General features: G+C 66.3%; 108 protein-coding genes, 1 tRNA gene and 1 pseudogene (2 of these 110 cut by a window edge). 56 read left to right on the top strand and 54 right to left on the bottom strand.

Features of this window, described 5'->3' with window-relative positions; genetic code table 11:
- Positions 1–514 carry the 5' end (the start) of an extracellular solute-binding protein gene (locus tag ACQR0W_RS26945; protein WP_315715969.1) on the bottom strand. 521 nt of this gene lie to the left of the window's left edge, so 514 of the gene's 1,035 nt are visible here — the first part of the coding sequence; its start codon is at positions 512–514; its stop codon lies off the left edge, out of view.
- Between the two features lie 198 nt (positions 515–712).
- On the opposite strand from ACQR0W_RS26945, the gene ACQR0W_RS26940 reads away from it, so the two are divergent.
- Positions 713–1,450: a GntR family transcriptional regulator gene (locus tag ACQR0W_RS26940; RefSeq protein WP_316169928.1), complete on the top strand. Its 738-nt coding sequence runs from the start codon at positions 713–715 to the stop codon at positions 1,448–1,450.
- Between the two features lie 14 nt (positions 1,451–1,464).
- On the opposite strand, the gene ACQR0W_RS26935 is transcribed toward ACQR0W_RS26940, so the two are convergent.
- Positions 1,465–3,561, bottom strand: coding sequence for an adenylate/guanylate cyclase domain-containing protein (locus ACQR0W_RS26935; RefSeq protein WP_434840898.1), 2,097 nt, complete (start codon positions 3,559–3,561; stop codon positions 1,465–1,467).
- 288 nt (positions 3,562–3,849) lie between these two features.
- Here ACQR0W_RS26935 and ACQR0W_RS26930 point away from each other — a divergent pair, with 288 nt between their 5' ends.
- The 4 genes from ACQR0W_RS26930 to ACQR0W_RS26915 are packed head-to-tail and all read left to right on the top strand — an operon-like array spanning position 3,850 to position 6,414.
- Positions 3,850–4,155 (top strand): BufA1 family periplasmic bufferin-type metallophore, encoded by a 306-nt coding sequence (locus ACQR0W_RS26930; protein WP_315715966.1) that lies wholly within the window; start codon positions 3,850–3,852, stop codon positions 4,153–4,155.
- A 39-nt stretch (positions 4,156–4,194) separates the two neighbouring features.
- Positions 4,195–5,115, top strand: coding sequence for an MNIO family bufferin maturase (bufB, locus tag ACQR0W_RS26925; protein WP_316169930.1), 921 nt, complete (start codon positions 4,195–4,197; stop codon positions 5,113–5,115).
- On the top strand, positions 5,102–5,884 hold the full coding sequence (locus ACQR0W_RS26920) for a DNA-binding domain-containing protein (protein ID WP_315750664.1): 783 nt from the start codon (positions 5,102–5,104) through the stop codon (positions 5,882–5,884). Before bufB ends, ACQR0W_RS26920 begins: the two co-directional genes overlap by 14 nt.
- The gene (locus ACQR0W_RS26915; RefSeq protein WP_409977912.1) at positions 5,884–6,414 is read left to right on the top strand and encodes a DoxX family protein; all 531 of its coding nucleotides are present in this window, start codon (positions 5,884–5,886) and stop codon (positions 6,412–6,414) included. Before ACQR0W_RS26920 ends, ACQR0W_RS26915 begins: the two co-directional genes overlap by 1 nt.
- Here the strand turns inward: ACQR0W_RS26915 and ACQR0W_RS26910 are convergent.
- From ACQR0W_RS26910 to ACQR0W_RS26900, 3 genes are all read right to left on the bottom strand, one after another.
- Entirely contained in the window at positions 6,354–7,973 is a 1,620-nt protein-coding gene (locus tag ACQR0W_RS26910; protein ID WP_316169931.1) for a hypothetical protein, read from the bottom strand. The two genes, ACQR0W_RS26915 and ACQR0W_RS26910, sit on opposite strands and share 61 nt — an antisense overlap.
- Positions 7,974–8,123: 150 nt before the next feature.
- Positions 8,124–9,632 (bottom strand): bifunctional class I SAM-dependent methyltransferase/glycosyltransferase family 2 protein, encoded by a 1,509-nt coding sequence (locus tag ACQR0W_RS26905; RefSeq protein WP_315750661.1) that lies wholly within the window; start codon positions 9,630–9,632, stop codon positions 8,124–8,126.
- A 396-nt stretch (positions 9,633–10,028) separates the two neighbouring features.
- On the bottom strand, positions 10,029–10,526 hold the full coding sequence (locus ACQR0W_RS26900; protein WP_316169932.1) for a YchJ family protein: 498 nt from the start codon (positions 10,524–10,526) through the stop codon (positions 10,029–10,031).
- 502 nt (positions 10,527–11,028) lie between these two features.
- Here ACQR0W_RS26900 and ACQR0W_RS26895 point away from each other — a divergent pair.
- Complete coding sequence (locus tag ACQR0W_RS26895) at positions 11,029–12,063, top strand: hypothetical protein (RefSeq protein WP_315750659.1); 1,035 nt, start codon at positions 11,029–11,031, stop codon at positions 12,061–12,063.
- Positions 12,064–12,104: 41 nt separating this feature from the next.
- Here ACQR0W_RS26895 and ACQR0W_RS26890 read toward each other — a convergent pair whose 3' ends face one another.
- Entirely contained in the window at positions 12,105–12,440 is a 336-nt protein-coding gene (locus tag ACQR0W_RS26890; RefSeq protein WP_315715957.1) for an MmcQ/YjbR family DNA-binding protein, read from the bottom strand.
- 190 nt (positions 12,441–12,630) lie between these two features.
- On the opposite strand from ACQR0W_RS26890, the gene ACQR0W_RS26885 reads away from it, so the two are divergent.
- Positions 12,631–13,239 (top strand): hypothetical protein, encoded by a 609-nt coding sequence (locus tag ACQR0W_RS26885; RefSeq protein WP_315716186.1) that lies wholly within the window; start codon positions 12,631–12,633, stop codon positions 13,237–13,239.
- Positions 13,240–13,424: 185 nt separating this feature from the next.
- Here ACQR0W_RS26885 and ACQR0W_RS26880 read toward each other — a convergent pair.
- From ACQR0W_RS26880 to ACQR0W_RS26860, 5 genes and pseudogenes are all read right to left on the bottom strand, one after another.
- Positions 13,425–13,522, bottom strand: a pseudogene (locus ACQR0W_RS26880) (HNH endonuclease); the annotation flags it as partial.
- 166 nt (positions 13,523–13,688) lie between these two features.
- A complete protein-coding gene (locus ACQR0W_RS26875) occupies positions 13,689–14,447 on the bottom strand; it encodes a DUF7168 domain-containing protein (RefSeq protein WP_315715956.1) in 759 nt (252 codons plus the stop codon).
- 49 nt (positions 14,448–14,496) lie between these two features.
- Positions 14,497–14,586 (bottom strand) — tRNA-Ser (locus tag ACQR0W_RS26870).
- Positions 14,587–14,818: 232 nt separating this feature from the next.
- Positions 14,819–15,478 carry an outer membrane protein gene (locus ACQR0W_RS26865; RefSeq protein WP_410051216.1) on the bottom strand — a complete coding sequence of 220 codons (660 nt, stop codon included), beginning with the start codon at positions 15,476–15,478 and terminating at the stop codon, positions 14,819–14,821.
- Positions 15,479–15,952: 474 nt separating this feature from the next.
- Complete coding sequence (locus ACQR0W_RS26860; RefSeq protein ID WP_315750655.1) at positions 15,953–17,092, bottom strand: ROK family protein; 1,140 nt, start codon at positions 17,090–17,092, stop codon at positions 15,953–15,955.
- A 359-nt stretch (positions 17,093–17,451) separates the two neighbouring features.
- Here ACQR0W_RS26860 and rplU point away from each other — a divergent pair, with 359 nt between their 5' ends.
- From rplU to ACQR0W_RS26845, 3 genes are all read left to right on the top strand, one after another.
- Complete coding sequence (gene rplU / locus ACQR0W_RS26855; RefSeq protein WP_315715953.1) at positions 17,452–17,835, top strand: 50S ribosomal protein L21; 384 nt, start codon at positions 17,452–17,454, stop codon at positions 17,833–17,835.
- A 139-nt stretch (positions 17,836–17,974) separates the two neighbouring features.
- Positions 17,975–18,244 (top strand): 50S ribosomal protein L27, encoded by a 270-nt coding sequence (rpmA, locus tag ACQR0W_RS26850; protein ID WP_315750651.1) that lies wholly within the window; start codon positions 17,975–17,977, stop codon positions 18,242–18,244.
- A 139-nt stretch (positions 18,245–18,383) separates the two neighbouring features.
- Positions 18,384–18,974: a GNAT family N-acetyltransferase gene (locus tag ACQR0W_RS26845; protein WP_315715951.1), complete on the top strand. Its 591-nt coding sequence runs from the start codon at positions 18,384–18,386 to the stop codon at positions 18,972–18,974.
- Positions 18,975–19,052: 78 nt separating this feature from the next.
- On the opposite strand, the gene ACQR0W_RS26840 is transcribed toward ACQR0W_RS26845, so the two are convergent.
- Positions 19,053–19,970: a DMT family transporter gene (locus ACQR0W_RS26840; RefSeq protein ID WP_316186408.1), complete on the bottom strand. Its 918-nt coding sequence runs from the start codon at positions 19,968–19,970 to the stop codon at positions 19,053–19,055.
- A gap of 201 nt (positions 19,971–20,171) precedes the next feature.
- Between ACQR0W_RS26840 and obgE the strand changes: the two genes are divergently transcribed.
- The 11 genes from obgE (at position 20,172) to ACQR0W_RS26785 (ending at position 31,184) form a co-directional block, all read left to right on the top strand.
- Positions 20,172–21,242 carry a GTPase ObgE gene (gene obgE, locus ACQR0W_RS26835; protein ID WP_315715949.1) on the top strand — a complete coding sequence of 357 codons (1,071 nt, stop codon included), beginning with the start codon at positions 20,172–20,174 and terminating at the stop codon, positions 21,240–21,242.
- 144 nt (positions 21,243–21,386) lie between these two features.
- Positions 21,387–22,523: a glutamate 5-kinase gene (proB, locus tag ACQR0W_RS26830; RefSeq protein WP_315750649.1), complete on the top strand. Its 1,137-nt coding sequence runs from the start codon at positions 21,387–21,389 to the stop codon at positions 22,521–22,523.
- Positions 22,524–22,597: 74 nt separating this feature from the next.
- Positions 22,598–23,887 carry a glutamate-5-semialdehyde dehydrogenase gene (locus ACQR0W_RS26825; protein WP_316186409.1) on the top strand — a complete coding sequence of 430 codons (1,290 nt, stop codon included), beginning with the start codon at positions 22,598–22,600 and terminating at the stop codon, positions 23,885–23,887.
- 66 nt (positions 23,888–23,953) lie between these two features.
- On the top strand, positions 23,954–24,577 hold the full coding sequence (locus tag ACQR0W_RS26820) for a nicotinate-nucleotide adenylyltransferase (RefSeq protein ID WP_434840883.1): 624 nt from the start codon (positions 23,954–23,956) through the stop codon (positions 24,575–24,577).
- Between the two features lie 311 nt (positions 24,578–24,888).
- Positions 24,889–25,245, top strand: a complete 357-nt coding sequence (rsfS, locus tag ACQR0W_RS26815) for a ribosome silencing factor (RefSeq protein ID WP_315715946.1) — start codon at positions 24,889–24,891, stop codon at positions 25,243–25,245.
- 56 nt (positions 25,246–25,301) lie between these two features.
- Positions 25,302–25,784, top strand: coding sequence for a 23S rRNA (pseudouridine(1915)-N(3))-methyltransferase RlmH (rlmH, locus tag ACQR0W_RS26810; protein ID WP_315715945.1), 483 nt, complete (start codon positions 25,302–25,304; stop codon positions 25,782–25,784).
- A 33-nt stretch (positions 25,785–25,817) separates the two neighbouring features.
- Positions 25,818–27,191: a murein hydrolase activator EnvC family protein gene (locus ACQR0W_RS26805; protein ID WP_316186410.1), complete on the top strand. Its 1,374-nt coding sequence runs from the start codon at positions 25,818–25,820 to the stop codon at positions 27,189–27,191.
- On the top strand, positions 27,188–28,540 hold the full coding sequence (locus ACQR0W_RS26800) for a S41 family peptidase (RefSeq protein ID WP_316186411.1): 1,353 nt from the start codon (positions 27,188–27,190) through the stop codon (positions 28,538–28,540). The genes ACQR0W_RS26805 and ACQR0W_RS26800 overlap by 4 nt, the downstream gene beginning before the upstream one ends.
- Positions 28,541–28,722: 182 nt before the next feature.
- Entirely contained in the window at positions 28,723–29,940 is a 1,218-nt protein-coding gene (locus ACQR0W_RS26795) for a divergent polysaccharide deacetylase family protein (protein ID WP_316186412.1), read from the top strand.
- A gap of 89 nt (positions 29,941–30,029) precedes the next feature.
- Positions 30,030–30,536 carry an RNA pyrophosphohydrolase gene (locus ACQR0W_RS26790; protein WP_315715941.1) on the top strand — a complete coding sequence of 169 codons (507 nt, stop codon included), beginning with the start codon at positions 30,030–30,032 and terminating at the stop codon, positions 30,534–30,536.
- 141 nt (positions 30,537–30,677) lie between these two features.
- Positions 30,678–31,184, top strand: coding sequence for an RNA pyrophosphohydrolase (locus tag ACQR0W_RS26785; RefSeq protein ID WP_315715940.1), 507 nt, complete (start codon positions 30,678–30,680; stop codon positions 31,182–31,184).
- Positions 31,185–31,270: 86 nt separating this feature from the next.
- On the opposite strand, the gene ACQR0W_RS26780 is transcribed toward ACQR0W_RS26785, so the two are convergent.
- The 6 genes from ACQR0W_RS26780 to ACQR0W_RS26755 all read right to left on the bottom strand — a co-directional run bounded on the left by ACQR0W_RS26780 (position 31,271) and on the right by ACQR0W_RS26755 (position 38,288).
- Positions 31,271–32,959 carry an adenylate/guanylate cyclase domain-containing protein gene (locus ACQR0W_RS26780; RefSeq protein WP_316186413.1) on the bottom strand — a complete coding sequence of 563 codons (1,689 nt, stop codon included), beginning with the start codon at positions 32,957–32,959 and terminating at the stop codon, positions 31,271–31,273.
- Between the two features lie 166 nt (positions 32,960–33,125).
- The gene (locus ACQR0W_RS26775; protein ID WP_315715938.1) at positions 33,126–33,533 is read right to left on the bottom strand and encodes a F0F1 ATP synthase subunit epsilon; all 408 of its coding nucleotides are present in this window, start codon (positions 33,531–33,533) and stop codon (positions 33,126–33,128) included.
- A 90-nt stretch (positions 33,534–33,623) separates the two neighbouring features.
- A complete protein-coding gene (atpD, locus tag ACQR0W_RS26770; RefSeq protein WP_315715937.1) occupies positions 33,624–35,066 on the bottom strand; it encodes a F0F1 ATP synthase subunit beta in 1,443 nt (480 codons plus the stop codon).
- Between the two features lie 95 nt (positions 35,067–35,161).
- On the bottom strand, positions 35,162–36,040 hold the full coding sequence (locus tag ACQR0W_RS26765; protein WP_315715936.1) for a F0F1 ATP synthase subunit gamma: 879 nt from the start codon (positions 36,038–36,040) through the stop codon (positions 35,162–35,164).
- Positions 36,041–36,195: 155 nt separating this feature from the next.
- Entirely contained in the window at positions 36,196–37,728 is a 1,533-nt protein-coding gene (gene atpA / locus ACQR0W_RS26760) for a F0F1 ATP synthase subunit alpha (RefSeq protein ID WP_315715935.1), read from the bottom strand.
- A complete protein-coding gene (locus tag ACQR0W_RS26755) occupies positions 37,728–38,288 on the bottom strand; it encodes a F0F1 ATP synthase subunit delta (RefSeq protein WP_315715934.1) in 561 nt (186 codons plus the stop codon). The genes atpA and ACQR0W_RS26755 overlap by 1 nt, the downstream gene beginning before the upstream one ends.
- 649 nt (positions 38,289–38,937) lie before the next feature.
- On the opposite strand from ACQR0W_RS26755, the gene ACQR0W_RS26750 reads away from it, so the two are divergent.
- On the top strand, positions 38,938–39,486 hold the full coding sequence (locus tag ACQR0W_RS26750) for a septal ring lytic transglycosylase RlpA family protein (protein ID WP_315715933.1): 549 nt from the start codon (positions 38,938–38,940) through the stop codon (positions 39,484–39,486).
- A 112-nt stretch (positions 39,487–39,598) separates the two neighbouring features.
- Here ACQR0W_RS26750 and ACQR0W_RS26745 read toward each other — a convergent pair whose 3' ends face one another.
- Positions 39,599–41,809: a primosomal protein N' gene (locus ACQR0W_RS26745; protein WP_316169941.1), complete on the bottom strand. Its 2,211-nt coding sequence runs from the start codon at positions 41,807–41,809 to the stop codon at positions 39,599–39,601.
- Positions 41,810–42,125: 316 nt separating this feature from the next.
- Here ACQR0W_RS26745 and ACQR0W_RS26740 point away from each other — a divergent pair, with 316 nt between their 5' ends.
- Positions 42,126–43,028 (top strand): tyrosine recombinase XerC, encoded by a 903-nt coding sequence (locus tag ACQR0W_RS26740; RefSeq protein ID WP_315716184.1) that lies wholly within the window; start codon positions 42,126–42,128, stop codon positions 43,026–43,028.
- Positions 43,029–43,110: 82 nt separating this feature from the next.
- On the top strand, positions 43,111–43,701 hold the full coding sequence (locus ACQR0W_RS26735; RefSeq protein ID WP_315715931.1) for a DUF4337 domain-containing protein: 591 nt from the start codon (positions 43,111–43,113) through the stop codon (positions 43,699–43,701).
- Between the two features lie 40 nt (positions 43,702–43,741).
- Here the strand turns inward: ACQR0W_RS26735 and ACQR0W_RS26730 are convergent, their stop codons facing one another.
- From ACQR0W_RS26730 to ACQR0W_RS26680, 11 genes are all read right to left on the bottom strand, one after another.
- Complete coding sequence (locus ACQR0W_RS26730) at positions 43,742–44,272, bottom strand: hypothetical protein (RefSeq protein ID WP_315715930.1); 531 nt, start codon at positions 44,270–44,272, stop codon at positions 43,742–43,744.
- Between the two features lie 129 nt (positions 44,273–44,401).
- A complete protein-coding gene (gene lpdA, locus ACQR0W_RS26725; protein ID WP_315715929.1) occupies positions 44,402–45,805 on the bottom strand; it encodes a dihydrolipoyl dehydrogenase in 1,404 nt (467 codons plus the stop codon).
- Between the two features lie 45 nt (positions 45,806–45,850).
- Positions 45,851–46,597, bottom strand: coding sequence for an SDR family oxidoreductase (locus ACQR0W_RS26720; protein WP_315715928.1), 747 nt, complete (start codon positions 46,595–46,597; stop codon positions 45,851–45,853).
- A gap of 68 nt (positions 46,598–46,665) precedes the next feature.
- On the bottom strand, positions 46,666–47,904 hold the full coding sequence (odhB, locus tag ACQR0W_RS26715; protein WP_315715927.1) for a 2-oxoglutarate dehydrogenase complex dihydrolipoyllysine-residue succinyltransferase: 1,239 nt from the start codon (positions 47,902–47,904) through the stop codon (positions 46,666–46,668).
- A gap of 137 nt (positions 47,905–48,041) precedes the next feature.
- Positions 48,042–50,999, bottom strand: coding sequence for a 2-oxoglutarate dehydrogenase E1 component (locus ACQR0W_RS26710; RefSeq protein ID WP_315750632.1), 2,958 nt, complete (start codon positions 50,997–50,999; stop codon positions 48,042–48,044).
- A 139-nt stretch (positions 51,000–51,138) separates the two neighbouring features.
- Positions 51,139–52,023, bottom strand: coding sequence for a succinate--CoA ligase subunit alpha (gene sucD, locus ACQR0W_RS26705; protein WP_316186414.1), 885 nt, complete (start codon positions 52,021–52,023; stop codon positions 51,139–51,141).
- 55 nt (positions 52,024–52,078) lie between these two features.
- Positions 52,079–53,275 carry an ADP-forming succinate--CoA ligase subunit beta gene (gene sucC, locus ACQR0W_RS26700; protein ID WP_315715925.1) on the bottom strand — a complete coding sequence of 399 codons (1,197 nt, stop codon included), beginning with the start codon at positions 53,273–53,275 and terminating at the stop codon, positions 52,079–52,081.
- A 127-nt stretch (positions 53,276–53,402) separates the two neighbouring features.
- Positions 53,403–54,371 carry a malate dehydrogenase gene (gene mdh / locus ACQR0W_RS26695; RefSeq protein ID WP_009031546.1) on the bottom strand — a complete coding sequence of 323 codons (969 nt, stop codon included), beginning with the start codon at positions 54,369–54,371 and terminating at the stop codon, positions 53,403–53,405.
- A gap of 226 nt (positions 54,372–54,597) precedes the next feature.
- Complete coding sequence (gene zapE / locus ACQR0W_RS26690) at positions 54,598–55,779, bottom strand: cell division protein ZapE (RefSeq protein WP_316186415.1); 1,182 nt, start codon at positions 55,777–55,779, stop codon at positions 54,598–54,600.
- Positions 55,780–55,932: 153 nt separating this feature from the next.
- Complete coding sequence (gene thpR / locus ACQR0W_RS26685) at positions 55,933–56,511, bottom strand: RNA 2',3'-cyclic phosphodiesterase (RefSeq protein WP_315715923.1); 579 nt, start codon at positions 56,509–56,511, stop codon at positions 55,933–55,935.
- 205 nt (positions 56,512–56,716) lie between these two features.
- Positions 56,717–57,349, bottom strand: a complete 633-nt coding sequence (locus ACQR0W_RS26680) for an arylesterase (RefSeq protein ID WP_315750842.1) — start codon at positions 57,347–57,349, stop codon at positions 56,717–56,719.
- Positions 57,350–57,404: 55 nt separating this feature from the next.
- On the opposite strand from ACQR0W_RS26680, the gene ACQR0W_RS26675 reads away from it, so the two are divergent.
- From ACQR0W_RS26675 to ACQR0W_RS26660, 4 genes are all read left to right on the top strand, one after another.
- Positions 57,405–58,142 (top strand): ABC transporter ATP-binding protein, encoded by a 738-nt coding sequence (locus ACQR0W_RS26675; protein WP_315750630.1) that lies wholly within the window; start codon positions 57,405–57,407, stop codon positions 58,140–58,142.
- Positions 58,139–60,709 (top strand): ABC transporter permease, encoded by a 2,571-nt coding sequence (locus ACQR0W_RS26670; protein WP_316186416.1) that lies wholly within the window; start codon positions 58,139–58,141, stop codon positions 60,707–60,709. The genes ACQR0W_RS26675 and ACQR0W_RS26670 overlap by 4 nt, the downstream gene beginning before the upstream one ends.
- Before the next feature lie 264 nt (positions 60,710–60,973).
- A complete protein-coding gene (locus tag ACQR0W_RS26665; protein ID WP_250172563.1) occupies positions 60,974–61,765 on the top strand; it encodes a Bax inhibitor-1/YccA family protein in 792 nt (263 codons plus the stop codon).
- 156 nt (positions 61,766–61,921) lie between these two features.
- Positions 61,922–62,449, top strand: a complete 528-nt coding sequence (locus ACQR0W_RS26660) for a GNAT family N-acetyltransferase (protein WP_315716183.1) — start codon at positions 61,922–61,924, stop codon at positions 62,447–62,449.
- A 45-nt stretch (positions 62,450–62,494) separates the two neighbouring features.
- Here ACQR0W_RS26660 and ACQR0W_RS26655 read toward each other — a convergent pair whose 3' ends face one another.
- The 3 genes from ACQR0W_RS26655 to acnA form a co-directional block, all read right to left on the bottom strand.
- Positions 62,495–62,860, bottom strand: coding sequence for a DUF2794 domain-containing protein (locus ACQR0W_RS26655; protein ID WP_315750627.1), 366 nt, complete (start codon positions 62,858–62,860; stop codon positions 62,495–62,497).
- A 420-nt stretch (positions 62,861–63,280) separates the two neighbouring features.
- The gene (locus tag ACQR0W_RS26650) at positions 63,281–64,063 is read right to left on the bottom strand and encodes a DUF1223 domain-containing protein (protein ID WP_315716182.1); all 783 of its coding nucleotides are present in this window, start codon (positions 64,061–64,063) and stop codon (positions 63,281–63,283) included.
- Between the two features lie 188 nt (positions 64,064–64,251).
- Positions 64,252–66,969, bottom strand: coding sequence for an aconitate hydratase AcnA (gene acnA, locus ACQR0W_RS26645; RefSeq protein WP_316169945.1), 2,718 nt, complete (start codon positions 66,967–66,969; stop codon positions 64,252–64,254).
- A 223-nt stretch (positions 66,970–67,192) separates the two neighbouring features.
- On the opposite strand from acnA, the gene ccmA reads away from it, so the two are divergent.
- The 5 genes from ccmA to ACQR0W_RS26620 all read left to right on the top strand — a co-directional run bounded on the left by ccmA (position 67,193) and on the right by ACQR0W_RS26620 (position 70,450).
- Complete coding sequence (ccmA, locus tag ACQR0W_RS26640) at positions 67,193–67,822, top strand: heme ABC exporter ATP-binding protein CcmA (protein WP_315715916.1); 630 nt, start codon at positions 67,193–67,195, stop codon at positions 67,820–67,822.
- 316 nt (positions 67,823–68,138) lie between these two features.
- Positions 68,139–68,807, top strand: coding sequence for a heme exporter protein CcmB (gene ccmB / locus ACQR0W_RS26635; protein ID WP_315740697.1), 669 nt, complete (start codon positions 68,139–68,141; stop codon positions 68,805–68,807).
- Positions 68,808–68,899: 92 nt separating this feature from the next.
- On the top strand, positions 68,900–69,676 hold the full coding sequence (locus ACQR0W_RS26630; RefSeq protein ID WP_316169946.1) for a heme ABC transporter permease: 777 nt from the start codon (positions 68,900–68,902) through the stop codon (positions 69,674–69,676).
- 1 nt (position 69,677) lies between these two features.
- Entirely contained in the window at positions 69,678–69,857 is a 180-nt protein-coding gene (gene ccmD, locus ACQR0W_RS26625; RefSeq protein ID WP_315715913.1) for a heme exporter protein CcmD, read from the top strand.
- A complete protein-coding gene (locus tag ACQR0W_RS26620; protein WP_315750624.1) occupies positions 69,854–70,450 on the top strand; it encodes a DsbE family thiol:disulfide interchange protein in 597 nt (198 codons plus the stop codon). Before ccmD ends, ACQR0W_RS26620 begins: the two co-directional genes overlap by 4 nt.
- Before the next feature lie 302 nt (positions 70,451–70,752).
- Here the strand turns inward: ACQR0W_RS26620 and ACQR0W_RS26615 are convergent, their stop codons facing one another.
- Positions 70,753–71,355, bottom strand: coding sequence for a septation protein A (locus ACQR0W_RS26615; RefSeq protein WP_315750623.1), 603 nt, complete (start codon positions 71,353–71,355; stop codon positions 70,753–70,755).
- An 85-nt stretch (positions 71,356–71,440) separates the two neighbouring features.
- Positions 71,441–72,388 carry a signal recognition particle-docking protein FtsY gene (gene ftsY, locus ACQR0W_RS26610; RefSeq protein WP_316169947.1) on the bottom strand — a complete coding sequence of 316 codons (948 nt, stop codon included), beginning with the start codon at positions 72,386–72,388 and terminating at the stop codon, positions 71,441–71,443.
- Between the two features lie 59 nt (positions 72,389–72,447).
- Between ftsY and ACQR0W_RS26605 the strand changes: the two genes are divergently transcribed.
- Complete coding sequence (locus tag ACQR0W_RS26605; protein WP_315750621.1) at positions 72,448–73,347, top strand: RluA family pseudouridine synthase; 900 nt, start codon at positions 72,448–72,450, stop codon at positions 73,345–73,347.
- Between the two features lie 53 nt (positions 73,348–73,400).
- On the opposite strand, the gene mtaB is transcribed toward ACQR0W_RS26605, so the two are convergent.
- Positions 73,401–74,723 (bottom strand): tRNA (N(6)-L-threonylcarbamoyladenosine(37)-C(2))-methylthiotransferase MtaB, encoded by a 1,323-nt coding sequence (gene mtaB, locus ACQR0W_RS26600; protein WP_316169948.1) that lies wholly within the window; start codon positions 74,721–74,723, stop codon positions 73,401–73,403.
- Positions 74,720–75,586 carry a diaminopimelate epimerase gene (gene dapF / locus ACQR0W_RS26595; RefSeq protein WP_316169949.1) on the bottom strand — a complete coding sequence of 289 codons (867 nt, stop codon included), beginning with the start codon at positions 75,584–75,586 and terminating at the stop codon, positions 74,720–74,722. Before dapF ends, mtaB begins: the two co-directional genes overlap by 4 nt.
- A gap of 170 nt (positions 75,587–75,756) precedes the next feature.
- Here dapF and ACQR0W_RS26590 point away from each other — a divergent pair, with 170 nt between their 5' ends.
- Both ACQR0W_RS26590 and ACQR0W_RS26585 read left to right on the top strand, forming a co-directional pair.
- Complete coding sequence (locus ACQR0W_RS26590) at positions 75,757–76,530, top strand: GyrI-like domain-containing protein (protein WP_315715906.1); 774 nt, start codon at positions 75,757–75,759, stop codon at positions 76,528–76,530.
- Between the two features lie 5 nt (positions 76,531–76,535).
- The gene (locus ACQR0W_RS26585) at positions 76,536–77,246 is read left to right on the top strand and encodes an SIMPL domain-containing protein (RefSeq protein ID WP_315715905.1); all 711 of its coding nucleotides are present in this window, start codon (positions 76,536–76,538) and stop codon (positions 77,244–77,246) included.
- A 212-nt stretch (positions 77,247–77,458) separates the two neighbouring features.
- Here the strand turns inward: ACQR0W_RS26585 and ACQR0W_RS26580 are convergent, their stop codons facing one another.
- Positions 77,459–78,451, bottom strand: coding sequence for an MBL fold metallo-hydrolase (locus tag ACQR0W_RS26580; protein WP_315750616.1), 993 nt, complete (start codon positions 78,449–78,451; stop codon positions 77,459–77,461).
- Between the two features lie 336 nt (positions 78,452–78,787).
- On the opposite strand from ACQR0W_RS26580, the gene ffh reads away from it, so the two are divergent.
- The 7 genes from ffh (at position 78,788) to ACQR0W_RS26545 (ending at position 85,251) form a co-directional block, all read left to right on the top strand.
- Entirely contained in the window at positions 78,788–80,335 is a 1,548-nt protein-coding gene (gene ffh / locus ACQR0W_RS26575; protein ID WP_315715903.1) for a signal recognition particle protein, read from the top strand.
- 169 nt (positions 80,336–80,504) lie between these two features.
- Positions 80,505–80,837: a 30S ribosomal protein S16 gene (rpsP, locus tag ACQR0W_RS26570; protein ID WP_008964221.1), complete on the top strand. Its 333-nt coding sequence runs from the start codon at positions 80,505–80,507 to the stop codon at positions 80,835–80,837.
- A gap of 127 nt (positions 80,838–80,964) precedes the next feature.
- Positions 80,965–81,558 (top strand): ribosome maturation factor RimM, encoded by a 594-nt coding sequence (gene rimM, locus ACQR0W_RS26565; protein ID WP_315750615.1) that lies wholly within the window; start codon positions 80,965–80,967, stop codon positions 81,556–81,558.
- A 197-nt stretch (positions 81,559–81,755) separates the two neighbouring features.
- Positions 81,756–82,532 carry a tRNA (guanosine(37)-N1)-methyltransferase TrmD gene (gene trmD, locus ACQR0W_RS26560; protein WP_316169950.1) on the top strand — a complete coding sequence of 259 codons (777 nt, stop codon included), beginning with the start codon at positions 81,756–81,758 and terminating at the stop codon, positions 82,530–82,532.
- 109 nt (positions 82,533–82,641) lie between these two features.
- Positions 82,642–83,025 (top strand): 50S ribosomal protein L19, encoded by a 384-nt coding sequence (gene rplS, locus ACQR0W_RS26555; RefSeq protein ID WP_015663536.1) that lies wholly within the window; start codon positions 82,642–82,644, stop codon positions 83,023–83,025.
- A gap of 411 nt (positions 83,026–83,436) precedes the next feature.
- The gene (gene leuC / locus ACQR0W_RS26550; RefSeq protein ID WP_315750613.1) at positions 83,437–84,843 is read left to right on the top strand and encodes a 3-isopropylmalate dehydratase large subunit; all 1,407 of its coding nucleotides are present in this window, start codon (positions 83,437–83,439) and stop codon (positions 84,841–84,843) included.
- Positions 84,844–85,035: 192 nt separating this feature from the next.
- The gene (locus ACQR0W_RS26545) at positions 85,036–85,251 is read left to right on the top strand and encodes a hypothetical protein (protein ID WP_315715897.1); all 216 of its coding nucleotides are present in this window, start codon (positions 85,036–85,038) and stop codon (positions 85,249–85,251) included.
- An 83-nt stretch (positions 85,252–85,334) separates the two neighbouring features.
- Here ACQR0W_RS26545 and ACQR0W_RS26540 read toward each other — a convergent pair whose 3' ends face one another.
- The 4 genes from ACQR0W_RS26540 to ACQR0W_RS26525 form a co-directional block, all read right to left on the bottom strand.
- Positions 85,335–85,976 carry a hypothetical protein gene (locus tag ACQR0W_RS26540; protein ID WP_316169951.1) on the bottom strand — a complete coding sequence of 214 codons (642 nt, stop codon included), beginning with the start codon at positions 85,974–85,976 and terminating at the stop codon, positions 85,335–85,337.
- Between the two features lie 316 nt (positions 85,977–86,292).
- On the bottom strand, positions 86,293–86,568 hold the full coding sequence (locus tag ACQR0W_RS26535; RefSeq protein WP_315715895.1) for a hypothetical protein: 276 nt from the start codon (positions 86,566–86,568) through the stop codon (positions 86,293–86,295).
- Between the two features lie 95 nt (positions 86,569–86,663).
- A complete protein-coding gene (locus ACQR0W_RS26530) occupies positions 86,664–86,933 on the bottom strand; it encodes a hypothetical protein (RefSeq protein WP_315715894.1) in 270 nt (89 codons plus the stop codon).
- Between the two features lie 286 nt (positions 86,934–87,219).
- Positions 87,220–87,528, bottom strand: coding sequence for a hypothetical protein (locus ACQR0W_RS26525; protein WP_316170085.1), 309 nt, complete (start codon positions 87,526–87,528; stop codon positions 87,220–87,222).
- A gap of 141 nt (positions 87,529–87,669) precedes the next feature.
- On the opposite strand from ACQR0W_RS26525, the gene ACQR0W_RS26520 reads away from it, so the two are divergent.
- From ACQR0W_RS26520 to ACQR0W_RS26500, 5 genes are all read left to right on the top strand, one after another.
- Complete coding sequence (locus ACQR0W_RS26520; RefSeq protein ID WP_316169953.1) at positions 87,670–88,068, top strand: metallopeptidase family protein; 399 nt, start codon at positions 87,670–87,672, stop codon at positions 88,066–88,068.
- 90 nt (positions 88,069–88,158) lie between these two features.
- On the top strand, positions 88,159–88,761 hold the full coding sequence (gene leuD, locus ACQR0W_RS26515; RefSeq protein ID WP_315715892.1) for a 3-isopropylmalate dehydratase small subunit: 603 nt from the start codon (positions 88,159–88,161) through the stop codon (positions 88,759–88,761).
- An 81-nt stretch (positions 88,762–88,842) separates the two neighbouring features.
- Positions 88,843–89,643: a hypothetical protein gene (locus ACQR0W_RS26510; RefSeq protein WP_315715891.1), complete on the top strand. Its 801-nt coding sequence runs from the start codon at positions 88,843–88,845 to the stop codon at positions 89,641–89,643.
- Positions 89,644–89,755: 112 nt separating this feature from the next.
- The gene (locus tag ACQR0W_RS26505) at positions 89,756–90,172 is read left to right on the top strand and encodes a DUF6455 family protein (protein ID WP_315715890.1); all 417 of its coding nucleotides are present in this window, start codon (positions 89,756–89,758) and stop codon (positions 90,170–90,172) included.
- 34 nt (positions 90,173–90,206) lie between these two features.
- A complete protein-coding gene (locus ACQR0W_RS26500) occupies positions 90,207–90,578 on the top strand; it encodes a c-type cytochrome (protein WP_315715889.1) in 372 nt (123 codons plus the stop codon).
- A 4-nt stretch (positions 90,579–90,582) separates the two neighbouring features.
- Here the strand turns inward: ACQR0W_RS26500 and ACQR0W_RS26495 are convergent, their stop codons facing one another.
- Positions 90,583–91,461: an HpcH/HpaI aldolase/citrate lyase family protein gene (locus ACQR0W_RS26495; protein ID WP_315825758.1), complete on the bottom strand. Its 879-nt coding sequence runs from the start codon at positions 91,459–91,461 to the stop codon at positions 90,583–90,585.
- 101 nt (positions 91,462–91,562) lie between these two features.
- On the opposite strand from ACQR0W_RS26495, the gene ACQR0W_RS26490 reads away from it, so the two are divergent.
- Complete coding sequence (locus ACQR0W_RS26490; RefSeq protein ID WP_315715887.1) at positions 91,563–92,207, top strand: carbonic anhydrase; 645 nt, start codon at positions 91,563–91,565, stop codon at positions 92,205–92,207.
- Positions 92,208–92,273: 66 nt separating this feature from the next.
- Here the strand turns inward: ACQR0W_RS26490 and ACQR0W_RS26485 are convergent, their stop codons facing one another.
- Positions 92,274–92,816, bottom strand: a complete 543-nt coding sequence (locus tag ACQR0W_RS26485) for a TIGR00645 family protein (protein WP_315715886.1) — start codon at positions 92,814–92,816, stop codon at positions 92,274–92,276.
- Between the two features lie 34 nt (positions 92,817–92,850).
- Entirely contained in the window at positions 92,851–93,885 is a 1,035-nt protein-coding gene (locus ACQR0W_RS26480; RefSeq protein WP_315715885.1) for an aspartate-semialdehyde dehydrogenase, read from the bottom strand.
- Between the two features lie 114 nt (positions 93,886–93,999).
- Here ACQR0W_RS26480 and ACQR0W_RS26475 point away from each other — a divergent pair, with 114 nt between their 5' ends.
- Together ACQR0W_RS26475 and ACQR0W_RS26470 are read left to right on the top strand one after the other, a co-directional pair.
- On the top strand, positions 94,000–94,800 hold the full coding sequence (locus ACQR0W_RS26475; protein ID WP_315825757.1) for a hypothetical protein: 801 nt from the start codon (positions 94,000–94,002) through the stop codon (positions 94,798–94,800).
- A 228-nt stretch (positions 94,801–95,028) separates the two neighbouring features.
- Positions 95,029–95,412: a hypothetical protein gene (locus tag ACQR0W_RS26470; protein ID WP_315715883.1), complete on the top strand. Its 384-nt coding sequence runs from the start codon at positions 95,029–95,031 to the stop codon at positions 95,410–95,412.
- A 1,136-nt stretch (positions 95,413–96,548) separates the two neighbouring features.
- Here ACQR0W_RS26470 and ACQR0W_RS26465 read toward each other — a convergent pair.
- From ACQR0W_RS26465 to leuB, 4 genes are all read right to left on the bottom strand, one after another.
- The gene (locus ACQR0W_RS26465; RefSeq protein WP_316169954.1) at positions 96,549–97,490 is read right to left on the bottom strand and encodes an ABC transporter substrate-binding protein; all 942 of its coding nucleotides are present in this window, start codon (positions 97,488–97,490) and stop codon (positions 96,549–96,551) included.
- Between the two features lie 135 nt (positions 97,491–97,625).
- Complete coding sequence (locus ACQR0W_RS26460; protein ID WP_315825755.1) at positions 97,626–98,666, bottom strand: ABC transporter permease; 1,041 nt, start codon at positions 98,664–98,666, stop codon at positions 97,626–97,628.
- Positions 98,667–98,670: 4 nt separating this feature from the next.
- A complete protein-coding gene (locus ACQR0W_RS26455; protein WP_434840882.1) occupies positions 98,671–100,182 on the bottom strand; it encodes a sugar ABC transporter ATP-binding protein in 1,512 nt (503 codons plus the stop codon).
- 408 nt (positions 100,183–100,590) lie between these two features.
- Complete coding sequence (gene leuB / locus ACQR0W_RS26450; RefSeq protein WP_316169956.1) at positions 100,591–101,703, bottom strand: 3-isopropylmalate dehydrogenase; 1,113 nt, start codon at positions 101,701–101,703, stop codon at positions 100,591–100,593.
- Positions 101,704–101,978: 275 nt separating this feature from the next.
- On the opposite strand from leuB, the gene ACQR0W_RS26445 reads away from it, so the two are divergent.
- A complete protein-coding gene (locus ACQR0W_RS26445; protein WP_316169957.1) occupies positions 101,979–103,175 on the top strand; it encodes a YbfB/YjiJ family MFS transporter in 1,197 nt (398 codons plus the stop codon).
- A gap of 164 nt (positions 103,176–103,339) precedes the next feature.
- Here ACQR0W_RS26445 and ACQR0W_RS26440 read toward each other — a convergent pair whose 3' ends face one another.
- From ACQR0W_RS26440 to ACQR0W_RS26430, 3 genes are all read right to left on the bottom strand, one after another.
- Complete coding sequence (locus ACQR0W_RS26440) at positions 103,340–104,122, bottom strand: molybdopterin-dependent oxidoreductase (RefSeq protein WP_316169958.1); 783 nt, start codon at positions 104,120–104,122, stop codon at positions 103,340–103,342.
- A 14-nt stretch (positions 104,123–104,136) separates the two neighbouring features.
- Positions 104,137–104,790 carry a cytochrome b/b6 domain-containing protein gene (locus tag ACQR0W_RS26435; RefSeq protein WP_316169959.1) on the bottom strand — a complete coding sequence of 218 codons (654 nt, stop codon included), beginning with the start codon at positions 104,788–104,790 and terminating at the stop codon, positions 104,137–104,139.
- Between the two features lie 219 nt (positions 104,791–105,009).
- Positions 105,010–105,564: a fasciclin domain-containing protein gene (locus ACQR0W_RS26430; RefSeq protein WP_315715875.1), complete on the bottom strand. Its 555-nt coding sequence runs from the start codon at positions 105,562–105,564 to the stop codon at positions 105,010–105,012.
- Positions 105,565–106,046: 482 nt separating this feature from the next.
- Here ACQR0W_RS26430 and ACQR0W_RS26425 point away from each other — a divergent pair, with 482 nt between their 5' ends.
- Positions 106,047–106,415: a hypothetical protein gene (locus tag ACQR0W_RS26425; RefSeq protein ID WP_316167795.1), complete on the top strand. Its 369-nt coding sequence runs from the start codon at positions 106,047–106,049 to the stop codon at positions 106,413–106,415.
- Between the two features lie 12 nt (positions 106,416–106,427).
- Here the strand turns inward: ACQR0W_RS26425 and ACQR0W_RS26420 are convergent, their stop codons facing one another.
- Positions 106,428–107,615 carry a DNA topoisomerase IB gene (locus ACQR0W_RS26420; protein WP_315750595.1) on the bottom strand — a complete coding sequence of 396 codons (1,188 nt, stop codon included), beginning with the start codon at positions 107,613–107,615 and terminating at the stop codon, positions 106,428–106,430.
- A 378-nt stretch (positions 107,616–107,993) separates the two neighbouring features.
- Between ACQR0W_RS26420 and acs the strand changes: the two genes are divergently transcribed.
- Positions 107,994–109,946, top strand: coding sequence for an acetate--CoA ligase (gene acs / locus ACQR0W_RS26415; protein ID WP_315750594.1), 1,953 nt, complete (start codon positions 107,994–107,996; stop codon positions 109,944–109,946).
- A 227-nt stretch (positions 109,947–110,173) separates the two neighbouring features.
- Positions 110,174–110,668 carry a L,D-transpeptidase gene (locus ACQR0W_RS26410; protein WP_409998633.1) on the top strand — a complete coding sequence of 165 codons (495 nt, stop codon included), beginning with the start codon at positions 110,174–110,176 and terminating at the stop codon, positions 110,666–110,668.
- Between the two features lie 84 nt (positions 110,669–110,752).
- On the opposite strand, the gene ACQR0W_RS26405 is transcribed toward ACQR0W_RS26410, so the two are convergent.
- On the bottom strand, positions 110,753–110,947 hold the full coding sequence (locus ACQR0W_RS26405) for a DUF1674 domain-containing protein (protein ID WP_315825830.1): 195 nt from the start codon (positions 110,945–110,947) through the stop codon (positions 110,753–110,755).
- A 255-nt stretch (positions 110,948–111,202) separates the two neighbouring features.
- Here ACQR0W_RS26405 and ACQR0W_RS26400 point away from each other — a divergent pair, with 255 nt between their 5' ends.
- Positions 111,203–111,975: the 5' portion of an RsmB/NOP family class I SAM-dependent RNA methyltransferase gene (locus ACQR0W_RS26400; protein ID WP_316169960.1), read on the top strand. 580 nt of this gene lie beyond the right edge of the window; the window shows 773 of its 1,353 coding nt (coding positions 1–773); its start codon is at positions 111,203–111,205; its stop codon lies beyond the right edge, outside the window.

Genomic DNA, 111,975 nt, shown 5'->3' with positions numbered 1-111,975 from the left:
TGTTGGACAGCGACGGCACGACGATCTTGGAGTCGTATTTCGCGTCCCACAGCTCGGCCCAACTGACGGGCGGCGTCTTCATGCGCCTGGTGGAATAGGCGATGCCCACCCACGGCTTCTGGTAATTGGCCCACATGCCGTCCTGGTGCACGGCGTCGTCGACCAGCTTGCCGAGATTGGGAATCGCCGACGCCGACATCTTGGTGATCAGCCCTTCGGCCGCGGCCGGCAGCATCACCGGGTCGTCCATGATCACCACCGAGATCTTCGGGCTCGCCTTGTCGGCCTGCATCTTCTGCAGATTGGTCAGCGAGTTGGTGCCCTCATAGAGCACCTTGCAGTCGAGCTTCTTCTCCAGCACCGGAAACAGGTCGGAGTTGAAATATTTGGCGGCGCCGGCCGGGCCGCCGATCACGATCTCTTTCGGGGCGGCGCGCACCAGGGCTGGCGCGGCGAGCGTGGCGGCGAAGGCCGCACTGGTCTTCAGAAGGCTGCGTCGGGAGAAGGGGTGCATGACGAGGATCCCGTGTGAGCTGTCGCGTGGCGTGTCACCCGCGATCAGCAAGCGCCGTGCCAAATGTGCACATTCTTGATTCATCAATGAGATCAGCGTTCCGGGCTATGTCTCGATCCGCAGCGCGCCCGGCCGCGGACAGAATGTGCACATTTTTTGGAGGTGACGTGCCGCGCCTTTGGGCCTAGCTAAAACCTCATGGCGATGCGAGCGCAGCGAATCGGGAAGGCCAATCCCGCCGAGGACGAGGCGGTGTACCAGGCCATCCTGCGCGCGCTGCTGGAGGGCAAGCTCAAGGCCGGCACCAAGCTCGCCGAGACGCCGCTGGCTGACATCTTCGGCGTGTCGCGCGAGCGCATCCGAAAAGTTCTGCACCGGCTCGGCGCCGAGCGGCGGCTGGAGATGATCCCGAACCGTGGCGCGCGGGTGCCGCGGCCGACGCTCGATGATATCAGACGGGTCTATGAGGCACATCGCGTACTCGAGGCCGGCGTGCTCAGCCAGCTGGTGCTGCGGGTCGATGATCTCCTGCTCGCGCGGCTCGATGCGCATCTGGCCGAGGAGCGCGCCGCCGCACAGCGCGGCGATCGCGCGACCTCGGTGCGGCTGTCTGGCGCCTTCCACGTCCATCTCGTCGACTCCATCGGCAATCCCGAGCTGTCGCGCATGCTCGCCGATCTGCTCAGCCGCTCCTCGGTGATGGTGTCGGTATACGAGCCGGCGGCGCAGTCGATCTGCGCGGTCGACGAGCACGGCGCGATCGTCGACGCGCTGCGCGACCGCGACCTGCTGCGCGCGATCGCGGTGTCGCGAGAGCACTTCCTGCATGTCGAGGGCCGGCTGCGGCTCGACGACGATGCGGCGACGCCGTCTCAGGATCTCGCCGCCGTGTTCGCCGGACGGCGGCCGCTGCGCGGCAAGCTGCGGTCGGCTTAGTCGGACCGGCCACGTTACTTCGTCGTCAGCGCCGTCACCGGATGCCAATGATGATCCGCCCGCGTGCCTGCCAGGGGCCTGCAGCGCGTGATCATGACCTCGGCGGCGCGATCGCCGGGCTTGAGCGCGAGGACTGCTTCAAACGCCGCGATGGCTGCCTCGAAGTGCTGCGCGCGATAGTCCTGAAGTCCGCACGCGTAGTGTGCGATCCAGCGCACGTCCTGCGCGGCGACATTCTCCGCAAGCCCGACCAGCTCGTGGACGCGCAGGCCCTCTTCGCGGCCATAGACGGCGATGCGGTCGATCTCGCGGGTGAGAAACGCATCGCCCGCCAGCCGCGCGGTGCCCTCGCCGATCAGGATATCGGTGCCGTAGCTCTTGTTGGCGCCCTCCAGCCGGCTCGCGACGTTCACGGCATCGCCGATCACCGTATAGTTGAGACGCACCTCGGAGCCGATGTTGCCGACCAGCATGGGGCCGGAGTTGATGCCGATGCGGATGGCGAGCGGCCGGCCGTCATCGTCGCACAGGCCGCTGGCCTCCACCGCGTCTCGGCACGCCAGCGCGGCGCGGCAGCACAGAACCGCATGATCCGGCTGCGCGGCCGGCGCGCCCCAGAACGCCATCACCGCATCGCCGATGAACTTGTCGATGGTGCCGCCGTGGTCGACGATGACGGTCGAGATCAGGTCGAGATAGCGCGACAGCAGCGGCACGACACGGTCGCCCATGCGCTCCGACAACCCGGTGAAGCCGGCGATGTCGATGAACATCACGCTGAGCTCCTGGACATGGCCGCCCGGCCTGGCGTCGACGCCCTGCCGCAGCAATTGCCGGACGAGATCAGCGGGAATGAACTTGCCGAATGACGACAGCCCGCCGGCCATGTCATGAATGGCGCCGGACAGGCTCGCGATCTCGCGAAGCCGCGAGGGATGACGTCGCACCTGCTCGAGCGCGAAGGCCTCGACGTGACGCAGTTCGGCCACCACACGCCCGAGCGGGGCGGCGATGACGGCACGCGCCAGCGCGGCGGAGGCCAGCGCCGCGAGCACGGCGCCGATGCCGAGACCGATGATCACGCGCCGCAGCGCCGCGTCGACCGGACCGAGAAACTCCGCTTCCGGAATCACCGTGACCAGCGACCAGCCGGGAAACGGCAGCGCCGTGCGCGCGACCTCGAAGGCGCCGTCGCCCGATAGCACGCGCCCGCGCCAGGCCTCGTCGCCTTCGCGCGAGGACCGCATCGCCTGCTGCGCGATCGGCAGCAACGGCTGGCGGCCCTGCCCGGCATTGACCTCGTCGGCGGTCTCGTCGGGCGCCGCGACCACGCCGCCATCAAGCGCCAGGATGAAGGCGCTGCCGGTGCGGCCGACCTGAAGCTGGGCGAGAAAGCGCGAGATGCGCGCGTGCTCGATGATGATGGCGAGCACGCCCTGCCGCTCCTGATAGACATCGATCGGGCCGGCCAGCGCGATCGCCGGGCGGTCTCCGCTCGGATGATGATCGACGCTGAACCAGCGCGGTTCGTCCGCAGCGAGGCTCTCCTTGAACCAGGGCTGGTCGACGACCTTGAAACGGGTCGGCTCGAAGCGGCGTGCCGCGAACTCGATGTCGCCGGGCACGACGTCGTATTCATCGACACGGCGCTGGCCGGGATGATCGGTCAGGGAGATCTCCATCATCTCCAGGCGCCGGTCGCCGAGCTTGTGGGCGGCGAAGAACGAGCCGTCCGGCCAGCCGAACGCCGCCGATGAGATCGTCGCCTGCGACTGCAGCTGCGACAGGAACACGAATTCGCGCTTGTCCGCCTCGCGGGTGTCGAGCACGTTCTGCAGGAACAGCGTGCGGATGGCGGTGTGCGCGGCGCGCGCCTCGCTGACGATCGCGCTCACCTCCTTGCGCACGGCGCTCGCGATCTGCGCGTTGATGGTGCTCGCGAGCTGACGGCTGATCGCCTCCGAGGTGCGCCACCACAACAGACTCGAGGCAAGGGCCGTCAGCAGGATCGCGGTCAGCACCAGGGCCGACACGGCGAAGCGGATGCTGACGGTCAGCCGCTCGTCGGCGGCGCCTCGGCGCGGCACTCGGCTCTTGGCGCTCGCCGTCATCGCAGGTGGATCTCCGATCGGACCGATCGGCGCGCGGGGCGGCACGCGAGCGGGAGCCGCCAGACTGCGCTCCGATGGCGTGAGCCGCCAATGCCGGCCGGCTAAGTCGATGATGCCTGCAAAGCATTGGCACTTCGAGTCGGCTTGCGCTCGACTAGGGCAGCTCCCAAGCACGCAATACCGCTCACAGGGTCGTGAGCGGAGTCGCCGCGTAACATTGTCGTGGCGGCGGGCGAAGGAGAGATGCGCGTCGCCAAGCGAGCGACGCAGAACACGAGAGGAATCGTCATGTCCGCCAAGAGAACCGTCACCACGCTGGCGCTCGCCGGCGCCGTCAGCACCGCGCTCGCAAGCCTCGCAATGGCCGGGCCACTGACCAAGGCCGAAGCGGAAGCCGCAATGGCCGCCAAGAAGGAGAAATGCTTCGGCGTTGCCCTGAAGGGCCAGAACGATTGCGCCGCCGGTCCCGGCACGACCTGCCAGGGTACCTCAACGATCGACTTCCAGGGCAACGCGTGGAAATTCGTCCAGGGCGGCACCTGCACCAGCATCGACGTCCCCGGCGGCCGCAAGGGCTCGCTCAAGCCGATCTGATCGCTCTCGTTCACCCCAAGCGGAAAGCGGAGACGCAGCATGCGCACCGATGCCCCCCCTGCACCGGGCCCCACCATGCCGCTTCGCTTTCCGCCACCTCTCGGCGGCGTCGCCGGGACCAGCTTCAAGCCGTCGCACCTGGCCGCCATCCTGGCCGAGGCGCCGCGGCCCGGCTTCTTCGAGGTCCATGCCGAGAACTACATGGGCGCCGGCGGTCCGCCACACCATCAGCTCGAGGCGATCCGCAGGGATCATCCGCTGTCGATCCACGGCGTCTGCATGTCGATCGGCGGCCCGCAGCCGCTCGATCGCGACCACCTCGCGCGCTTCCGCAAGCTCGTCGCCCGCTATCAGCCGAGCCTCGTCTCCGAGCATCTTGCATGGTCGACGCACGATACGACGTTCTTCAACGACCTGCTGCCATTGCCCTACACGGCCGCCACGCTGGCACGGGTCTGCGACCATATCGATGAGGTGCAGAGCGCGATCCGCCGGCCGATCCTGCTGGAAAATCCGTCGACCTACGTCGCCTTTCACGACTCGACGATGAGCGAGACCGACTTCATCCGCGCCATCGTCCGCCGCACCGGCTGCGGGCTCCTGCTCGACCTCAACAACGTGTTCGTCTCCGCGATCAATCATGGCTTCTCGCCACAGGACTATCTGGCCGACGTTCCGCTCGCCGCTGTCGGCGAGATCCATCTCGCCGGTCACGCCGTGCAGGCCGACGATGAAGGCGAGCCGCTGCTGATCGACAGCCATGACGGCCCCGTCGCCTATGATGTGTGGGCCCTGTTCGCCAGCGTGATCGCGCGCAACGGTCCGATGCCGACGCTGATCGAATGGGACAGCAACATTCCGGATTGGCCGGTGCTGAAGGCAGAGGCCGCGGCCGCGCAGGCGATTCTCGATGACCACGCACCCGACTGCTCGCAAGAGGTGCGCGATGCCGCAGCCTGAGCATATGTCCGACTATGCCGCTCAGTTCGCCGCGGCGCTGCTGACGCCGGATCGCGCGACGCCTGTCGCCGTCAGGGGTCCGCTGGCCAAGGCGGCCGGGCGCCGGTTCAACGTCTACCGCAACAACGTCACGGTCAGCCTGATCGAGTCGCTCGTCGCGATCTATCCGGCGGTGCAGCGCATCACCGGTCCCGACTTCTTCCGCGCGATGGCGCGGGCGCATGTACGCGAAACGCCGCCGACGTCGCCGCTGCTCGTCGACTATGGACGCGACTTCCCCGCTTTCATCGCAGCTTACGAGCACGCTCGGACGATGCCGTTCCTGACGGACGTCGCACAGATCGAGCGGGCCTGGCTCGACGCCTATCACGCGGCAGACGCCGCGCCGCTCGACGGCGCCACGCTGGCGACGGTGCCGCCCGAGCGGTTGCCCGAGCTGCGCTTCGCCGTTCATCCCGCCACCCGCATCGTGCGCTCGGATTTCGCGGCGGTGACGATCTTCTCGGCCAATCGCGGCGATGCGCCGGTGCCGCGCATCGACGGCTCGGTCCCGGAGGACGCGCTGATCACGCGGCCCGCGTTCGACGTCGCCGTGCGCCACCTGCCGCGGGGCGGCGCGATCTTCGCAAGCCTGCTGATCACGCGGCAGCCGCTCGGCGTGGCCGCGGAAGCCGCGTTCGAGGCAGCGCCGGAGTTCGATCTCGCCACCAACATTGCCGGCCTGATCGAGGCCGGCGCCTTCACGGACATCAGTTTCGAGGACGCATGATGACGACGGACCACTCCATGGCGCCGACCGCGACACTGTCGCTGCCTTCCCTCGTCGGCCAGACCGTTCGGCTGCTGCAGAGCGCGACCCCGCTCACCCTAGTCCAGCTCGTCACTCGCATTGCGCTGGCGGTGCCGTTCTGGCGCTCGGGCATTCTCAAATGGGACGGCTTTCTCAGGCTGAGCGACACCGCCGTGACGCTGTTCAGCGACGAGTTCATGCTGCATCTGCCTGGCGGGCCATACCACTTTCCCATGCCGACGGTGATGGCGTTCCTGTCGGGCTGCGGCGAGGTCACCTTCCCCGTCCTGCTCATTCTCGGCCTCGGTACCCGCTTCGCGGCACTCGGCCTGCTGTTCATGACATGCATCGTCGAGCTCACGGTGCCCGACGGCTGGCCGATCCATCTGACCTGGGCCGCGATGGCGCTGGGCCTCATTGCCCATGGCGGTGGAAAGATCTCGCTCGATCACATCCTCGGCGGGCTGTTCGGCGGCGCGCACCAGGGCAGCACGAGCCGTGGCATGTAGTAGCCGCGCCACTCGCAGACCTCCTCGGGCCCCTTGCGCTTGAGCGCCATCTTGACCGGCTCGGCCTGGCTGATGCCGACATGGAGCGCGAGCAGCACCGCGCCGATCGGATAGGCGAAGCGGGAAAAGCGCAGGTCCGACAGACGATCGAGCAGGACCATGCCGGCGATGATGATCAGGGGATCGGTGAAGACGAAGTACTCGACCTTCAGCCCGCGGCGGACGCCGAGCGTGTCGATACCGATGGCCGCCAGCATCAGGAGGACGGCTTGGATGGCCGCCTGCCGCTCACCGCGGCGCCAGGCCATGACAATGCCGGGGATGATCAGCCAGGTCAGGAACACGGCGGGGCGGGCCGACGATTGCAGCACGAAGGTGTAGCGCCGGATGACCCCGAGGACGCCGGACAGCAACAGGCCGATCGCACCGCCCAGGCTGCCGGCGGCCTCGGGCGCGTCGACATAGGTGATCATCTTCTCGAGCGGATTGAGCACGACCACGACATCGTTGATGTCGTAGCTCAACTTCAGTGCCAGCAGGCCGAGGCTTGCGCCGGCCACCACCGCCAGCAGCGCCGCGACGGTCTCGGCCGCGCTCACGCGCCACAACCATGCGAAGGCGGCCATGCAGACCGCGACCACGCCGAGCAGCGCGAACTGGTAGAGGCCGAAGCGGCCGAGCAGCATCGGCTTGAGGCCGGCAGCCGTCGCATTGACGGGGTCGAAGCCGGCGGCGACCAGCGGCCAGGCGGCGATCGCGGCGACGATCGCCGCCACGGCTGCGACCATGACGGCCGCCCACGCGCGCGAGCTTTGCCAGAACGCCACGCTTGCGCTCGTCGCCGTCCCGAACGGCAACACCAGCACGGGAATGGTGGCGATCAGCAGGATCGCATGCACCTTGTTCTCCAGACCGAGCATGCAGAGCAGCGCGGCGAGTCCGACGGCGAGCGGCCGCGTCAGGCTGGCGCGGCGCGCGACCGCGATCAGGATCATCAGCGCGAGGATGCAGAACGACGCCGCGATCATCTCGCTGCGCAGGATGCGCAGATGCATCTGCACGCCGCCGGAGAAGGCGAAGGCGGTGACGGCGAGCATGGCGATGCGCCAATCCGACACCAGCCGGCGCGCGGCCCAAGCAAAGGCGAGGATGATGCCGGCGGCCGTCAGCAGCGCGGCGACGCGTCCGGCATGGACGGCGCCGGTCATCGCGACATCGAAGGCGGCGCGATCGGCGGGGATCGCCGACAATGTCCAGGCGTCGAGCAGGCCGAGCCGATGCAGCAGCGCGAACCAGGTCTCGACCGAGAGGATGGTGAGATAGGCCGGGTGATCGAAGAAGGCCTGTGCGCCGCCATCGTTCATGGCGAGCGCATTGTAGATCACCATGAAGTCCATGTCGGCATTGCGCCAATAGACGGTGAAATAGCCGGCGGTCAGGAACGACACGAGCGACAGCAGCAGCGCGACCGCGACCCCGCCGCGCCAGCCGAAGCGCGTCAGGCGGTCGAGGGCGTCGGGAAAGGGAGCCGATGCTTTCGGTACCGCTTTCTCCGTCATGCGCAGGCTTGTCCCACGCATCCATGTCGGCCCTCATCGACGAAAGAAGACGTCGATGGCCGGGTCAGGCCCGGCCATGACGATGTGGGAAGATGGGCAACCGATCCACGCACCGCTTGGTCAGGCTCGACGGCGTAGACAGCGGCCATCTCAGATCGCCTTGATCTTGAAGAACGCGAACACGACCATCTTCAGCAGCATCCAGCCGTGGCGGAAGCGGGAGATCTGGGTTTCGCCATAGCTGCGCGCGGCGTAGCGGATCGGCAGGTCGATCGATTTCAGGTTCAGCTTGGAGGCGCCGAAGATCAGGTCGAAATCGCCGAACGGATCGAAATCGCCGAAATAGGCCTTGCCGGCCTTGAGCCTGACATAGTCGCTGCGGCGGAGCACCTTGGTGCCGCAGAGCGTATCGGTGTAGCGCTGGTTCAGGAGCCACGAGAACAGATAGGAGAAGGTCTTGTTGGCGATGAGGTTGAGGAACCGCATCGCGCCCTCGTCCATCGGATAGACCAGGCGCGAGCCGTTGATGAACTCGCCCTTGCCGGAACGCAGCGCCTCGAAGAATTTCGGCAGTTGCTCCGGCGGCATGGTGAGGTCGGCATCGAGGATCATCAGCACGTCGCCGCGCGCGGCGTCGAACGCGGTGAACACCGCGTCGGCCTTGCCCTTGCCGGGCTGTCGCATCAGCTTGATGTCGTGATCGGGGAATGCCGCGCGCACCCGCTCCATCTCCTCATAGGTACCGTCCTGGCTGTGGCCCTCGACGAAGATGATCTCGACGTCGTTGCAGAACGCCGCGATGCGCCGGACCGCCGGCTCGATGTTGCCGCGCTCGTTGCGCGCGGGGATGACGACGGTGGCCGAGCGGACGTCGTCGCTCACGCAGCGCAGCGAACGCGACACCAGATAGTGCCGCAGCGCCAGCGCGCGCAGGCCCGGCAGCACGCTGAGAAAGCGGTTGGCGAAACGGCCGAAGCCGTAGAGCCGCAGCGGCGAGAGCACGCGCTGCTCTGATTTGACGGGGTCGAAATCGGCCAGGTGCGCCAGGCTGCGCAGGTCGGCTGGCGACAGCACGTTCTGCTCCGGCTGCGGCATCCGCAGGCCCAGTGCTTCCGCAGCCTTCAGCAGCGGATACCAGAGGTGCGAGAAGTAGCCGATGACGAGTCGCGTCTCGCGCGTGCACAGCGGGTGCAATTGCTCGATGAACTGCTGGCAGTCGTCGAGCGAACCGATGGTGTCGAGCACCAGAATGACATCGAACGGGCCGGTGGCGGCGGCGAGCGTGGCCGGATCCTCCGCGTCGCCCAGAATGAAGGTCAGCTCAGGATGCCGGCTGCGGGCGATCTTGATCTGCTTTTCGCTGAAGTCGATGCCGACGCCGTAGGACGGCGCGAGCGATGCCAGGGTATCGCCGAGGCCGCAGCCGATCTCGAGCACGCGGCTGCCCGGCGGGATCAGGAAGCGCAGATAGCACTCGTCCTCGCTGTGAAAGAACGCCGCCTTGTCGCGCCAGCCGGCGCGCGCATCGGCGAAATCGTTGGCATGGTCGAGGATGGCCGCCTTGCGCGGTGACAGCGCCTTCGTTGCCGACGACGGGGTTGCGGCAACCTGCGACCGCTCGCATTCGTCCTGCCGGACCTGCTCGTCCAACTCCGCCACCTGATACCACCCCTGTTAGGAACTACGTCCTTCTAGGCCAGCCCGGTTGGGCGGAGTCAAGGCGGCGGCAGAGAAGTCCTCCGCTCTGTCGGCATCGTGGCCCCCTCGCTCTGACGCGCGACGGAAACGAGCAGACATCGGCCAGCCACAATGAAGCCGCCGCGATCGTTCGCGCCGCATGCGTCCGATCTTTGCATCTCATTCGCGCTCGCAACTAAGCCGGCGCGGGAAGACCGGCGACGCTGGACCGTCGTTGCCAGATTGGCGCCGGCACCAACGGCTTGAGTGCCGCGCGCCTGCCTTCGCGGGGCACGGATGCACCTGACGAGCCCGCCGTCGCGGCTCCCCCCTCCTATCAACACAGCGACGCACCGCGATCGAGAAATGCCGCTGCGCTCACCGCCCGCAGCAGAACTTGTATTTCTTGCCGCTAGCGCACGGGCATGGATCATTGCGGCCGACCTTCGCGGTGGCAGCCGCACGCTTCGGCTCCGTGACGATGGCTCGCGCGTCACCCTCGACGAAGCGCCAGGCACCGTCGGCGTCGCGGCGGAACTGCGAGACCTCGTGGTGCTCGATGGTCTTGCCGGCCTCGCGATAGCTGGCGACGAAGCTGACGACGCCGTCGGCGTCGCCGGGCTGGCCGCGGACCGACGAGACGATGCGCAGGCCGAGCCATGTCGCGCGTGTCGCCCAATCCTTCGCGGCTACCGCATCGAACGCACCGCGCCGGTCGGCGGCGAGCGTCGCTTCGACATAGCCAATGTCGCCGCGCGTATAGGCCGTATAGCGCGACCGCATCAGCGCCTCGGCGGTCGGCGGCTGATCGTCACCATCGAGATAGGGACCGCAGCAGCGATCATAGGGAAGACCTGATCCGCACGGACATTGCATGAGACGACGACAGAGCTCCTTTTCCGAGATCCCACCATAGCCCGTTGACCAGCGCGCGGCACCCTGCGTTCGCGCATCGAACAAAGAGCTCGTCACCTCCGGTTGTGACCGCAAAGACGCAGTTCTCCGTTGCCGGCGAGCTGACATCCCGACGACGGCCTAGCGTGGTTTCGAAACCGGCGAATCCGTGTTAACCATTGGTTAAGAACAAGGGTGTTGGGCGCACGGCTGACCGGCCCGGCCCCGCGCGGACCAGAACCTTCCGGGCGCCGCCTCATTACGTGGCGCTTGTGACCGCAAGCCCTCCGCATCATCGGCGGATCAGGGCGCGTGAGACGCCAACGATTTCTTCGCGCGACGCCAGCCCGGCCGCAAGAACGAAGGCCCGCTTCGAGGCGGGCCGCTGCCCGATTCCCGATCAGACGTGCACCCGATGCCGGCGCGATCGGCGCTGCGTGCAAACGCAGCGTCGCGCCCATCACCACCGATTGGAGCAGCCCCGATGGCTGATGAGTCCGTAGTCGCATCCATCATTCCCTGGCAGCAGCCGAAGACGGCCAAGCCGCGTCCGAAGCGGGCCAAGGTCGTCAAGCCACGCCCGCGGCCCCGAGCCGACAAGGCCGAGAAGGCCAAGATGGCGGCGCTCGACGACGAGATGCTCGCGTCCGAGACGCTGATCATGCCGGATTTCCTGGACTACGTGAACGAGCCGGCGAAAGCTCCGGCCGTTGCCGAGGCGTCCCGCACGGGGGCGGCTGCCAGCGCGGCGGCCGCGGCGATCCCGGCCGCAGCGCCGCCGGCCACGATACCGCCGCGCGAAGCGTCGGCCGCGACCGAAGGCGAGGTCGTGCCGGCCGCCGCGCCGATCACGCCGGCAAAGCCCGCGCGCGCTGGCATCACCGCCTCGTCGGTCCTGCTGCAGCTGGCCGCACTGGCGCTGGCCGCGGTCGGCATGGCCATGAACGGCTGGTTCGCACACTCGCTCGGCTCGAACAGCACCGCGGGCTACATGTTTCTGGCGGTCGGCGTCACCGCCGACCTCGTCGCGCTGGTGATGCCGACCTGCGCCGCACGGCTGTGGCAGGCGCGCCACCGCGCCTCGGCACTGACCGGCTGGACGGTGTGGCTGATGACCTTCGTGTTCGCGGTCACCGCCGGCATCGGCTTCGCCTCCACCAACATCAGCGACGTCACCTTGGCGCGCGCCTCGCGCGTGACGCCCGCGGTGCAGGCCGCGCAGACGGCGCTCGCGGATGCAATGACCGCGCGCGACCGCGAGTGCAAGGGCGGCGTCGGCAAGTTCTGTCGGGAGCGCGAGGCTGCGGTCGCCGAGCGTCGCCTGGCGCTGGACGCGGCGATGTCCACGGTCAGCCAGACCGCCGATCCGCAGACCGAGGCCGCGATCAAGCTGGTGGCGTGGGTGTCGCGCGGCGTGGTGAAGCCCTCCGCCGACGACTTCGTCATGCTCCGCCTGATCCTGCTGGCGCTCCTGCCGCAGATCGGCGGCGTCCTGCTGATGGTCGGGCGGAGGGTATGAGAGTTCTTGTCGCCGCCGGCGATTGTTTCGCCGGGGTCGGCTCAGCGCCTGCTGCGGCCGCGTGAACGCTGCGGACGATGCGCGGCGCGCCACGCGCTCTCGAGCACGCCGCGCAGGCGAGCGGCGTCGACATCGGCGAGTGACACGGTGGTCCAGCCCTGATCACCCCATTTGTTCGGGACCCGGCGAAACACGCCGGGCTGCAGGCCGGCATGGTGCTCCTGCTCGTCGGGCGTGAGCAGGACGTTGGCGGATGCGCCATCGGCGGCGAGGGTCGCGAAGGTCCGGTGCAGCTTGAACGCGGTGCGATCGAAGTGAGGCGCCGCGGTCGTTCCGGCGAACGACAGGGCGAGAGCACGAAATTCGTCACCGGTCATCTCGACGCGCCTCGTGTGATCGTATTCGAACGATAGGACTAGCACCGGCCATGGCGGTCCGCCATACGGCGGACGTCGCGCCCTGCACGCAAACGTGAAGCCCCGGCATCCCGGGGCCTTGATGCAGGTCAAAACTATACGACCTCGTTTCTATATGGCTTGTCGCAGGATGGATCAGAGGAGAGCAGCCATGCCGGCACAGAGCACGATGCAGGTCTACCTGAACTGGGCCAGGGAGCGCCTCCACGAGATGGATGCCGCGCTGGAGTCGCTGGGGGTCAAGGCAGCCGAGGTCGAAGCAGCATCCAAGGTGAAGACCGAGGAGATCATGGCGGACTTGAAGAAGCGCCGCAGCGACCTCGAAGCCCTGCTCAAGACGCAGGCAGCGGCCGGCGAAGCCGCGATGGCCAGCGCGAAGACCGAGCTGGACGCGCACTGGGCCGGATTCGAGGCGCAGATGAAGGCCTATTTCGACGCCGCCGGCAAGCAGGCCGCCCAGCAGCAGGCGACCTTCAAGGACATCGCCGCCGCGCAGGCGACGGCATGGCGGGAGTCGGCTGACAGGTTTCGCGAGGCGGCGACCAAGGTGACGACGGTCGGCACGACCGATCTGGACGCCGTGCTGAAGCAGCTCAAATCCGACGCGGCAGAGGCCGGTGCCCATCTCGAGAAGCTGAAACAGACAGGCAGCGAATCCTGGTCGGTGCTCAGCGCCGCCCTGAGCGAATCCCGCAAGGCGTTCGATCAGGCCAATCAGGCAGCTTGGAATGCGTTGAAGGGGCCGGGCGGGAAGAGCTGAGGGCGGTACGGCCAGAACGCCGCGATCCATCATGGGGCGGCGTCGCGAAACGCGACGCGCCCCGCAGTCAACGGATGGACGAAATGTGACGGGGTCGAGGGAAGCCGCAGCACCGCCCCCAGGGCAAGCCTACCAGCGCGAGCGGACAGCGCCGCTCGGACTCACTCCCTGATCGAGTCACTGCCCTGCGCGCGGCCGAGATATTGTTTGGGAAGTGGTACTGCTCCGCCGGACTATCGCCGTAGATCGAATCAGTCCGATGCATGAAGACGCAGTAGCTCATGCAGGCAGCTTAACTGAGCGACTCGGATGGAAGCAAATGTCGCAGCCAGCCGAGATCGCCGTGTCGCTGTACTTAGGAGTACGACGCTGGACGTCGATGCACGGCGCCTGCAACCGGCTTGGGCCGTGCTTGAAGGGCCCATAGCCGACGTCGAACCAGGCGTCCGTCAGCCTCGCTTCGAACTACCTGGCGGTGGCGCGCCGCTCACGCCCGGACTGATCGCGAGCGTGGTGCCGGCGGCACCTCCCGCTTCATAGGCCGCCGTCGACACCATCCGGCTCGTGCTGCGCGCCGACCGCAGCTTCAGATCGAGCTTGTCGAACTCGGCATCGACCACCGAGGTCTTGAGCACGACCAGGCCGCGGCCGCTGCTCTGGTTGACCTGATCCCGGGCTGCCTTCATCGCCACCAGGCGGTCGGCGATCGACACCACCATGCCGAGGGCGAAGGAGGCATTGGCGAGATGCCGGTCCTGGTGCCGGAACCGGCGGTACTCGGCCGAGGTCTTGTAGCGGCCGAGTTCGGCTCGCACGGCGTTGTCGATCAGTTCCGCCAGGTAGTGCGCAACCTCGACATCCGCGGGGAGACCGAAGAACACATAGCTCGCTTCGCCGGCCGGATTCTTCTCGCGCCAGACCCGGCAATCGCAGAAATGCGCGATCGCGCCGATGCAGTCATCGAGCGGAATGCGCTTCTTGCGATGGGTCTCATAGACCTTGCGCTCGCACGCCGACGCCCGCAGCTCGAGGTCGGACAGCGACAGGTCGTGGCGATCGAGCAGTTCGGCGACCTTGGCGGCCGCGGACAGCGCCTCGTCCTCGGTGCAGCCATTGGCGATGGTCTTGGCGCGCAGCGCCTGAATGCGGGATTTCAGCTTGTCGAGCGCAACAGGATCGGAAGCGGCAGGATCGAACGTCTGGCTCACCGCTCAAGGCCCATGACAAGCCCCGCCGGGAGGTGGCCGAGGGAGGAACTGGCGGAGAGGGAGGGATTCGAACCCCCGATAGGCTTGCACCTATGCCGCATTTCGAGTGCGGTGCATTCAACCACTCTGCCACCTCTCCAGGCGCAAATCAGGGGCGAGCCCCCGGGTCGGGCGTCGTTCTAGGGCACGATGCGGGGGGTGACAAGGCAGCCGGTCGAAATTTTCCCGGGGCTCGCGCATGCGCGCGCCATTGCGGTCCGCTCGGGGAAGCGGATCGCACGCGGCGGCTGAACGGCTACACCGCTCGGCCCCGCGCTCCGAAGGCCCAGACTGACGCGGGCCTTCGAACCCGTTGGTCTGCGCCGCGCTCGTCAGCGGAACAGGTCGAAATGGTAGTTCAAGCCGACCCGCACGGAGTGAATCTTGGCCGCTCGCCAGTCCGGCAGGTCGTCGTGCTTGAGGTCGGTGTAGAGGTATTCGAGCTTGGCCGACCATTTCGGCAGGAACGCCCATTCGGCGCCGCCGCCCGCGGTCCAGCCCATCTTCATCTTGTGGGTCGGCCCGTCCTTCAACTCGCCCGCCGCAAGACCCGCCGTACCATACAGCCACAGGCGCTGGTCGAGCACCGCGACGCCGGCGCGCGCGCGGCCGGAGGTGAGCCAGGGCATGCTGACGGCCGGATTGACGAGGTCGGCCTTGCGCGAGAGGCCGGTGAATTCGAGATCGTTCTCGATGCCGACCACGAACATGGGCGAGATCTGGTAGTTGTAGCCGGCCTGCAGGCCGCCGATCACGCCGGACAGCTTACCGCCATTGGCGCCGGCGGCGTTCGTGAAGGAGTCGTTTCCGGTGAAGGCGCCGCCGACATTGGCGCCGGCATAGAAGCCGGTCCAGGATAACGGTGCTGGTGCGGCGGCATAGGCCGGCGCCTTGTAGGTGGTCGCCGCCAGGTCGGCTGCCTCTGCCCCGCCGAGGCCCAGCGTCGCCGCCGCCACCGCAGCCATCCAGCCTCTCGCCCGTCTGATCATCATGTCCTCACACTCCACCCGGCGCGAGATTGCGCCGTCAAATCCCACCCCATTTGGGATGTCCATTAATAAACCGACTAGACGGTTTGTAAATGGACTTGATTTATACCGACGACGATTTTCTCCTGCCGTTGCGGACGCGGCGGCTGGCGACGGAGGCCAGGAGACAAAGGTGGGACCGCCGTACGCTGACACATACCGGCGGTCCCGTGTCGCTACATCTTGGGGAAACCGACGGAAGAGACGGGGGTCAATCCGGCCGGCCTGAGCGACGCCGGCGACCCTGGGCCATCTGCGCGTGCATCGCAATGCGAACCGTTCCTTAACCTAACCAGTCAAGGTTACCGGGTTCCAGCCATCCGACTGGTTGTACGGCGGTTTTCCGCACGTCCGGGAGCGCGAAGACGCCCTGCTGCAGCGCAGCATGCCCCCCCCCCCTCCGGACCGCCGAGAGACACGGTGCGGCCGCGCCAATGCTCAATCCTTCTTCTTCTTGGCCGCCTTCTTGTCGTCGGCCTTGTCCTCCTTGGCCTTGTCGTCCCTGTCTCTGCGGCCGTTCTCCTTGCGGCGGTTGGTAAAGCGGGCATTGCCCAGGCCGGTGCCGATGGTCAGCACGCCCCAGCGCTCGAACTCCTGCATGAACGGCACCTCGGAGAGGCCCTGCACGACGCCGTCATTGTGCATCAGCACCGCGGTGTCGTGATCACCGATCATCGGGATCGCCTCGACCAGGCTGGCCGGCAGGTTGAACTTGCTGCTCTCCCAATTGCCCGGCAGGTTCTGTGCGCCCTTCTCGATCGAGCCGTCCTCGTTGATGACGCCGGGACAAGCGATGCCGATGAAGGGCGCCAGCCGCAGGCCCTCGGCGTCCGCCTCCTCGATCAGCTCCTTCAGCATCTTGGCGAGCCGCTTGACCGCACCTTCCCGCGTGGGTTCGTCATCGGCATGGCGCCAGAGATCGGACTTCCACACCGACGCTTTCGACAGGTCCGGGGCCTTCTTGCGCGCGGTCTCGACCACGCCGCAGCGGATGTTGGTGCCGCCGATATCGACCGCCAGGATGCTGTCATGGGCCTCGAAGATCCAAGACGGCGCCAGATGCAGTGCGCCGATCAAGCCGGCATCGTCGGGATGGTAGCGGATCGGCTCCAGCTCGACGCCAAAACCCTCGTCCTTGAGGATGATCTCGGTGCGCGCGATCGCGAGCTCGCCGAGGCGAGAGTCGCGAAAGCCGCCGCCGACCACGATGCATTCGGTCTTGGCCCAGGCCTTGGTGCGCAGGAAGCGCCGGGTGACGTGGGCGAGCTCCTGGGCGAATTCCTCGATCGCGGAGTGCACCACGGCCGAGGCCTCGGTGTCGTCGCCGACCAGGATGGCGTCCAGCGCCTTCTTGCTGATGGTCTCGCTGTCCTCGTCGCCGAACGGATCCTTGCCGGATTTGCGCAACGGCTTGCGCCAGCGCTCCAGGATCTTGCGAAAGGCGCCCTTGGAGGCGCGGTCGCCGAGGAAGCCGTCCTCGTCCTTGAGCTCGATGTTGAAGCTGTCGATCTCGACCGTCGGCAGCCGCGCGGCGCCGTGGCGGGCGATGCCCGTGGTGGTCATGACGTCGTCGGCCATGCGATCCTGCCCTGTTGTGCATTGGGCCCGGACAACGGCGGAGGGAACAGTTGGTTGCGGGTCCGGTGCGCCGGGTCGAGCGAATAGCGGCCGGGGGTCGGCGGGGCCCGGGCATCCCGTCCGAGCGGCAACCGGCCATTCACCTTGACTCGCCGGCTCACGCCGCTATAAGCGCCCGATCGACCGGCGCGGGCGTTCCTGCGCCGTTTGTCGTTGTGCCCTTTCTCGAGGCCCCAAAGCCTCGGGCGCGACTTCCGGCTCCAATCGGGCCGGACCACATGAACCATAACGACTGAACAAGAAGCCGACCCGGGGCCATCGCGCTCTGAGGCCGGGATCGAACACGAAGGATGAGAACGATGTTCGCAGTCATCAAGACCGGCGGCAAGCAATACCGCGTCGCCCCGGATGATGTGCTCGAGATTGGCAAGATCGACGGTGAGCCCGGAACGATCGTGCAGCTGAACGAGGTGCTGGTGGTCGGCGGTGATACGCCGGTGCTGGGCATCCCCGCGGTGGCCGGCGCGTCCGTGGCCGTCGAGGTGCTGGACCACAAGCGCGGCCCCAAAGTGATCGCGTTCAAGAAGCGCCGCCGCAAGAATTCGCGCCGCAAGCGCGGCTACCGGGACGAGCTGACCTTGATCCGCGTCTCGGAGATCCTGACCGACAACGCCAAGCCGACCAAGGGCCCGCGCCCGAAGAAGGTCAAGGCGGAAGCCCCGGCGGCCGACGCCGCCGAGTAAGCGTGCCGGCGCGCGTCTCGCGCGCCGCACCGGCTTGAACCTCATCGCGCGTGGATTTTTCGTCCGCGCAGGTTGCAAATGTGAATGATCCCTTAGCGGAATCGCGCTAAAGGTGATCGCAAGAGATCGGAGACGAGCGATGGCTCATAAAAAGGCAGGCGGTTCATCCCGCAACGGACGCGACTCCAAGGGCAAGCGCCTCGGCATCAAGGCGTTCGGCGGCGAGCGCGTGATTCCCGGCAACATCATTGCGCGTCAGCGCGGCACCACCTGGCATCCCGGCCTCAACGTCGGCATGGGCACGGACCACACGATCTTCGCGAAAATCGAGGGCGTCGTCGAGTTCCATGACCGTGCCAACCGCACGTTCATCTCGGTACGTCCGGTACTCGCCGAGGCTGCTGAGTAGAATACGGTGGAACAATTCGCGTCCGCCGGGTCCTGACAAACCGGCGGAGCGCCAGATGGCTCCAGGGGAGGCGGGACAACCGGCCTCCCCTTTTCATTTTCGCTGATCAGTTGATCCCGAAGCGTCGATGGAGCCCGACATGCTGCAGGACATCACCACTCCCACCTTGCGCGAGGCGAGACCTTGCGTGCTCGAAACCTCCCGGCTGACGCTGCGTGCGCCGGTGCTCGCGGACGTGACAGCCATCGCCCGGCTCGCCGACGACCGTGTTATCGCCGAGAATACCCGCCGCCTGCCGCATCCCTATTCGGAGGTCGATGCCGCTCGCTTCGTTCGCGCGCTGGAACAGACGGGTGAGACCGCCTTCCTGATCGAGCATCTGGACACGCCGATCGGCATGGTCGGGATCAATCGAGCAGCAACGGGCCGTGCCGAGCTCGGCTACTGGCTGGGCGTTGCGCATTGGGGCCGCGGCTTCGGCACCGAAGCCGCGCGCGCCGCGATCGACCATTTCTTCGAGACGAGCGAGGACAATTTGCTGATCGGGCACGCCCGCGTCAGCAACCCAGCCTCGCGCAACATCCTGGAAAAGTGCGGCTTCCAATGGACCGGCGTCGAGCTGCACCGCTTCGAGGTGATCGGCTCGTCCGCCCCGGTCGACGCCTTCCGCCTGACCCGCGGCGTCTGGTCCTCGCTGAAGGCCTGGGCCAATGCGGGGCGGCGGAGTTAGGCCGGGCCACCCACCCCGCCTCACGTGTCGCTTCGCTCCGCGTGAGGCGACCCTCCCCCTCCAGGGGAGGGTCGCATCTCAGGCCGGCGGATTCACCGCACCCTGGCCCTGCCCCAGGCTGCGCTCGCGCAGATAGATGTACAGCCCAGCGCCGATGATGATGGTGGCGCCGATGATGGTGGCGGGATGCGGCACGTCGCCGAACACGACGAAGCCGAACAGCACGGCCCAGACGATCATCGTGTACTGATAGGGCACGACCACCGAGGCCGGCGCCAGCTTGAGCGAGCGGTTGACGCAGAACAGCGCGGTCACCGAGATGAGGCCGGCGGCGGCGAACAGCACCAGGCTGCCGGGCGTCGGCGTCACCCAGCCGAACGAGGACATCGCGGCGCCGAGCAGGAAGGTCCCGACGAACTGCGACGACGCCATCACGATGTCGGGCGTCGCGCGCAGGCTGCGCGTGATCAGCATCAGCACTGCGAACGACAGACTGCCGCCGAGCGCGATCAAGGCCGGTAGGCTGAAGGTCTGCGCCGAGGGCCGCAGCGCGATCAGCACGCCGCAGAAGCCGATCAGGATCGCGGTCCAGCGCCGCCAGCCGACATGCTCGCGCAGCACCAGCGCCGACAGCGCCGTGACGAAGATGGGCCCGGCGAGATAGTAGGTGATGACGTCGGCGAGCGGCAGATAGACGGTGGCGAGGAAGAACGCCGCGACCTCGAGCGTCGACAGGATCACGCGCACGAGCTGCAGCCAGGGGCGCTCGAGCTGCAGGAACGCGGCGCGGTTGCGCCAGATGAACGGTGCGAGCAAGAGCAGCGCCGCACAGGCGCGCAGCCACAGGAGTTGGCCGACGGCATGGGTCGACACCAGGAACTTGCCGAGGGCGTCGCCGAACGAGAACATCGCAATCGACAGCAGCATCAGGCCGATGCCGGCCAGCCGCGCCGAGCGCTCGTCGTTGGCGGTGGAGATTCGGGACAGCACGCTCATGATGGGGCTGCCTTATCAGGCACGCCGCCGCGGCTCCAGCCCTTCCGCATGGCGCGTCATGCAGCCCTGCTGCAACCCCTGCGCACGCCTTGTCCACGCGCTGCGCAGCGCGGCTTTACCGCTCGAAATTAAGGCTTCGGGTCGAATTAAACCCATTCCGCGGTTGCCGTGGGGACCCGCCTCGCCTACGTAGGGCGCATCATGAAATTCCTCGATGAAGCCAAGGTCTATGTGCGCTCCGGCGACGGCGGCAACGGTTGCGTTGCGTTCCGGCGCGAGAAATTCATCGAGTTCGGTGGGCCGAACGGCGGCAATGGCGGCCGCGGCGGCGACGTGATCATCGAGGCCGTCGACGGCCTCAACACCCTGATCGACTACCGCTACCAGCAGCATTTCAAGGCCCAGAAGGGCGAGAACGGCATGGGCAAGGACCGCCATGGCGCCGGCGGCAAGTCCGTGGTGCTCAAGGTTCCCGTCGGCACCCAGATCTTCGACGAGGATCGCGAGACGCTGATCCACGACTTTACCGCGGTGGGCGAGCGCTTCGTGCTGGCCGAGGGCGGCAATGGCGGCTTCGGCAACGCCCATTTCAAGTCGCCGACCAACCGGGCGCCGCGCAACGCCAATCCCGGCCAGCCCGGCGAGGAGCGCTGGATCTGGCTGCGCATGAAGCTGATCGCCGATGCCGGCCTGGTCGGCCTGCCCAATGCCGGCAAGTCGACCTTCCTGTCCAAGGTCTCCGCCGCCAAGCCGAAGATCGCCGACTATCCGTTCACCACGCTGCATCCGCAGCTCGGCGTCGTGAACGCCGACGGCCGCGAGTTCGTGCTGGCCGACATTCCCGGCCTGATCGAGGGCGCGCATGAGGGCGCCGGCCTCGGCGACCGTTTCCTCGGCCATGTCGAGCGCTGCCGCGTGCTGCTGCACCTGGTCGACGCCACCTGCGAGCATGCCGGCAAGGCCTACAAGACGGTGCGGCACGAGCTCGAAGCCTATGGCGGCGAGCTGACCGACAAGGTCGAGATCGTCGCGCTGAACAAGATCGACGCGGTCGACCCGGACGAGCTGAAGAAGCAGAGGGACCGGCTGAAGCGCGCCGCCAAGAAGACGCCGCTGCTGATTTCCGGCGCCACCGGCGAGGGCGTCAAGGAAGCTTTGCGCAAGCTCGCCGACGTGGTCGGCGAACAGCCTGTGTCCCTCAAGGCCAAGAGCACGACCGAGAGCGCCGCGACCGAGGAGCCGTGGGCGGCCCCAACGTCACCGCAGGGTTGAACTGAAGCCAACCTTGCCTCGCAGGCCCTCGCTTGCGACACTCGCCGCCATCCATCAACACTTGAGCCCCGTCCCGTGCGGACCGCGTGTCAGCCACGCACCTCTCATCACGATGCGAGGGCTCGAACCGACCCCGTTCACGCCATGGCACCCCGTCTCGAAAATTTTCGCCGCATCGTCGTCAAGGTCGGCTCGTCGCTGCTGGTCGATTCCGAGGCCGGCGAGGTCCGCGCCTCCTGGCTCGCCGCGCTGGCGGCCGACATCGCCCGGCTCCACAGCCGCGGCTGCGAGCTGCTGGTCGTATCCTCGGGCTCGATCGCGCTCGGCCGGAGCCGATTGAAGCTGCCGCGCGGACCGCTGAAGCTGGAGGAGAGCCAGGCGGCCGCCGCGGTCGGCCAGATCGCGCTGGCGCGGACCTGGTCGGAGGTGCTCGGCGCTCATGGCGTCAGTGCCGGCCAGATCCTGGTGACGCTGCAGGACACCGAGGAGCGCCGGCGCTATCTCAACGCCCGTTCGACCATCGCCAAGCTCCTGGAATGGCGCGCGGTGCCGGTCATCAATGAGAACGACACGGTCGCGACCGCCGAGATCCGCTATGGCGACAATGATCGCCTCGCCGCCCGTGTCGCGACCATGGCGAGCGCCGATCTGCTGGTGCTGCTGTCCGATATCGACGGCCTCTACACCGCGCCGCCCGCGCAGGATCCGAATGCGCGGCTGATCCCCGTGGTCGAGAGCGTCACCGCCGACATCGAGGCCATGGCCGGCAGCGCGGCTTCCGAGTTTTCGCGCGGCGGCATGCGCACGAAGATCGAAGCCGCCAAGATCGCCACCACTGGCGGCACCCACATGCTGATCGCCTCCGGCAAGATCGAGCACCCGCTGGCCGCGATCGCCAATGGCGGCCGTTGCACCTGGTTCCTGACGCCGGCAAACCCCGTCACCGCGCGCAAACGCTGGATCGCGGGTTCGCTGGAGCCGAAGGGCACGCTGACGATCGACGCCGGCGCCGTGACCGCGCTGCGGGCGGGCAAAAGCCTCTTGCCGGCCGGCGTCATCCGTGTCGATGGCCAGTTCGCCCGCGGCGATGCCGTGGTGGTGCGCGGCCCCGACACCCATGAGATCGGCCGCGGCCTCGTCGCCTATGACGCCGACGATGCCGAGCGGATCAAGGGCCGTTCGTCGCCGGACGTGGCCGTCATCCTCGGCATCTCCGGCCGCGCCGAGATGATCCATCGCGACGATCTGGTGATCGGCCCGGCAGGTGCCGGTCCGGTCTGAGACCGCGGCACCAGCGTTCGCAAACGGCCGAATTCCGTGCTACTGGAGAGCCTTAATTCAAGGTTGAAACGCCCATGACCGCGCCTTTGAAAGCCATCGACGGCAGCGCCGATCTGCCTGCGCTGATGAACGACCTCGCCAGCCGCGCCCGTGCCGCGGCGCGCGTGCTGGCGCTGGCACCGGCCGCGCAGAAGAACCGGGCGCTGGAGGCGATGGAGCGGCTGATCCGGGCCCGCGCGGACACGATCATCGCCGCCAATGCCGAGGACGTCGTCGAGGCCAAGGCCGCCGGCATCACTTCCTCCTTCCTCGATCGCCTGACCTTGACCCCGGCCCGCGTCGCCGCGATGGCCGACGGCATCGCCGCTGTGCGCGAGGTCGCCGATCCCATCGGCATCGTCACCGAGAGCTGGCAGCGGCCGAACGGCATGACCATCGAGCGCGTGCGGGTGCCGCTCGGCGTGATCGGCGTGATCTTCGAGAGCCGCCCCAACGTGGCGGCCGATGCCGGCGTGCTGTGCCTGAAGTCCGGCAATGCCGTGATCCTGCGCGGCGGCTCGGACTCGTTCCGCTCCTGCCGCGCCATCCACGAATGCCTCGTCGAAGGCCTGCGCGAGGCGGGCCTGCCAGACGCTGCGATCACGCTGGTGCCGACGCGCGATCGTGCCGCCGTGGGCCTGCTGCTGTCCGGCCTGAACGGCGGCGTCGACGTCATCGTGCCGCGCGGCGGCAAGAGCCTCGTCGCCCGCGTCGAGGCCGAGGCACGTGTGCCGGTGTTCGCGCATCTCGAAGGCGTCAACCACGTCTATGTCGACGGCGCCGCCGACCTGGAGATGGCCAAGTCGATCGTGCTGAACGCCAAGATGCGTCGCACCGGCGTCTGCGGCGCGGCGGAGACGCTGCTGGTCGATCGCGCGGCCGCCGACAAGATCAAGCCGCTGGTCGACATGCTAATTGGCGCCGGCTGCGAGGTGCGGGGCGATGAGGTCGTGTGCGCGGCCGATGCGCGGGTGAAGCCGGCCAGCAACGAGGACTGGGACACCGAATATCTCGACGCGATCATCGCCGCGAAGGTCGTCGACGGCGTGGAGGGCGCGATCGCCCACATCCACGCGCACGGCTCACACCACACCGACGCGATCGTCACCGATGACAATGCGGCCGCCGACAAGTTCCTCAACGAGGTCGACTCGGCGATCGTGCTGCACAACGCCTCGACCCAGTTCGCCGACGGCGGCGAGTTCGGTTTTGGCGCCGAGATCGGCATCGCCACGGGCAAGTTCCATGCGCGCGGCCCCGTCGGCGTCGAGCAGCTCACCAGCTTCAAATATCGCATCCACGGCACCGGGCAGACGCGGCCATGACGGCCGCATCCTGTGGTTGAGTTGCACGAGCAGCAGGCGGGGGCAGCCGTGACCGACGCCACAGCCATGCGCCTTGCGATCCGCCAGGCGCTGCCGCCCCACAGTGATAGCATGCGCATCGGCCTGCTCGGCGGCTCGTTCAATCCGCCGCACCAGGCGCACCGCGCGATCAGCCTGTTCGCGCTGAAGCGGCTGCAGCTGGACCGTGTCTGGTGGCTGGTGACACCGGGCAATCCGCTCAAGAACAATGGCGGGCTGCATGCGCTGGCCGAACGCGCCGAGGCGGCGCGCAAGGTGGCCGCCGATCCGCGCATCGAGATCAGCTGTCTCGAATCCGTCATCGGCACCCGCTACACTGCCGACACGATCGATTATCTGCGCCGGCGTGCATCGCGCTTGCGCTTCGTGTGGATCATGGGCGCCGACAATCTCGCGCAGTTCCATCGCTGGCAGAAGTGGCGGCACATCGCGGCCCAGGTTCCGATGGCCGTGGTCGATCGTCCGCCCCGCAGCTTCCGCGCCCTGAACGCGCCCGCCGCACGCGCCCTGGCGCGGTATCGCATTCCCGAAGCGCAAGCCAGCCGTCTGGCCGACCGCGCCGCTCCAGCCTGGGTCTACCTCACCGGCCTCAAGCTCAGCCTGTCGTCGACGGGCCTGAGGAACCCGGACGGCAGTTGGAAGTCGTTCTGAAAGGCCGCGCGTTCGCCATCGCGCGCGGCATCGGATATGCATGGAACTTGCCGTCTCCGCTACGGTCCGAAGCGGGGACGGCCTGGACGCTGTCGGGCCGGACGACCGGGGTACTGGATTGTTGAAACCCTTAACCCCACATGCCTAATATGGTCAGCAGGCCGGGTTGGATTCGGCCTGCGATACAGTGAAAGGAATGGTCCCTGACCACATCTGTATTGTCCCAGTCGGCCTTACCGAAGACGAAGGCAACGACTACCAAGTCGGCGACTGCCAAGTCAGCGCGTAAGACGTCGACCCAAGATGCGGCCTTGCAGGCGCAACCCGACGCCGACAAGACCCTGCGCACGATCCTCTCCCGCCTCGAAGATATGAAGGCGGAGGAGACGGTCACGATCGATCTTCACGGCAAATCGGCGTATTCCGACTACATGGTCATTACTACGGGCCGCTCGAACCGGCACGTCGGATCGATCGCGGAAAACGTCGCCAAGGGCCTGAAGGAAGCCGGCACCAAGAAACTCCACATCGAGGGCCTGCCCAATTGCGATTGGGTGCTGATCGATTCCGGCGACGTGATCGTGCACGTGTTTCGACCCGAGGTTCGCGAGTTCTACAATCTCGAGCGATTGTGGACTCAAGGGCCGAACCCGGCCAAGGCGGTCTAGGCGGTCCCACGCCGCGGCGGATGCGAATCGTGCGGCGCACGTGCTAGTCGGTGCGCATGCGCCTGATCGTGGTCGCCATCGGCCGGTTGAAGCAGGGTCCCGAGCGGGAGCTCGCGGAGCGCTACCGCGAGCGTTTCGACGACATCGGCCGCAAGCTCGGCTTTCGCGGCCTCGACATCCATGAAATCCCGGAAAGCCGCGCGCGCGATGCGGCGACGCGCATGACCGAGGAGGCCTCCGCGATATCGGCGGCGATCCCCGACAAGTCCGTGCTCGTCTGTCTCGACGAGCGTGGCCGGAACGTCGACAGTACAACTTTTGCGGGTTATCTTGGGCGCTGGCGGGACGAAGGCATTCCGGCTGCCGTCTTCGCAATCGGCGGCGCCGACGGACTTTCGCCCGATTTGCGGCGCAGAGCCAAGCTCGGGGTTGCGTTTGGCGCCGCCACCTGGCCGCACCAGATCGTCCGCGTCCTGCTGCTCGAGCAGATTTACCGTACTGCTACGATCCTTGCCGGTCACCCCTATCACCGCGCTTGAACAAGGGACGATGGGAGCACAATAAGGACCTCGATGTTCGCTGCGCGGCCCCTCTCCTGCTTCCCAAGACCTGTCCGCAGCGGCCGGTCCTGCCGCGCGTCGCTCATCGCGCTCGTCGTGGTGGTCTTTTCCGGATGTCCGGCGCTGGCGCAGAGCGGACTCCGGCCATCCATCCCCGGCACCGCGTCAGCGACGCCAGCCACCCCGGAGCAGTTGAAGCAGCGCGAACAGGAGCTCGAGGCCGCCCGCGCGGCCCAGAAGGCCGCCGCCGAGGCCCAGGAGCGGCTGAAGGCCGACATCGCCGCGCTCGGCGAGGATCGCGGCAAGCTCAATCAGCAGCTGATCGACGTGGCGGCGCAGGTGCGCAGCGTCGAAGTGCGGGTTGGCGAGGCCGAAACGCGGCTGCGTGGGCTCGACGGCCGCGAGCAGGATCTGCGGACGTCGCTGGAAGCGCGGCGCTCGGAGATCATCGAGGTTCTGGCCGCACTGCAGCGTGCCGGACGCCGTACCCCGCCGGCCCTGCTGGTCCGTCCGGAGGACGCGCTGCAGTCATTGCGCACGGCGATGCTGCTGGGTTCGGTGATCCCCGAGATGCGCAGCCGAGCGGAGAAGCTCTCGACCGATCTCGGCGAGCTCGTCGCCATCCGCAAGACGATCGCCAGCGAACGCGACAAGCTCGCCGGCGACCGCGACAGGCTACGCACCGATCAGACCCGTCTCGCCGCCCTGGTGGAGGAACGCCAGCGCAAGCAGAGCTCGGCCGAGAAGGACATGGAAGCCGAAAGCGCGCGCGCCGCCGTGCTGGCCCAGCAGATCGACTCGCTGCAGGGACTGATCACGACGATGGAGCTGGACCTCAAGAGCGCGGCCAAGGCTGCCTCGACGGCGAGCCTGCAGGGGGTGCCGGTCAACAGCAAGCCGGACGCGAATGCGCTGCGCAACCCGGGCCGCAAGGCGCCCGCGATCGCGTTCGCCTCGACCAAGGGCATGCTGACGTTTCCTGTCAACGGCACCAAGATCCGCGAATTTGGCGCATCGGACGGTGCGGGCGGCTCGGATAAAGGCATTTCTTTGGCAACCCGGCCGGGGGCTCAGGTCACAACCCCGTGTGATGGCTGGGTTGTGTATGCGGGTCCCTTCCGTAGCTACGGACAACTCTTGATCCTCAACGCCGGTGGCGGGTATCATGTCCTGATCGCCGGGATGGAGCGCATTTCCGTCAACATCGGGCAGTTTGTTCAGACGGGAGAGCCGGTCGCGATCATGGGTAACAGCTCCCAGGTTGCCTCCATTCTCGCTACCAACGCGAGTCAACCAGTGCTCTATGTCGAGTTCCGTAAGGACGGCACTCCAATCGATCCAGGCCCATGGTGGGCCGCAAATGAAGGCGAAAAGGTACGCGGATGATGCGTAAGACTTCGGTAATTCTCCTGAGCGCGGCCACCGGTGCGGCATTGACCCTGTTCGTCTCGCAACCGCGCGCGGTGTTGATGGGATCGACGGCGCGCGCCGCGACCGCCGATACCTATCGCCAGCTCAACCTGTTCGGCGACGTCTTCGAGCGGGTGCGCAGCGATTATGTCGAGAAGCCCGACGATTCGAAGCTGGTCGAGTCCGCGATCAGCGGCATGCTCTCGGGCCTCGATCCGCATTCGAGCTACATGGATGCGAAGAGCTTCCGCGACATGCAGGTGCAGACCCGCGGCGAGTTCGGCGGCCTCGGCATCGAGGTGACGATGGAAGACGGCCTGATCAAGGTGGTGTCGCCGATCGACGATACGCCGGCCTCGAAGGCGGGCATCCAGGCCAACGACATCATCACCAATCTCGACGACGAAGCCGTGCAGGGCCTGACCCTCAACCAGGCGGTCGAGAAGATGCGCGGCCCGGTCGGCACCAAGATCAAGCTGAAGGTCGTGCGCAAGGGCGCTGACAATCCGCTCGACGTGACATTGACCCGCGACAACATCCGCGTCCGCTCGGTGCGCTCGCGCACCGAGAGCGACGACATCGCCTATATCCGCATCACCACCTTCAACGAGCAGACCACCGAGGGCCTGAAGAAGAGCATCTCCGACCTGCAGAACCAGATCGGAGACAAGCTGAAGGGCTACATCATCGACCTGCGCAACAACCCGGGCGGCCTGCTCGAGGAGGCGGTCACCGTCTCCGACGCGTTCCTGGAGCGCGGCGAGATCGTCTCGACCCGCGGCCGCAATGCCGAGGAGACGCAGCGCCGCGCGGCACATGCCGGCGACCTCACGAAGGGCAAGCCGGTCATCGTGCTGATTAATGGCGGCTCGGCGTCGGCGTCGGAGATCGTGGCCGGCGCGCTGCAGGACCACAAGCGCGCGACGCTGGTCGGCACCCGCTCGTTCGGCAAGGGCTCGGTGCAGACCATCATCCCGCTCGGCGCCGGCAACGGCGCGCTGCGGCTGACCACCGCGCGCTACTACACGCCGTCGGGCAAGTCGATCCAGGCCAAGGGCATCGTGCCCGACATCGAGGTGCTGCAGGACGTGCCGGATGAGCTGAAGTCGCGCACCGACACCAAGGGCGAGGCGTCGCTGCGCGGCCATCTGAAGAACGACGGCGACGAGAAGACCGGCTCGCAGTCCTACGTGCCGCCGGACACCAAGGACGACAAGGCGCTCAAAATGGCCGCCGACCTGCTCCACGGCATCAAGAACAGCGCCAACACCCCGGCGCCGACCGAGAAGGCCGCGGCCGACAAGCCGGCCAAGGCGGCAAACTGAGGTCGCCAACTGAGCGGCAGCCGACCGACGCGAATCAGCTTTGAAGGGCGGCCTCCGGGCCGCCCTTCCTTTTTGGACGGCTTCTTGGTTTGCCGCTCCGCCGATCTACGGGCTTGCGGACACCGGCCCTGCGTCCGAATCCCCGCCGTGGTATCGTCGACCCGATTGATTCGGGAATTTCGATGACAGAGACGGCCGACGAGCTGAGCGCCCCGCTCGGGCAGACGGAAAAGCGTCGCAGGTGCCGCATTCGGCTTCCCTTCACGGCCCTGCAGGCCCTCGCGATGCTGCTGGGGCTGTTCCTGGTCGTGTTTGCCGGCTTTGCGATGTTCAACGACAATCCGCTCGGTGGCGAGCCGATCGCCCGCGTCGCGATCAACGAGGGCGCAAAGCCCACCGACGACAAGGCCGCCGCCAAGCCGGATGGCAAGCCAGATGCAAAGGCCGACCACGGCGCGGCCCCCGCGGCCAAGCAGGAGGCCGGCGAGCGCAAGACGGTCACCATCATCGACGGCTCCAGCGGCGCCCGCCAGGAGGTCGCGATCGGTGCCGGTGGCGAGACGGCAGAGCCTGGATCGGCCGCGCCCGCGAGCCAGATGCCCGGCGTGGACCCGCGGCTGCTGGAGAAGTCGCGCTACGGCATGATCCCGGTGATGGCCGACGGGCTGAAGCCATTCACTGCCTATGCGGCCGAGGCCGACCGCGCCAAGGCGGCGCGCATGCCGGCCGTCGCGATCGTGATCGGCGGTCTCGGCGTCGGCGCCGCCAAGACGGCGGACGCGATCATGAAGCTGCCGCCGGCGGTCACCCTGGCCTTCACGCCCTATGGCTCCGATCCGACCAAGCTCGCCGAGCGCGCCCGGGCGCAGCGCCACGAGATCCTGCTGCAGGTCCCGATGGAGCCCTACGACTATCCCGACAACGATCCGGGTCCGCAGACGCTGCTCGCAACACTCGGACCGGACCAGAACATCGACCGGCTGTTCTGGCACATGAGCCGGCTGCAGGGTTACGTCGGCATCGGCAACTTCATGGGTGCGCGCTTCGTCGCAACGGAAGCGGCGATGCAGCCGATCGTGAACGAGGCCGCCAAGCGCGGTCTGGCCCTGTTCGACGATGGCGCAGCCCCGCGCAGCGTGGCAGCCTCGCTGGCCACGGGGCTCGCGATGCCGTTCGCGAAGGGCGACGTCGCCATCGACGCGGTGCCGACCCCGGTCGAGATCGACAATGCGCTCGCCAAGCTCGAAAGCCTGGCCAAGGAACGTGGCGTCGCCGTCGGGACCGCCTCGGCGCTGCCGGCCTCGATCGACCGCATCGGCACCTGGATCAAGGGGCTCGACCGCAAGGGCATTCTGCTGGTGCCATTGACAACCGCGATGCTGAAATCAAAATCGAACTGAACGAACGTGCGCCGGCCCGACTGGCGACGTGACAGCGGGAGGACTGCGCAGCGAGGCGCAGGGGTCCCCGCAGGAAGGCCGAGACCGGAATGACGCGCTACGAGGACCTGCCTTACCGCACCTGCGTCGGCATCATGCTGATCAATTCGGAGGGGCTGGTTTTCATCGGTCGCCGCGCCGGCGGAATCGAGCATGTCGACGACACCCATGTCTGGCAGATGCCGCAGGGCGGCGTCGATCCCGGCGAGGATGCCTGGGAGGCGGCCAAGCGCGAGCTGTATGAAGAGACCAGCGTGCGCTCCGTCGAGAAGCTGGCCGAGGTCGGCGACTGGCTGACCTACGATATTCCGCGCACGGTCGCAGGCCGTGCCTGGAAGGGGCGCTATCGCGGCCAGCGCCAGAAATGGTTCGCGCTGCGCTTCACCGGGGCCGATGCCGAGATCGATGTCGAGCGCCCCGGCGGCGGCCACCACAAGGCGGAATTCGTCAGCTGGCGCTGGGAGCCGATGAAGAACCTGCCGGGGCTGATCGTGCCGTTCAAGCGGCCGGTCTATGAGCGCGTGGTCAAGGAATTCGCTCCGCTCGCAGGCGATTGAATCGCGATCCCCGCCCTCGACGCGGTACCCGACATCCGCTAGTCCGCTTCTGCGCAGGAGCTGCAGGGAATCTCTGCAGATGCGTCGCGACGATGCCGTCATGATGCACTGCCATGCGAACGACAGCTCATGGATTCGAGGATGACCGAGACCAGACCCTATCGTCCGAATGTCGGTATCGCGCTGCTCAACGCCGAAGGGCTCGTCTTCCTTGGACGCCGCTTTCGCGACGACGGGCCGGAGATCGTGCTGCCCGGGCTCGAATGGCAGATGCCGCAGGGCGGCGTCGACCCCGGCGAGGATCTTCAGGCGGCAGCGCGGCGCGAGCTGTGGGAGGAGACCGGCATTCGCGACGCCGACATCCTCGGCGAGACCGACTGGCTGACTTACGAATTTCCGCCATTCGAGGATCCGAACCACCGGCTCGCGCGCTTTCGCGGCCAGCGTCAGAAATGGTTCGCGATGCGCTTCACCGGGCGCGACGCCGACATCGATCCGGTGACGCCGCGCAACGGCCAGCCGGCCGAGTTCGACGCCTGGCGCTGGGACCGCCTGGCGCGCGTCCCGGAGCTGGTGGTGCCGTTTCGTCGCGAGGTCTATCGCGCGGTGGCGCAGGCTTTTGCGCATCTCGCCAACGTTGGCGACTGATCTACGTCGGAGCGCGGGGCTCTTCGTCATTCAAGGGCCGACGCTCCGCGCGCCTCGGAAAGGCGATGTCGCGAGAGTTCGCCGGCCTAATTGTCCTCGACCGTGAACGGCCCGATCGCAATCACCCGGCAGTCGTTGTCGCGCGTGGCGCAGTCGGCCAGCGCGCCGCCGATCGCCGTCTCCTCACGGTCGCCATTGAGGCCGAAGCCGGGGTGGCCGGCCGTTCCGACCGCGACTGCATTCCAGCCCGACGTCGCGGCCTCGAGACGTCGCGCCACCTCCTCGCGCGCCTCCGGGGCGATCGCCTGATGGATGGCCGCGCGGAAGAAGCCGGTGGCTTTCATCACCGTCGGTATCGGCACCACGAAGGCATCGTCGAGCGCAACGATGATGCAGGCGGTGCCCGCCTGGGCACCGCAGGCTTCCAGATTGCGGCGAACCACATCGTCGACGAGGTCGCCGCCGACGCTGTAGAAGAACTGCCCGCCGGGCCCGAGCGCGATGGCCTTGGTCCGACGCGCCGTGCCGTAGTTCGCTTCGAGCCGGGCCCGGCCTGTATCGCGCACCAGCGGCATCTCTGCCGCGCTGAAGGCGCGCTCGGTCATCGGGTCGTGGCGCACCCAGGGCTGCGGCGGCAACGGCGGCTTGCTGTGCACGTAGACGACATTGTCGCCGACCGCATAGAGCTCGCATTTGCGCGGTCCGTTCGCATTTTCCGCGCGCTGCTGGCACTGCTCCAGCGCAGCCGATTTCGCCGCGTCGTCGCTCGCCTGTCCGGTGACATAGGCGCTGACGCCGTTGATCGTGGTCGCGAACGCCTTGTGATCCGGTGCCGACACGTAGTCGCGCGCCAGCGCAATGCGGGTCCGCTCGCTCACGAACGGCACGGCTTCAGGTGCAAACTTCTCGGCGGCGACTGAGGATGAAGGCGAGGGCGACTGTTGCGGCTGCGGCGAGTCGGCCGGCTGCCTGGCGACGGATGACTGCGTCGGCGCGGGGGATGGAGATGAAGACGGGACCGAGGACGGCGAAGCCGGCGTGGCCGACAGCCGGGCCAGCGCTTCCGCCGCCGCCTTGGCGGCATCGCGCTGCGCGGGGTGCGGATCGCGATAATCCAGATAGAGTTCGGTCCCGACCCCGACGGCTCCGAGCGCAACCACGGCGGCCGCAATTCGCCAGATCAGGCGGAGCCCGCCGCCGCTGGCGACTTTCTTTTCTTCCGGCGGCGCGTAGGTGCCGTCCTCGCGGCGCATCGCCACGCGATAGGCGTGCACCGGGGTCGGGATGTTCTTGACCTCCCGCGCGCCCATGTCGGCGAACTGCACCGACAGCTTGTTGGCGACCTGCTCATGAACGGCGCGCGAGATGCAGATGCCGCCGACGTCGGCGAGGCCCTCAAGGCGTGCTGCGATGTTGACGCCGTCGCCGAGCAGATCGCCGTCGCGCTCGACGACGTCGCCGATGGTGATGCCGATGCGGTAGCTCATCTGCCGGCTCGGCGGATAGGCCATGTTGCGCGTGCGCAGGCTCTCCTGGATGTCGATCGCGCAACGCACCGCTTCGACCGCGCTGGGGAATTCCGCGAGCACCGCATCGCCAGCGGTGTTGAAGATGCGGCCGCCGGCTCGCGCGATGAAGTCGTCAACGACCTCGCGATAGGCCGCCAGTCGCCGTAGCGTCTCTTCTTCATCCTCCGCGACGAGGCGCGAATAGCCAGCGATATCGGCGGCGAAAATCGCCGCGATCTTGCGTTTCAAGACGATCTGTCCTGCCATGTCACCGCGCCCGCTGGATTGGCCGGGAGCATGCCGTCAGATCGGTGAGCATGCAACCGGCCTCCCTTGAAGTAGTCATCGACCGGCGCACGACGTTCGAGCCCCAAACGAAAATGGCCGGGCAGAGCCCGGCCATGAACGTTCATTCATACGTCGTGCGGTGGGATCAATGCAGCGCAGTCGTATTGAGCTGCTGCTGGATCGTCTTGAAGTGATCGAGCCGCTCGATCGCGCGATCGAGCTCGTTGCCCTGCTTCTCGTTCAGCTTGGATTCCATGCCGGCGATCTCGGCCGCGAAAGCGGTCTGGTCGAGCTCCTTCAGCGACGTGGCGACGTCGGCGAGAACCGTCAGACCCTTGTCCGAGATCTCGGCAAGGCCGCCGAGCACGATGATCTTCTGCTGCGATCCGCCTGATGTCACCGTCAGGATACCCGGCCGCAGCGTCGCCACGAACGGCGCATGCCCGGCGAGCACGCCGAAATCACCCTCCTGGCCGGGAACGTCGACCTGGTCGACCTCGCCCGAGAAGGCGATCTTTTCCGGCGAGACGAGATCGAAATGGAAAGTAGCCATTGGGAAACCTGCGAATAGCGAATAGCGAATGGCGAGTAGTGAAGGAGGAAGCAGCGAACAGCTCGTCTATTCGCTGCTCCCTATTCGCCCTTAGGCTGCCTCAGCGGCCAGCTTCTTGCCCTTCTCGACCGCCTCGTCGATGTTGCCGACCATGTAGAAGGCGGCCTCCGGCAGGTGGTCGTACTTGCCTTCACACAGGCCCTTGAAGCCCTTGATGGTGTCGGCGAGGTCGACGAACTTGCCCGGCGATCCCGTGAAGATTTCGGCGACGTGGAACGGCTGCGACAGGAAGCGCTCGATCTTGCGGGCGCGGGCCACGGTCAGCTTGTCCTCTTCCGACAGCTCGTCCATGCCCAGGATGGCGATGATATCCTGCAGCGACTTGTAGCGCTGCAGAATCTGCTGGACCTGACGCGCGGTCTGATAGTGCTCCTCGCCGACGACCAGCGGGGAGAGCATGCGCGAGGTCGAGTCGAGCGGGTCCACCGCCGGGTAGATGCCCTTTTCCGAGATCGCGCGGTTGAGCACGGTGGTGGCGTCCAAATGCGCGAACGAGGTCGCCGGCGCCGGGTCGGTCAAGTCGTCGGCCGGCACGTAGATGGCCTGCACCGAGGTGATCGAGCCCTTGTTGGTGGTGGTGATGCGCTCCTGCAGCGCGCCCATGTCGGTGGCGAGCGTCGGCTGATAACCCACCGCCGAGGGGATGCGGCCGAGCAGCGCCGACACTTCCGAGCCGGCCTGGGTGAACCGGAAGATGTTGTCGACGAAGAACAGCACGTCCTGGCCCTGGTCGCGGAAGTGCTCGGCGACGGTGAGGCCGGTCAGGCCGACGCGGGCGCGGGCGCCGGGCGGCTCGTTCATCTGGCCGAACACCAGCGCGCACTTCGACTTGACGCTCGGATCGGGATTGTGCGGATCGGCGTTGACCTTGGATTCGATGAACTCGTGATAGAGGTCGTTGCCTTCACGGGTACGCTCGCCGACGCCGGCGAACACCGAATAACCACCGTGCGCCTTGGCGACGTTGTTGATGAGCTCCTGGATCAGCACGGTCTTGCCGACGCCGGCGCCGCCGAACAGACCGATCTTGCCGCCCTTGGCGTAGGGAGCCAAGAGGTCGACGACCTTGATGCCGGTGACGAGAATCTCGGCTTCGGTCGACTGGTCGGTGTAGCTCGGCGCGTCCGCGTGGATCGGACGCAGGCCCTCGGCCTCGACCGGACCGGCCTCGTCGATCGGCTCGCCGATCACGTTCATGATGCGGCCGAGCGTGCCGACGCCCACCGGCACCTGGATCGGCGAACCGGTGTCGGTCACCTCCTGGCCGCGGACCAGACCTTCGGTGGTGTCCATCGCGATGGTGCGCACGGTGGATTCGCCGAGATGCTGGGCCACTTCGAGCACCAGGCGGTTGCCGGCGTTCTTGGTTTCGAGCGAATTGAGAATGGCCGGCAGGTGACCTTCGAACTGCACGTCGACGACGGCGCCGATGACCTGGGTGATGCGACCGATCTGGTTGGCTGCGGTAGCCATTGAGTGTCTCTCCTTACGATCCGTATACGAAACCACGGTCGGCTCGACCGGGATATGTTCCTGGGTTGCGCTTCAACGGGCGCTGCGCGATCCGGCTAGACCGCCTCGGCGCCCGAAATGATTTCGATCAGTTCCTTGGTGATCATCGCCTGACGCGTGCGGTTGTAGATCAGCGTCTGCTTGCGGATCATCTCGCCGGCGTTGCGCGTGGCGTTGTCCATGGCCGACATCTGCGCACCGTAGAACGAGGCGTTGTTTTCGAGCAGTGCGCGGAAGATCTGCACCGCGAGATTGCGCGGCAGCAGTCCAGCCAGGATCTCGTCCTCTTCCGGCTCGTATTCGTAAGGCGCCAGCGGCGCCGCATTGGCCGGGCGCGCTTCGACCACCAGCGGAATGATCTGCTGAGCGGTCGGGATCTGCGCGATTACCGAGCGGAAGCGCGAGTAGAACAGGGTGCAGACGTCGAATTCGCCGGCCTCGAAGCGGGCAATCACCTTCTTGGCGATCTCGTCGGCATTGGCGAAGCCGATCTGGCGCACGGAGCGCAGGTCCATGTGCTCGACGATCTGCTTGTCGAACTGGCGGCGAAGCTGCTCATAACCCTTGCGGCCAACGCAGAAGAACTTCACCTCCTTGCCCTGGTTCATCAGGGCGAGCGCACGCTCGCGCGCCAGGCGGACGATCGAGGAGTTGAACGCGCCGGACAGGCCGCGCTCGCCGGTGCAGACCAGCAGCAGGTGCACCTGATCGCGACCGGTGCCCGCCAACAGCTTCGGGCCGCCGGCGGAGGCGATGGTGGCGCTCGCGATGTTGGAGATCACGGCGTCCATCTTCTCGGCATAGGGACGCGCCGCTTCGGCCGCCTGCTGCGCGCGGCGCAGCTTGGAGGCGGCGACCATCTGCATGGCCTTGGTGATCTTCTGCGTCGCCTTGGTCGAGGCGATGCGGACCCGCATGTCTTTCAGTGACGCCATTGTTCGTCTAGCTCACCCCGGCGGCCGATCCGTTGAAGACCCGACCGCTCAACCCTGAGATTGGTCATGCCCGGCCTGGCGCCGGGCATGAGATGTCACGTTGTCCCACCCCGAAGGGCGTGGATCGCCGGCCGGAGCCGGCCACGACCTCGCGATCAGGCGAAGGTCTTGGCGAAGCCCTCGACGACCGCCTTCAGCTTGGCGGCGCTGTCGTCGGACAGATCCTTGCTGTCGCGGATCGCGTTGAGCAGGTCGGCATTCTTGCCGCGCAGCAGCGACAGCAGGCCGTCCTCGAAGGCGCGCACCTTGTTGAGCGGCAGCGGATCGAGATAGCCGTTGGTGCCGGCCCAGATCACGCAGACCTGCTCTTCCATCTTCAGCGGCGAGAACTGCGGCTGCTTCAGGAGCTCGGTCAGGCGCGCGCCGCGGTTGAGCAGGCGCTGGGTCGAGGCGTCCAAGTCGGAGCCGAACTGCGCGAAGGCCGCCATCTCGCGGTACTGCGCCAGCTCGCCCTTGATCTTGCCGGCGACCTTCTTCATCGCCTTGGTCTGGGCCGAGGAGCCGACGCGCGACACCGACAGACCGACGTTCACGGCGGGACGGATGCCCTGGAAGAACAGATCGGTCTCCAGGAAGATCTGGCCGTCGGTGATCGAAATGACGTTGGTCGGAATGTAGGCCGACACGTCGTTGGCCTGGGTCTCGATGACGGGCAACGCGGTCAGCGACCCCAGACCATGGTCCTTGCTGAGCTTGGCGGCGCGCTCGAGCAGGCGGGAGTGCAGATAGAACACGTCGCCCGGATAGGCCTCGCGGCCCGGCGGACGGCGCAGCAGCAGCGACATCTGGCGATAGGCGACGGCCTGCTTCGACAGATCGTCATAGATGATGACGGCGTGCATGCCGTTGTCGCGGAAGTACTCGCCCATGGTGCAGCCGGTGAACGGGGCCAGATATTGCATCGGGGCCGGATCGGACGCGGTGGCGGCGATGACGATCGAATACTCCAGCGCGCCCTGCTCTTCGAGCACCTTCACGAACTGAGCGACGGTGGAGCGCTTCTGGCCGATCGCGACATAGACGCAGTACAGCTTCTGGCTCTCGGGAGCGCCAGCGACGTTCAGCGGCTTCTGGTTCAGGATGGTGTCGAGCGCGATCGCGGTCTTGCCGGTCTGACGGTCACCGATGATCAGCTCGCGCTGGCCACGGCCGACCGGGATCAGGGCGTCGATCGCCTTGAGGCCGGTCGACATCGGCTCGTTCACCGACTTGCGCGGAATGATGCCGGGGGCCTTGACGTCGACGCGCTTGCGCTCGGTGGCCTGGATCGGGCCCTTGCCGTCGATCGGATTGCCGAGCGCGTCAACGACGCGGCCGAGCAGACCCTTGCCGACCGGAGCGTCGACGATGGCGCGGGTGCGCTTGACGGTCTGGCCTTCCTTGATCTCGCGGTCGGCGCCGAAGATGACGACGCCGACATTGTCGGTCTCGAGGTTCAGCGCCATGCCGCGGGTGCCGTTCTCGAACTCGACCATCTCGCCGGCCTGGACGTTGTCGAGACCGTAGACGCGGGCGATACCGTCACCGACGGACAGCACCTGTCCGACTTCGGTGACTTCGGCTTCCTGCCCGAAATTCTTGATCTGGTCCTTGAGGATCGCGGAAATTTCCGCGGCGCGGATGTCCATCAGCCTGCCTCTTTCATCGCGTGCTTGATCGAGTTGAGTTTGGTGCGAAGCGAACTATCGATCATGCGGCTGCCGAGCTTGACGACGAGCCCGCCGATAATCGCTGGATCGACTTTCACGTTGAGCGCGACGTCCTTGCCGGTCACCGTCTTCAGTGAGGCCTTCAAGGCGTCGAGATTCTTGTCGGAGAGCGGCTCGGCGACGACGACGTCGGCCGTGGCCTCTCCCTTGTATTTGGCGACCAGCGCGTTGAAGGCGCGGATCACGTCGGTCACCGCGAACAGGCGGCGGTTGGCGGTCAGCACGCGCAGCACGTTGGCGGCGACACCGGCGATGCCGGCCTTGTCGAGCACGGCATTCAGCGCCTTGAGCTGCACGTCCGCACCGAACACCGGACTGCGGACGAGGCGCTTGAGATCGGCGCTCTCATCGAGGAGGGCATTGAACCTGTCGAGATCGGCCTTGACCGCATCGACGGACTTTTCGTCACGGGCCAGTTCAAACAGGGCCGTCGCGTAACGACCGGACACACCGGATACGGAGGGATCTTCAGCAGCCACAGACGTGCTCTTTTTATATGCGCCCAACCCACAAGAGGGACACCGGCGCGCCGCTGCGGCGCAAACCAGCTAAGCCCTTGGAATTCAAGCAGGACTTTGATTTTCGATCGCCGCGAGAGCAGCTTGATCACGAAAAGCGGCGCTTTGCTAACATAGCGTACGCGCAGCCGCAACAAGCGGCGGCCCGCTATTCGGCACCTTGTTGCCGCGCCGCGGTCGGAGCCTACACGCGGTCCAACGGACTCGCTGATGGCCGCCCGCGCGCGCCCCGCCCCCGATACCAGTCACTCAGCGCAAGGTTCCAGCTGTTGCTGCATGGCCGCCATGCTGGTTTGGCCTTGACTCCCGTCGGCGGTGCCCGGCGGCCGCCGACCGGCCCGCACCGACATTACTTGCTGACATCTTGGCATCCTAAGTGAGAACTTAACTCAACAGTATTTCGAAGTATTCGATCGTTAATCAAGCGTTAACGCGGTGGATTACGGAATTTTCCGTGATGAGTAGACCGCGACGCAAGATGTTTCGATCAGAGCGGAACAATTTCTACTGCCCCACTCACGCCTCATTGCCCCACCAAACGGCGCGCGCCTCAACACCTGACGGGGGTCCACTGGCCGCAGAACGCGGCAATACTGTTCGAGGGACATAGATGCTGAAACTGAAGAACCTCTCGGCTGGCAAGATCGCCGGCTCGCGCACCGCGCTCGCTGTTGCCGTGACGCTGATCGTCGGCGGCAGCGCCACCGAAGCCTCGGCCCGGTCCAGGCACCACCATCACCACGCTCGCCACCACCATCATCACATGGCGCGCCATGCTGCTCAGCCCGCGGCCGACTCGTTTTCGAACGGATGGTCGTCCAACGGCTCCTCGTGGATGAACTCCAACGCAGCGGTCACGCCGTCGTCCGGCACCGGCCGCACTTTCTCCGGCATGGCGTCGTACTACGGCAACGAGTCCGGCAGCCGCACCGCCTCCGGCCAGCGCATGAACGCCAACGCGATGACCTGCGCTCACCGCTCGCTGCCGTTCGGCACCAAGCTGCGCGTGACCCATGGCGGCAACAGCGTCATCGTCACCGTCAACGACCGCGGCCCGTTCATCCGCGGCCGGGTGCTCGACCTGTCGACCGGCGCAGCCCGCGCCATCGGCCTGACCCGCGCCGGCGTCGGCCGCGTCACCGCCGAAGTCGTGTCGTAAGATACCCGATCTTTCCGCGCGTCATTGCGAGGAGCGAAGCGACGAAGCAATCCAGAATCCCAACCCGGCCCTGGATTGCTTCGCTGCGCTCGCAATGACGGTGGAGAGAGCGCTACAAGAAGCTCTGCGGGTCGACGTCGACCTCGAGCTTGAGATTGCCCTTGGGCTTCTCGGCATGCGCCAGCCAGTGGCGCAGATAATCCGACAGGTCGAAATTGCGCGCCGACTTGAGCAGCAGCCGGAAGCGGTAGCGGCCCTTGATCACCGCGAGCGGCGCCTCAGCCGGGCCGAGCAGCAGCACGCCCTCCTCACGCGGCGCTGACGCGACCAGCCGGCGGGCGAAGCCTTCGGCAGTAGGCCGATCCCCCGCCGAGATGATCAGGCTCGCCAGCCTGCCGAACGGCGGATAGCCGGTGCGCTCGCGCGCGTCGATCTCGCTGGTGTAGAACGCCTCGCGGTCGCAGGCGACCAGCGCCTTCATGACGGGGTGCTCGGGCTGGTGGGTCTGCAGATAGCCGCGACCCCGCCCCTGCTCGCGGCCGGCGCGGCCGATCACCTGGTTCAAGAGCTGCCAGGTGCGCTCGGCGGCGCGCGGATCGCCATTGCCGAGGCCGAGATCGGCATCGACCACCCCGACCAGATTGAGCCGCGGAAAGTTGTGGCCCTTGGCGACGAGCTGGGTGCCGATGATGAGGTCGACGCGGCCTTCGGCGATCTCGGTCAGCTCGGCGCGCATGGTTTCGATCGAGGTGATCAGGTCGCTCGACAGCACCATGCTGCGCGCCTCAGGAAACAGCGCCGCCGCCTCCTCCTGCAGCCGCTCCACGCCGGGCCCCACCGCGACCAGCGATTCCTCGGCCGCGCAATGCGGGCAGGTCGGCGGCCGCGGCATCGAGAACCCGCAATGGTGACAGACCAGCCGCTGACGGAAACGATGATCGACCAGCCACGCGTCGCAGATGGTGCAGGCGAAGCGATGGCCGCAGGCGCGGCACAGGGTCAGCGGCGCATAGCCGCGGCGGTTCAGGAACAGCAGCGCCTGCTCGCCGCGCTCGATCGCGGTGCGGATCTCACCCGCCAGCCGCGGCGAGATGTAGCGGCCGCGCGGCGGCGGCTCGCGCCGGAGATCAATGGCCTCGATATGCGGCATGTGCTGGCCGCCGAACCGCGACGGCAGCGCGACGCGCTGATAGCGGCCCTTGCGGGCATTGACCTCGGTCTCGACCGAGGGGGTGGCCGAGGCCAGCACCACCGGAAATTTGGCGATGTGGCCGCGCACCACCGCCATGTCGCGGGCGTGGTAATGCGCGCCCTCGTCCTGCTTGTAGGCCTGATCGTGCTCCTCATCGACGACGATCAGGCCGAGATCGGCATAGGGCAGGAACAACGCCGAGCGGGCGCCGACCACGACCGGCGCCTCGCCGGCGGCGATCGCCGCCCAGTTGCGCTGGCGCGTGCGCGGGGTCAGCTCGGAATGCCATTCCAGCGGCCGCACGCCGAAGCGGCGCGAGAAGCGGTCGAGGAACTGGCCGGTGAGCGAAATCTCAGGCATCAGGATCAGCGACTGCCGGCCGCGGCGGACGGTCTCGGCGACCGCCTCGAAATAGACTTCGGTCTTGCCGGAGCCGGTGACGCCGTCGAGCAGCGCGACCTGGAAGCCGCCATCGGCGGCCAGCGCCCGCATCGCCGCGACGCCGGCCAGCTGCGCGTCGAAGAACTCGGGCTGCGCGAACGACGGATCGGGCGCCGGCGGCGGCAGCGCACGCGGCATCGCCTCGACCGTGAGGGTCCTCTCGTCGACCAGGCCGTCGATCACGCTGCTGGAGACGCCGATCTCGCGGACGAGGTCGGACTTTCCATGCAGCAGACCGTCTGACACCGCCTCGATGACCCGCCGCCGCGCCGGCGTCAGCCGCTTGGGCGGCTCGCCGACCAGGCGGACGCCGAGCCGGACACGCTCCGGGCCAAGATGCTCGCCCATGCGCAGGCACATCCGCAGCACCATGCCACGCGGCGACAGCGTGTAATTCGCGACCCAGTCGACCAGCGAGCGCAGCTCCGGCTTGAGGGGCGGCACCTCGAGCTTCTCGCTGACGTCCTTGAGCCGGTTGTGCAGCCGCGGATCCGGCTTGGCATTCTCCGCCCACACCACCGCCAGTACCTCGCGCGGCCCGAGCGGCACGCCGACGATATCGCCCGGCTTCAGATCCATGCCGCGCGGCACGCGGTAGGAATAGGTGTGGTCGAGCGCGACCGGAACCAGCACGTCGACCACGCCGGTCGTGCTGGCTGCACCTGGAAAGAGGTCGGTCGCGCGGTCCATGAGGGCGGAGATAGCCTTGCTCTGGCTGAAGCGAAAGCCGTCCGGCAAAGTTAGCGAACGGTAAAGGACGACAGTGCGATATACATGACTCGACGAGATGAGATCGAGCTGTTCCCGCGAGCGCCATTGCACTCCCTCTTCCCGCTCTTGCGGGGAGAGGCGCAAACCGAGTTCGCGGCGATCGACAACGCTTCACAGCGACCCATCCGTGGGCACGGACGCCATGGCAAAGCAAACAGAGCCGACTCACGCGGACACGGACGAAGAGTCTGAGGCCACCGCCCTCCTCGGCGCCGACGAGGGCGTCGTCCAGGCCATGATGCAGTGGCTGGCGCATCTGCGTAGCGAGCGCCGGCTATCTCCGAAGACCGTGGAGGCTTATGCCCGCGACCTCCGGCAGTGCCTGCAATTCCTCTGCATCCATTGGGGCGAGCCGGTGACGCTGGTGCGCTTCGCGGGGCTGGAGGCCGCCGACATCCGCGCTTTCATGGCGATGCGCCGCGCCGACGACATCGCCGGACGTTCCCTGATGCGATCCTTGGCGGGCCTGCGCTCGTTCGGGCGCTTTCTGGAGCGCGAGGGCAAGGGCAAGGTCGGCGCCCTCTCAGGAATCCGCGCGCCAAAGATCGCCAAGAGCCTGCCGAAGCCGCTCCCGATGGACGCCGCCAAGCGCCTCGCCGATGCCGACGAGCGCGCCGGCGAGACCCGCGAGACCTGGGTGCTGGCACGCGACGCCGCGGTGATGGCGCTGCTGTATGGCTCCGGCCTGCGCATCTCCGAGGCGCTCGGGCTGAAACGCCGCGAAGTGCCGCGCCCCGGCGAAGGCGACGTGCTGGTCGTGACCGGCAAGGGCAACAAGACCCGGATGGTGCCGGTGCTGCAGAACGTGCTGCAGCTGATCGACGAGTATGCCAGGCTTTGCCCGTACCCGCTGCCTGCGGAGGGGCCGATGTTTCTCGGCGCCAAGGGCGGTCCGTTGAGCCCGCGCATCATCCAGCTCGCGATGGAGCGGCTGCGCGGCGCGCTGGGCCTGCCGGACAGCGCCACGCCGCACGCGCTGCGCCATTCCTTCGCGACGCACCTGTTGTCGCGCGGCGGCGACCTGCGCGCGATCCAGGAGCTGCTCGGCCACGCCTCGCTGTCGACGACGCAGATCTATACCGGCATCGATTCGGAGCGCCTGCTGCAGGTCTACGCGTCAGCGCATCCGCGACGGTGACATTTTTCGTTCATATCGTTTCGCTTGCGCTGTCCCCCCGGTTCCGGCAATCGTCTTGGCAGCTTGATCCGGAGGGGAACAGATGAGCGCACATGAGAGCATGGAGCATGCGGAGCATGCCGAGCATGCGTCCGGCGAAAACAAGAAGATCGCGCTGCTGATCGCCGTCATCGCCCTGTTCCTGGCCCTGTCCGAAACGCTCGGCAAGGGCGCGCAGACCGAATCCATCAGCAAGAACGTCGAGGCCTCGAATCTCTGGGCCTTCTTCCAGGCCAAGACCGTTCGCCGCACCGTGGTGCAGACCGCCGCCGAGCAGGGCAAACTGAGCTTGCCGGCGCTGCCTGACGAGGCGGCCAAGGCGGCGTTGCAGAAGCAGATCGACGATTGGCAGAAGAATGCTGCGCGCTATCGCTCCGAGCCCGAGACCGGCGAAGGCAGCGAGCAGTTGGCGGAGCGCGCCAAGCATGCCGAGCATGAGCGCGACGAGGCGACGGCGAAGTACCACCACTATGAGCTGGCGTCGGCTGCCTTCCAGATCGGCATCGTGCTGGCGTCGGCGACGATCATCACGGGAATGATCGTTCTGGCCTGGGCCTCCGGAGGGCTCGCGCTGATCGGTATTGCCATGACGCTGCTCGGCCTGTTCCAGCCGCATCTCTTGCATCTGCACTGAGGTCAGCGACAGCAACTGGCTTGCGACGTCGCGACCACCACTACCGCGCCTGCTGCACGCTCCTGCGGAAGCGCATGATCACGCGCAGCACGCGCGATGACCAGCCATCGGCATTGCCGTGGATGATCTCGCGGATGCGCTGCTTGATAGGATCGACCAGCGCCGCGGCTTTCCTGCGCAGCGCGAGCACGGCCTCGTAGAGCCACGCGAACCAGGACATCTGCAGCAGCTTGCTGCGCGTCACATCGAAGATGAAGGCGGTGACGCCGACACCGACGATCTTGCCGAACACGATCGTGGCCAGCGCAAACTTCCACTGCTGGTGCATCAAAAGCCACATGCCGATCAGCTTGAGCGGAAACAGCAGCACGACCGGCACGACGAAGACGATCAGGGTCAGCGCCGGCGACAGGGTCTCGATGCGCGCGGCCAGCCAGTGCTTGAAGCTACGCAGCGGTATCGCGGCGACGATGCGCGCCACGATCGGCTCGAGATGGTCCCACAGCCAGGCTTCGATCAGGAAGATGATCGCAAGCAGAACCCAGAACGGCTGAAGCAGGCGGCGCAGCATCGGACTCCATCTCCGCCAGGCCTCGCGGGTTGAGGCCGCTATGACGATACGACCTCGCGCCTTGCCGTTCGGTTCAGCGTCATAAGCGGGCGTTTTGTCGCACCCACCGAAGGCGCCTCCGGGCGTCCATCACATATGGATGGCCCGCTTACCCACCGCAAGCGCGGCTTCCTTCACGGCCTCCGACCGTGTCGGATGCGCGTGGCAGGTGCGCGCGAGATCCTCGGCAGAGCCACCGAACTCCATCAATACGGCGGCCTCGTGAATGATTTCCCCGGCCTCGCGGCCGATGATATGGGCGCCGAGCACGCGATCCGTCTTCGCATCGGCTAGGATCTTCACGAAACCGTCAGTGGTCTGGTTGACCTTGGAACGGCCATTCGCGGTAAACGGAAACTTCCCGACGGTATAGGCGACGCCGGCCTGCTTCAGCTCGTCCTCGGTCTTGCCGACGGAGGCCACTTCGGGCGTCGTGTAGACCACGCCTGGAATGACGTCGTAGTTCACGTGCCCGGCCTGGCCCGCGAGGATCTCGGCCACCGCGACGCCCTCGTCCTCCGCCTTGTGCGCGAGCATCGGCCCTGCAACGACGTCGCCGATGGCGTAGACGCCGGGCACGCTGGTCGCGAAATGATGGTCGATCTGGACGCGGCCGCGGTTGTCGAGCGCGACGCCCGCTTCCTGCAGCCCGAGTCCCTCGGTGTAGGGCACGCGGCCGATCGCCACGAGCACCACGTCGGCTTCGATCTTCTCGGCAGCGCCGCCGGCCGCCGGCTCGATCATGGCCGAGAGCGTCGTGCCAGAGGTGTCGACACCGGTCACCTTGGCACCGAGCTTGAACGCAAAGCCCTGCTTCTCGAGGATTCGTTGGAACTGCTTGGCGATCTCGCCATCCATGCCGGGCAGGATGCGATCGAGGAATTCGACCACGGTGACCTTGGCGCCGAGGCGGCGCCACACCGAGCCGAGTTCGAGCCCGATCACGCCGGCGCCGACCACCAAGAGCGTCGAAGGCACCTTGTCCAGCGACAGAGCTCCGGTCGAGGACACGATGCGCTTCTCATCGATCTCGATGCCCTTGAGCCGCGCGATGTCCGAGCCCGTCGCGATCACGATGTTCTTGGTCTCGACGGTCTGCACGGCGCCGTCATTGCCGGTGACCTGCAGCTTGCCGGTGCCGAGGATCTTGCCCTTGCCCACGAGCACGTCGATCTTGTTCTTCTTCATCAGGAACTCGACGCCCTTGACGTTGCCGTCAATACCCTGCTGCTTGAAGTTCATCATCGCCGGCAGATCGATCTCGGGCTGGGGCACCTTGATGCCCATCTTGGCGAAGGAGTGCCCGGCTTCCTCGAACAGCTCCGAGGCGTGCAGCAGCGCCTTCGACGGCATGCAGCCGACATTGAGACAGGTGCCGCCGAGGGTGGCGTTCTTCTCGACCACGGCCACCTTCATGCCGAGCTGTGCTGCGCGGATGGCGCAAACATAACCACCGGGTCCGGTGCCGATGACGACGAGATCGTAGGATGCCATGATCGAATGTTCCGTAAGCTTGCAAGTCAGAGATAGCGACGGTCGTCAGCGTCCGCCCGACACGTCGAGAATGGCCGAAGTGACATAGGAAGCCTCGTCCGACAGCAGCCAGACGATGGCATTGGCGATTTCCTCCGCGGTGCCGACGCGCTTCATCGGCACCAGCGGGGCGAGACGATGGGCGCGATCGGGCTCGCCGCCGGAGGCGTGGATATCAGTGTCGATCAGCCCTGGGCGAATGGCGGCGACGCGGATGCCTTCATTGGCGACCTCATGACCGAGGCCGACAGTGAAGGAATCGATCGCGCCCTTCGACGCCGCATAATCGACGTAGGTATTCGGCGAGCCGAGCTTGGCGGCGACCGACGACAGGTTGATGATCACGCCGCCCTGTCCGCCATGCCGCGTCGACATGCGCTTCACCGCCTCACGTGCGCACAGGATGCTGCCGGTGACGTTGACCGCCATCAAACGCTCGATGCGCTCCGCGCTCATCTCGTCGACGCGCGTGGTCGGACCGACGATGCCGGCATTGTTGATGAGCGCGCCGAGCGTGCCGAACTTGTCCGCCGCCTTGAACAGAGCGAGGATGTCGTGCTCGCGGCCGACGTCGCATTTGACTGCGATGGCCTTGCCGTTCTTGGCCTCGATCGCGGCCACCGTGCTCTGCGCGGCGGCCTCGTTGGAGGCGTAGCCGACCACGATCTTGAAGCCGCGCGATGCGGCGGCGATGGCGGTGGCGCGGCCGATGCCGCGGCTGCCGCCGGTGATCACTGCAACCCTGTCGGTCATGATGGCCCCCGTTAGGTCTGAGGCGCGCTCATGAAGCGCGCCTCATGTCTTCAAGTCGTCGCGTGCCCTCAGAGATCCAGCACGAGCCGTGCCGGATCCTCCAGGCTTTCCTTGACGCGCACCAGGAACGTCACGGCTTCCTTGCCGTCGATGACGCGGTGATCGTAGGACAGCGCCAGATACATCATCGGGCGGACTTCGATCTTGCCGCCGACCACCACCGGGCGCTCCTGGATCTTGTGCATGCCGAGGATGCCGGACTGCGGCGCGTTCAGGATCGGGGTCGACATCAGCGAGCCGTAGATGCCGCCATTGGTGATGGTGAAGGTGCCGCCCTGCATCTCGTCGATCTTGAGCTGGCCGTCACGGGCGCGGCGGCCGAAATCGGCGATGCCCTTCTCGATGTCGGCGATCGACTTGTGGTCGCAGTCGCGCACGACGGGCACGACCAAGCCCTTGTCGGTGCCGACGGCGACGCCGATGTGATAGTAGTTCTTGTAGATCAGGTCGGTGCCGTCGATCTCGGCGTTGACCGCCGGGATGTCCTTGAGCGCCTGCACCACGGCCTTGGTGAAGAAGCCCATGAAGCCGAGCTTGGAGCCGTGCTTCTTCTCGAACACGTCCTTGTACTGGCTGCGCAGCGCCATGACGTTGGTCATGTCGACCTCGTTGAAGGTCGTCAGCATCGCCGCGGTGTTCTGCACGTCCTTGAGGCGGCGCGCGATGGTCTGGCGCAGCCGCGTCATCTTCACGCGCTCCTCGCGCGCGGCGTCGTCGGCCGGCGACGGCGCACGCACCTGGACCGAGGCGGCGGGCTGATTGACCGGGGTCGGCGCGGACGCTGCGCGCTCGATGGCGGCCAGCATGTCGCCCTTGGTGACGCGGCCGTCCTTGCCGGAGCCCGGCACGGTGGTCGCATCGACGCCGCTCTCGGCCGAGAGCTTGCGAACCGACGGCGCCTGCGGGGTATCGGCGGGCAGCGCCTTGGCAGGGGCGGGAGCCGCAGCCGGCGGCGCAGCGGCAGCCGGCTTCGCCGGAGCCGGAGCAGCAGCGGCGGGCTTGGCAGCCACGGCGCCATCCGTGATCTGGCCGAGCAGCGCGCCGACGGCGACCGTCTCACCATCCTTGGCGATGATCTCGCCCAAGGTGCCGGCCGAAGGCGCGGGCACCTCGATCGTGACCTTGTCGGTCTCGAGCTCGACGAGGGGCTCGTCGACCGCCACGGCGTCGCCTGCCTTCTTGAACCAGCGGCCGATGGTGGCTTCGGTGACGGATTCACCCAGCGTCGGAACGCGAATTTCAGTCATGGTCTTTATCCTCAATAACCCGTGCGGTCATAAAGCCGGTCCGCCATCGCCTTGCGGCGAGCAAGCGATGCGGGACGGACGATCAACGCGATGTACTTGCGCCCCGCAGATTGCGGGGCGCGTCAAAAAAGGCAGGTTCAGTTCAGGGCTTCGTCGAGCAGCGCCTTCAGCTGGGCGAGATGCTTGGACATCAGGCCCGTGGCGGTCGCGGCCGACGCAGCACGGCCGGCATAGCGCGGACGCTTGCTCTTGCCGCCGGTCTGGTTCAGCACCCACTCGAGATACGGCTCGATGAAGTGCCACGCGCCCATGTTGCGCGGCTCTTCCTGACACCACACGACTTCTGCGTTCTTGAAGCGGCCGAGCTCGGCGACCAGCGCCTTGAGTGGCACCGGATAGAGCTGCTCGACGCGCATCAGGTAGACGTCGTTGAGCCCGCGCTTCTCGCGCTCGTCGTAGAGATCGTAATATACCTTGCCCGAGCACAGCACGATGCGGCGGATCTGGTCGTCCGGCACCAGCTTGGTCTTGTCGTCCGCCTGCATCTGGGCGTCATCGTACAGGATGCGATGGAACGTGGTGCCCTTGGCGAGCTCCTCGAGCCGCGACACCGCGCGCTTGTGGCGCAGCAGCGATTTCGGCGTCATCACGATCAGCGGCTTGCGGATCTCGCGATGCAGCTGCCGGCGCAGCACGTGGAAGTAGTTTGCCGGCGTGGTCGGATAGACCACCTGCATGTTGTCCTCGGCGCACATCTGCAGATAGCGCTCGAGGCGTGCCGAGGAATGCTCGGGGCCCTGGCCCTCATAGCCGTGCGGCAGCAGGCAGACCAGGCCGGACATGCGCAACCATTTGCGCTCGCCCGACGAGATGAACTGGTCGAACAACACCTGAGCGCCGTTGGCGAAGTCGCCGAACTGCGCCTCCCACAGGGTCAGCGCGGTCGGCTCTGCGAGCGAATAGCCGTATTCGAAGCCGAGCACGGCTTCTTCGGACAGCAGCGAGTTGATGACCTCGAAGTGGCCCTGCTCCGGCGCCAGATGGTTGAACGGCGTGTAGCGGCTCTCGTCCTCCTGGTCGATCAGGACCGAATGGCGCTGCGAGAAGGTGCCGCGCTCGCTGTCCTGGCCGGAGAGACGAACCTTGTGGCCTTCGAGCAGCAGCGAGCAGTACGCCAGCGCCTCGCCGGTCGCCCAGTCGAGCCCGATGCCGCTCTCGATCGCCTTGGCACGGTTCTCGAGGAAACGCTGGATCGTCCGATGCAGGCGGAAGCCGTCCGGTACCTTGGTGATCTTGCGGCCGATCTCCTTGAGGCGGTCGATCTCGACGCCGGTGACGCCGCGGCGCGCCTCCTCCTCCTGGTCGGCGGACTTGAAACCCGCCCACTTGCCGTCGAGCCAGTCGGCCTTGTTCGGACGATAGCTCGTGCCGGCCTCGAACTCGGCGTCGAGACGGGCGCGCCAGTCGGCCTTGGCCTTGTCGACCTCGCCCTCGGTCATCACGCCTTCGGCGACCAGCCGCTTGGAGTAGATCTCCAAGGTCGACGGATGGCCGGCGATCTTCTTGTACATCACCGGCTGGGTGAAAGCCGGCTCGTCACCTTCGTTGTGGCCATGCCTGCGGTAGCAGAACATGTCGATGACGACCGGCTTGTGGAACTTCTGCCGGAACTCGGTCGCGACCTTGGCCGCGAACACCACCGCTTCAGGATCGTCACCGTTCACGTGGAAGATCGGCGCATCGATCATCTTGGCGACGTCGGACGGATAGGGCGACGAGCGCGAATAGCGCGGATAGGTCGTGAAGCCGATCTGGTTGTTGACGATGAAATGAATCGAGCCACCGGTCCGGTAGCCTTTCAGATCCGACAGCGCGAAGCACTCCGCCACCACGCCCTGGCCGGCGAACGCAGCGTCGCCATGCATCAAGAGCGGCAGCACCGAGATGCGCATGTCGGGCGGATCGCCGTGCTGGTCCTGCTTGGCGCGGACCTTGCCGAGCACCACGGGGTCGACGATCTCGAGATGCGAGGGGTTGGCGGTCAGCGACAGGTGGATGCGATTGCCGTCGAACTCGCGGTCCGAGGAGGCGCCGAGGTGGTACTTGACGTCGCCGGAGCCTTCGACCGCGTCGGGATTGGCCGAGCCGCCCTTGAACTCGTGGAACAGCGCGCGATGCGGCTTGCCCATGACCTGGGTCAGCACGTTGAGGCGGCCGCGATGCGGCATGCCCAGCACGATCTCCTTCACGCCGAGATTGCCGCCGCGCTTGATGATCTGCTCCAGCGCCGGGATCAGCGACTCGCCGCCGTCGAGACCGAAGCGCTTGGTGCCGGTGAACTTGACGTCGCAGAACTTCTCGAAGCCTTCGGATTCGATCAGCTTCTGCAGAATCGCGCGACGGCCCTCACGGGTGAACGAGATCTCCTTGTCCGGCCCCTCGATGCGCTCCTGGATCCAGGCCTTCTGCGCCGCGTTCGTAATGTGCATGAACTCGACGCCAAGCGTCTGGCAATAGGTGCGCTCGCAGATCGCGACGATCTCGCGCAAGCTGCCGTATTCGAGGCCGAGCACGTGATCGAGGAAGATCTTGCGGTCGTAGTCGGCCTCGGTGAAACCGTAGGAACGCGGGTCCAGCTCCTCGCGGTTGCGCGGCGCCTCGATGCCGAGCGGATCGAGCTTGGCGTGGAAGTGGCCGCGCATGCGGTAGGCGCGGATCAGCATCAACGCGCGGACGGAGTCGCGGGTGGCCTGGTTGACGTCGGCCGCCGACAATTCGACGCCCTTGGCCTGAGCCTTCTGCGCAATCTTCTCGCCGACCTTCTTCTCGACGACGGCCCAGTTGCCGTCCAGCGCCGAGGTCAATTCGTCCCGGGGGGAGACCGGCCAGTTGCTGCGCGCCCAGGAGGGGCCCGACGCATTCTTCTGCACGTCGGCCGGCGCATCCTTCAGGCTCTTGAAGAACTCCTGCCATTCCGGGTCGACCGAAGCGGGATCCTTCTCGTAGCGGGCGTAGATCTCATCGATGTAGGTGGCATTGGTGCCCTGCAGAAAAGACGACAGGGCGAAGGCGGCGTTCGCATCTTGGCGAGACATGGTGGCGTCCTGGTAATTTCGATGCGCCCAATCAAAACGGCGCAATGCCTGACCCGCGGGGGACGCGGATCAGGCTCGGGTTAGGACCGTTTACCTTATTTATTGTAAATATTCGCGCCGAAAAGCACTAAGTCCTGAATCAGGATTTCAACTTTTCGACAAGCGTCTTTCCGAGCCGCGCAGGCGACGGCGACACGGCAATACCAGCCGCTTCCATCGCGGCCGTCTTCGAGCCGGCATCGCCCTTGCCGCCGGAGATGATCGCGCCGGCATGACCCATGCGACGGCCGGGAGGCGCGGTGACGCCGGCGATGAATCCCACCATCGGTTTCTTGCGACCGCGCTTGGCTTCGTCCTTGATGAACTGCGCCGCGTCCTCCTCGGCCGAGCCGCCGATCTCACCGATCATGATGATCGAGGTGGTCTTGGGGTCAGCCAGGAACATCTCGAGCATGTCGATGAACTCAGTGCCCTTGACCGGATCACCGCCGATGCCGACCGCCGTGGTCTGGCCGAGACCTTCCGAGGTGGTCTGGAACACCGCCTCGTAGGTCAGCGTGCCGGAGCGCGACACGATGCCGACCGAACCGGGCTTGAAGATGTTGGCCGGCATGATGCCGATCTTGCACTCGCCGGCGGTCATGACGCCCGGGCAGTTCGGCCCGATCAGGCGCGACTTGGAGCCCTGCAGCGAGCGCTTGACGCGGACCATGTCCAGCACCGGGATGCCCTCGGTGATGCACACGATCAGCGGGACCTCGGCGTCGATCGCCTCGCAGATCGCGTCGGCGGCGCCCGGCGGCGGGACGTAGATCACCGAGGCGTCGGCCCCGGTGGCCTCGCGGGCCTCCTTGACGGTGTCGAACACGGGCAGGCCGAGGTGGGTCGAGCCGCCTTTGCCCGGCGACGTGCCGCCGACCATCTTGGTGCCGTAGGCGATCGCCGCCTCGGAGTGGAAGGTGCCGTTCTTGCCAGTGAAGCCCTGGCAGATGACCTTGGTGTTCTTGTCGATGAGGATGGACATCGTGCTTTCTCTAAAAGCGTTGCGGTGAGGAATGAGCGAGCGCCTGGACCGGCGCTCAGCCTCCCTTGACGGCCTTGACGATCTTCTGCGCGGCGTCGTCGAGATTGTCGGCGGGCAGCACGTTCAGACCGGACTCGCTGATGATCTTCTTGCCGAGATCGACATTGGTGCCTTCGAGGCGCACCACGAGCGGCACCTTCAGGCCGACTTCCTTGACCGCGGCCACGACGCCCTCGGCGATGACATCGCACTTCATGATGCCGCCGAAGATGTTGACCAGGATGCCCTTCACGTTCGGGTCGGCGGTGATGATCTTGAACGCCGCCGCGACCTTCTCCTTGCTGGCGCCGCCGCCGACGTCGAGGAAGTTGGCGGGCTCCATGCCGTAGAGCTTGATGATGTCCATCGTCGCCATGGCGAGGCCGGCGCCGTTGACCATGCAGCCGATGGTGCCGTCGAGCGCAACGTAGTTGAGGTCGTATTTGGAGGCCTCGATCTCCTTGGCATCTTCCTCGGTCTCGTCACGCAGCGCGACGACTTCCGGGTGCTTGAACAGCGCGTTGGAGTCGAACGACACCTTGGCGTCGAGCACGCGCAGCTGGCCCTGCTTGGTGACGACCAGCGGGTTGATCTCGAGCATCGCCATGTCCTTGGCGACGAACGCATTGTAGAGTTGGGTGGTGAGCTTCTCGGCCTGCTTGGCGAGGTCGCCGGAGAGCTTCAGCGCCTTGGCGACGGCGCGGCCGTGATGGCCCATGACGCCGGTGGCCGGGTCGACCGAGAAGGTCACGATCTTCTCGGGGGTCTCGTGGGCGACGTCCTCGATGTTGACGCCGCCTTCGGTCGACACCACGAAGGCGACCCTCGAGGTCTCGCGGTCGACCAGCAGCGACAGATAGAACTCCTTGTCGATATCCGAGCCGTCCTCGATGTAGAGGCGATTGACCTGCTTGCCGTCGGGGCCGGTCTGCACGGTCACCAGCGTCGCGCCCAGCATCTGCTTGGCGAAAGTGTTGACCTCGTCGATCGACTTGGCGAGGCGGACGCCACCCTTGTCGCCGGCCGAGGCCTCCTTGAACTTGCCCTTGCCACGGCCACCGGCGTGGATCTGGCTCTTCACGACCCAGACCGGGCCACCGAGCGTCTTCGCCGCCGCATCCGCGTCCTCCGGACGGAGAACCGGCACGCCCTTGGAAATCGGCACGCCGAACTCGTGCAGCAGTGCCTTGGCCTGATATTCGTGAATGTTCATAAGCGCTTGCTCCCCGAACCCGCGATGGGGTGACGACCAGAATTGTTGTTAGGATGTCTGGTATACCATATACCAAACATCCTGCAACTCGATGTGGGCGAGATTACGCCCCGTGAATGACCCCTGATCAGCGGCCGAGCAGGTCGGGCGCGATCTTCTTGCAGGCGTCGACCAGGCCCTGCACGGCGGCAACCGACTTGTCGAACGCCTCGCGGTCCTTGCCGGCGAGCTCGATCTCGACGATGCGCTCGACACCCTTGGAGCCGATCACGACGGGCACGCCGACATACATGTCCTTGACGCCGAACTCGCCGTTGAGATGCGCCGCGCAGGGCAGCACGCGCTTCTTGTCGCGCAGATAGCTCTCGGCCATTGCGATCGCCGACGCCGCCGGAGCGTAGTAGGCGGAGCCGGTCTTCAGCAGGTTGACGATCTCGGCGCCGCCGTTGCGGGTGCGATCGACGATCTCGTCGATGCGGGCCTGCGACGTCCAGCCCATCTTGACGAGGTCGGGCAGCGGAATGCCGGCAACGGTCGAGTACTTGGTCAGCGGAACCATGGTGTCGCCATGACCGCCGAGCACGAAGGCGGTGACGTCCTCGACCGAGACGTTGAACTCATCAGCCAGAAAGTAGCGGAAACGCGCCGAGTCGAGCACGCCGGCCATGCCGACGACCTTCTTGGCCGGAAGCCCCGAGGCCTTCTGCAGCGCCCAGACCATCGCGTCGAGCGGATTGGTGATGCAGATGACGAAGGCGTCGGGCGCGTACTTCTTGATGCCGGCGCCGACCTGCTCCATCACCTTCAGGTTGATCGACAAGAGGTCGTCGCGGCTCATGCCCGGCTTGCGCGGTACGCCCGCCGTAACGATGCACACCTTGGCGTTGTCGAGCGCCTCATAGGAGTTGGCACCGGTGTAGTGCGCGTCGAAGCCGTCGACCGGCGATGACTGGGCGATGTCGAGCGCCTTGCCCTGCGGAACGCCTTCGGCAATGTCGAACATCACGACGTCGCCGAGCTCCTTGAGGCCGACGAGGTGAGCCAGCGTTCCGCCGATCTGACCGGAGCCAATCAAAGCAATCTTGTCGCGCGCCATGGCAAATTTTCCTTTGAACCCGAAGGAGTGAGGGAGGTTGAAAAGTCGACTGGTGGTTATCCCTTTCGCCCCGGCCGTTCAAGTCAAGCTATGGCCAATTGACGGGCCTGCCTTCATTTCGATCAGGACCGGGCGACGGCTGCTGATGATCCTTTCAGCATGATTGGCGTGGCCTTTTCGCGGCTGTGTGCCCGGCGGCTGGCGTTCGCCAAAACTCCAGTATTTGTCAGGTTTCGACCAACCCCGTGGAAGTCCCAGATGCCGCCGAGTCCTTCCGCCCGTGCGGCAGGGCCAGATAGGAGTCCGAACCCATCTCGATCAGGCGCGAGGTGGTCCGCTTGAACTCCATGGCCTCGGTGCCCTCGGTCGCGACGTAGAGCGAAATCGGGTCGGCTTCGGCGGAGGCGATCAGCTTCACGGCGTTGTCGTAGAGCGTATCGATCAGGGTGATGAACCGCTTGGCGGCATTGCGCTCGGCCAGATCCATGACCGGAACGTGATCGATCAGGATCGTATGATAGTCGTGCGCGAGCCGCAGATAGTCCGAGGCCGCCAGCGGCTTCTCGCAGAGATCGGCAAAATCGAAGCGGGCGACGCCGTTGGCGGAGCACGGGACGTGCAGGATGCGCCCCTTGATCGTCATGTCGCGCGGCTTGCACTTGGCATGGCCCGTGAGCCGCGCCCAGGCCTTGTCGAGCGCCGCTCGCGCGTCGACATCGGCCGGCACCAGCCACATCTTCACGCCGGCCAGCTTCTCCAGCCGGAAATCGGTGCGCGCGTCCAGCCGCATCACGTCCATGTGGTCGGCAATCTGCTTGATGAAGGGCAGGAACAGCGCGCGGTTGAGGCCGCCTTTGTAGAGGTCTTCAGGCGCGACGTTGGAGGTCGCCACCACCACCGTGCCGAGCTCGAACAGCCTGGCGAACAGACGTCCCAGGATCATCGCGTCGGCGATGTCGGTGACATGGAATTCGTCGAAACAGAGCAGCCAGGCCTGATCGAAGATCGCCTGCGCCGTGAGACCGATCACATCGGCATCGGCGAGCTCGCCGCGCGCGATGTTCTGGCGGTAGCCGTAGATGCGCTCATGCACCTCGGCCATGAATTCGTGAAAATGCGCGCGGCGCTTGTGCTCGACGGGACAGTTCTGGAAGAACAGGTCCATCAGCATGGTCTTGCCGCGCCCGACCTCGCCATGGACATAGAGGCCGTTCGGCGGCTCGCTCTTGTCGGCAAAAAGGCGGCCCAACAAGCCTTGCTTGCGCGTGGGCTTGTAGGTGGAGAGCCGGCGCTCCAGCGCCGCCAGGGCGTCGGCGACCTCGGCCTGGGCGAGGTCGGCCTCGATCGCACCGGTATCGACCAAAGACTGATATTGCGCGCGGAACGCGTCTGACGGAGTGGACAGCATGAGCCCACTCTAGGTCATGAGACTTACGTAAAATGCAATCCGCAAATGGTGGAAGCCGCCATGCGTCGGAGCCGTGTGGTCGTGGTATATGGCACGCAAACGCCGCCGTGATCGTTAGTCCGGGGCTAACGACGTTCGTCTTCGCTCCCGGCCTCAGCGAACGGCTGGCTTGAACGACCCCGCTGCAGACCTCACCCCCGGCGAGAGGTCGTAGGCGTCCTCGACCACATAGGGCCCGCCGCCGGTCGAGGCACGCGACGAAAACAGCACGAAGCGCTCGGCCATGAACACGCGGCTCGGGAAATAGCCGCGGACGGAGAGATAGTCGGCGACGTCCTGGCTCGACGCATCGTGCAGCCGCGCCAGCGTCACGTGGGGCACGAATTTGCGGCCCTCCGGATCGAGCCCGATCCGCTGCATGAGCCGCTCGAGCTCGGCCTGCAGCTCGATCAGGGGGCGGCTCGGCGCGACGTTGGCAACGACGGCGCGCGGCTTGCGGCCGCCGAAGCTGGAAAGACCCTGCACCGTCACTTCGAACGGCTTGCGGTTCACCCGCCACAGCATCGAGGCGATCTCGTTGGCGGAGGCGCCGTCAATGTCACCGATGAAACGCAACGTCACATGGTAATTTTCGGGATCGATCCAGCGGGCGCCGGGGAGGCCACCCCGCAAACCGGAAAGCGTGTGGCCAACCTCGGCCGGGATTTCCAGTCCAGTAAACAAACGCGGCATCGTTTCGGGACTCCCGATGCTGGAGGCTGATCTCGAAAATTGACGAGATCATGCCTTCGAGAAATGATCGACGACGAATCGCCAATGCATCATTCCTACCGAACTTATATGACTCCGCGACGGAAGGCGGGTTAACGCCGGTAAAAGCTGCGGAAAACCCGGTCCTTAAGGTTATCGCAAATGATCGACGCGGCGCTTCGTTCCGTCATTGCCCACGAAGCGGACGCAGGAATGCTTCCGCCGTAGGCAACAGCCTGGACACGATGATGTCGACGCCCGCCGCAGTGGGGTGGATGCCGTCGGCCTGGTTCAGCTTGGCGTCGGCGGCGACGCCATCGAGGAGGAATGGATACAGCGGCACGTCGAACTGCTTGGCGAGATCGGGGTAGATCGCGTTGAATTTCGCGGCGTAGTCGCTGCCGAAATTCGGCGGCGCCAGCATGCCGCACAGCATCACGGCGATGCCCCTAGCCTTCAGCCGGGCCACGATCTCGCTCAAAGCCTTGCGCGTCACGGCGGGATCGATGCCGCGCAGCGCGTCATTGGCGCCGAGCTCGACGATGACCGCTTCGGTCCCCTCCGGCACCGACCAGTCGAGCCGGTCGCGGCCGCCGGACGAGGTGTCCCCGGACACGCCGGCATTGGTGAGGTCGATCGGCAGCCCCTTGGCCTGCAACGCCTTCTGCAGCTTGGCTGGAAACGCATCCGAGGCGGACAGGCCGAGTCCCGCGCTCAAGGAATCGCCGAGAACGACGAGCTTGATCGGCTTGACGGCCTCGGCACCCGCGAACGCGGGCCCGACTGTCATCAAGGCGAGCATCAACACGAGTATGTGCACGAAGATATGTCCGCGCCTCTCGACCCGGCTTGCGGAGTTGCCATATGACCGAGCCATGGACAGTCTCATCGAAACCTCGCCTTTGGCCGGCCTTGCGCCGGACACCATTACCATCTCGAACGTCAACCTCTCGCTCGGCACCGGCGCGGCGCGGGTCCATATCCTCAAGGACATCAGCCTGCGGGTGGGACAGGGCGAGACGATCGGTCTGATCGGACCGTCGGGCTCTGGCAAGTCCACATTGCTGATGGTGATGGCGGGGCTGGAACGTCCTGATGGGGGTGAGGTGGTGGTCAACGGGACCGCTTTCAATGCCCTGGACGAGGACGCTCTGGCGCGGTTCCGCGGCCGCCAGGTCGGCATCGTCTTCCAGTCCTTCCATCTGATCCCGACCATGACGGCGCTGGAGAATGTCGCGGTGCCGCTGGAGCTGGCGGGCCATTCCGGCGCCGCCGAGCGCGCCGCCCGCGAGCTGGATTCGGTCGGACTCGGACACCGGCTGCACCACTATCCGACCCAGCTCTCGGGCGGCGAGCAGCAGCGCGTGGCGCTGGCGCGGGCACTTGCGCCGGACCCGGCCATTCTGGTGGCCGACGAGCCGACCGGCAATCTCGACGAGACCACCGGACGGCAGATCGTGGACCTGCTGTTCACCAAGCATGCCGAGCGCGGCATGACGCTGGTGCTGGTGACCCATGACAGCGGGCTTGCGCATCGTTGCGACCGCGTGGTCCGGCTGCGCTCGGGGCGGATCGAAGCCGACGGCGGCGCGCACGAGCCGGCCCTCGCATGACCACCGTCGCTGAACCGATCGCCGGCGGCCGCATGGCCGCACTGCCCGTGCGCTACGCGCTGCGCGAGCTGCGGGGAGGCCTGCGCGGCTTCTACGTCTTCATCGCCTGCATCGCGCTCGGCGTGCTCGCCATTGCCGGTGTCGGCTCGGTGGCGGCGAGCCTCAACGACGGCCTGGTTCGCGAAGGACGCACGCTGCTCGGCGGCGACGTTGCCTTTTCACTGTTCCAGCGCGAGGCCAAGCCGGAGGAGATCGACTTCCTGCGCTCGCGTGGAACGCTGTCGCTGGCTGCGACCCTGCGCGCCATGGTGCGCTCGGGCGACGCCAAGCTGGCGCTGGTCGAGCTGAAGGCGGTCGACAACGCCTATCCGCTGCTCGGCAAGGCCGAGCTCCAGCCAGATCTGCCGATGGCCGACATCCTGGCCGAGCGCGACGGCGTCTACGGAGCTGCGGCGGATCCGGCGCTGCTGGCTCGGCTCGATCTGAGGATCGGCGACACCGTCACCATCGACACGGTCCGCTTCCAGATTCGCAGCGCGCTGCAGGCCGAGCCCGACAAATTGTCCGGCGGCATCGGCCTCGGGCCGCGCTTCCTGATCAGCGAGGCGGGCCTGCGGGCCACGCCGCTGCTGCAGCCGGGCAGCCTGGTGCGCTGGACCTACCGGGTCCGGCTGCCCGACAATGCCAAGGACGACCACGCGGCGGCGTCCTTCATCGCCGATACCCGCCTGACGCTGCCCTCGGCCGGATGGGAGATCCGCAGCCGCAGCAACGCCTCGCCGCAACTGGAGCGGACGATCGGCCGCTTCACCCAGTTCCTCACCCTGGTCGGTCTCGCCGCCCTGCTGGTCGGCGGCGTCGGCGTCGCCAATGCGGTCAAGAGCCATGTCGACCGTCGGACCGAGGTGATCGCGGCCTTCAAGGCCCTCGGCGCCACCAGCCGCGACGTGTTCGGCATCTACCTCGTGCAGGTGATGGTGCTCGCCACGATCGGTTCGATCATCGGCCTCAGCGCCGGGGCGGCCCTGCCGTTTGCCATCGTCGGGCTGTTCGGCAACATCCTGCCGCTGCCCGTGATCCCGGCCATTCATTCGGACGAGCTGGTGCTGTCCTTCGTCTATGGTCTGCTCACCGCACTGGCGTTCGGTCTGTGGCCGCTCGGGCGCATACGCGACGTGCCGGTGGCGGCGTTGTTCCGCGAGGCGGTTATCGCCGAATGGCACCGTCCGCGCTGGAGCTATCTGGTGCTGATCGCGGGCACCGTCGCGCTGCTGATCGCAGTCGTGATCGGCCTGTCCTACGACAAGCGCATCGCAGCCGTGTTCGTCGTCGCCGCCGCGCTGGTGTTCGTGCTGTTGCGCGGCATTGCCGCCGCGGTGATGGCGATTGCGCGCGCCCTGCCGCGCAGCCGCTTCCCGATGCTGCGGCTGGCGGTCAGCAATATCTATCGCCCGGGCGCGCTGACACCGTCCGTGGTGCTGTCGCTCGGGCTGGGACTCGCCGTGCTGGTCACGATTACCCAGATCGACGGCAATCTGCGACGCCAGTTCCTGGCTCAACTGCCGGAACAGGCGCCGTCGTTTTTCTTCATCGACGTCCCCTCCGGCGAGGCCGACCGCTTCCGCGACTTCCTCAGGGACCTCGCCCCTCAATCCACTGTCGAAGACGTGCCGATGCTGCGCGGGCGCATCGTCTCCGCCCGCGGCGTGCGCGCCGAGGACCTCAAGGCGACAACTGACACCGAATGGGTGCTGCAGAGCGACCGGGGCCTGACCTATACCGCCGAGGTTCCCAAAGGATCCAAGGTCGTCGAGGGTGAGTGGTGGGGCGAGACCTACAGCGGCCCGCCGCTGGTTTCGATCGAGAAGCGGATCGCCGACGGTCTCGGCCTCAAGCTCGGTGACGACATCGTGGTCAACGTGCTCGGACGCGACATCACGGCGCGGATCGGCAACATGCGCACCATCGACTGGCAGGGGCTCGGCATCAATTTCGTGCTGGTGTTCTCCCCGAATGCCTTCAAGGGAGCGCCGCACACCCATGTCGCCACCCTCACCGAAGCGCGCTCCGATACCGCCGAGGATGCCCGTGTCATCCGCAAGGTGGCCGACGCCTTCCCGATGGTGACCAGCGTGCGGGTCCGCGAGGTGATGGAGACGGTGGGCTCGGTGGTCTCCAACCTCGCGCTCGCCATCCGCGGCGCCAGTGCGGTGACGCTGATCTCGGCCATCCTGGTGCTGGGCGGCGCGCTGGCAGCCGGCCACCGCCACCGGGTCTACGATGCCGTCATCCTGAAGACCCTGGGCGCGACAAGGCTGCGGCTGCTCGGCGCCTACGCGCTGGAATATCTGATGATCGGGTTTGCCACCGCCGCGTTCGGCGTCATCGCCGGCTCGGTGTCCGCCTGGCTGATCGTGACCCGGCTGATGACGTTGAGCTTCGCCTGGCAGGCCGGCAGCGCCGCGCTGGTCGTCGTAGCCGCGCTGATCGTGACGGTCGGCCTCGGTCTGGCCGGCACGCTGCTGGCGCTCAACCAGAAGCCCGCGACGGTTCTTCGGAATCTGTAGCGGCTTGCGCGCTCATGCCGCACGGTTAACGCGATTTCTGCGGCTGGGACGCGCGCGGAGCGACATTCAGCCGCGCGTGGAAGCTTGCGGCAGATATGCTAGTTTCCCATCTAGGGAATGGGCTCAGAGACCTGCCAAAAGATGGCGAATTTGCCGATGACGCAAATTTAATATCTGCAGCAGTGGGTATGAGATAGGGTTTTTCGAGAACCGGCCAACGGTCCTGTCAGGACCGGGCTGCCGGGCAACCAACGGGAATCGACCATGTCGGACCTAGACCGCAACTATGCTTCACCCTTTGGCCGGGTGGCCGGGCGCGCCGATGCCGCGACCGTCGACGCCGGTCTGCGCGCCTACATGCTGCGCATCTACAATTACATGAGCATCGGCCTGGCCATCACCGGCCTTGCGGCACTGGGCGTCTACATGGCGTCGGTGACCGGCGATCCGGCGGCCGGCGTGTTCAAGTTCGGTAACGCCTATCTGACGCAGTTCGGCTACGCGATGTTCGTGAGCCCGCTGAAGTGGCTGTTCATCCTGGCCCCCCTGGTCATGGTGTTCGCGATCTCGGCCGGCATCAACCGCTTGGCGCCGTCGACCGCACAGATCCTGTTCTGGGTGTTCTCGGCCTTGATGGGCATCTCGCTGTCGTCGATCTTCTTGGTGTACACCCACACCTCGATCGTGCGGGTGTTCTTCATCACCGCGGCGACGTTCGGCGCGCTGAGCCTCTACGGCTACACGACCAAGCGTGACATGACGGGCATGGGCTCGTTCCTGTTCATGGGCCTGATCGGCATCGTGCTGGCGAGCCTCGTGAACCTGTTCCTGGCGAGCTCGATGCTGCAGTTCATCGTCTCGGTGATCGGCGTGTTCGTGTTCGCCGGCCTGACCGCCTGGGACACGCAGCGTCTGAAGAACGAGTACATCTACGGCTACGCTTCCGCGGGCGGCGACATCGCGGAGCGCGCGGCAATCACCGGCGCCCTGTCGCTGTACTTGAACTTCATCAACCTGTTCACGCTGCTGCTGCAGTTGCTCGGACAGCGCGACTGATCCAACCGCTCGAACGAGCGACCTTCGAAGCCCCGGCCTCACCGCCGGGGCTTTTCGTTTGCGCAAACCCCGATTGCGACCGGCGCAAAGCCGCAGCGGCAGCCATGCCGCGAGGCCGGATTGATCGCCGCGTCCGCCTGGGTATGCTTCCCCCCTATGTCCGACATTGAAATCCGGCCCACCCAGGAGGCCGACCTTCCCGCCATCACCGCCATCTACGGCCAAGCCGTCCGCGAGGGCACGGCCACCTTCGAGCTCGACCCTCCGGATCTGGCGGAGATGACGCGCCGCTTCCGGGCGCTCCGCGACGGCGGCTTCCCCTATTTCGCTGCCCTGCTGGACGGAGAGGTGGTGGGCTATGCCTATGCCGGGCCCTACCGGCCCCGCCCTGCCTATCGCTTCACGGTGGAGAACTCGGTCTATCTCGCTCCCGCCAGCCAGCGTCGCGGCATCGGGATGCGCCTGATGCGGCGGCTGATCGACGCCTGTGAGGAGGGAGGCTTTCGCCAGATGATCGCCGTCATCGGCGACTCCGCCAATTCCGGCTCGGTCGGGCTGCATACCGCCTGCGGCTTCCAGATGATCGGCACCCACCCGAGCGTCGGCCTGAAATTCGGCCGCTGGCTCGATACTGTGATGATGCAGCGCCCGCTCGGGGCCGGGAGCAGCGACGTCCCGGCGTAAGGCAACGCCAATCGGAATGTCATGATCAAGCCGGAGCGCGTGGGATCAGACCAGGGCTGGTTTGGGCGCGATCACCAGCAGCACGCGCTCGAGCTCGTGGCCGCGGCGCAGGATCAGCCCGGTGGCCGAGATCACGCTGTACATGCCCTGCTTGCGTGCGAGACGCGGATCCTTCTCGATGCGGTAGATCGGCACCTCGGACGCCCGGCGAAACACGGAGAAGACGGCCCGGTCACGCAGGAAGTCGATTGAATAGTCGCGCCACTCACCGTCGGCGACCATGCGGCCGTAGAGGTTCAGGATGCGGTTCAGCTCCAGGCGGTCGAACGTCACCCGGCTCGGCGCTGCGGCCGCACTGCGCGCCGCCGCGCGGTTCTCGCTGGGGTCGGCGTCCTCCGGCGTGAGGTTCATTGGCGTCCTCCTGTCATCCGTGTGACATGATCGCGCCATCCGGCAGAAGCCGCAAGGGGCCGTTTTCGTTGTTGAAGTTCGACCGAGCCTGCGAGGCCGTCGGTTCCGCGAACACGCAAGCGTCACGGGATCGTTAGCAGAATCATAATCGCGCCGTCTTTCCGCCCACCGACCGCCCCCGACCTTCGGCATAAGATTCGTGTGCGTTGGCCCGGTCCTTTCGGTTCCGGATTCCTCAGCCCCCAGCCCCCCGGGGTCGTCAGGATCGGGTCTATTCACAAGTAAGGCAAAGGGCCAACGCAAGTTGGTCCTTTTGCTTTTCTGGCGTGAGCTGCGCGTAAGATTGTCGGGACACGCCGTCGCACGGACGTGACGCGCCCAACGCAGGTCAGCGAAAACGAAGATCAGGACGACGGAAGATCAGCGCTCGGGACCGCGCGCTGTTGCTGAAGCCCGTCCGCCCAACGGCAACTCGGAAAAGGCGGCCCCGAGCATCGGCCCAGGGCGGTCGCGACTGCCGTCCTGCACATAGACGACGGTGCCATCGACGCCCTCGCGGGCGATCTTCTCCAGCGGCACGCTCCATCTGACCGGCGACCCATTCCAGTCACCCAGCTTCTGAAGCCCGCGAACGACGTTGTAATAGGTCAGATCACGGCCGCTGTTCTCGCCGCGGCCGACCGAGATCGGGACCACCCGCGAGATCGAGCAGACCCAGACCTCGCCGTGCTTGCGCGGCATCTGGTCGTTGGCCGCGGCCACGGAGACAGTAAGGTCCTGGCCGTCGACCGACAGCCTCACCGGCACCGACATCACGCTGCCACCCTGGACGGTCTCCTCGATGGCGCCCTCGATCGCCTCGCGGTCGCTGCCGATCACATGCACGGAGCCGTTGACCACCGCCTGCGGCGTATAGACCTCGCGGTCGCCGCGCGCACGAGAATAGGCCCGCTGCCGGGCCGTGAAGCGGGAGTCGGCCAGCGTGTCCTTCCAGCCGAGATAGTCCCAGTAGTCTATCGGCAGGGACAGCGCGATGACCGAAGGATCTCTGGCGAGCTCGCCGAGGATCTTGTCAGCCGGCGGGCAGGACGAACAGCCTTGCGAGGTGAAGAGTTCGATCACCGCACGGGGATCGGACGCAGCGGGCCGGACGAAAGCGATGACCGCACAGACACTCAGCGCTGCGCGCGACCACCACGACATCTGTCCACTCATCGCCACTGTCCCGTCTGGACCACCGTCCGCTGCGCCCTGTGCATCACTGCATCCGCGATGCCGTCCTCGTAGTTAACAAACCGAAAATGCAAAAGAGGCGGCCTTTGTCATAGGCCGCCTCCTTCATCACCCGCTACTCACTTCAGAGTGAGCCAAACTGTCGCATCGCGCGTTGGTTAAGCGGCGAGCTTGCGCAGCACGTAGTGCAGGATGCCGCCGTTGCGGTAGTAGTCGAGCTCGTCGAGCGTATCGATCCGGCAGAGCAGCGGCACCTGCTGCGCCGCACCGTCGGCCGAGACGATCTCGGCGGTCAGGGTTTGGCGCGGCTTCAGGTCGCCCTGCAGGCCCTTGATGGTAACCTTCTCGTCGCCCTTGAGGCCGAGCGAGGACCAGGACGTGCCTTCCTGGAAGGTGAGCGGCAGCACGCCCATACCCACCAGATTGGAGCGATGGATGCGCTCGAAGCTCTGGCAGATCACGGCACGGACGCCCAGCAGCCGGGTACCTTTGGCGGCCCAGTCGCGCGACGAACCGTTGCCGTATTCGGCGCCGGCGAACACCACCAGCGGCACGCCCTCTTCCTGATACTTCATCGCGGCGTCGTAGATCGACATCTGCTCGCCGTCGGGCCAGTGCTTGGTCAGGCCGCCCTCGGGAATGTTGCCGTCGGCACCCTTGAGCATGAAGTTCTTGATGCGGATGTTGGCGAAGGTGCCGCGCATCATGATCTCGTGATTGCCGCGGCGCGTGCCATACTGGTTGAAGTCCGCCGGGCGGACCTGGTGTTCGCTAAGGAACTTGCCGGCAGGCGAAGTCAGCTTGATCGAACCGGCCGGCGAGATGTGGTCGGTCGTGATCTTGTCGCCGAACAGCGCCAGCACGCGGGCCTCGACGATGTCCTTGATCGGCTCGGGCTCCTTCTTCATGCCCTCGAAATACGGCGGGTTCTGCACGTAGGTCGACGACATGTTCCAGCGATAGGTCTCGCTCTCGACCGTCTTGATCTTGCGCCAGTTGGTGTCGCCCTTGAACACGTCGGCGTAGCGCTTCTTGAAGATCGACGCCTTGACGAACTTCTTGACGAAGTCGTTGACCTCCTTGGTCGTCGGCCAGATGTCCTTCAGGTAGACCGGCTTCTTGTCCTTGCCGATGCCGATCGGCTCGACCGAAAGATCCTTGGTCACGGTGCCGGCCAGCGCATAGGCCACGACCAGCGGCGGCGAGGCCAGATAGTTGGCCTGCACGTCCGGCGAGACGCGGCCTTCGAAGTTGCGGTTACCCGACAGCACGGCCGCCGCGACCACGCCGTTGTCGTTGATCGACTTCGAGATCTCCTCCGGCAGCGGGCCGGAATTGCCGATGCAGGTGGTGCAGCCGAATCCGACGAGGTTGAAGCCGACCTTGTCGAGGTCCTTCTGCAGGCCCGAGTTGGCAAGGTATTCGGCAACCACCTGACTGCCGGGAGCGAGGGAGGTCTTCACCCACGGCTTGGCCTTGAGGCCCTTGGCGGCGGCGTTGCGGGCCAAGAGGCCGGCGCCGATCAGCACGCTCGGATTCGAGGTGTTGGTGCAGGAGGTGATGGCGGCGATGACGACGTCGCCATGGCCGATGTCGAAGTCCTTGCCCTCGACCGGGAAGCGCTGCGCAGCGTCGGGCTTCTTGTACTCCCCAGCCAGCGCGGTCGCGAAGCCTTCGGCCACCGCCGGCAGCGCGATGCGGCCTTCGGGACGCTTCGGACCGGCCATCGACGGCACGACGTCGGCGAGATCGAGGGTCAGCGTCTGCGTGAACACCGGGTCCGGCGACTTGGCAGTGCGGAACAGACCCTGCGCCTTGGCATAGGCCTCGACCAGCGCGACGCGCGGCGCCTTGCGACCCGAGGTCTTGAGATAGTCGATGGTGGCGGCGTCAACCGGGAAGAAGCCGCAGGTCGCGCCGTATTCCGGAGCCATGTTGGCAATGGTCGACTTGTCGGCGACCGAGAGATGGTCGAGGCCGGGGCCGAAGAACTCGACGAACTTGCCGACCACGCCGAGCTTGCGCAGCATCTGGGTGACGGTCAGCACGAGATCCGTCGCGGTGACGCCTTCCTTCAGCGCGCCGGTCAGCTTGAAGCCGACGACGTCTGGCAGCAGCATCGACAGCGGCTGGCCGAGCATGCAGGCCTCGGCCTCGATGCCGCCAACGCCCCAGCCGAGCACGGCGAGACCATTGACCATGGTGGTGTGGGAGTCAGTGCCGACCAGCGAATCCGGATAGGCGACCTCGAAGGTGCCCTTGGTGCGGCCGACCGTCATCTTCTCCTTCTTGGTCCAGACCGTCTGCGCCAGGTATTCGAGGTTGACCTGGTGGCAGATGCCGGTGCCGGGCGGCACGACGGAGAAGTTCGAGAACGCCTTTTGGCCCCATTTCAGGAATTCGTAACGCTCCTGGTTCTGCTTGTACTCCTCGGCGACGTTCTTGCCGAACGCCTTGTTGTCACCGAAGTAGTTCACGATCACCGAGTGGTCGATGACGAGATCGACCGGCACCAGCGGGTTGATCTTCTCGGCATCGCCGCCCAGCTTCTGCATCGCGTTGCGCATCGCCGCGAGGTCGACCACCGCCGGCACGCCGGTGAAATCCTGCATCAGCACGCGCGCCGGGCGGAAGGCGATCTCATGCTCCAGCGACTTCTTGCGCAGCCATTTGGACACCGCGACGATGTCGTCCTTGGTGACGGTGCGGCCGTCCTCGTTGCGCAGCAGGTTCTCGAGCAGCACCTTCATCGAATACGGCAGCTTGGAGATGTCCTTGAGACCGTTCTTCTCGGCTGTGGGCAAGCTGTAATAGATGTAGCTCTTCGTTCCGACCTTGAGGGTCTTGCGACACTTGAAGCTGTCGAGCGAGGTCATGCGTGGAAATCCCAATTGATCTGTATACCCGGAGGGGGTATTTAAGAACCGTCAGCGCGAGGCGCCGAATGGCTTGCAGCGGGCGATTGTGTGCTGCATCAAGGTCGGGCTTATAGAAGCTTTCTAACTGCGCCGCCACAGAGACAAGCAAGTCCCGACGTGGCATCACCCACAAATTCTTACGCGCTAGCCATCAATTCCCTAGGGGCTGTCACGACGGGCCATGCAGGCGACTTCAACATTGTCTCCGAAGCTGTTCGGCCGCGACGTCAGGTGCGTGCGCGGCGGCCGCGAGGTGTTCGCAGGACTAGCCTTCGAAGCGGTCGCGGGCGAGGCGCTGGCAGTGACCGGACACAATGGTGCGGGCAAGACATCGCTGCTGCGGCTGATTGCCGGCCTGCTGCTGCCGGCGGGCGGATCGATCGCCATCGAGGGCGGTGAGAGCGAGCTCACGGTGCCCGAGCAGGCGCATTATCTCGGCCACCGCGACGCGCTGAAGCCGGCGCTCAGCGTGCGCGAAAACCTGACCTTCTGGGCCGAATTCCTCGGCGGCGGCATCACGCGGCCGATCCCCGACTGCCTCGCGGCCGTCGGCATCGCCCACGCCATCGACCTGCCTGCCGCCTATCTGTCCGCCGGCCAGCGCCGCCGGCTGTCGCTGGCCCGCCTGCTCGCGGTGCCCCGCCTGCTCTGGCTGCTCGATGAACCGACCGCGGCGCTCGACGTCGCGGGACAGGCGATGTTCGCGGGGCTGATGCGGGAGCATCTCGCCGGGGGTGGGCTGATTGTCGCGGCGACGCACGGCCCGCTCGGCATCGACACACGCGAGCTGCGGATCGGGGAGGCTCGATGATTCCCTCTCGCCTCTTCGCAGTCCCACCCACCGCTCTCTCCGTTCCGGCCCCCCTAGGTCAGGGAGGGGGGCGCCCCACGACGCGCTCTAACTTGTTTGACGAGATTCGGTCGCACCAACCAACGTCCCATCGGCGCGCCGACCCCTCCCCCCTGCGGGGAGGAGCCGGCGGTCCGCAACGGCAGCGTCGCCTGGAGCCACCCCCCTCCCCAGCCCTCCCCCATCTCCCCCACAAGGGGGGACGGAGCGCAGTTTGCGGGTCGAGGGAGCGCGGCTCACCATCTGCCATCAAGCAATCAGCCGAGGCCCTATCCGCATGACCGCCCTCGGTGCCCTCATCCGCCGCGACATCAGAATCGCGCTGCGTATCGGCGGCGGCGCGTTGATCGGCGTGCTGTTCTTTCTTACCGTCGTGGTGCTGATGCCATTCGCGGTCGGGCCGGATCTGGCGCTGCTGACCCGGCTCGGCCCCGCCATCCTCTGGCTCGGTGCCCTGCTCTCCAGCCTGCTCACCCTGGACCGGCTGTTCACCGCCGACCACGAGGACGGCTCGCTCGACCTGGTCGTGATGAGCCGGACACCGCTGGAGCTGGCCTGCGCCGCCAAGGCGCTGGCGCATTGGCTCGCCGCCGGCCTGCCGCTGGTGATCGCGACGCCCGTGCTGGGCCTGCTGCTCAACCTCGACGCCACAGCGACCGGCGCCGTCGCGCTGACGTTATTGGCGGGCACGCCTGCCCTGACCTTCATCGGCATGATCGGTGCAGCACTGGCTGTGACGATGCACCGCGGCGGGCTGCTGCTGGCGGTCTTGGTGCTGCCACTTTCGATCCCAGTGCTGATCTTCGGCGTCGCGGCGTCGCAGGCGGCCATCGTCGGCCCGCTGCCGTTCGGGGCGCCGTTCTCGATCCTGTGCGCATTGTCGCTGGTGAGTTTCGTGATCGGCCCGTTCGCCGCTGCGACAAGCTTGCGGAACGGGCTGGATTGACCACCGCCCGCCGGGGTTTGACCATGATCAACTCTTACCTAGCGGCGCTGTGCTGATTGCCTGCAACCGCTTCCGCCTTTAACAAGGGTCTCATGTCGCTGATCGACCTCGCCAATCCCACCCGGTTCCTTGCGCTGGCGGCGCGGCTGCTGCCGTGGCTGGCGCTGGTCACGGCCGCGCTGCTGGCTACCGGCCTGTACCTCTCCGTGCTGGCGCCCGACGACTATCAGCAGGGCGCGACCGTCAAGATCATGTTCATCCACGTGCCCAATGCCTGGCTGTCGATGTTCGTCTGGAGCATCATGAGCATCGCCTCGCTCGGCACCTTGGTGTGGCGGCATCCGCTCGCCGACGTCGCTGCCAAGGCCGCCGCCCCGATCGGCGCCAGCTTCACGTTCCTCGCTCTCCTCACCGGCTCGCTGTGGGGCCGGCCGATGTGGGGCACCTATTGGGAGTGGGATGCGCGGCTGACCTCGGTGCTGATCCTGTTCCTGATGTATCTCGGCCTGATGGCGCTGTGGCGCGCGGTCGAGGATCCGACCCGCGCCGCCCGCGCTGCCGCCGTACTGACGCTGGTTGGCGCGATCAACCTGCCGATCATCAAGTTCTCCGTCGACTGGTGGAACACGCTGCATCAACCGGCGTCGGTGATGCGAATGGGCGGTCCGGCGCTCGACAAATCATTCCTGATCCCGCTGCTGGTGATGGCCGTCGGGTTCTCGTTCCTGTTCATTACCCTGCATGTCGCGGCGATGCGCAACGAGATCCTGCGCCGGCGCGTCCGCAGCCTGCAGATGATGCAGGCCCGCGCCTACACCACGGCCGCACCAGCCGACGATGCGGCAGGCCAGATCGCGGGAGCGGCTTGACATGGACCTTGGCCCCTATACCTCCTTCATCGCGACCTCCTATCTTGCAGCGGCGCTGGTCGTGATGCTGCTGATCGGCTGGATCGCCATCGACTACCGCACCCAGAAGGCGCGCTTGCGCGCGCTCGAGGACAGCGGCATCAGCCGTCGTTCCGGCCGCGCCGCGACGGATATCCAATGATCGAACAGGCTGCGACAGAGCCGGCGCCGCGGCGCCGCTCATTCCTCATGCTGCTGCCGCTCGTGGTGTTCCTCGGGCTGGCGGCGCTGTTCTGGTCGCGCCTCGGCAACGGCGACCCGTCGCGCATTCCATCCGCGCTGATCGGCCGCCCCGCGCCGGCCACGCCGCTGCCGGCGCTGCCGGAACTGGCGAGGGACGGCACGCCGGTGCCCGGCCTCGACCCGGCTGCGCTCAAGGGCAAGGTCAGTATCATCAATGTCTGGGCATCGTGGTGCGTGCCCTGCCACGACGAGGCGCCGCTGCTGGTCGAGCTCGGCCGCGACAAGCGCTTCCAGATCATCGGCATCAACTACAAGGACGGCGCCGACAACGCCCGCCGCTTCCTCGGCCGCTACGGCAACCCTTATGACGTCGTCGGCGTCGACGGCAACGGCCGCGCCGGCATCGAATGGGGCGTCTATGGCGTGCCCGAGACCTTCGTCGTCGGCCGCGAGGGCACCATCGTCTACAAGCTGGTCGGCCCGATCACGGCGCAGAACATCGATGCGGTGTTGAAACCGGAAATCGAGAAGGCGCTGAAGGCGGGTTCGTAAGCCTCGCGCAGCCATCGGAGCTTCAGCGGCAAACACGCTCCTCTCTCTGCGTCGTCATTCCGGGGCGGCGCGAAGCGACGAGCCCGGAATCCATACTCACGAGCGGTCGTTTGGCGAAGACGGGCGCCACAGCCATCTCGCGTCACACGCCTTGTCGTGGTTATGGATTCCGGGCTCACGCCGCTGCGCGGCGCGCCCCGGAATGACGGCGCGGAGAACCTCGAAGCGAAGCAATCCGGAGCACCTACGGGCCTTGGATTGCTTCGTCGCTACGCTCCTCGCGATGACCGCGTTCGGGGCAGCTACCCCTTGCTCACATCCCCTTCCGCCGCATCGCTGGCTTCGAGCGACGCCGGGTCCTGGTGGTAGCGCTTGATCAGCGGCATCTGGGCGATGGCGAAGATCATGGTCAGCGGCACGACGCCGAACGCCTTGAAGCCGACCCAGAAATCGGTGCTCTGCGTGCGCCAGATGATCTCGTTCAGCACCGCCATCGCGGCAAAGAACAACGCCCAGCGGAAGGTGAGGATGCGCCAGCCCGCGGGCGTCAGATTGAACATCTGATCGAACATGATCGCGATGAAGGAGCGATTGAACAGCAGCCCGCCACCGAGCACGGCCGCGAACAGTCCGTAGATGATGGTCGGCTTGACCTTGATGAAGGTCTCGTCGTGCAGCACCAGGGTCAGCGTGCCGAACACGATGACGACGACGGCGGTCACCAGCGCCATCAGCGGGACGTGCCGCGTCACGACATAGGACGCGATCAGCGCCGCGATGATCGCGACCATGAACGCGCCGGTCGCCGCGAACAGGTTGAACTTGGCATTGACCACGAAGAAGATGATCAGCGGGCCGAGCTCGGTCGCGAGCTTGAACAGCGGGTGCGGCTGGGTCTTGTCCATTCCATGTCCTGTTGGCTGCAGCCACGGCAGCGGTTGATCCGGTCGTCTCGATCTGGCGGTGGGCCGGAGCCCGAGCGTGGCGACGTCAATCCTCGATGCCGGCGATCGCCCGCGCAAAATCTCTCGCGGCGAACGGTGAGAGATCATCGACCCCCTCGCCGACGCCGATGAAGTGCACCGGCAGCTTGAACTTCTCCGACAGCGCCACGAGGATGCCGCCGCGCGCCGTACCGTCGAGCTTGGTCATCACGAGGCCGGTGACGCCTGCCGTACGATGAAACGCCTCGACCTGCGACAGCGCATTTTGTCCCACCGTCGCGTCGAGCACGAGCAGCACCGCATGCGGCGCCGACGCGTCGACCTTGCGAATGACACGCACCACCTTTTCGAGCTCGTTCATCAGCTCGGCCTTGTTCTGCAAACGGCCGGCAGTATCGATCAGCAGGATGTCGCGGCCCTGCTCCTTTGCCGCGGTGATGGCGGTGAACGCAAGGCTGGCGGAGTCCGAGCCCTGCGCGCCGGCGATCACCGGCGCCTTGGTGCGCTCGCCCCAGACCTTGAGCTGCTCGATCGCGGCGGCACGGAACGTGTCGCCCGCGGCCAGCATCACCTGCCTGCCTTCGGAGGCGAATTTCTGCGCCAGCTTGCCGATCGTGGTCGTCTTGCCGGAGCCGTTGACGCCGACGACGAGAATGACGAACGGTTTGTGGCCCGGCGCGATCTCGAGCGGCTTCGCCACCGGCGACAGCACCTTCTCGACCTCGGTCGCGACGACCGCCTTGACCTCGTCGGCGCTGATCGTCTTGTCGTAGCGGCCGGTCCCGACGGCGTCGGCGATTCGCGCGGCGACCTGGGTGCCGAGATCGGCGCGCAGCAGCACGTCCTCGATGTCGTCGAGCATCGCGCGGTCGAGCTTGCGCTTGGTGACGAGATCGGCGACGGCCGTGCCGAGCGCGCCGGAGGTGCGTTTCAGGCCGGCCGACAGCCGCCGCCACCACGACAGCTTGGGTGTTTCCGAGGTGGTATCGTTCATGGCGTGGTGTTAGCCCTTTCCATTCGCAAACGAAAGCTCACACCCGCGTTACGGTTTCCATGGACATTAACCAACCCACCGACGAGGAAATGCTCGCCCGCGTGCTCCACCGCGACGGGCTGATGCTGGTGATCGACAAGCCGGCCGGCATTCCCGTGCACAAGGGACCGAAGGGCGGACCGAACCTCGAAGCCTCGTTCGACGCGCTGCGCTTCGGCCTGCCGCGCCCGCCGGTGCTGGCGCATCGGCTGGACAAGGAAACCTCGGGCTGTCTGGTGCTCGGCCGTCATCGCAAGGCAACGGCGTCGCTCGGGCTTTTGTTCAAGCATGGCAAGATTTCGAAGACCTATTGGGCCGTCGTCGAAGGCGGACCTGACGCTGACGAGGGCGTGATCGAGCTCCCGCTCGGCAAGCTGAACGCCGAGCGCGGCTGGTGGCAGAAGCCGGATCCGAACGGGCAGCCAGCGGTGACGAAATGGCGGGTGCTGGGGAGGTCGTACTCTCTTGCCAGTCTATCCCTGAACTCCCCTCCCACTCGTGGCAACGACTCCCCTCCCCCTTGCGGGGAGGGGTCGGGGGTGGGGGTCCCCACGGGCAGTGTCGCTTGGAGCCACCCCCCTCCCCAACCCTCCCCCACAAGGGGGGAGGGAGCGCAGCTGCCAACCGGAGAGGGAGAGTCGGTGCACTCCAATCGCAGTCCGCGACTCACTTGGCTGGCGATGGAACCGGTCACCGGCCGCACGCATCAACTGCGCGTGCATTCGGCAGCGTCGGGATGGCCGATCGTCGGTGACAACATCTATGGCAACGGCCCGCGCTTCGGCGAGCCGCGGCTGCATCTGCACGCACGCGAGATTTCGATTCCGCTGTCGAAAAACAAGCCACCGGTACACGTGGTGGCGCCGGCGCCGGTGCACATGCATGAGCGGCTGAAGATGTGCGGGTGGAACGGGGCGTGAGCCCATCTCTTTCCGCACCGTCATGGCCGGGCGAAGTCCCGGCCATCCACGTCTTAGTTCTTGGGGACAGCGTGGATGCCCGGGTCAAGCCCGGGCATGACGGAATTCTGGACTAACAGCCGGGCCCCATGATGCCCCGTGATCGTGAGCCGCTGCACGGTGCCTGGCAACGCAGTGGTCGTGGCGACCGGCAGATAATGCTCCGTCCGTCCCTGGGTCTCACTCTCGATCAGCACCTCACGCTGACAGCCGATCTCCTGCTCCAACCGCAGGCGTAACGCCGCCTCGCCCACCGCCCGCAATCGCCGCGCGCGATCGCGGATGACGGCGCCATCCACCTGCGGCATGCGCGCGGCCGGCGTGCCCGGCCGCGGCGAATAGGGAAAGACGTGCAGGAAGGTTAGCCCGCATTCCTCGACGAGATCGAGCGAGCGCGCGAACATCTCCTCGGTCTCGGTCGGAAATCCCGCGATCAGATCGGCGCCAAGCGCGATGTCCGGCCGCAGCCGGCGCACCTGAGCACAGAATGCGATGGCATCGGCGCGCGCATGCCGTCGCTTCATGCGCTTCAGGATCAGATCGTCACCCGCCTGCAGCGACAGATGCAGATGCGGCATCAGCCTGGCATCATCCGCGAGCGCATCGAGCAGGTCGGCATCGGCCTCGATCGAATCGATCGAGGAGATGCGCAGGCGTCTCAACTCCGGCACGTGGCGCAGGATCTGCTTCACAAGCCGGCCGAGCTTCGGCGTGCCGGGCAGGCCGGCGCCATAGCTCGTCAGGTCGACGCCGGTGAGCACGATCTCGGCATGGCCACGATCGGCCAGCGCGCGGACCTGATCCACCACAGCGCCCATCGGCACCGAGCGCGAATTGCCGCGACCGAACGGGATGATGCAGAAGGTGCAGCGATGATCGCAGCCGTTCTGCACCTGCACGAACACGCGCGGCAGGCCGCGCTGGAAGCCGTCGACCAGATGCGGCGCCATCTCCATCACCGCCATGATGTCGGAGACGGCCACCTTCTCGGACGCATCGATGCCGAACCGTGGCACCGCCAACGCCTGTGTCGTCGCACGCCACGCATCGGGCCGCAGCTTGTCGTCATTGCCGATGACGCGGTCGACCTCGGGCATGGCAGCGAACATGCCGGCCTGCGTCTGCGCGGCGCAGCCGGTCACGACGATGCGAGCCGCGGGGCGCTCGCGCTTCAATTTGCGGATCGACTGCCGGGCCTGCGCCACCGCCTCGTTGGTGACGGCACAGCTGTTGATGACGATGGTGTCGTCGGCACCGGCCGCCTCGGCATGTTTCGCGATCAGCTCGGATTCGAACGCGTTGAGGCGGCAGCCGAAGGTAACGACGTCGACGCTCATGCGACGCTGGCGAACATCGACGGCTCGAACCGTCCCTCGAACTCGAACGTCGCGGTGCCCGTCATCAGCACGTGATCGTCGCGCTCGCGCCACTCGATCGTGAGCTCGCCGCCGGGCAGCGTCATCTGCACGATCCGGTTGGCACGCTTCAGCCTGACGGCCGCGACCGCTGTCGCACAGGCCGCCGAACCGCAGGCCTTGGTCAGCCCCGCGCCGCGCTCCCAGGTGCGCATCGTGATGTGGTCGCGATCGACGATGTGGGCGAGTGTGATGTTGGCCCGCTCCGGGAAGATCGGATGGTTCTCCAGCAGCGGCCCGAAGCGCTCCAGATCATAGGCGTTGACGTCCTCGACCCAGAACACCGCGTGCGGATTGCCCATGTTGACGACCGAGGGCGAATGCAGGATCGGCGCGTCGATCGGTCCGATCTGCAGCTCGATGTAGCGGGTGTCGCGGAACTCCTCGGCGAGAGGAATGTCCTGCCAGCCGAACTTCGGCGCGCCCATGTCGACGGTGTAGAGGTCGGGCGCCGGCCCCTGCCAGCAGTTCAACAACCCGGCGCGGGTCTCGAACGTCGCGCTGGTCTGGCCCGTCTTGCCGAACACCTGGCGCACCACGCAGCGCATGCCGTTGCCGCAGGCGCCGGACTCCGATCCGTCATTGTTGTAGATGCGGATGAACGCTTCGGTGCCGTCGAGCCGCGGCGGCTGCAGCACCATCAGCTGATCGTAGGGCACCCGGGATGCCACCGCCCGCGCCTCGTCCGGCGTGACGACATGCTTCACGTCGCGCAGATCGACCACGACGATCTCGTTGCCGATCCCGTTCATCTTGACGAAGCTGTGGTTGGCCAGCGCGCTCATGAAAATATCCAAATTGTGTCCGCCTTATATGGCGAATGGCGCGGCATTGACCAGCCTGCAGAGCGACATGACGCATCTGTCATGGGACGCCGCGCCGCCGAGCATGTTAGGACCGGTTCATTCGCCGGCACGAACCGGGCAAAGCAGCACGGCCACTGGAGAATAGTCGAATGAATCTCAGCACTTTCCGCCTCGTTCTGGCCGTGAGCTCGGTCGCGCTCCTGCTCGGCGGCACGTTCGCCCGGGCCCAGGCGCCGTCGGCCTCGCCGGCTCCGGCGGCCTCAGCCACGCCCGCACCGGCCCCGAGCGCGCTACCGGCGCCGGTGGCGCCGGCCTCTCCTGCGCCTGCCGCGTCGGCCAGTCCGGCGCCCGCGACCAGCCCGACGCCGGCCGCCAGCGCGAGCCCCTCGCCGTCGTCATCTCCGACCGCGGCCCAGTCCCCGGCCACGACGCCGCCGCAGGCCGCGGCGCCGGCCCAGGCAGCCGACGCCTTCGGCGACGAGATCAAGCTCGAGGCGAAGAAGGTCGTCCTCGTCAAGGGCACCGCGAATTGGGACAATGCGTTCGACACGCTGATCGACTCCTTCAAATCGCTGTCGGCCACGCTGGACAAGCAGGGCATCAAGCCCGCCGGCAACGGCATGATCGTCTACACCTCGACCGACGACACCGGCTTCACCTTCCTGGCCGAGATGCCGGTCGAGCAGGAGCCGAAGACGCTCGGCAAGGGGATGAGCATCGGCCAGTCGCCCGAGGGCAAGGCGCTGAAGTTCGTCCATCGCGGCTCCTACGACAACATGGACAACACCTACGAGGCGATCACCAACCACCTCGACGAGCGCCGGCTGGAGGCCAAGGACACCTTCATCGAGGAGTACCTGACCGACCCCTTGAAGACGGCCGAGGACAAGCTCGTCATCAACGTCTACGTGCCGCTGAAGTGAGCACCATGATCATCAGACCCATCCTCGCGGTCGCGCTCGCGACCAGCTTCGCAATGCCCGCCCTCGCGGATGACATCGCCCGGCAGGACACGCCGGCGATCACCGTCAGCGGCGAAGCCAGCGTGTCGGCGCCGCCGGATCTGGCGCAGATCGACGCCGGCGTGGCATCCGACGCCAAGACCGCGCGCGAGGCCGCCGAGGCCAACAACGCCGCCATGGCCAAGGTGCTGCAGGCGCTGAAGGCGGCCGGGATCGCCGACAAGGACTATCAGACCTCGCGGCTGTCGCTGCAGCCGCAATATGCGCAGAACCGGCCGGCCCAGCCGGCGGTGACCGGCTATCGCGCCAGCAATCGCGTCACCATCAAGCTGCGCGACGTCGCCAAGGTCGCCAGCGTGATCGATACTCTGGTCGCGGCCGGCGCCAACGATGTCGGCAACATCTATTTCAGCGTCGCCGAGCCATCCAAGCTGCTCGACCAGGCGCGCGAGAAGGCCGTCGCAGACGCCCGCCGCAAGGCCGAGATCTATGCCAAGGCCGCCGGCGTGACGCTGGGTCAGCCGCTCAGCATCTCCGAGGATGGCGCGCCCGCCCCGGTGTTCCGCGCCAAGACCTTTGCCGCACCGATGGCCGCGACGCCGACACCGGTGGCGCAGGGCGAGGAGACGCTGTCGATCACGGTCAACGTGACCTGGGCGATCAAGCCGGGGCAGTAAGGCGGCCTCACGCCCGCGCGGCGCATTGTGCGTCGTGGCAGCCGACAACGTAGCTACAAACTCGGTGTCGTCCCGGCCTTGAGCCGGGACCCATACTCCGCGGCGGTAATTGTCGCGCGAGATGGAGCTGCCAGCCTTCACAACATTGAATTCGGTGTTTATGGGTCCCGGCTCAAGGCCGGGACGACATCTGTTTTGTGGCGGCGGCCTGCTTAGATCTCCACCACCTGCCCTGGCTTGAGCACACCAAACCGCTCGCGCGGGATGCCGGCTTGGTCGAGCGCGGCGTGCAGGGCGCGCACCGGCGCGTCGATCGCCTCGTCCGTCAGTTGGAACGTGCCGTGGTGATGCGCCAGCGCGGCCTCCGCGCCGCAATCCTGCAGCGCCTGCACGGCATCCTCGGGGTTCATGTGCTGGTCGCGCATGAACCAGCGCGGCTCGTAGGCGCCGATCGGCAGGATCGCGAGCCTGATCGGCGCGTGCTGCTCCGCCACGCGGCGGAAATGCTTGCCCGTGCCGTAACCGGAATCGCAGACGATGTAGACCCTGCCGCGCGGCGTCTCCAGCACGAAGCTCGCCCACAGCGCCTTGTTGCGGTCGAACAGGCCGCGCGCCGTCCAGTGCCGCGTCGGCACCAGGGTCACGGCGACCTCCTCGTTCAGCGTCACGCGATCGTGCCAGTCATAGGCCTCGGCGCGGATCTTGGAGTCAGCGTCGATCATCGTAAGGTCGTTGCCCAGCGGCGTGACGACCCGCGGCGAAAATCGCGCGGTCAGCTTCGACAACGTCCGGATGTCGAGATGATCGTAATGCCCATGCGACACCAGCACGACGTCGATATGCGGCAGCCCCTCAAAGGCGATGCCGGGATCATTGTGCCGCCGGGGACCGGCGAACGCGAATGGCGACACCCGCTCCGACCAGACAGGATCGACCAGGATGTTGAGCCCGCCGGTCTGGATCAGCCAGCTGGCGTGGCCGATGAAGGACAGCCGCACTGTCTCGCCGTCGATCCGGTGCGGCGGCGTGTCGGCGTGCGGGCTCGCCGCCCAGGACGGCCAGCGGGAACGCTTGCGGTTGCGGTCGAACTGCCAGCGCAGCACCTGGGACAGGGATTTGGGCGGAACGCCGTCGGGATCGTAGAAGCGCTTGCCGTCGAAATGGTCGGTGACGGGGCCGGAATAGGTCCTGGAACGGCGCAGCAAGGTCGTCCTCGCAAGGGAAAGCTGAACTGGCGCAAGAGGTAAGCGCCCCCACAGGGTCCGGCAACGGGACGGCGAGAAGCAAGTTTCCTTGACTTTTGCGGCTGCTGAGGGTTTAACCCGGCCGAATTTCGGAAAGTCTCGTCTTTTCGAGCCACCGCCCGGCCCTGGAGGCCGGAGGTCACCGCCCGACAGCGCTGTGCGCCCTCGGGCGCAAACGTGTTTGGACTGACGGTTTCGGCCGACGGGCCGAGGTCTATATGGTCGTCATGGGCCGCAGCAAGCGGCGATGACGGGCGGCAATGAAGCGAGCGCCCGCAAGGGCAAAGGATAACGGCATTGTTCGACAATCTGTCGGAAAGGCTTGGCGGCATTCTCGATCGGCTGACGGGGCGTGGTTCGCTCTCGGAAGCCGATGTCGACGCCGCGATGCGCGAAGTCCGCCGGGCGCTGCTCGAGGCCGACGTCGCGCTGGAGGTTGTCCGCAGCTTCACCGAGCGCGTGCGCGAGCAGGCGATCGGCGCCACCGTCGTCAAGTCGGTCACCCCCGGCCAGATGGTCGTCAAGATCGTCCATGACGAGCTGGTCAAGACGCTCGGCGACGACGGCCAGACCATCGACCTCAACGCCGTGCCGCCGGTGCCGATCATGATGGTCGGCCTGCAGGGCTCCGGCAAGACGACCACCACCGCCAAGCTCGCGCGCCGCATGGTCCAGCGCGACAAGCGCAAGGTGCTGATGGCCTCGCTCGACGTCTACCGTCCGGCCGCCATGGAGCAGCTCGCGGTGCTCGGCCGCGACCTGGACATCCCGACGCTGCCGATCGTGGCCGGCCAGATGCCGCCGCAGATCGCACGCCGCGCCATCGAGGCCGCCAAGCTCGGCGGCTACGACGTGGTGCTGCTCGACACCGCCGGCCGCACCACGCTGGACGAGGACATGATGAAGGAGGCCGCCGAGATCAAGGCGGTCGCCAACCCGCACGAGGTGCTGCTGGTCGCGGATTCGCTGACCGGCCAGGACGCCGTCAATCTCGCCCGCGCCTTCGACCAGCGCGTCGGCCTCACCGGCATCGCGCTGACCCGTATCGACGGCGACGGACGCGGCGGTGCGGCGCTGTCGATGCGCGCGGTCACCGGCAAGCCGATCAAGCTGCTCGGCACCGGCGAAAAGACCGACGCGCTGGAAGACTTCTATCCCTCGCGCATTGCCGGCCGCATCCTCGGCATGGGTGACATCGTCTCGCTGGTCGAGAAGGCCGCGGCGAACATCGACGCCGAGAAGGCCGCGCGCGCCGCCGAGCGGATGCGCAAGGGCCAGTTCGACCTCAACGACATGCGCGAGCAGCTGCAGCAGATGGCGCAGATGGGCGGCATCGGCGGGCTGATGGGCATGATGCCCGGCATCTCGAAGATGAAGAACCAGATCGCGGCCGCCGGCATCGACGACAAGATCCTCAAGCGCCAGGTCGCGATCATCGATTCGATGACGCGCGAGGAGCGCAAGCATCCCGACCTGCTCAAGGCCAGCCGCAAGAAGCGCATCGCGGCCGGCTCCGGCCAGAGCGTCGAGCACGTCAACAAGCTGCTCAAGATGCACCGGAACATGGCCGACGTGATGAAGGCCATGGGCTCAGGCAAGCGCGGCCCGCTGGCCGGCATCGCCCAGGCGATGGGTTTTGGCGGCGGTGGCGGCATGCCCTCGCCGGATCAGCTCAAGGCGCTTGCGGAAAAGATGCCGGGTGGCATGCCCGGCGGACTGCCGAATTTGCCGAAGGATCTGCCCGCCGGCCTGCGCGGCGGCCTACCGAACCTCCCCGGCCTCACCGGTCTCAGCGGCAAGCCGACTCTGCCGGGCCTCGGCCTTCCTCCGGGGAAGAAGAAATAATGAGGATCATCCGCTCCTCTTTCCATTCGTCATTCCGGGCGCGCGCAGCGCGAGCCCGGAATCCATACGCACGATCGTGGTTATGGATTCCGGGCTCACCGCTTCGCGGTGCCCCGGAATGACGGCTTAGCTGACATCAACTCATCAGAAGACACTCAGGAGAACCTACATGTCCGTCGTCATCCGTCTCGCCCGTGCCGGCACCAAGAAGCGCCCGGTCTATCACGTCGTCGTCGCCGACTCGCGCTTCCCGCGTGACGGCCGCTTCATCGAACGTCTCGGCTACTTCAATCCGCTGATGCCGAAGGACAACGAGGCACGCCTCAAGCTGGACATGGAGAAGGTGAAGGGCTGGCTCGCCAAGGGCGCGCAGCCGTCCGACCGCGTCGCCCGCTTCCTCGACGCCGCCGGCGTCAAGAAGCGCGAAGCCCGCCAGAACCCGATCAAGGCCGTGCCGCGCAAGGAGCGCAAGGCGCAGGCCGAAGCCGCCGCCAAGGGCTAAGGTCGTTGACGAGCGCGGCCTCATGCTTCGAGATGCACGGCTTGCGCCGTGCTCCCTTGCATGAGGAACTGGCTCCTCCTCCTGAGGAGCGCGCGTTCGAGCGCGTCTCGAAGGACGAGGCACGCTGATGTCCAAGCTCATCTGTGTCGCCAGAATCGGCGCCGCGCATGGCGTGCGCGGCGAGGTTCGCTTATGGACCTTCACCGAGGATCCGCTGGCCGTGCTGCATTACGGCCCGCTCACGACCAAGGACGGCAGCCGTTCGTTCGAGGTCGCGAAGGCGCGCGAGGCCAAGGACCATCTGGTCGCAGCCATCAAGGGCGTCACCGACCGCAATGCGGCCGAACGCCTCAACGGGCTCGAGCTCTACGTGCCCAGAGACCGCCTGCCCGAGACGGCTGACGACGAATACTACCACGCCGACCTGATCGGCCTCGCCGCGGAGACCGCTGACGGCGCGCAGCTCGGCCGCGTGCTCACGATCCATAATTTCGGCGCCGGCGACATCATCGAGATCGCCCCGCCCTCGGGCAGCACGTTGCTGCTGCCGTTCACAAATGCCGTGGTGCCGACGGTCGATCTTGCCGGCGGCCGCGTGATCATCGAGCTGCCGGCGGAGATCGAGGGCGAGGATGAAGCCGCGGATGAACCGGCTTCCGCTGAAGATGACGCTGCCGCCGCACCCTCCGCTCGTCGTCCCCGCGAAAGCGGGGACCCATAGCCACCGCAGCTGATTGGCTTGCGCGGGACTGGCCGCATGCCTCGTTTCGACATCACGCGGTATGGGTCCCGAATCGGCGCCGCGACGCGCTGACGCGCGTCACGCTTGTCCGGGACGACACCGGTGTCGAGGTCGCAAGAGCCGGCAATGCATCCAGGGCTCGATCTCGCAACCTGGGTACCTTAACACAGAGCATCATGACGACTTCGCCCCCATCCCCAGTCGCACCTTGGCGCGCCACCGTGCTGACGCTGTTCCCGGAGATGTTTCCCGGGCCGCTCGGCGTCAGCCTGGCCGGCCGCGCGCTGGCCTCCGGCATCTGGTCGTTGGAGGCGCGCGACATCAGGGCCTCCGCCACCGACAAGCACCGTAGCGTCGATGACACGCCGGCCGGCGGTGGCCCCGGCATGGTGCTGCGCGCGGACGTGCTGGCAGCCGCGATCGACGCGGCGGCGATCGATCCCGAGCGGCCGAAGCTGCTGATGAGCCCGCGTGGCCGGCCGTTGACCCAGGCCTTCGTCCGCGAGCTCGCGGCCGGTCCGGGCCCGCTGATCGTCTGCGGTCGCTTCGAAGGCGTCGACCAGCGCGTCATCGATGCCCGCTCGCTGACCGAGGTCTCGATCGGCGACTACGTGCTGTCGGGCGGCGAGATCGCCGCCCTGGTGCTGATCGACGCCTGCGTCCGGCTGCTTCCGGGCGTGATGGGCAGGCTCGAATCGGGCACCGACGAGAGTTTTTCCGATGGCCTACTTGAATACCCGCAATACACCCGGCCCCAACTATTCGAAGGCCGGACCATTCCGGATGTGCTCACCTCGGGTGACCACGCCAAGGTCGCCGCTTGGCGCCGCGCCCAGGCCGAGGCGCTGACTGAAGCGCGAAGGCCGGATTTGTGGGCCGAATGGCAGGGGCGCGACGGCCGAGAACAAAGAGGGACCGGCCAAAAAGAGCCAAAAAGCACGACAGACGGGTGACAAGCCTCGCGCTTTGGCTTATAGGAGCGCCCAATTCCGCAAGTGACGGCAGGAACAAGCGCAGCCCCCGCGTGACCCGGCTGGGCGCGCCGCCGATGGAGATTTACCCGTGAACCTGATTCAGCAGCTCGAAAAAGAGCAGTTCGACAAGCTGTCCGCCAACAAGACCATTCCGGAGTTCGGCCCGGGCGACACCGTGATCGTCAACGTGAAGGTGGTCGAAGGCGAGCGCACGCGCGTGCAGGCCTATGAGGGCGTCTGCATCGGCCGGTCCGGCGGCGGCATCAACGAGAGCTTCACCGTGCGCAAGATCTCCTATGGCGAGGGCGTGGAGCGCGTGTTCCCGATCCTCTCCCCGATGATCGATTCGATCAAGGTCGTGCGCCGCGGCAAGGTGCGTCGCGCCAAGCTGTATTACCTGCGCCAGCTGCGCGGCAAGTCGGCCCGCATCGTCGAGAAGCAGGACCGGCAGCAGACCGCCGTCAACGAGTAGTCGTTGCTTTCATTGGATTGACGAAGAGCGCGGGCTGGCCCCGCGCTTTTTTGTTTTTGCGCTGCCGTCATTGCGAGCGAAGCGAAGCAATCCAGAGTCCTTGCCCCGGCCCCTGGATTGCTTCGTCGCTTCGCTCCTCGCAATGACGGCGGGCGCAAACGCATCTCGCACTCCACGGCACGCGTGCTATATACCCCCTGAAATGGTTCTAGATCGCACCAGCATGGCCTGTCGCCGCGTCGTCATCGACGATCGCCGCCGGCTGCCCGGGCGGTTCTTCGGACGCTTCGCCACCTCGGCAACATCTGAGCTTAGGCGCGCGCTGTAAGCCGCAGCGCCTCATTGCTGATTGTTCACGCGTGCCCGGCACGCGCTCAGTTTCCAACCTTCAATTCCCGGGAGCATTCGCTCATGTCGAAGCCGACCACCCTGTACGACAAGATCTGGAACGACCATCTGGTCCACGAAGCCGAGGACGGCACCTGCCTGCTCTACATCGACCGCCATCTGGTCCATGAAGTGACCTCGCCGCAGGCCTTCGAAGGCCTGCGCATGACCGGCCGCAAGGTGCACGCGCCTGAGAAGACGCTGGCCGTGGTCGATCACAACGTGCCGACCACCGACCGCTCCAAGCCGAATCCGGATCCGGAGAGCATCGAGCAGATCAAGACGCTGGCCGAGAACGCCAAGGAATTCGGCATCGAATATTACAACGAGTTCGACCGCCGCCAGGGCATCGTCCACGTGATCGGCCCGGAGCAGGGCTTCACCCTGCCCGGCACCACCATCGTCTGCGGTGACAGCCACACCTCGACGCATGGCGCGTTCGGTGCGCTGGCGCACGGCATCGGCACCTCCGAGGTCGAGCACGTGCTGGCGACACAGACGCTGATCCAGAAGAAAGCGAAGAACATGCGCGTCACGGTCGACGGCGTGCTGCCGGACGGCGTGACGGGGAAGGACATCATCCTCGCCATCATCGGCGAGATCGGCACCGCCGGCGGCACCGGCTACGTGCTGGAATATGCCGGCGAGGCGATCCGCGCGCTGTCGATGGAAGGCCGCATGACCGTGTGCAACATGTCGATCGAGGGCGGCGCCCGTGCTGGCCTTGTGGCGCCCGACCAGAAGGCGTTCGACTTCCTGCGCGGCCGTCCCAAGGCGCCGAAGGGCGCCGCCTGGGATGCGGCGATGCGCTACTGGGAGACGCTGCGCTCCGACGAGGGCGCGCATTTCGACCACGAGCTCCGGCTCGACGCCGCCAAGCTGCCGCCGATCGTGACCTGGGGCACCTCGCCCGAGGACGTGATCTCGGTGACCGGCGTGGTGCCCGATCCGGACAAGATCGCAGACGAGGCCAAGCGCATCTCCAAGCATCGCGCGTTGAAATACATGGGCCTGACCGCGGGCACGAAGATCACCGACATCAAGCTCGACCGCGTCTTCATCGGCTCGTGCACCAACGGTCGCATCGAGGATCTGCGCGCCGCAGCCAAGATCGCCGAAGGCAAGACCGTCAGCGGCCACGTCAACGCGATGGTCGTTCCGGGCTCGGGCATCGTCAAGGAGCAGGCGGAAGCCGAGGGCCTCGACAAGATCTTCATCAAGGCCGGCTTCGAATGGCGCGAGCCGGGCTGCTCGATGTGCCTCGCCATGAACCCGGACAAGCTGGCGCCAGAAGAGCGCTGCGCCTCGACCTCGAACCGCAACTTCGAGGGACGCCAGGGCTTCAAGGGCCGCACCCACCTGGTGTCGCCCGCGATGGCCGCGGCGGCCGCAATCGCAGGACACTTCGTCGACGTACGCGACTGGCGCTGACGTCATCTCGCTGCTTCACATCCGGCACGGCGGCCGGTCTACAAACGAACGCGATGGCTTCACCCAAGCCATCGCGTTTTTCATTTCACCTCAACGTCGACACAGTTCGGCAAGGGCTTCTTAAGTCTCGTCGCGCACAATCCTACCGCCGGACGCGCTGCGTCTGCAGAGGAACGTGCCGAGGAGCCTGACATGGCCGACAAGCCGGAATACGTCGACCTCATCCGTGATGCGACGCGCCAACGCCGCAAGACACCGCCCGCCAAGATCATTGCCCAGCCCGAGGCTCCGAAGGAGGAGCGGCGGTTGTCGAACTGGCCGCCCGGCCGCTTTGCCAAATGGCGCCTGGAGACGCTGGTGCCTTGGAAGCTGAGCGTGAGGAATTGGCAGTTCAAGGATTGGCTCTGACCGCCGCGCCCCACTCCATCCCCTTGAAATGAGAGAAGGACGCCGTTGGGCGCCCTTCCTGTTTTGTCGAACTTCAAGTCCCGTCAGTAGTAGCGCCAATGGTGGCGGTGGCGATGATGCCACCGGTGATAATGGCGCCAGTGATGACCCCGCCAATGCCGATAGTGGCAGATGCGGCGCGGCCCGTAATGGGTCCAGACGACGCGGCAGCGGCGATAGGGATAGTAGTAGCCCGAAGTATAGACCGGCGCGTAGTAGCTGCGATAGCCGTAGAAGTGCCGGCGGTGATGGTGGAAGTACGGCCGGTAGGCGTAGTACGGACGATGATGATAGCCGCCGCCATGGAACACCGGCCGCGGGCCGAATCCGCCATGGAATGCGGGGCCGCCACCGTGGAAGACAGGACGCGGGCCACCGCCGCCGAAGGCATGTCCTCCCCCATGAAACGCGGGGCTGCCGCCGCCATGGAACGCCGGGCCACCGCCTCCGCCGTGAAATCCACCACTGCCGGGATGCCCGCCACCACCGCCGCCATGGCCGCCGGGGCCTCGGACCTGAACGGTCAATACGTCCGAAGGCGTCTGCGTGGCGGAGCCGGCACCGGGACTCACCGGCGACATCGCAAGCGCAGGCCGTCCGGACGCGCCCGCCAAGACAAACAGTGTGGCCGCCGCAAGACTGAGGCGACGAGCAAGACCAGCGCGCTGGTCCTTCATCCTCATCATGGTCCCTTCTCCCTGAATGCTGTGCAACGATGGACCCATGCAGCGCCGATGCTGGTCGTCCGATCGGTGGATTGGCGCACCCCCAACATGAACGTAGAGATAGCGACGTGAATGCGGCATGAATGATGCTCGTCAGTGATGCACGGTGCACACGCATCTGCGGCGTGGCGTCGCGGCAGAGGAGATGCAAGTGAGCCTCTAAGTCGTCCTGCAACTCAGGATCACGGATGCCGACGCAACGGCTCACGTGCTGCTCGTGCGGGGACTTCGCAACTAACGACACGCAGGAAACGCAGCGCGCCTCGCGGACATGGCCTCAATGGTAGAACGGCGTGAACAGAACCAAGGGGCCCGGCGGATAGGCCGGCGTGTAGTCCGTGGGACGGTCGAGATAGTGCGGCACCTCTGCCGTCGACACCACGAGCTTCGATCGGCGGCCCTGCCGACGCGGGCCAGCATCCGTTACGGTCTGACGCGCCTGCGTAACGGCTGGAGCTGCGGCCACAGGAGCGGTGGCGGCGGAACTTGCGAGCAGCATCGCCACCGTGACAACGCTGATCCCGAGCCAGGTTCTGTTGACTGATGGTTTCATGGCGAACCTCGTTGCCAGCCCCCCATCAACGTACAGGCCCGCAAAGCGGGCCTGTTTGATTTCGGTCATTGTCTCGGTCGGCCGGAAAGCGCGGCTTACCAGCGGCCGTGATGGCGATATCCGTAGTGATGCGGCCGCCAGTGATGACGCGGATGGTAGTAATGCCGAGGATAGTAGTGGCGCCGGGGATGCCAATGGCGGCGGCCGTGCCAATGCGCCTGCGTGGTCTCCTGCGCCGTGCCCTGCTGCACCGCGGTCGCAGCGCCCGGATTGATCAGCGACAGCGCCTGCGCGCGTTCGGCGGGGGCAGCCATCGCGAGAACGGCGCCAACCGCCGCGATGCCCAACAGCTTCATCACAGTCATGAACTTCTCCCTCGATCGCCTGACATCACGTCCGGCACCGTAACTTCCGCCTTGTCAGTTGCCTGAATGGCGGCCGCAGCAGCGCGACGCAGACCAGTCTCGAACGAGCGACGTGAATGGGACATGAAGACCTGCGCAGGAGCAGAATGCCGATATGTCGCGCATGGTTCCGCCGCAGTGCGCGACATATCGGCACTGTGTCCGGACGGTAACATCAGGCAACGTCGCGATCGCGACCGAATCACGTGCGCGCTTGCCGAGCCGATCAGTGCGCGGGACCCAGGAGTCAGCCGCGTCGCCAGACGCAACTCATATGCGGGACGATCACGGTGCCGCTCGGCCGATGCTCCGGAACATAGGTGGCATCGCATACACGAACTGCGTTCGGACCCGGGTTGAAGCGCGGCACCACGTCGGGCTGCCAATGACCCTCGTAGCGCGGATAGATCTGGATTCGTCGTTGCCGGCGCTGTGCGGAGAGATCCGTGCTCACCTCACTCTGCACGGCGCCGCGCGCGCCGGCGGCTTGCTCCGCTTGCGCTGCCACCGAGATCGAGACCACGACCGCCGCAGCCAGCGCCGCTCCGGCCAGCACCATCGACATCTGCCTCATCTGTTCCCCAACCCCCAGTTCGCGCGTCACGGTCGCCGGTTTCATCCCCTGCGTCAACCAGCTCCGCCACACATGTCATAGAACCAAGATGCAAGATGATCAAAGCCGGGCTAGAAGGCGGCAATGTGGACAGATCTGAAAGCCCCCTCGCTCACCGACATGGAAGTCATGGCGCACGAGATGTTCGAGCGTCTGCCCGAGCATTTTCGCAGGATGTGCGAGGGCGTCATCATCCGGGTCGACGACTTTCCGACCGAGGAGGTGCTCGACGAGATGCAGTCCGAAAGCGAGTTCGACCTGCTCGGCCTGTTCCAGGGCACGGGACTGCCGTTTCGCAGCAACGACGACCTGCCGCGCCTGCCCAACATGATCTGGCTCTATCGCCGACCGATCCTCGACTACTGGGCCGAGCACGACGAGAGCCTCGGCCACATCGTCCGCCATGTCCTGATCCACGAGATTGGCCATCATTTCGGAATGTCCGACGACGACATGGAGGCGATCGAGGCGTCCGTCGACTGACGACCCGGCCGAGAGCACCGGGATTTTGACTTTATCCGCCCTGCCGTTCGGGCTAAACAGCGGCCTGCCCGTATTCTCGAAGGTGCCCCGATGGACAAGTTCACCACGCTGGAAGGCGTCGCCGCGCCGCTGAAGATCATCAATGTCGACACCGACATGATCATCCCCAAGCAGTACCTGAAGACCATCAAGCGCACCGGCCTCGGCAAGGGCCTGTTCTCGGAGCAGCGCTACAAGGACGACGGCAGCGAGAACCCGGATTTCGTGCTCAACCAGCCGGCCTATCGCAACGCCAAGATCCTGGTCGCCGGCGACAATTTCGGCTGCGGCTCGAGCCGCGAGCACGCCCCCTGGGCGCTGCTCGATTTCGGCATCCGCTGCGTGATCTCGACCTCGTTCGGCGACATCTTCTACAACAACTGCTTCAAGAACGGCATTCTGCCGATCCGCGTGTCGCAGGCCGACCTCGACAAGCTGTTCGACGACGCCGAGCGCGGCGCCAACGCGACCTTGACGGTCGATCTCGCCAACCAGGAGATCCGCGGCCCCGACGGCGGCACCGTCAAGTTCGACATCGACCCGTTCCGCAAGCATTGCCTGCTCAACGGGCTCGACGACATCGGGCTGACGCTGGAGAAGAAGGCGTCGATCGACAGCTACGAGGCCAAGCTGGCCGAGCGCGCCTGGGCCTGAGGCCCGCCGAAGGATGGTGAGTTCGCGGGCCCCGGACCTCGTCCGGGGCCCTGTTTCGAGAGCAGCCCAGCAGGTCCGCCGTTGACGCGCGTATTGCCCGAGGTCGTCACCTTCTGGCGGGGGCCGCTCGACCGCCTGCGCCAGACCTGCCTGCGCTCGCAGCTCGCCGCCGGCCACAAGGTCACGGTCTACAGCTTCGATCCGCTGCCCGGCCTGCCCGACGGCGTCGGCAATGCCGAGGCCGAGGCGGTCCTGCCTTATGCGTTCTCCGAGCGTCTCAGGCCGCCGCAGCCGGACGGCGGCTGGCGCGATTGGACCACCTTGCAGTTCAGCGACTTCTTCCGGATGCGGCTGATGGCACAGCGGGCCGGCCTCTGGCTCGATGCCGACGTGCTGCTGCTCAGGCCGGTCGAGATCGACCCCGCCGTGCCCTATTTCGCCTGGGAGCGGCCGCGGCAGCTCGGCAACTCCGTGCTCTACCTGCCGCCGGAGGATCCGATCGTCGCCGAGTTCGCCGCACTGATGGCGCAGGACGCGCTGACGCCGAACTGGCTTTCGCTGCGTCACCGCCTCACCTTTGCGCTGCGCCGCCTGCGCGGCGGCTCCGACCGCCTCTCGGACATCCGCGTCGCCATCTTCGGCCCTGCCGCGCTGACGGCGCTGGCCCGCCGCCATGGCTCGCTGCACCATGCGCTGCCGAAGCGCAGCTTCTACGCGGTGCATGCCGAGCCGAAGGCGTTCTTCGACCCTTCCGACTTCTCCGGCCTGATCGGCGATCCCGGTGTCATCGGCCTGCACATCTCGCCGAAGGGCCGCGGCGGCGAAGCGCCGATCCCGGGCAGCCTCTATGCCTGGGCGGCCGCACGATTTGCCCCGCGCTGACCTTTCGCCACGCAGCTTTGCGGCCGGCGCAGGACCGATTTGCTGCTTGATCTACCGCAACGTCCGCGCGTCCACCCGGTGATTGATTGCGAACAATCATCGGAGACGTGTCATGACCGTAGACGCCAAGCCTTATCCGCGGGTTCAGTTCCTGATCGATACGTTCGCGCAATGGCTCCGGCACCGGCGTGAGCTGAGCGAGATCCGGCAGCTCGACCGTGACGATTTCGAGCGTATCGCGATGGACCTCCAGGTCACGCCGGCGGATCTCGACGAGCTGGTCCGCCATGGCGAGCACGCCGCCGACGAGTTGCCGCAGATGCTGAAGGCGCTCGGCATCGACGAGGCCGCGCTGGGGCGCGCCGAGCCGCTGGTGCTGCGCGACATGGAGCGCGTCTGCGCCATGTGCAAGGACAAGCCGCGCTGCCATCGCGATCTTGCCGCCGGGACGAGTGCCGAGCACTACGAGGAATACTGCCTCAACGCCCCGACCATCGACCGCCTGGGCAGCGCCGCGGTCAAGCACTGATCGCCGCCTCCCTCCCACCCCGCGGAGCAATGCGATGAGCCTGCCGAATCTGCACCGCAACACCTGGCTCCATGTCGGCGCCGCGATCCTGCTCGCGCTCGGCGCGATGCTGCTGATCCGGCTGCACAATGCCGGCGGCGTGACGCCGGCCGCCGACAGCGTGCAGGCGGGACGCAAACTGGCGGAGGCCTGGTGCAGCACCTGCCACGCCATCGACACCAGCGGGGCGAGAGCCCAAACCACGACCGCCCCAGATTTCGTCGCGGTCGCCAACATGCCGTCGACGACCGAGCTATCGCTCAAGGTGTTCCTGCAGAGCAGCCACCCGACGATGCCGAACGTCATTCTGACGGCCGAGCAGCGCGGCGACCTCGTCAACTACATCCTCAGTCTCCGCCGCATCTGACGCCTCACTTCGCCACCGCCGCGATCGCATCGGCGATCGCGATCGTGCGTCGCGCCATCTCGGCATGCAGCCGCTCGACCATGCGGCCGTCGATCTGGATCGCACCGCGCGAGGCATTCTCCGGCAGCTCGAACGCAGCGATGATCTTGCGTGCCGCAGCGACCTCGTCGGCGGGCGGCGTGAAGATCGCGTTGCAGGCGTCGATCTGGTCGGGATGGATCAGCGTCTTGCCATCGAAGCCGAGATCGCGGGCCTGGATGCATTCCTGCGCGAATCCGTCGGTGTTGGCGAAATCGCTGTAAGGCCCGTCCAGAATCTCCAGCCCATGGGCGCGCGTCGCCAGGATGCAGTGGCTGATCATCGGCAGCATCGTGGAGCGGCCCGGCAGCATCCGGATGCGAGTCTCGCGCGAGATGTCGTTGGGTCCGAACACGAAGCCGGCGAGCCGCGAGCCTTCCTCGTGCACGGTGGCCGCGAGCAGATCGGCATCGAGCACGGCACGCGCCGTCTCGATCATCGCCCATACCTTCAGCGCGGGATCGGCGCCGACCTCGGCCAAGCGATCCGTGACCAGGCGAAGGTCCTCGACGGTCGACACCTTGGGAACGAGGATGCCGTCGGTCGCCGCCTGTCCGGCCATGGCGACGTCGTCGCGCCACCACGTCGTATCCAGGCTGTTGATCCGGATCAGCAGTTCCCGCTTGCCGTAGCCGTCGGCCGCCACCGCCTTGGCGATCTGGTCGCGGGCGGCGGCCTTGGCGTCCGGCGCCACCGAATCCTCGAGATCGAGGATCAGCCCGTCGGCCGGCAGGTTCCGCCCCTTCTCCAGCGCGCGCGCATTGGAGCCAGGCATGAACAGAAGACTGCGGCGCGGGCGGATCATTTCGGCGTTTCCCTTGGTTTATCGACGCGGCCCGCGATACCATTTCGGGGGCCGGCCCGAAAGGCTTGTTCCCAGAAGGCGCATGTGTTTAGGCAAGGCCCATGATCTCGTTTCCGCAACGCCTGCTCGAGGGCTATCGCGCCTTCGCCACCCAACGCCTGCCGACCGAACAGAGCCGTTACCTCGAGCTCTCGGAGCGCGGCCAGTCGCCCGAAGTGATGGTGATCGGCTGCTGCGACTCGCGCGTCTCGCCCGAGGTGATCTTCGACGTCGGCCCCGGCGAATTGTTCGTGCTGCGCAACATCGCCAACCTGGTGCCGATCTATCAGCCGGACGCCAACGCGCACGGCGTTTCGGCGGCGCTGGAATATGCCGTCACCGTGCTGAAGGTGAAGCACATCGTCATCCTGGGCCACGCCCAGTGCGGCGGCATCCGCGCCTTCGTCGACAAGGCGGCGCCGCTGTCCCCGGGCGACTTCATCGGCCGCTGGATGTCGATGTTCATCAAGCCCGGCGAGGTCGTCGAACAGCGCACGCATGAGAGTTTCCAGGACTTCGTCACCCGGATCGAGAAGGCCGCGGTGTTCCGGAGCCTCGAGAACCTGATGACCTTCCCATTCGTGCGCAGCCGCGTCGAGGCCGGTGATTTGCAGCTCCACGGCGCCTATTTCGGCGTCTCCGAGGGCTCGCTGTTCGTGCTCGACAAGGCCAGCAAGGAATTCAAGAGCGCGCGCGCTGGCGAATAGCGAATGGGGAGTAGCGAGTAGTTCACCTGCCCTATTCGCCATTCGCGCCTCGCTATTCGCCGCCCATCAATGGTCCCCCGACCAGCGGTCCGACAGCGCCAACATCAGGGTCGACACCACGAAGGTCATGTGCACGCCGACCAACCAGGCGAGCTTGGTCGAGTCGTAGCCGGCGTCGAGATTCATGAACGCCTTCAAGAGCTGGATCGCCGAGATCGCGACGATCGAGGCGAGCAGCTTCTGCTTCAGTCCGGCGAAATCGACCTTGGTCATCCATTCCGGCCAGTCGGGATGGCCGCCGGGATCGATGCGCGAGACGAAGTTCTCATAGCCGGAGAACACCACGATCAGCACCAGGTTGCCGGTCAGGCAGACGTCGATCAGGCTGAGCACGCCGAGGATGATGTCGCTCTCCTTGGCGGTCGGCAGATGGACGATGTTCTCCCACAGCAGCAGCACGAACTTGAACAGCAGGACGACCAGGCTGACGACGAGGCCGACATAGAACGGCGCCATCAGCCAGCGGCTCTTGAACAGGAAGCCTTCGAGCCCGCGCTCGAGCGGACCCGGCGCGTGCCTGGCGGCGTCCGGCGTCGTCTTCTCGCTCATTGCGTTCCGCGCCTCACCCTGACGACGTCTCCGCTCAGGCCGCCTTCTTCTTGGCCGTGATCAGCTTGCGGTTGATCAGGACCTCCGCGATCTGGATCGCGTTCAGCGCCGCGCCCTTGCGCAGATTGTCGGACACGCACCAGAAGGCGAGGCCGTTCTCGACCGTGCCGTCCTCGCGGATGCGGCTGATATAGGTCGCGTCCTCGCCGGCCGCCTCATAGGGCGTCACGTAGCCGCCCGGCTCGTGCTTGTCGATGACGAGGCAGCCCGGCGCATTGCGCAGGATGTTGCGGGCCTCGTCCGCCGTGATCGGATTCTCGAACTCGACATTGACGGCTTCGGAGTGACCGACGAACACCGGCACGCGCACGCAGGTCGCGGTCAGCTTGATCTTCGGATCCAAGATCTTCTTGGTCTCCATCATCATCTTCCACTCTTCCTTGGTGAAGCCGTCCTCCATGAAGACGTCGATCTGCGGAATGACGTTGAAGGCGATGCGCTTGGGAAACTTCTTATTGACCAGCTCGTCGTTGGTGTAGACGGCCTTGGTCTGCGAGAACAATTCGTCCATCGCATCCTTGCCGGCGCCGGACACCGACTGATAGGTCGACACCACGACGCGCTTGATCTTGGCCTTGTCGTGCAGCGGCTTCAGCGCGACGACGAGCTGGGCGGTCGAGCAGTTCGGATTGGCGATGATGTTCTTCTTGTTGAAGCCGGCGGCTGCGTCGGCATTCACCTCCGGCACGATCAGCGGCACGTCGGGATCCATGCGCCAAGCCGACGAGTTGTCGATCACGACAGCGCCGGCGGCGCCGATCTTGGGCGACCACTCCTTCGACACCGAACCGCCGGCCGACATCAGGCAGATGTCGACATCGGCAAAATCGTAGTGCTCGAGCGCTTTGACCTTCAGCGTGCGGTCGCCATAGGACACCTCGACGCCGACGCTGCGGCGTGAGGCCAGCGCCACGACCTCGTCGGCGGGGAACTGGCGCTCGTCGAGAATATTGAGCATTTCCCGTCCGACATTGCCGGTCGCGCCGACCACTGCGACTTTGTAACCCATCGTTCACTCTCCGAAGAAATATGGCCGGCCGCGCATGTCAGCGGAAACCGAAGCGGCAGCGCTTCTATGCGAGAAACGTCCCTGACACAACGTTACCACGACGTCTCGCATTCGATGCAGTCCAATTCGGCCAGAACAGCCGCAGCGCCCCGATCCGGGTCCGTCCTGCAAGGGCTCAAGAGCTTCGCGGACGAGGTCTGCGGCACCTTTGCGCGCCTGTTCGCCTATGTGGGGACTCTGGCGCTGATCGCCATGCTCGGGGTCGCCGGCTGGAATCATCTCGACGACGGCGATGCTTTGCCCGGCCGTGCCGGCTGGACCTTGGCCGACGCCGCAGTGCCGGCGTTCTCGCTTCGTCTCACCGACCAGCCCGACAGGACTGCCACCTACACCGTGCTCATCCACCCGGAAGGCGGCCGCAAGGACGTGTTGCGCTGGGGCGAACCCGCCGATCGCCCCGCTGCCGAGCTCGAGGTCTACCGGTTCGGACCGGAGCGCGATGCAAGGCGTGATCCCAGGGCCGATCTCGCGGCCCGGATGGGGCGCAACTCCGCCTCCGAGCTCGAGACCGCCGGCGTAATCGACAGCCGGTTCGGCCCCGTCAGTCTGGTTCGCCGGGCTGGGGCTCCCGAGGGCGCCGGAGCCTGCCTCGGCTTTCTCAAGACCATCGCCGAGCCGAGCTTGCGGATCTCCGGCTGGTCGTGCCAGGGCGTGACGATGCCGATGCGCCGCGCCATGGTCGGGTGCATGCTCAACCGGCTGACCCTGCTGGCGCCCGACCAGCACCGCGCCCTGAACCAGCTGTTCATGGGGTCCGATCAGCGGCGCGGCGGCTGCGACGAACCCGCCATCGCCACCGGCAGCGCCGATTGGGTGACGTCGACCGCCAATCCGAGGCTGCGCGGCGCCTTGTGAATGTCCGCCCGCGTCCGGATGTTGCTGGGCGTGACCGCATCCTATTCGACCCGTCAAACCCACGGGCAAGTGACGGATATTGATGCAACTTTCCCGCCACAGCAGGGATTTATCTTGCCCGTCGCCGCGGGAATGACCTTGTGATGCCACAGCCGACCCAGATATTGTGCGGGCCAAATCATGCGCATGGCGAGCGCCCGCCCCTTTTGGCGCGAGGAAGAGGACGTGATGATCGAATTTCCTGCTGCGACCCGGGTCATGGCCTTGGCGGTGATCGCCGCGACGGGCCTTGCCGTCACGTCTCTTGCCGCCACCTCGGCGGATGCCGCCACCACCAAGCGCCGCGTGACGACCACCTATAGCAGCGGCAATCCGAACTATTCCTACCAGTCCGGCCCGCGCACCCGCATCTACATCACCCGCCGCTCGTTCCTCGACGGCGGCACCGAGGTGCTCCCGGGCGACCGCAAGTTCTCGGATTACGCGTTCCCGCCGGCCGTCGGCTATCCGTCGTTCGCCCGCGAGAACCTGAACCGCCCGATCGACCGCCAGCCGCTGATGGCGCCGTCCGATCTCGGCGGCTACCCGACCCGGATTCCGATCCCCTACTGAGGGCGGCCGCATCGTCAGATCATCAAGGCCGGGCCCCGCCCGGCTTTTTGTTGTTTTGCCGCGCTGACGTTCCATCGCGTCGTCATCGATCATGAGCTGGTCACTGCTCGATTTCGAACGTGTGAGACGACCGTTCGGAGACATGGCTGACACATCGCTACACGCCGATGGAGGCCAGCCTGCTCCACCCCTCAGTGTCATCCCGGCGAACGCCGGATCCATAACCACCGGCCGGCATGCCCCCCCGGTCTCATCGCTCCAGCGTGCCTCACACCCATGTCGGGGAGTCTGGGTCCCGGCGTTCACCGGGACGACACCGGAATTTTCGGCACGACTGGTCATCCTCGCACCCGCTTTCGCGTCCGAGTCTTTACTCGTCTGATCGCCCTCTCCTTGCAGAGGGCGCAGGGAAGGCCGGGCCTCGGCTGAGGCCCGTGGCCCCCGTGCGGAAAAAATGCACGGGGCAGGAACCACAGGTACAGCCGGATCGACCCGGCCTTCCCTGCGCGATGGTTTTCACGCTTACTCTACGCTCTCCCCGGTGTCCGGCCTGTTAGCCACCGTCGTCGTCGGGATCATCGCCCTTCCGACTTGGCGCCAGCATCGGGGCGCCAGGACCACGCAGCTTCACGTCCGCAAGAGCCTCGTTCGTCCGCATGTCCCTAGGACATGCTGCGAGCCCTCGCGGCCACCGCATTCCCGCCTCACGCCTCGTGACGATCGCGAAACGTCCCTCGCAAGCGAAGCGGGATGGAGGGAGAAGACCATGAGTTCTGTAAAAACGAAAGTGGAATTTTTGGCGGAGGCCGACTGGTCAAGCGGAGGAGATTGAAATCGCGGGCGAAATAAGTTCTTCGCCGCGAAGGGAATAGAGCCACGGGACGACCGGCAACCTCCGTCAATCGCCATCGATCGCACCCGAGAGCTGATCTGATTTGCCCGACGAGCAGTCGCGACAAGCAAGCGTGCGAGTTGGCTACTCCGTCATGCCCGGGCTTGTCCCAGGCATCCACGTCCTTCCCAGGATGCCTCGCGACGTGGATGGCCGGGACGAGCCCGGCCATGACGACGCGGAGATGGACCGCCACAAACTCAGATCATCATATGCGATCGCCCGGCCCGACCTCGCACCGGTCTCAATCGTACAGCACAGCCGCGATCTTCGGGTCGGTGATGTTGGACTTGTCGTACCAATAGAAGCCGGTGTCGGTGACCTTCGGCAGCTTCTCGCCCTTCAACGCCTTGACCGCTGACTCCACGGTGCAACTGCCGATGCCGATCGGGTTCTGCGTGATGGCGCCGGCCATCTCGCCCGACATGATCGCGGCCTTCTGCTGCTTGCCGGAATCGTAGCCGATCACGACGATCTTCTTCTTCATCTCCTTGACGCCGTTGAGCACGCCGATCGCCGAGCCCTCATTGGCGCCGAAGATGCCCTTGAGATTCGGATTGGCCTGCAGGATCGACTTGGTGATCTCGGTCGATTTGAGCTGATCGCCGCCGCCATACTGCACGCTGACGATCTTGATGTTCGGATGCTTGTCCTTGATGCGCTTGAGGAAGCCGTCGCGACGGTCGATGCCGGTGCGGCTGGTCTGGTCGTGCACGACCACGGCGACGTCGCCGGCATCGCCGATCATGTCGGCCATCTTGTCAGCGGCGAGGCCCGCCGCGGCGAGGTTGTCGGTGGTGCAGGTGGTCAGCGGAATGTCGCTGTCGACGCCGGAGTCGAAGGCGATCACCGGGATCTTGGCGGCTTGCGCCTTCTTCAGGAGCGGAATGGCGGCCTTGGAATCGAGCGCGGCGAAGCCGATCGCCTGCGGCTTCTTGGCGAGCGCCGCGGAGAGCATGTCGATCTGCTTGTCGACCATGGCCTCGGTTTCCGGTCCTTCGAAGCTGATCTTGACGTTGGCGGCCTTCGCGGCCTGCTCGGCGCCGAGCTTCACCGCCTGCCAGAACTGGTGCTGGAAGCCCTTGGAGACGAGGGGGATGTAGACATCATCGGCACGCGCGCTCGCGGACACTCCCGCGACCATGAGGGCGCCGAGCGCGACGCCGAGGAGATGCTTGCTCAACATTGGTGTTTCCTCTGCTCTCTTCAGTGACCTTGTCGTTACAGTGATGATCGTGGTCGTCGCCGCTCGCTGTCGGCGGGCAGCGCAGTCTTCAGCGCGACGTCGGAGCGGTGCTGGTCGCTGGTCCTCCTTGAAGGGTCAGGCGCGGTTTCGACGGAGCATGTCGGCGTAAACAGCGAGAATGATGATGACCCCGGTGACGACGAATTGCCATTCCTGGGCCACCGAGAGGATGCGCAAGCCGTTGGTCAGAACGCTCATGATGAAGGCCCCGATGATGGTGCCGAGAATGGTGCCGGTGCCGCCGCTCAGCGACGTGCCGCCGATCACGACGGCAGCGATCGCATCGAGCTCATAGCCCTGGCCGAGCGCCGGCTGGGCGGAATTGATGCGCGATGCGATCAGCAGTCCCGCGACTCCGCAGATGGCGCCGCCGAGGCCGTAGATGATGATCTTCCAGCGGTCGACATTGACGCCGGAGAGCCGCACCGCCTCCTCGTTGCTGCCGATCGCGAAGGTGTAGCGGCCGAGCGCGGTGCGGTTGAGAACGACGGAGGCCAGCACCGCCATCACGAACAGGATCAGGGCTGCATTGGGAATCGGCAGCGCCGGCACGAGCGTGCCGAGCAGCGAGTCCTGCGAGATCATCGAGAAGTTCTCGGTGTTGGTGAAATAGATCGGCTTGCTGCCGGAGACGACCAGGGCCAGCCCCTTCAGCACCAGCATCATGCCGAGCGTCGCGATGAACGGCGGCACCTTCATCTTGGTGATGACCGTGCCCGACAGCGCGCCGCTGAGCGCGCCGGTCACGATCGCCGCGACGATGCCGGTCCACATCGGCAGCTCCCAATAGGTGAGGAACACGCCGGCCATCACCGCACAGAAGGTCATCAGCGTGCCGACCGACAGATCGATGCCGGCGGTGATGATCACGAAGGTCGAGGCGATCGCCAGCACGCCGTTGACCGCGGTCGCCTGCAGGATGTTGATCATGTTGTCGGTCTGCATGAACGCCGGCGAGGCGAAGCTGAAATAGGCCAGCAGCAGCACGAGGCTCGCGAACGCCAGCAGCTTCTGCAGCGCTGCAGGCCCGAGCAGACGGCGCCGCAGCGCGGCCATCGCGCCGCTCGGCGCGAGGCCATCCTTGACCTGATCCTTGACCAATGCGGGGTCGCTCATGCCGTCAGCCTGCCTTCATGGTTTCGCGCTGGGTGGCCAGATGCATGATCCGCTCCTGCGTGGCCTCCTCCGGCGACAATTCGCCGGTGATGCGGCCCTCGCACATCACGACGATGCGATCGCTCATCCTGATCACCTCGGGAAGCTCCGAGGAAATCATGACGATCGCCTTGCCCTGGTCGGCCAGCGCGCGCAGCAGGCGGTAGATCTCGTTCTTGGCGCCGATATCGATGCCGCGGGTCGGCTCGTCGAAGAACAGGATGTCGCAATCGCGATCGAGCCATTTGGCGATCACGATCTTCTGCTGGTTGCCGCCGGAAAGCAGGCGAACCTGCTGCGACGCCGAAGGCGTGCGGATGTTCAGCATCCGGATGAAGCGGCCGGCGGTGTCGCGGATCGCGCGCTTCCTGAGCATGAACTTCATTGCAAGGTAGTTCGCGAGGTTCGACATCACGACGTTGGACTCGACGTCCATGCCGGTGGCGAGGCCGAAGCGCTTGCGGTCCTCGGAGAGATAGCCGATGCCGTGGGCGACCGCATGCGCCGGCGAGCGGATCGTCACCTTGCGATTGTCGACGAGAATATCCCCGGACGGAACGGCGTCGGCGCCGAAGATCGCGCGCGCGACCTCGGTGCGGCCGGCCCCCATCAGGCCGGCAAAGCCGAGGATCTCGCCCTTGCGCAGGGTGAAGCTGACGTCGCGGACCAGCGGCCCGCGGTTGAGCCCGCGCACCTCCAGCGCGATCGCGCCGACGGGCTGCGTGCCCGCGACGCGCGCGTCGCCCAAGGTGCGGCCCACCATCATGCCGATGATGGTCTCGATCGTGGTGGTCTCGGCCGGCACCGTCGCAACATACTCGCCGTCGCGCAGCACGGTGACGCGATCGGCGATCTGCTTCAGCTCGTCCATCTTGTGGGAGATGTAGACGATGCCGACGCCGCGTGCCTTCAAGGCGCGGATCATCTTGAACAGCTCGGCGATCTCGCGATCGTTCAGCGCGGCGGTCGGCTCGTCCATGATCAGAACGCGCGAGTTGAACGACAGCGCCTTGGCGATCTCCACCATCTGCTGCCTAGCCACCGTCAGCCCGCCGACTGTCGTGCGCGGGTCGATCGACAGATTGAGCTGGGCAAGCAGCTCGGCCGCCTGCCGGTTGAGCCGGTCCTCATCGAGCAGCAGCCCGAACGCCTTCATCGGCTCGCGCCCGATGAAGATGTTCTGCGCCACCGTGAGGTGGTTCATCAGTTGCAGCTCCTGATGAATGATCCCGATGCCGGCGGCCTGCGCCTCGCGCGGTCCTGGAAAATCGACGCTGGCGCCATCATAGAGGATCTCGCCGGAGTCCTTGCGGTAGACGCCGGCGAGGATCTTCATCAGGGTCGACTTGCCGGCGCCGTTCTCGCCCATCACGGCATGGACCTCGCCGGCGCGCAGCTCGAACCTGACATTGTGCAGCGCCCGGACGCCGGGAAAGCTCTTGCACAGGCCGTGAACGGAGATGAGCGGCGCAGTCATGCGTCAGCGTTTGTGGTGAGGGAGGTTGCGTACAATCGCCACGGGGCGGTGGTCGCGACATTGGCGACGACACCATGCACGGCGAGCGACATATCGCATCGCAAGCGCGATCACATTCATCCTCCCCGGCCCTCGCACGCATCATGTCGAACGCGTGCGAGCCCGCGTCCATTCAATGGCGCGGCGTTGGGGTCAGGCTATTCATCCGGGGATGAAAGTCTATAGGTAAAATCGACAGGCCTTGCGATGCGCCTGCAGGACGCGACCGCGGAATAGCGACGACGCGCCCGGTGGCGCGATCGAACACGTCGTGCGTTGAATTTGCGCTATCTCGACAACGACGGTGAGCCCCCCTCCCCGCAAGGGGGAGGGGAGTGCACCTTCGGCGCGGCGGAACCTCGGCTCCGACTACGCCGTGAGCTTCTCCAGCTCCTTGATGATCGCCTCGCCCATCTGCGCGGTCGAGGCCGGGGTCGAGCCTTCGGCCTTGATGTCGGCGGTGCGCAGGCCCGAGGCGAGCACGGCGGCGATGGCGGCGTCGAGCTTGTCGGCGAGCGCGCCCATGTCGAAGGAGTAGCGCAGCGCCATGCCGAACGACGTCAGCATCGCGATCGGGTTGGCGAGACCCTTGCCGGCAATGTCCGGCGCCGAGCCGTGCACCGGCTCGTACAGCGCGCGGCGCTTGTGGGTCTTGGCGTCGACCTCGCCGAGCGAGGCGGACGGCAGCATGCCGAGTGAGCCGGTCAGCATCGCCGCGATGTCCGAGAGCATGTCGCCGAACAGGTTGTCGGTGACGATGACGTCGAACATCTTCGGATACTTGACCAGATTCATGCCGCCGGAATCGGCGAGCTGGTGCTCGAGCGTGACGTCCTTGTATTCGCGATTGTGGACCGCGGTGACGACCTCGTTCCAGAGCACGCCCGACTTCATGACGTTGCGCTTCTCCATCGACGTCACCTTGTTGCGGCGCTTGCGCGCGAGGTCGAAGGCGACGCGGGCGATGCGCTCGATCTCATAGGTGTCGTAGACCTGGGTATCGACGGCGCGCTTCTGGCCGTTGCCGAGATCGGTGATGGTCTTGGGCTCGCCGAAATACACGCCGCCGGTGAGCTCGCGCACGATCATGATGTCGAGGCCCTCGACGATCTCGCGCTTCAGGCTGGAGGCATCGGCGAGCGCCGGATAGCACACGGCCGGACGCAGATTGGCGAACAGGCCGAGATCCTTGCGCAGGCGCAGCAGGCCCGCCTCGGGGCGGACCTCGTAGGGAACGCCGTCCCACTTCGGACCGCCGACGGCGCCGAAGATGATGGCATCCGCCGCCTTGGCCTTGTCCATGTCGGCTTCCGAGATCGAGGCGCCATGGGCGTCATAGGCCGCGCCGCCGACCAGACCCTCCTCGGTCTCGAACGAGGCCAGCCCCTTGGCGTTGAGCCAGCCGATCAGCCGCTTCACCTCGGCCATCACTTCGGGGCCGATGCCGTCGCCGGGCAGCAAAAGGAGCTTCTGGGTCGCCATGGTCGTTGTCCTCACGGGGCTTGTCATGCCGGGGCCTGAGCCCGGACATCCGTCATCTTTTGGTTGGATTGCCGGCTCGCCCCGATGGGTCGGGGACAGCAGCCCGGCAATGACGAGAGTTGCAAAATCGGCGGAGTGCTAAAGCGCTCCTGCGCGGTTGGCAAGCCACCATTGCCGCCGCCCGCCTTCTGTCGCGCCGGGCAAGGCTGTACTGTGCTCGAAACTGGCGGCCGAGCAGCATGATTTGCCGGATATGCGCCACGCCGGAGCATGTCTTGCCGATCTCCCGTTCCGATCCGCCGCCGGCCCACCCGGCGCTGACCAACCTCACGCTGTCGCTCGGTCCCATCATCGGTCTCGGCATCGGCCGCTTCGCCTATGCGCTGGTGCTGCCGGACATGCGCGACACGCTGCACTGGTCGTATTCGGCGGCCGGCTTCATGAACACGGTCAATGCCGCCGGCTATCTGATCGGGGCGTTGATCGCCGCGCAGACGGCCCGGCGGTTCGGCGGGCTGACCGCGGTGCGCGGCGGCACGCTGGCGGCTTTGGTCTCTCTCGTCGTCTGCGCCATGACGGGCGATTTCATTGCGCTCAGCCTGGCGCGGCTCGTGACCGGCATCGGCGCCGGCGTGGCGCTGGTGGCCGGCGGCGCGGTGGCGGCGCGGGTCGCCTTGGCGCGGCCGGCGCAGGCGAGCTTCGTGCTGAGCCTGTTCTATGCCGGGCCGCCGCTCGGCATCGTCATCTCAGGCCTGATCGCGCCGTTCGTGCTGCAGGCGTTCGGGCCCGGCTCATGGTGGATCGTGTGGGCGGTGCTCGCAGGCGCCGGCGCAATGCTGATCGTGCCGCTGCTGCTGATGCGGCTTCCAGCGAACGCCGCCATGCCGGAGACGCGCGCGGACCGCGTCTCGCTGCGGCCGATGGCGATCTATCTGTTCGGCTACTTCCTCTACGGCGCGGGCTACATCGCCTATCTCACCTTCATGATCGCCTATGTCCGCGACCTCGGCGGCGGCGCCGCGGCGCAATCCGGCTTCTGGTGCCTCATTGGCCTCGCCGGCTTCACCACGCCCTGGGTGTGGCGGCGCGTGCTGGCGCTCGATCGCGGCGGCTGGCCCACCGCCCTCATCCTCACCATCAACGCGATCGGCGCCGCCCTGCCCTCGCTCAGCCATTCGCCCGTCATGCTGACCTTGTCGGCCGCAGTGTTCGGCATCGCGTTCTCGACGGTGACGACCGCAACGACGGCCTTCGTACGCTTCAACCTGCCGCAAGCCGCTTGGCCGCGCGCGATCGCGGCGCTGACCATCTCGTTCGGCGTCGGCCAGACGTTGGGTCCGTTCGCCGTCGGCGCGATCACCGATGCGATGGGGAGCCTGACCTATGCGTTGAATGTGTCGGCGGCGCTGTTGCTGTTGGGCGCGGCAATGGCGGCGCTGCAGAGGAAGTTGAAAGCCGCCGATCGGGCCTGATCGACGGTGTCGTCCCTGCGAACGCAGGGACCCCTACCGCGGACGCTATCGAGGGATCCGGCTGGTAGTTGCCTGCCTCATCACGGCCGGTGGTTATGGGTCCCTGCGTTCGCAGGGACGACAGCGGAGATTGCGGCCGCCATCCGGGCTCGATTGGCGGGAGATCAACTCCCGCTGAACGAATTGTACCCCTGGTCCTCCCAGTAGCCGCCCTTGTAGTCGTTGGTGACTTCCATCGCGACGACGTATTTGGGGTTCTTGAAGCCGAGCTTGGTGGGCACGCGGATCTTCATCGGGTAGCCGTAGGCGCGCGGCAGGATCTGGTCGGCGAACTTGAAGGTCATCTGGGTCTGCGGATGCAGCGCGGTGCGCATGTCCAAAGGCGAGTTGTAGCCGTCCTTGTCGGCGCAGTTGAACCAGACATATTTCGCACGCGTGTCCGCGCCGATCAGCTTGAGGAAGTCGCGCAGCGGCGTGCCGGTCCAGGAGCCGATCGCGCTCCAGCCCTCGACGCAGATGTGGCGCGTGATCTGCGTCACCTGGGGCAGCGCCTGCAGCTCATCCAGCGTCCACGACTTCTTGTTGTCGACGAGGCCGCGCACCTCGAGCTTCCAGTCGGCGGCGTCGATCTCCGGCGCCTCGTCGAGCGTGTAGTAGGCATTGAACGGGAACGGCTTGGTGATCGCGCTCTCCGGGAAGGTCGGCGCCAGCGCATCCGGATTGAACATCCAGGCCTGCACCGCGTCGTTGAACTTCGAGACCTTCTTGAGCAGCTCCTCGGCGGTGTCGCCGTCGACGACGTCGCAACCGGCGAGCAAGGTCAGCGCGCCGAGGCTGGCGCCGCCGGTGATGAAGCGGCGCCGCGTGAGATCGGGCATCACCTTCAGCGAGTCCTTGATCAGGAGCCGCTTGTCGACGCCGGGAGTGAGGAACGGACGTTTCGCCATGGTTGTCTCTCCTCTCAGCGGCCGATGATCATCGCGCGCAGGCTCTTCGGCACCAGCAGCGCGAGCAGGATGTGGATCACCAGGAAGGCGCAGATCAGCGCCATGCAGACGAAATGGACGTAGCGCGCCGCCGGATAGTCGCCGAACAGGCTCACCAGCCAGTGCAGCTGCACCGGCTTCCACATCGACAGGCCCGTGAGCACGACGACGATGCCGACGCAGATGATGCCGAGATAGAGCAGCTTCTGCACCGCGTTGTAGACGGTGAGGTCGTCATGGGCGAGCTTGAAGGTCAGCGCGGCCTTGAGGTCGGCGATGACGGACGCCGGCGAGATCGGCAGCAGCTTGCGGCGGAACCGGCCGGTGGCGAGACCGGTGACGAGATAGGCAAGGCCGTTCAGCATCAGCAGCCACATTGCCGCGAAGTGCCACAGCAGCGCGCCGCCGAGCCAGCCGCCGAGCGTGAAGCTGCGGTCGAAGCGGAAGTCGAACAGCGGCGAGGCATTGTAGATCTGCCAGCCCGACATGATCATCATGATCATCGCGACGGCGTTGATCCAATGCATGACGCGCACCCAGGCCGGCTGAACGACCTTGGTCGCGACTCCGGTTACAGGTCCCCCGGTCGCCGCGAGGGTCGAAGGGGCGCTGGTGGTGGCGCTCGTCATGGCGGTCGGCTCCGTCGCTTGCACTTACGTCGCTTGCATTCGTCACGCCAATTATACGCCGGCTCGGCGGGCTCCGTTACACCGCGGCGCCGATCAAAACGATACGCAGAAACTATCGCGTTCACAAAAAAGCGAGCCGGGGGGTGGCCCGGCTCGCTCCTGGTCACATCCGCGAGGAGGAGGAGGAAGAAACGGATGTGTCCGGTGTCGGGCCGGGCCTCAGGACGCCGGCATCAGCACGGTGTCGACCACGTGGATGACGCCGTTCGACTGGTTGACGTTCGGGATCGTCACCATCGAGGTGCCGCCCTTGGCGTCGACGATCATGACGTTCTTGCCCTCGCGCTTGACGGTGAGCTGCTCGCCCTCGACCGTCTTCAGCATCTGGCCGTCCTTCAGGTCGGACGCCTCGAGCTTGCCGGGCACGACGTGATAGGTGAGGATCTTGGTCAGCGTCGCCTTGTTCTCCGGCTTGACGAGGCTGTCGACGGTGCCGGCCGGCAGCTTGCCGAACGCGGTATTGGTCGGCGCGAACACCGTGAACGGTCCCTTGCCTTCCAGCGTCGGCACGAGGCCGGCGGCCTTCACCGCGGCGACCAGCGTCGTATGATCCTTCGAGTTGACCGCGTTCTGCACGATGTTCTTGGACGGATACATCGCCGCGCCTCCGACCATCACGGTCTTCTCCTCGGCGCTGGCGGGCGCGACAAAGGTCGAGGTCAGCGACAGCGCGCTGAAGGCGGCGGCAGCGAGAAAGGCAATGCGCTTGGACATGGGTAGCTCCCTATGAAAGGCGGCGGCAGAGCCGCGTGATGAGTTCGACTGCGACACCGATGCTGATCTTGAGCGGATGCGCTCTTGCGTCGTGTCAGGCCGAGCTACGCCGCGTTCGGAAGCGAGTTTCGGCGCATAATTTAACGTGATCCGTGAAACCTGCGGCGATCGAGATCGTCTCGCCGACTCATTGAACGAGATCCGCGCCGCAATGTCGCAGCCTGCTGCGAACTGATCAGCTCTCTGTCGGTCATTGGCCGACGCCGATGACCGATCATCGTCGCCATTAACTACAATGCGAGCCGAGCCCGGCCGAACCTGCCGAAAACATTGCGAGTAAGACTTTCTTAAGGTTGATTGGTCGGCACGGCGCCGGCTGCGGGAAGGGGATGTCCCGCACTGTCCGGCGCGATCGGCGGGGGTTTCCTACAGTGAACAGAACGATCTGGATTGCGGGGTTCTGCCTCGTGATAATCTGCTGCTTGCTTGCAACGAAGATGGTGCTTGCCGCGGTATCGCCCGGCGACATCGCGGGCGAAGCGACGTCGTCGCTGATCCGCGAGCCCATTCCCGGCGTTGATACGTTGAACGAGTCCGATCGCAGTTTCGAAACACCGCCGCTCGATCTCAACGAAGGCGCACGGCTGCCGCTGCTCTCGCGGGCCGTGCGCGCGGAGGGACGTGGTGCGTCGGCTGCCCGCCGCGCCAAGCCGGCCAGCAAGTCGACCGTGCTGCGGCCGGCCAAGCGCGAGGCCGCGCCGGTGAAGAGCGCGGCGGCGCCGTGCCGGCAGCTCGATCCGATCGCCCGCTTCCTTGCGTCGGCCAAGATCGGGCCGCGCTGCCAGGCTTGATGAATTGCGGCGTCAGGCCGAGACCGCCGTCACCACCTGCGCCAGCAATTGCTCGCGCCGCGTCTGCGAGCGCTGGCCCTTCATGGTGGCGGCGAAGCGTTCGAGGATGCCGTCCTCGAACGCCGTGACGATGGTGTCGTGCACGTAGCTCTTGCGGCAGATCGCCGGCGTGTTGGTGAGCTCGTCGGCGGCGGCGCGGATCGCTTCCAGGATCTGCTTCTTGCGGCCGCGCGCGCTCGCCGCCGGCGTGATCCGCGACAAGGTCTCCAGCGCCACGGCGGAGGCCATCAGCGTGCGGAAATCCTTCAGCGAGATCTTGATGCCGGCGATCTCGCGCAGGAAGGCGTTGACCTGTGTGGTCGAGACCGCGCGCACCACGCCCTGGGCGTCGCGGTATTGGAACATGCGACGGCCGGGCACGCCGCGCAAAATGCCGACGGCCCGCACCAGCTTGGCGGCGTCGCATTCCTTGCGCACGGCCTTGCCGCCCTTGGCCTTGAAGGTCAGCACCAGGGAGTCATCCTCGAGCGTGACGTTCGACTTCAACAGTGTGGTGGCGCCGCGCGTGCCGTTCAGCCGGGCATAGGACTCGTTGCCGGGGCGAATGGCCGTGCGCGCGATCAGCTCGATGACAGCAGCGAGCGCGAACTCGCGCGTCGGCTGGTCGCCGGCGAGATGTTTCGACACCGCGCGACGGATGCGCGGCAGCGCGCCGACCAGCTTGGCGAGGCGATGCGCCTTGCGATGCTCGCGCACCTTCTCCCAGTCGGCGTGATAGCGGTATTGCAGCCGGCCGGCGGCATCGACGCCAACCGCCTGCAGATGCAGGTTCGGATCGGGGGCGTAGCGCACCTCGCGATAGGCCGGCGGCACCGCCATCGCATGCAGGCGGCGGATGGTGCCGGCGTGGCGGATCGGGGTGCCGTTGGCGCGGATGAAGGTATAGCTCTTGCCCCGCCTGATGCGGCGGATGGTCAGCGCGGTCTGGTCGCCGAGCTTCAGCCCGATGCGCTTGGCGAGCTCCTCGACCGAGGTCTTGGCATTGCCTTGCGCGTCGGCGGTCTTGGCGTGGGCCAGATCCTTCAAGCTCAGCTTGCGGCGCGGCGGCTTGGGCGGCCACTGGCCCAGCGCTTTCGCGAGCGCGACCTCGGGATCGGCCGGGCCGACCCGCGGGCTCTCGAAATTCTGCTGGTCCATCATTGCTTTAGACGCCCTGCCGTCGTTTTCATCCGCTCAATGCCCCGGAGTCCGGTTTGGTTCCGGCCGGGTTATCCACAGCTTCAAGGCGATTTAGGGCGTGACGGGCCGGATAGCGAGTCCCTAATTTTGGGCAAAGCGGTTTCAAAATACCGGTACCCGCCCCGATTCCGGGTAACCTTGATGCTGCAGACTGTAGCGATCTCCGAGGCGCGGCCGGCGCACGCAACCTCCGCGCACAATTCTTTGATCCTGCTCAGACCGCCTCCCCGCCGAAGGTCCTACTTGTCTTGCCTTGTCGCCGCCGGTTACGCGGACGCATAGTGGGAACAACGATGGCCTGCGCGGGATCGACGGCAGGCCGCATGTGGAGGGTGTGAAATGTCCGAGAAGATCTACGATGTTCCGGCCGAGTGGGCGAAACGCGCCTTTGTCGACGACGCGAAGTACCAGGAGATGTACGCGCGCTCGATCAAGGACCCCAACGGCTTCTGGGCCGAGCAGGCCAGGCGCGTCGATTGGGTCAAGGCGCCGACGAGAATCGAGAACGTCTCCTACGCACCCGGCAACATCTCGATCAAATGGTTCGAGGACGGCGTCCTCAACGCCGCCTATAACTGCATCGACCGCCATCTCGCCACCCGCGGCGACCAGACCGCGATCATCTGGGAAGGCGACGACCCCTCGCAGTCGAAGCACATCACCTATCGCGAGCTGCACGACGAGGTGTGCAGGATGGCCAACATCCTGCGCAACCGCAACGTCAAGAAGGGCGACCGCGTCACCATCTATCTGCCGATGATCCCGGAGGCCGCCTATGCGATGCTGGCCTGCGCCCGCATCGGCGCCATCCACTCGGTGGTGTTCGCCGGCTTCTCGCCGGACTCGCTCGCCCAGCGCATCAAGGACTGCGATTCCAAGATCATCATCACCGCCGACGAGGGCCTGCGCGGCGGCCGCAAGGTGCCGCTCAAGGCCAATGTCGACGCAGCGCTGAACAAGGTCGGCAATGTCGACTGGGTCGTCGTGGTCAAGCGCACCGGCGGCAAGATCGAGATGAATCCGAGCCGCGACCTCTGGTACCACGAGGCCGCCGAGATGGTGACCACCGAATGCCCGTGCGAGCCGATGAATGCGGAGGATCCGCTGTTCATCCTCTACACCTCAGGCTCGACCGGCCAGCCCAAGGGCGTGCTGCACACCACCGGCGGCTATCTCGTCTACGCCGCGATGACGCATCAATACGTGTTCGACTATCACGAGGGCGACGTCTACTGGTGCACCGCCGACGTCGGCTGGGTCACCGGTCACAGCTACATCCTCTATGGGCCGCTGGCCAATGGCGCCGTCACGCTGATGTTCGAAGGCGTGCCGAACTATCCGGACAATTCGCGGTTCTGGAACGTCATCGACAAGCACAAGGTCAACATCTTCTACACCGCGCCGACCGCGATCCGCGCGCTGATGCAGGGCGGCGACGCGCCGGTGAAGAAGACCTCGCGCGCGTCTCTGCGCCTGCTCGGCTCGGTCGGCGAGCCGATCAATCCGGAAGCCTGGGAGTGGTATCACCGCGTCGTCGGCGACGACCGCTGCCCGATCGTCGACACCTGGTGGCAGACCGAGACCGGCGGCATCCTGATCACGCCGCTGCCGGGCGCGACCAGACTGAAGCCGGGCTCCGCGACGCGGCCGTTCTTCGGCGTCGTGCCCGAGATCGTCGATGCCGACGGCAAGACGCTGGAAGGCGCGACCGAGGGCAATCTCTGCCTCACCCGGTCCTGGCCGGGCCAGATGCGCACGGTGTATGGCGACCATGCCCGGTTCGAGATGACCTACTTCTCGACCTACAAGGGCAAGTACTTCACCGGCGACGGCTGTCGCCGCGACGCCGACGGCTATTACTGGATCACCGGCCGCGTCGACGACGTCATCAACGTCTCCGGCCACCGCATGGGAACGGCCGAGGTGGAAAGCGCGCTGGTTGCCCATCCCAAGGTGTCGGAAGCCGCCGTGGTCGGCTATCCCCACGACATCAAGGGCCAGGGCATCTACGCCTATGTCACCCTGATGGCCGGCGAGCAGCCGACCGAGGAGCTGCGCAAGGAGCTCGTTGCCTGGGTGCGCAAGGAGATCGGCCCGATCGCCTCGCCCGACCAGATCCAGTTCGCCCCCGGCCTGCCCAAGACCCGCTCCGGCAAGATCATGCGCCGCATCCTGCGCAAGATCGCCGAGGACGAGCCGGGCGCGCTGGGCGACACCTCGACCCTTGCCGATCCCGGCGTGGTCGATGATCTCGTCCAGCACCGGCAGAACCGCAAGGAGAAGCAGGCGTAAGCACGCCGTGCCCCGCGGGCGCGAAGCGCGTTCGCCGCAATCGTCAAGTCTCATCGCACTCCCGCGGCTGATTCCGCGGGAGTGTTGTTTTCAGGTCATTTACTCGCAGACGGAGTTTTCCTTTCCTCATGCGATCTGCGTGCTCCCGGCCGGGGAGCAGGCGCCGCGGAACCGGCTGAGGGGTGACCATGCGGACTGGAGCGGTCAGGCTGACAATGAAGGCGGCGATGCTGGCCGCGTCGGTGATCGGAACCATGGTCACGACGGCCGGCTCTGCGTCGGCTCGTCCCGAGTTGGTGGCCGTCGCCGGCGACTTTTCGCCGGGCACGATCGTCGTGAGGACCGGCGAGCGGAAACTCTATCTCGTGCTCGATGGCAGCCACGCCTTGCGCTACACGGTCGGCGTCGGCAAGGCCGGCCGGCAATGGGCCGGCACCACCAAGATCGACGGCAAGTACAAGAATCCGGCCTGGGCTCCGCCCGCCGACGTCAAGCGCGACAAGCCGGAGCTGCCGGACGTCATTCCCGGCGGCTCGCCGCGCAATCCGATGGGCGTTGCCGCCTTGACGCTCGCCGGCGGCGAATATGCGATCCACGGCACCAACGTGCCGAATTCGGTGGGCGGCTATGTCTCGTATGGCTGCATCCGCATGCTCAACCCGGATATCACCGACCTCTACGAGCGCGTGTCGATCGGCACGACGGTGGTGGTCACGCGCTGAGTCACCGTTGCGATACGGGAGTGCGGCGAACGCGGGACCGGCAAGCCCGGCGCCGAACAACGAAAGCCGAGCGCGGACATCCCGTCAGAAGTCCGAGATGATTCCCTTTTTCTCCCAGTCGCCGTAACGGGTCGGCTCCGGCCCTTTCGGCCCCTGCAACTCCGTCGGCATCGGCTTCGTCTGTTGTGCTGCCAGTCGGCGGCGTTCCTCAGCCTCGGCCAGCGCGCGCTGCGCGGCCGGCGTCAGCGGCTTGCGCGGCGACTCATTGCTGGCGACCACGGCCAAAGCGGCCTTGCCCTTCGGCTCACTCCTGGGCTCATTCTCGGGCTCGTTGCTCATCGTACCATTCCACCATTGAACCGGTTCGTTCCCGACCTCATCAGATCGTGTGCCCACCCATGAAAAAACAGGGCTAATAAAAGCAGAGCCGATTCTTACATTTGGCATATTCCGGTGACAGAGGACCCGCAAGCTGATGGCATGCACCCGATGGTCGCGGAACTGCCTTTCTTCTTTCGCGAGTAATTCCCAGGCATGCCTCCGCCGCGTTTTGCGACCCCTTCCGAAGTCCCAGGCCTGGCGGCACGGCGCATCGCCGCCGACGTGGTCGACGGCGTGCTGCACAAGCATCGCACCCTCGACGATCAGCTCGACGGGACCGGCGCACATCCCGGACTGAAGCATCTGGCCGACCGCGACCGCGCGCTGATGCGCCGGCTGGTCGCCACCACCTTGCGGCGGCTTGGAACGCTCGGTCACGTGCTGTCGCGGCTGCTGGATCGCGGCGTGCCGACCGACGCGCCGCGGGCGCAGAGCGCGCTGCTGATCGGCGCCGCCCAGATCCTCTGGATGGACGTTCCTGACCACGCTGCCGTCGACCTCTCCGTCCGCCTGGTGCAGGCCGACCGCCGCGCAGCGAAATATGCCGGGCTCGTCAACGCGGTGCTGCGGCGCTGCGCGCGCGAGGGCGCAACCCTGCTCGACGATGCCGCCGGTCAGCCGCTCGACATCGCGCCCTGGCTGCTCAAGCGCTGGATCGATCATTATGGCGAAGCGACCGCCAGGGACATCGCCGCGGCGCTCGGCCAGGAGCCGTCGCTCGACCTCACGGTGAAGTCGGACCCGGCGCAATGGGCGTCGCGGCTGCATGGCGAGGTGCTGTCGACCGGCACCGTGCGCACCGTGCTGCATGGTTCGGTGACGGTGCTGCCGGGCTTCGCCGAGGGACAATGGTGGGTGCAGGACGCCGCCGCCGCCTTGCCTGCGCGCCTGCTCGGCGACATCAGCGGCAAGGCCGTCGCCGACCT

This window comes from Bradyrhizobium sp. HKCCYLRH1034, from assembly GCF_051168375.1.
Taxonomy (GTDB): domain Bacteria; phylum Pseudomonadota; class Alphaproteobacteria; order Rhizobiales; family Xanthobacteraceae; genus Bradyrhizobium.
This window is presented reverse-complemented; position numbering and strand designations above follow the sequence as displayed.

What these genes read in the sequence shown, in the direction of transcription:
- ACQR0W_RS26885 (WP_315716186.1), top strand. Translation starts at nt 12,631, where the DNA reads ATGCCGGCACAGAGCACGATGCAGGTCTACCTGAACTGGGCCAGGGAG.
- ACQR0W_RS26420 (WP_315750595.1), bottom strand. Translation starts at nt 107,615, where the DNA reads ATGATGGACCAGCAGAATTTCGAGAGCCCGCGGGTCGGCCCGGCCGAT.
- ACQR0W_RS26505 (WP_315715890.1), top strand. Translation starts at nt 89,756, where the DNA reads ATGACCGTAGACGCCAAGCCTTATCCGCGGGTTCAGTTCCTGATCGAT.
- ACQR0W_RS26900 (WP_316169932.1), bottom strand. Translation starts at nt 10,526, where the DNA reads ATGCAATGTCCGTGCGGATCAGGTCTTCCCTATGATCGCTGCTGCGGT.
- ACQR0W_RS26485 (WP_315715886.1), bottom strand. Translation starts at nt 92,816, where the DNA reads ATGAGCGAGAAGACGACGCCGGACGCCGCCAGGCACGCGCCGGGTCCG.
- ACQR0W_RS26675 (WP_315750630.1), top strand. Translation starts at nt 57,405, where the DNA reads ATGGACAGTCTCATCGAAACCTCGCCTTTGGCCGGCCTTGCGCCGGAC.
- ACQR0W_RS26665 (WP_250172563.1), top strand. Translation starts at nt 60,974, where the DNA reads ATGTCGGACCTAGACCGCAACTATGCTTCACCCTTTGGCCGGGTGGCC.
- ccmA (WP_315715916.1), top strand. Translation starts at nt 67,193, where the DNA reads ATGCAGGCGACTTCAACATTGTCTCCGAAGCTGTTCGGCCGCGACGTC.
- ACQR0W_RS26460 (WP_315825755.1), bottom strand. Translation starts at nt 98,666, where the DNA reads ATGAGCGACCCCGCATTGGTCAAGGATCAGGTCAAGGATGGCCTCGCG.
- ACQR0W_RS26520 (WP_316169953.1), top strand. Translation starts at nt 87,670, where the DNA reads ATGTGGACAGATCTGAAAGCCCCCTCGCTCACCGACATGGAAGTCATG.
- mdh (WP_009031546.1), bottom strand. Translation starts at nt 54,371, where the DNA reads ATGGCGCGCGACAAGATTGCTTTGATTGGCTCCGGTCAGATCGGCGGA.
- ftsY (WP_316169947.1), bottom strand. Translation starts at nt 72,388, where the DNA reads ATGAACGATACCACCTCGGAAACACCCAAGCTGTCGTGGTGGCGGCGG.
- ACQR0W_RS26535 (WP_315715895.1), bottom strand. Translation starts at nt 86,568, where the DNA reads ATGAAACCATCAGTCAACAGAACCTGGCTCGGGATCAGCGTTGTCACG.
- ACQR0W_RS26475 (WP_315825757.1), top strand. Translation starts at nt 94,000, where the DNA reads ATGCAGTCCAATTCGGCCAGAACAGCCGCAGCGCCCCGATCCGGGTCC.
- ACQR0W_RS26750 (WP_315715933.1), top strand. Translation starts at nt 38,938, where the DNA reads ATGCTGAAACTGAAGAACCTCTCGGCTGGCAAGATCGCCGGCTCGCGC.
- acs (WP_315750594.1), top strand. Translation starts at nt 107,994, where the DNA reads ATGTCCGAGAAGATCTACGATGTTCCGGCCGAGTGGGCGAAACGCGCC.
- ACQR0W_RS26745 (WP_316169941.1), bottom strand. Translation starts at nt 41,809, where the DNA reads ATGGACCGCGCGACCGACCTCTTTCCAGGTGCAGCCAGCACGACCGGC.
- ACQR0W_RS26500 (WP_315715889.1), top strand. Translation starts at nt 90,207, where the DNA reads ATGAGCCTGCCGAATCTGCACCGCAACACCTGGCTCCATGTCGGCGCC.
- thpR (WP_315715923.1), bottom strand. Translation starts at nt 56,511, where the DNA reads ATGCCGCGTTTGTTTACTGGACTGGAAATCCCGGCCGAGGTTGGCCAC.
- ACQR0W_RS26495 (WP_315825758.1), bottom strand. Translation starts at nt 91,461, where the DNA reads ATGATCCGCCCGCGCCGCAGTCTTCTGTTCATGCCTGGCTCCAATGCG.
- ACQR0W_RS26655 (WP_315750627.1), bottom strand. Translation starts at nt 62,860, where the DNA reads ATGAACCTCACGCCGGAGGACGCCGACCCCAGCGAGAACCGCGCGGCG.
- ACQR0W_RS26845 (WP_315715951.1), top strand. Translation starts at nt 18,384, where the DNA reads ATGCTGCAGGACATCACCACTCCCACCTTGCGCGAGGCGAGACCTTGC.
- ACQR0W_RS26530 (WP_315715894.1), bottom strand. Translation starts at nt 86,933, where the DNA reads ATGACTGTGATGAAGCTGTTGGGCATCGCGGCGGTTGGCGCCGTTCTC.
- ACQR0W_RS26590 (WP_315715906.1), top strand. Translation starts at nt 75,757, where the DNA reads ATGAATCTCAGCACTTTCCGCCTCGTTCTGGCCGTGAGCTCGGTCGCG.
- rimM (WP_315750615.1), top strand. Translation starts at nt 80,965, where the DNA reads ATGTCCAAGCTCATCTGTGTCGCCAGAATCGGCGCCGCGCATGGCGTG.
- atpA (WP_315715935.1), bottom strand. Translation starts at nt 37,728, where the DNA reads ATGGACATCCGCGCCGCGGAAATTTCCGCGATCCTCAAGGACCAGATC.
- ACQR0W_RS26910 (WP_316169931.1), bottom strand. Translation starts at nt 7,973, where the DNA reads ATGACGGAGAAAGCGGTACCGAAAGCATCGGCTCCCTTTCCCGACGCC.
- ACQR0W_RS26440 (WP_316169958.1), bottom strand. Translation starts at nt 104,122, where the DNA reads ATGGCGAAACGTCCGTTCCTCACTCCCGGCGTCGACAAGCGGCTCCTG.
- sucC (WP_315715925.1), bottom strand. Translation starts at nt 53,275, where the DNA reads ATGAACATTCACGAATATCAGGCCAAGGCACTGCTGCACGAGTTCGGC.
- trmD (WP_316169950.1), top strand. Translation starts at nt 81,756, where the DNA reads ATGACGACTTCGCCCCCATCCCCAGTCGCACCTTGGCGCGCCACCGTG.
- rplU (WP_315715953.1), top strand. Translation starts at nt 17,452, where the DNA reads ATGTTCGCAGTCATCAAGACCGGCGGCAAGCAATACCGCGTCGCCCCG.
- ACQR0W_RS26785 (WP_315715940.1), top strand. Translation starts at nt 30,678, where the DNA reads ATGACCGAGACCAGACCCTATCGTCCGAATGTCGGTATCGCGCTGCTC.
- ACQR0W_RS26800 (WP_316186411.1), top strand. Translation starts at nt 27,188, where the DNA reads ATGATGCGTAAGACTTCGGTAATTCTCCTGAGCGCGGCCACCGGTGCG.
- ACQR0W_RS26730 (WP_315715930.1), bottom strand. Translation starts at nt 44,272, where the DNA reads ATGCTGCGCCGCCTGCTTCAGCCGTTCTGGGTTCTGCTTGCGATCATC.
- ACQR0W_RS26940 (WP_316169928.1), top strand. Translation starts at nt 713, where the DNA reads ATGGCGATGCGAGCGCAGCGAATCGGGAAGGCCAATCCCGCCGAGGAC.
- ACQR0W_RS26720 (WP_315715928.1), bottom strand. Translation starts at nt 46,597, where the DNA reads ATGACCGACAGGGTTGCAGTGATCACCGGCGGCAGCCGCGGCATCGGC.
- zapE (WP_316186415.1), bottom strand. Translation starts at nt 55,779, where the DNA reads ATGCTGTCCACTCCGTCAGACGCGTTCCGCGCGCAATATCAGTCTTTG.
- mtaB (WP_316169948.1), bottom strand. Translation starts at nt 74,723, where the DNA reads ATGAGCGTCGACGTCGTTACCTTCGGCTGCCGCCTCAACGCGTTCGAA.
- ACQR0W_RS26890 (WP_315715957.1), bottom strand. Translation starts at nt 12,440, where the DNA reads ATGACCGGTGACGAATTTCGTGCTCTCGCCCTGTCGTTCGCCGGAACG.
- ACQR0W_RS26605 (WP_315750621.1), top strand. Translation starts at nt 72,448, where the DNA reads ATGGACATTAACCAACCCACCGACGAGGAAATGCTCGCCCGCGTGCTC.
- ACQR0W_RS26735 (WP_315715931.1), top strand. Translation starts at nt 43,111, where the DNA reads ATGAGCGCACATGAGAGCATGGAGCATGCGGAGCATGCCGAGCATGCG.
- ACQR0W_RS26480 (WP_315715885.1), bottom strand. Translation starts at nt 93,885, where the DNA reads ATGGGTTACAAAGTCGCAGTGGTCGGCGCGACCGGCAATGTCGGACGG.
- rpsP (WP_008964221.1), top strand. Translation starts at nt 80,505, where the DNA reads ATGTCCGTCGTCATCCGTCTCGCCCGTGCCGGCACCAAGAAGCGCCCG.
- ACQR0W_RS26490 (WP_315715887.1), top strand. Translation starts at nt 91,563, where the DNA reads ATGATCTCGTTTCCGCAACGCCTGCTCGAGGGCTATCGCGCCTTCGCC.
- ACQR0W_RS26790 (WP_315715941.1), top strand. Translation starts at nt 30,030, where the DNA reads ATGACGCGCTACGAGGACCTGCCTTACCGCACCTGCGTCGGCATCATG.
- ACQR0W_RS26825 (WP_316186409.1), top strand. Translation starts at nt 22,598, where the DNA reads ATGACCGCGCCTTTGAAAGCCATCGACGGCAGCGCCGATCTGCCTGCG.
- ACQR0W_RS26670 (WP_316186416.1), top strand. Translation starts at nt 58,139, where the DNA reads ATGACCACCGTCGCTGAACCGATCGCCGGCGGCCGCATGGCCGCACTG.
- ACQR0W_RS26895 (WP_315750659.1), top strand. Translation starts at nt 11,029, where the DNA reads ATGGCTGATGAGTCCGTAGTCGCATCCATCATTCCCTGGCAGCAGCCG.
- ACQR0W_RS26935 (WP_434840898.1), bottom strand. Translation starts at nt 3,561, where the DNA reads ATGACGGCGAGCGCCAAGAGCCGAGTGCCGCGCCGAGGCGCCGCCGAC.
- ACQR0W_RS26865 (WP_410051216.1), bottom strand. Translation starts at nt 15,478, where the DNA reads ATGATGATCAGACGGGCGAGAGGCTGGATGGCTGCGGTGGCGGCGGCG.
- ACQR0W_RS26840 (WP_316186408.1), bottom strand. Translation starts at nt 19,970, where the DNA reads ATGAGCGTGCTGTCCCGAATCTCCACCGCCAACGACGAGCGCTCGGCG.
- ACQR0W_RS26545 (WP_315715897.1), top strand. Translation starts at nt 85,036, where the DNA reads ATGGCCGACAAGCCGGAATACGTCGACCTCATCCGTGATGCGACGCGC.
- atpD (WP_315715937.1), bottom strand. Translation starts at nt 35,066, where the DNA reads ATGGCTACCGCAGCCAACCAGATCGGTCGCATCACCCAGGTCATCGGC.
- ACQR0W_RS26630 (WP_316169946.1), top strand. Translation starts at nt 68,900, where the DNA reads ATGTCGCTGATCGACCTCGCCAATCCCACCCGGTTCCTTGCGCTGGCG.
- ACQR0W_RS26430 (WP_315715875.1), bottom strand. Translation starts at nt 105,564, where the DNA reads ATGTCCAAGCGCATTGCCTTTCTCGCTGCCGCCGCCTTCAGCGCGCTG.
- ACQR0W_RS26780 (WP_316186413.1), bottom strand. Translation starts at nt 32,959, where the DNA reads ATGGCAGGACAGATCGTCTTGAAACGCAAGATCGCGGCGATTTTCGCC.
- ACQR0W_RS26860 (WP_315750655.1), bottom strand. Translation starts at nt 17,092, where the DNA reads ATGGCCGACGACGTCATGACCACCACGGGCATCGCCCGCCACGGCGCC.
- dapF (WP_316169949.1), bottom strand. Translation starts at nt 75,586, where the DNA reads ATGAGCGCGCTGGCCAACCACAGCTTCGTCAAGATGAACGGGATCGGC.
- ACQR0W_RS26585 (WP_315715905.1), top strand. Translation starts at nt 76,536, where the DNA reads ATGATCATCAGACCCATCCTCGCGGTCGCGCTCGCGACCAGCTTCGCA.
- ACQR0W_RS26615 (WP_315750623.1), bottom strand. Translation starts at nt 71,355, where the DNA reads ATGGACAAGACCCAGCCGCACCCGCTGTTCAAGCTCGCGACCGAGCTC.
- lpdA (WP_315715929.1), bottom strand. Translation starts at nt 45,805, where the DNA reads ATGGCATCCTACGATCTCGTCGTCATCGGCACCGGACCCGGTGGTTAT.
- leuC (WP_315750613.1), top strand. Translation starts at nt 83,437, where the DNA reads ATGTCGAAGCCGACCACCCTGTACGACAAGATCTGGAACGACCATCTG.
- ACQR0W_RS26915 (WP_409977912.1), top strand. Translation starts at nt 5,884, where the DNA reads ATGACGACGGACCACTCCATGGCGCCGACCGCGACACTGTCGCTGCCT.
- ACQR0W_RS26435 (WP_316169959.1), bottom strand. Translation starts at nt 104,790, where the DNA reads ATGACGAGCGCCACCACCAGCGCCCCTTCGACCCTCGCGGCGACCGGG.
- ccmD (WP_315715913.1), top strand. Translation starts at nt 69,678, where the DNA reads ATGGACCTTGGCCCCTATACCTCCTTCATCGCGACCTCCTATCTTGCA.
- ACQR0W_RS26805 (WP_316186410.1), top strand. Translation starts at nt 25,818, where the DNA reads ATGTTCGCTGCGCGGCCCCTCTCCTGCTTCCCAAGACCTGTCCGCAGC.
- ACQR0W_RS26650 (WP_315716182.1), bottom strand. Translation starts at nt 64,063, where the DNA reads ATGTCGTGGTGGTCGCGCGCAGCGCTGAGTGTCTGTGCGGTCATCGCT.
- ACQR0W_RS26465 (WP_316169954.1), bottom strand. Translation starts at nt 97,490, where the DNA reads ATGTTGAGCAAGCATCTCCTCGGCGTCGCGCTCGGCGCCCTCATGGTC.
- obgE (WP_315715949.1), top strand. Translation starts at nt 20,172, where the DNA reads ATGAAATTCCTCGATGAAGCCAAGGTCTATGTGCGCTCCGGCGACGGC.
- ACQR0W_RS26740 (WP_315716184.1), top strand. Translation starts at nt 42,126, where the DNA reads ATGATGCAGTGGCTGGCGCATCTGCGTAGCGAGCGCCGGCTATCTCCG.
- ACQR0W_RS26620 (WP_315750624.1), top strand. Translation starts at nt 69,854, where the DNA reads ATGATCGAACAGGCTGCGACAGAGCCGGCGCCGCGGCGCCGCTCATTC.
- ACQR0W_RS26775 (WP_315715938.1), bottom strand. Translation starts at nt 33,533, where the DNA reads ATGGCTACTTTCCATTTCGATCTCGTCTCGCCGGAAAAGATCGCCTTC.
- ACQR0W_RS26820 (WP_434840883.1), top strand. Translation starts at nt 23,954, where the DNA reads ATGCGCCTTGCGATCCGCCAGGCGCTGCCGCCCCACAGTGATAGCATG.
- ACQR0W_RS26470 (WP_315715883.1), top strand. Translation starts at nt 95,029, where the DNA reads ATGATCGAATTTCCTGCTGCGACCCGGGTCATGGCCTTGGCGGTGATC.
- rpmA (WP_315750651.1), top strand. Translation starts at nt 17,975, where the DNA reads ATGGCTCATAAAAAGGCAGGCGGTTCATCCCGCAACGGACGCGACTCC.
- sucD (WP_316186414.1), bottom strand. Translation starts at nt 52,023, where the DNA reads ATGTCCATCCTCATCGACAAGAACACCAAGGTCATCTGCCAGGGCTTC.
- ACQR0W_RS26930 (WP_315715966.1), top strand. Translation starts at nt 3,850, where the DNA reads ATGTCCGCCAAGAGAACCGTCACCACGCTGGCGCTCGCCGGCGCCGTC.
- ACQR0W_RS26765 (WP_315715936.1), bottom strand. Translation starts at nt 36,040, where the DNA reads ATGGCGTCACTGAAAGACATGCGGGTCCGCATCGCCTCGACCAAGGCG.
- ACQR0W_RS26410 (WP_409998633.1), top strand. Translation starts at nt 110,174, where the DNA reads ATGCTGGCCGCGTCGGTGATCGGAACCATGGTCACGACGGCCGGCTCT.
- leuB (WP_316169956.1), bottom strand. Translation starts at nt 101,703, where the DNA reads ATGGCGACCCAGAAGCTCCTTTTGCTGCCCGGCGACGGCATCGGCCCC.
- rlmH (WP_315715945.1), top strand. Translation starts at nt 25,302, where the DNA reads ATGCGCCTGATCGTGGTCGCCATCGGCCGGTTGAAGCAGGGTCCCGAG.
- bufB (WP_316169930.1), top strand. Translation starts at nt 4,195, where the DNA reads ATGCGCACCGATGCCCCCCCTGCACCGGGCCCCACCATGCCGCTTCGC.
- leuD (WP_315715892.1), top strand. Translation starts at nt 88,159, where the DNA reads ATGGACAAGTTCACCACGCTGGAAGGCGTCGCCGCGCCGCTGAAGATC.
- ACQR0W_RS26920 (WP_315750664.1), top strand. Translation starts at nt 5,102, where the DNA reads ATGCCGCAGCCTGAGCATATGTCCGACTATGCCGCTCAGTTCGCCGCG.
- ACQR0W_RS26795 (WP_316186412.1), top strand. Translation starts at nt 28,723, where the DNA reads ATGACAGAGACGGCCGACGAGCTGAGCGCCCCGCTCGGGCAGACGGAA.
- ACQR0W_RS26455 (WP_434840882.1), bottom strand. Translation starts at nt 100,182, where the DNA reads ATGACTGCGCCGCTCATCTCCGTTCACGGCCTGTGCAAGAGCTTTCCC.
- odhB (WP_315715927.1), bottom strand. Translation starts at nt 47,904, where the DNA reads ATGACTGAAATTCGCGTTCCGACGCTGGGTGAATCCGTCACCGAAGCC.
- ccmB (WP_315740697.1), top strand. Translation starts at nt 68,139, where the DNA reads ATGACCGCCCTCGGTGCCCTCATCCGCCGCGACATCAGAATCGCGCTG.
- acnA (WP_316169945.1), bottom strand. Translation starts at nt 66,969, where the DNA reads ATGACCTCGCTCGACAGCTTCAAGTGTCGCAAGACCCTCAAGGTCGGA.
- ACQR0W_RS26540 (WP_316169951.1), bottom strand. Translation starts at nt 85,976, where the DNA reads ATGATGAGGATGAAGGACCAGCGCGCTGGTCTTGCTCGTCGCCTCAGT.
- ACQR0W_RS26710 (WP_315750632.1), bottom strand. Translation starts at nt 50,999, where the DNA reads ATGTCTCGCCAAGATGCGAACGCCGCCTTCGCCCTGTCGTCTTTTCTG.
- ACQR0W_RS26660 (WP_315716183.1), top strand. Translation starts at nt 61,922, where the DNA reads ATGTCCGACATTGAAATCCGGCCCACCCAGGAGGCCGACCTTCCCGCC.
- proB (WP_315750649.1), top strand. Translation starts at nt 21,387, where the DNA reads ATGGCACCCCGTCTCGAAAATTTTCGCCGCATCGTCGTCAAGGTCGGC.